This is a genomic window from Brevibacillus brevis (assembly GCF_001039275.2).
Taxonomy (GTDB): domain Bacteria; phylum Bacillota; class Bacilli; order Brevibacillales; family Brevibacillaceae; genus Brevibacillus; species Brevibacillus brevis_C.
On sequence record NZ_CP030117.1, the window covers coordinates 27,501 to 142,843 of the forward strand.

The following is a 115,343-nucleotide window of genomic DNA, read 5'->3' on the forward strand; positions in this document are numbered from 1 at the left end:
CGAACTAAATCATCATGGCTTATATCGTCAATTTTTAGCGTTAACCAGTTACGCGGTTTATCCGTAGCAATTCCGTAACTATCGCTGACGCTGGGGATGGATGAAAATAAGTCATGGACTGAATAGCGGTCTTGTAACGGCACAAGCTGGAACGCGTGAGCTAATTGTGCAAAAAACCCTTCCTTTTGTGGACGAACTTCGTCTTCCATTAGCATATAGGCGTTTCGTTTAAGCTTTCGTGTCGTGACACCATGTTGAAGAACACGACTGTTTTGGGGATAATACGGATCACGAGTCAGTAACATCGCCTTCAACAAGTGAGAGCAGCCATAAAACAGCAACAATGGCTGGATGGACAAGTCAGCAACAACGGAAGTGGAATAAAAATGTCTGGCTTGTCTCCATAGATACAGGAAACGCGAGCTTTGTTGAAATGCTAGTCGCTCCGCATGCTCGACACCCATGTCACGATAGCAGGCAGCCAAATATTTACGTGCAGTTGGTTCTGTTTCAAAATAGCGTAATGTTTTCCAAGCGTTATCCATGTTACCCACCTTTACCAATTTTCGTAATATGGTTAAGTTTCCCTAATTGTTTTTTGATTTATCTGTCTAATAGAATCTATAACCGAACGATATACTCATTTCTTGACAGTAAATTAAGCCGTTTGTTAAACTGTCTTAAACTATTCGCCGAGAGGAGCTTTCAACTGTGCGGGAAGACAAATTTGTTAAAGAGGGCTTAACGTTTGACGATGTATTGCTTATTCCAGCAAAATCTGAAGTTTTGCCAAGGGATGTTGATCTACGAGTACAATTGAGTGAAAATGTGAAGCTGAATATCCCTCTGATCAGTGCTGGTATGGACACCGTAACGGAGTCTGGACTTGCAATCGCCATGGCTCGCCAAGGTGGTATCGGGATTGTCCATAAAAACATGACCATCGAGCAACAAGCAAGCGAAGTAGATCGTGTAAAACGCTCTGAAAGTGGCGTTATTACCAACCCATTCTCTTTGTCACAAGAACATACTGTCGAAGAAGCGAATGCTCTCATGGGTAAATATCGTATCTCAGGTGTTCCGATTGTCGATGCGAATCAAAAGCTGATCGGAATTCTCACCAACCGCGATCTTCGCTTTGTACATGACTTCTCCATCAAGATCAAAGAGGTTATGACCAAGGAAAACCTGGTGACGGCTTCTGTCGGTACTACACTGCAACAGGCAGAATTGATTTTGCAACAACATAAGATCGAAAAGCTCCCGTTGGTGGATGAGAACAACACCCTGCGTGGACTCATTACGATTAAAGATATTGAAAAAGCCATCCAATACCCAAATGCAGCAAAAGATAACCAAGGCCGCTTGCTGTGTGGTGCTGCTGTTGGGGTATCTGCAGACACGTTTGAGCGCACAGCTGCACTGGTACAAGCTGGCGTGGACGTATTGGTGATTGATACTGCTCACGGGCATTCCAAAGGCGTAATTGAAACGGTAAAAGCCGTTCGCAAAGAATACCCAACGCTCACCATCGTCGCGGGGAACGTTGCAACTGGACAAGCTACTCGCGATTTGATCGAAGCTGGGGCATCTGTGGTGAAGGTTGGTATCGGTCCTGGTTCCATTTGTACAACTCGTGTCGTAGCAGGTATCGGTGTTCCGCAAATTACAGCGATCCACGATTGTGCACAGGTAGCGCGAGAGTACAATATTCCAATTATTGCCGACGGCGGCATTAAATACTCCGGTGATTTGCCAAAAGCAATTGGTGCAGGTGCTTCTGTGATCATGATCGGCAGTCTGTTCGCTGGTACAGAAGAAAGTCCGGGCGAATTTGAGATTTTCCAAGGTCGTCGTTTCAAGGTATATCGTGGAATGGGATCGATTGGCGCGATGAAAGCCGGCAGTAAGGACCGTTACTTCCAAGAGAACGCACAAAAGCTCGTTCCGGAAGGGATCGAAGGTCGTGTTCCTTACAAAGGCCCATTGGCGGATGTTACGTATCAGTTGATTGGTGGACTGCGGGCAGGTATGGGATACTGCGGAGCAAAAACCATCGAGGATTTGATTCAAAACTCCCAGTTCGTTCGTATTACCGGCGCTGGCTTGCGTGAGAGCCACCCGCACGATGTACAAATTACAAAAGAATCACCTAACTACTCGATTTCTTAAGCGGAAAATAGTACGGAAGACCTACGTCCCCTCTCTTTTAAAAAGAGAGGGGATTTTTACTAGCTACTAACATGTGGAAATAGGAGGAATCTCGCTTCAAGCTACCCTGCAAACTATGGTACACTTACAATTGTGTGCTTGTTTCATGAAAAAATAAAATCGACAGAAATAGGAGAGTGAGAGATTACATGAAGCGAAAGACATGGACAAAGCGATTGACAGGTCTGTTCCTTTCTGTCGCTGTTTTTGCTGCAGCAATGGGAGGAACGGTTTCAAAGGTGGAAGCTGCCCCTGTAGCATCTCAAGCGAATTTACAACTGGAAGCGAAGTCTGCCATTCTTGTTGAGGCATCAACGGGAAAGGTTCTCTATAGTAAAGATCCTGACGTAGCACTTCCGCCTGCGAGTATGAGTAAAATGATGACCGAATATCTGGTTAATGATGCCATCAAGCAAAAGAAGATCAAATGGGATGATGTCGTCCCTGTAAGTGAATATGCGTTTTATATCGCTAAAATTTCTGATTCGTCTGGTGTGTATTTGAATTTAGGCGAATCCTTTACGGTTAAACAATTGTACGAAGCTATGGCAATCGTATCGGCCAACGACGCTACTGTACTTTTGGCTGAGAAGATCGCAGGCAGTGAGCCAGCCTTTGTTGAACTGATGAACAAAAAGGCAGCAGAGCTTGGTATGAAAAATACTTCGTTCGTCACTTCTACTGGTTTGCCAGCCAATGAGTTGGGTCCATACTCTGTTCAGACCGAACAAACAGAAAACCTGATGTCTGCTCGTGACTCCGCAATCCTTGCCCGTGCGCTGATTCACGATTTCCCGGATGCGTTGGAGACCGCCAAAAAACCAAGCTTCACCTTCCGTACAGGTACACCAAATGAGTGGAGCAAGAAAAACTTTAACTGGATGCTGCCTGGTTTGATCAGCTACTACCCAGGTGTAGACGGATTAAAAACGGGGCATACAAATGCAGCAGGTTATTGTTTTACAGGTACGGCTGTTCGCGACAACATGCGTTTGATTAGCGTTGTGATGAAAACAAGCTCCGAGACAAAGCGTTTTGCTGAGACGAGAAAACTCATGGACTACGGTTTTGGCAATTTCAAACTCACAAAACAAATGGACAAGAATGTACCAGTCAAAGGATTTGAAACAGCTCCTGTAAAAAACGGTGTAGAGGTAACAGTACCAGTTGTTACAGGAAGCGAAGTAAATATGATCACAAAAACCGGTACGGAAGCAAAATACACACCAACTGTTACCTTCCAGGAGCTAACCGCACCGATTCAGCAAGGACAAGTTGTCGGTAAGATCGTTTTGAAAGAAGAAGGTGTGAAAGAAACTGATTACTTGCAGCCTGAAGACGCAGCAAAAGCAGGTGTGGATATCGTAGCAGGACAGGCAGTAGAGGAAGCCAGCTGGATTCGTCTGTTCTTCCGCAGCATCATAGAGTTTTTCAGCAATTTGTTTAGCAGTGGAACAGGAAATTAAATAACTATTGTTTTCCCCTACATCTATCGTTTACAATGACGGTAACTGGAACCATAACACCGCATAACAGTTTCGGTTCTGACTCATGATGTAGGGGGTATTTGTAATGGTACAAGTAGGAACGTCCCGCGTTAAAAGAGGTATGGCTGAAATGCAAAAGGGCGGCGTCATTATGGACGTCGTGAATGCTGAACAAGCAAAAATTGCAGAAGCAGCGGGTGCTGTTGCTGTAATGGCTTTGGAGCGTGTACCGTCTGACATTCGTGCAGCTGGTGGAGTTGCGCGTATGGCTGACCTTAGCATTGTAGAGGAAGTACTGAATGCTGTTTCGATTCCTGTTATGGCGAAAGCTCGTATCGGTCATTTTGTTGAAGCGCGTGTTCTCGAGTCTCTGGGTGTAGATTACCTCGATGAGAGTGAAGTACTCACACCAGCAGATGACTTGTACCATATCAATAAAAAAGAGTTCACTGTACCGTTTGTATGTGGTGCCCGTGATCTGGGTGAAGCTCTCCGCCGTATTGGTGAAGGTGCATCCATGATCCGCACAAAAGGTGAGCCAGGAACCGGAAACATTGTAGAGGCTGTTCGTCATATGCGCACGATGATGTCCCAAATCCGCAAAGTGCAAGCCATGTCCTACGATGAACTGATGGCGGAAGCTAAAAACCTGGGTGCCCCATACGAACTGCTTGAAGAGGTACACAAAACAGGTAAGCTGCCAGTCGTAAACTTCGCAGCAGGTGGAGTAGCAACACCAGCAGATGCTGCCCTGATGATGCAATTGGGCTCCGATGGCGTGTTTGTAGGCTCTGGTATCTTTAAATCAGAGAATCCAGAGAAGTTTGCTCGCGCGATTGTGGAAGCGACTACCCACTACACGGATTACGAACTGATTGCTCGCGTATCCAAAGGCTTGGGAACGGCAATGCCAGGAATCGAAATCTCCAAAATTCGTGAAGCTGATCGCATGCAAGAGCGCGGCTGGTAAGGTGAGTAGCATGAAAATTGGCGTACTCGCTCTACAAGGAGCTGTAGCAGAACATGTGCGAATGCTAGAAGAGGTTGGTGCCACAGCCGTCCCGGTCAAAAAAGTAGAAGAACTGGATGACCTCGACGGGCTGGTCATTCCCGGCGGAGAGAGCACCACGATTAGCAAGCTGATGCACAAGTACGGATTCATGGAGGCGGTTCAAGAGTTCGGTAAGGCGAACAAGCCGATCTTCGGAACTTGCGCAGGAGCGATTCTTCTGGCAAAACAGATTCAAGGACAAGACGATTGCCATTTAGGCTTGATGGAGATCAAAGTTGAGCGGAATGCCTTTGGTCGCCAAAAGGAGAGCTTTGAGGTCTTGATGCCTGTTGCGGGTGTGGCGGCAGATTACCCGGCAGTGTTCATCCGGGCACCGTATATCATGGAAGTGGGAGAAAACGGTCAAGTCTTGGCCAAACATGAAGACAAGATTGTTGTCGCTCGAAGCGGTCACTATTTGGCAGCAGCCTTCCATCCAGAATTGACCGAAGATACAAGGCTGCACAAATACTTCCTCGACATGGTCAAGGAATACAGAAGCTAGTTGTCATATCGGAAGATCGGCCGTCAAAAAGGCGCCGATCTTCTTTTTTCTGTAAAGATCGAGGTGGGCTGCTCTTTACATACGTATAGAACCTGTAGTACAGTTAACAATAATAGTATTCATGAATGAGAATGCGATGATGAGAACAAGTACTTCACAAGAGCCAGGCCTAGAGAGTCGGTGGTAGGTGCAAACCGATCCGGTCATGTGAAGGAATCCATCTCGGAGTGGCAAAGGAACAACAACTTTGCCCGGAACCGTCCCGTTATGACGGAAGAGTGGGCATATGTATGAAGGATTGCTGCATGTGTCAACGAGGGTGGCAACGCGGGTATACAACACTCGTCCCTTACCAGGGGACGGGTGTTTTTTGTTTTTTTCAATACGATTCGGAGGGATTTACACATGTTGGACGTAAAAGTATTACGCCAGGATCTGGAAGAAGTAAAACGCCGTTTGGCTCACCGCAATGAAGATATTTCTGCGTTGGATCAATTTGTGGAAGTAGATGAAAAGCGTCGCGAAGTCATCCAAGAAGCAGAAGCGCTGAAAAATAAGCGTAACACGGTATCCGAGCAAGTAGCGGTTATGAAACGCAATAAGGAAAATGCAGACCATCTGATCGTAGAAATGAAAGAAGTAAATGAGCGCATCAAGGCTTTGGATGAAGAGCTGCGCCAACTGGATGAGCAGCTGGAGTTCATTTTGCTGAGCCTCCCGAACCTGCCGCATGAGAGCACGCCGATCGGTACGACAGAAGACGATAACGTGATTGCATGGACATGGGGAGAGCCACGTGCATTTGACTTCGAGATTAAGCCTCACTGGGAGCTCGCTAGCCAAGCAGGCATCCTCGATTTTGAAACGGCGGCAAAAGTAACAGGTAGCCGTTTTGTTTTCTATAAAGGCATGGGCGCACGCCTGGAGCGCGCACTGATGAACTTCATGATGGATTTGCACTCGAATGAGCATGGCTATGAAGAAGTGATCCCGCCGTATATCGTCAACCGTACGAGCATGACGGGAACGGGTCAATTGCCTAAGTTCGAAGAGGATGCGTTCAAAATCGAGGGGCCAGATTACTTCCTGATTCCAACCGCAGAGGTGCCGGTCACCAATATGCATCGTGATGAGATCATGGATGGAGCGGATCTCCCTCGCTACTACACTGCTTTCAGCGCATGTTTCCGTTCGGAAGCGGGTTCTGCGGGCCGTGATACGCGTGGGTTGATTCGTCAGCATCAATTCAACAAAGTTGAGCTGGTGAAATTCGTGAAACCAGAAGAGTCTTATGAAGAGCTCGACAAACTGGTGAAAAACGCTGAAAAGGTGCTTCAACTGCTTGGTCTGCCATACCGTGTCCTGAGCATGTGTACAGGCGATCTAGGATTTACGGCTGCGAAGAAATTCGACCTGGAAGTTTGGATTCCAAGCGGCGGCACATACCGTGAAATCTCGTCTTGCTCGAACTTTGAAGATTTCCAAGCGCGCCGTGCCAATATTCGTTTCCGTCGCGATACGAAATCGAAGCCGGAATTTGTGCATACATTGAATGGGTCTGGTTTGGCGATTGGACGTACAGTAGCAGCGATCTTGGAGAACTACCAAGAGGCAGACGGAACAATCGTGGTTCCAGAAGTTCTTCGTCCGTACATGGGCGGAGTAGATAAGATTGCACCGAAGTAATAAGCGAGAGATTTGGAAAGCAGCTCTTGATCCATAACGGGTCAAGGGCTGTTTTATATTGTGTACTAATACAGGTGGATTTTTTCAAAAAACGTGTTGCACTGTACTAATCTCTGTTATATAATAAAAACAAATTTTAAGAATATTGTTTTAATACAGAAATGGAGGAATGGAGAATGGACTGCTATCGATGTGAAGGAAACGGAGAACAAAATTGCCCAAAATGTGGAGGCGTTGGTCATGATGCCAACGGAGCGGCTTGCCACAATTGCTTGGGAGACGGGCATGTAAGCTGCAGCCATTGCAGTGGCAGTGGGTATCAGGAGTAAGGACATTTTTTTTGCTACTACTGTTATATAATAAAAAATATTTTACTTATCTGTACCATAATAACTTTGAATTGAGGGAGGAGGAGCTGTTTTGACTACCGTACCAACGAATCCATATCCGCTGGGGGTTCAGATTTCCGGTGAGATGCACCCCGGTTATCAAGATATCCTGACACCAGAAGCAATCCAATTTGTAATGAAGCTGGAGCAAAAGTTTGGCGAAAGACGCCAGCAATTGTTGGCTAAACGTGTGGAGCGTCAATTGCAGATTGATGCAGGTCAACTGCCCGATTTTCTACAGGAAACAGCGGACATTCGTAAAGGAGATTGGACTGTTGCTCCATTGCCCAAAGATTTGCAAGACAGACGGGTGGAGATTACGGGACCTTCGGGTGACCGGAAAATGGTCATCAATGCGCTGAACTCGGGTGCTCGGCTTTTCATGGCTGATTTTGAGGACGCGAACTCACCGACCTGGGAGAACACCATCCAAGGCCAAATCAACATGAAGGATGCGGTACGCCGCAATATCTCTTACATCAGTCCACAAGGCAAATCATACACCCTCAATGAAAAGACGGCTGTTTTGATCGTGCGTCCTCGTGGCTGGCATCTTGAAGAAAAGCACATCCTCCTCGATCAAAAACCGATCTCCGGCAGCTTGCTTGACTTCGGACTTTACTTTTACCACAACGTAGATGCTCTTATCGCGAATCAGACAGCACCGTATTTTTACTTACCGAAACTGGAGAGCCATTTGGAGGCCCGCCTTTGGAACGACGTCTTCCTTTTCGCGCAGGATGAATTAAATATTCCACGCGGCACGATTCGCGCGACAGTATTGATCGAAACGATTCTCGCTGCTTTTGAGATGGATGAGATTCTGTATGAGCTTCGCGAGCATAGTGCAGGACTGAATTGTGGACGTTGGGACTACATTTTCAGCTATATCAAAAAGCTGCGGAATCAGCCTGATGTCATTACACCGGATCGTGCGCAAGTAACCATGACAGTGCCGTTCATGAAAGCATATACCACGCTGGCCGTGAAGACTTGCCATAAACGGATGGCGCCCTGCATTGGCGGAATGGCTGCACAAATTCCGGTGAAAAATGACCCGGTACAAAATGCAGAAGCCATCGCTAAAGTACGCGCTGACAAAGAGCGGGAAGCGTACGATGGACATGATGGGACTTGGGTTGCTCACCCTGGGCTAGTGCCGGTAGCCATGGAAGTATTCGATCGCCTGATGAGAGAGCCGAACCAAATTTGGTACAAACGTGAAGACGTAGACGTATCCGCTAAGCAACTGCTGGCAGTTCCAGAGGGCACGATTACAGAAGCGGGTGTCCGTACGAACATTAGCGTAGGCTTGCAGTACATCGAGGCTTGGTTGCGAGGCTCTGGGGCTGTGCCGATCAACAATCTGATGGAGGATGCGGCTACAGCAGAAATTTCGCGGGCACAGGTCTGGCAATGGATGCGTCACCGTCACGGAGTCTTGCAGGATGGTAAAAAGGTGACAGAAGGCTTGGTGAAGCAGTGGCTGAGTGAGGAGCTGCAAGCGATCAAGCAAGCAATCGGCCAAGAGAGATACGACAACAGCAAGTATCCAATTGCTGGTGATCTGTTCTTGCAATTGGTAACGACAGAAGATTTCGAAGACTTCCTAACGGTACCGGGTTATCGCTATTTGTAAAAATAAAAAGAGTGGGGGAAATGAAAATGACGAAAGTAAACAAGCAAGAAGCGATTCAACAGGTGGAGCAAAGCTGGCAGGAGGAGCGTTTTCAAGGAATTACACGTCCGTATTCGGCAGAAGATGTTGTTCGTCTGCGCGGTTCCGTACAAATTGAGTATACGCTGGCTCGTCTCGGAGCAGAACGTCTGTGGGGCCTCTTGCATACCGAGCACCATATTAAAGCGTTGGGGGCTTTGACCGGGAATCAAGCGATTCAGCAGGTAAAGGCAGGATTAAAAGCGATTTACTTGAGTGGCTGGCAGGTAGCGGCCGATGCCAATCTGTCTGGTCAGATGTATCCTGATCAAAGCCTCTACCCGGCAAACAGCGTTCCCCAAGTCGTAAAAAGAATTAATCAGGCATTACAACGAGCTGATCAGATCGATCAATCAGAGGGCGGTACAGAGACGAATTGGTTTGCTCCGATCGTAGCGGACGCAGAAGCGGGCTTTGGTGGGCCACTGAACGTCTTTGAATTGATGAAGGGCATGATTGAAGCAGGTGCAGCAGGGGTGCATTTTGAAGACCAGCTGGCTTCCGAGAAAAAATGCGGCCATATGGGCGGAAAGGTACTCATTCCGACGCAAGCAGCCGTACGTAATCTGATTTCCGCCCGCTTTGCGGCAGATGTGATGGGAGTTCCGACGATTATCGTGGCACGTACCGATGCCAATGGCGCTTTCCTGATTACCAGCGACATCGACGAGCAGGATAAACCATTCCTGACGGGTGAACGAACAGCAGAAGGGTTCTTCCGTCTACGCGGCGGATTGGATGCAGCGATTGCCCGTGGACTTGCGTACGCTCCGTATGCAGATTTGATCTGGTGCGAGACTTCTGAGCCAAATTTGGAGGAAGCACGCCGTTTTGCCGAAGCGATTCATGCCAAATACCCAGGCAAGCTGTTAGCCTACAATTGCTCTCCTTCTTTCAACTGGAAAAAGAAGCTGGATGAAAAGACTATCGCTCGCTTTCAGGAAGAGATCGGCGAGATGGGCTACAAGTTCCAATTTGTCACGCTTGCTGGCTTCCACTCCCTGAATTACAGCATGTTTGAACTGGCGCGCGGCTATCGTGATCGCGGAATGGCTGCCTACTCTGAATTGCAGCAGGCTGAGTTCGCTAGCGAGGTACATGGTTATACGGCTACTCGTCATCAGCGTGAAGTGGGTACCGGGTATTTCGATGAGGTTGCGCAAGTTATCTCAGGCGGCAATTCCTCCACGACTGCACTCAGCGGGTCTACGGAAGAGGAGCAATTTGCTCACAATTAAAGAGGAAAAACAAAGGACGAGGTGGTTCTCTGGTATTCAGAGGGCCACTTTTTGCGTTCACTTCTATTTTTCATAGAGTCTTAATAGCTTTTTAACAACGCATTTATATCAGTTTCATTTTGGTTGTTTACGATTAGATTAGAAAAAACCAAAAGATCAAACACAAATAAAAACGAAAAGGGGCCTTAAAGATGAGAGGGAACCAGTTAAGCTGGAAACGAACCGTTGTTATCATGACATCCGTTTTTCTGCTTGCGGGATGTGCCACCGAGACGAAATCAGGCACTTCTCTGGATACGTCGCAATTGACCCTGGATCAAATCGTGGAAAAAGCGAAGCAGGAGGGAGAAGTCAACTCCGTGGGTATGCCGGATACGTGGGCAAACTGGGGAGAGACCTGGAGCAATCTCGGAAAGGAATACGGCTTAAAGCATACCGACACCGACATGTCGAGCGCAGAAGAATTGGCTAAGTTTGAAGCGGAAAAAGAAGACGCCACAGCAGACATCGGTGACGTAGGCATCGCATTTGGACCGTTGGCCAAGCAAAAAGGGCTGACGCTGCCTTACAAAACCTCTTACTGGAACGACATTCCCGACTGGGCAAAAGATGATGAAGGACATTGGTTGCTAGGCTATACCGGAACACTGGCTTTTATCACAGACAAGACAAAGGTGCAAAATCCTCCCAAGACCTGGGCAGATTTGAAAAACGGAAGCTACAAGATCGCGATCGGCGATGTCATGAAAGCGAATCAGGCACAGTTTGCCGTTCTGGCCGCCGCCTATGCGAATGGGGGAGATGAGAAAAATATTCAGCCCGGCATTGACTTTTTCGCTGAGTTGGCAAAAAACAAGCGGCTTAGTACGAGTGATCCGAGTCTTGCCAATCTAGAAAAAGGTGAAATCGAAGTCGCGATCCTGTGGGACTTCAACGCGCTCGGGTATCGGGACAAAATCGATAAAAACCGCTTTGATGTCCTCATCCCGGAGGAAGCATCAGTCAGCAGCGGGTACGCTACGGTTATCAACAAATACGCCAAGCACCCACACGCTGCCATGCTGGCTCGTGAATACATTCTCTCCGACGCTGGACAGTCCAATTTGGCGCGCGGCTATGCACGACCGATTCGCGCCAACGCCAAGCTGGATGAATCCGCTAAAGCCATGCTGCTCCCCGATGAAATGTATAAAAACGCACGTCCGGTGGGCGATTTGACTGCTTGGGAAGAGACGGCTAAAAAGTTGCCGCAGTTATGGCAAGAGAAGGTGTTAATCCATGTGCGCTAGGAAGCTCGCGATGATTGTGCTCGACGGATTGAGATTTGACACAGCCATCTCGCACATGGGGTACCTGCATCACCTGGTCGAATACGGCATAGCAGCCCGCTTTCAGGTACGATCGGAATTGCCCAGTCTCTCTCGTCCTTTGTATGAGGTTCTTTTAACGGGAACCCCTGTGTGGAAAAACGGCATTTCCAGCAATCAGAAGGTTCGGCTTTCGCACCAGGAGAGTCTCTTTCACCTGACGCGGAAAAACGGGATGTCCAACGCTGCTGCGGCTTATGGCTGGGTAAGCGAGCTTTATAACAAGGCCCCGTTCAGTCCGTTTCACGACCGAATCCAATTGAACACCGACAAGCCGATCCAAAACGGGATGTTCTACTGGGAGGATCACTATCCGGATACACACTTGTTTGCTGACGCCAACTTTTTGTTGAATGGATACAATCCGGATTTTCTTTACGTCCACTCCATGAACATCGACGATGATGGCCACAAGCATACGGCCGATTCCGCACACTATCGAAATCGCGTTCTGGCGGCAGATTCGATACTGGCAAATGTGCTTCCTGCGTGGATCGATGCGGGTTATCAAATTATCGTGACAGCGGATCACGGGATGACAGCCGATGGAAATCATGGCGGCACTTCTAGCGCTGACCGGGACGTCCCCCTGTTTGTCATCAGCAACCTGATCTCTCCGGGTATTCGCGAGGAGGCAATCCCGCAATTGCAGGTGGCTCCGCTTGCCTGCCATTTGCTTGGCATCTCCCCCTCGAAAGAGATGCAGCCATTGAACGTATGAGGGCTGAGTAAGACGTCTCCCTAAGGGGGCGTCTTTTCCTCTAAGAAAGGAGCTTTTGCGATGAAACGATTTGTCAGTATGTTTTGGATCACGACGATTCCGTTCTTTGCAATGATCGCTCTGTTTCTTCTCGTCCCGTTGCTTTCCATGATTGGAGGAAGCTTTCAGGCCGAGGGAGGCGGCGGTTTTACCATGAGTCACTATCGTGAGATTTTTGCAAATCCATATTACTTGCAGGCTTTTGAGAACAGCGTGCTCATCTCGTTCCTGTCTGCTCTCATTGGAATCGTCGTTGCTGTTTTCGCTGCCTATGCGATTACCCGTTTCCCTCAGTCTCTGCAACAGCGAGTGCTTGTCATTACCAATCTAACCTCCAATTTTGCAGGGATTCCGCTCGCTTTTGCCTTCATTGTCCTGTTGGGAAACAGTGGATTGTTTGTTTTACTCGCGAAGCAACTGGGGATTGATTTTGGACAGTCCTTTACTTTGTATTCGTGGAGCGGCTTGACGCTTGTCTATATTTATTTTCAACTGCCCCTGGCGGTAATGCTTTTGTATCCCCTGTACAACGCCATTCAGAAGCAATGGATGGAAGCGGCCGAGCTGCTTGGGGCAAGTCCATGGAAGTTTTGGCTGAGAATCGGTTTTCCGGTACTGCTTCCAGGCATCGTCGGTACATTCAGCATTCTGTTTGCCAATGCAATGGGTGCCTATGCTTCTGCCTACGCGCTCACCGGGAGCAGCTACAATCTGGTGCCCATTCGGATTGGTGCGCTAGTATCTGGTGACATTTTTGCCAGACCCGAGCTGGGTAGCGCTCTCGCTGTACTGCTTGGCCTGACGCTTGCCGCCGCCCTCCTCGTGAACGAGTGGCTGACGCGGAAGATTCGGAGGGATTTGTCTTGAAGCGGATCAGTTTGCCATCCTTGTCGTTTGCGTTAGTCATGCTGTATTTGTTTTTGCCTGTAGCGGCTACCATCCTGTACTCATTGGCAACCGAGTGGAACAGCACGGTTTTGCCGGAAGGACTCACAGGAAAATGGTTCGCGGAGCTGTATGCTGATCCCCGATTCTTGCAGGCATTCGGGCGTTCTTTTCTGCTCAGCTTTCTGACGACTGTCGTTGCCGTCGTCGTTATTGTTCCTGCTGTATTCTCCATTATCGTCTACGCTCCCCGGATGGAGAGGCTGGTTCAGATTTTGGTGATGCTGACCTATGCCGTTCCGGGTGTCATTATGGCGGTCGGATTGATCCGTACTTATTCAGGAAACGGGATTCCAATGGTCATCATAACCGCCGGGGCGTATCTAGTCGGATTGCTTCCGTATCTTTATCAGGGAACGCGCAACAGCCTGCTTGCCATGCAGGCACGTTCGTTGATGGAGGCAGCCGAGCTATTGGGTGCGAGCCACTGGCAGGCATTCGTACGGATTATCGTTCCGAATATCATGTCTGGAATTTTCGTGTCCTCACTCTTGTCGTTTTCCATTTTGTTCGGTGAATTCGTATTGATTAACATCCTCGTGGGAGGAAGATACGAAACCCTGCAGATGTATCTGTACGCCAAGCTATCGTCAAGTGGACATGTCGCCAGCGCGATTACGGTCACTTATTTTGTCCTGATGGCTATTATCACTGGCCTGGTTGTAAAATTCACGCGCCGAAGCTTCGCACGCAAGGAGGTCCCCTGATGAGTTACGTCCAAATCGAACACTTGTCCAAAACCTTTCACGGTCAACACGTGCTGCAGCAACTTGATCTTGCGATTGAAAAAGGCGAGCTGGTTACCTTGCTTGGCCCTAGCGGATGTGGCAAAAGCACGCTGTTACGCATCCTCAGTGGTTTGACGGCTCCTGATACGGGCACGATCTACATTGACGGAAAAGATGTAACGGACGTGTCGCCAAAAGACAGGCAGATCGGCATGGTGTTCCAATCGTATGCGCTTTTCCCCAATCTTACGGTCAGTCAAAACATTGCCTTTGGCCTGGAAATGAACAAAATCTCGAAAACGGAGATTCGGCTGCGTGTCCAGGAAATGATTGAGCTGGTGGGATTGGTGGGAAAGGAGCAGGCTTACCCGCGTGAATTGTCTGGCGGTCAGCAGCAGCGTGTGGCACTCGCCCGTTCTCTGGTCACCCGGCCAAAAGTGCTTCTGCTGGATGAGCCGCTTAGTGCGCTTGATGCCCAGATTCGTAAAAATTTGCAAAAGCAGCTACGCACCATTCAACGTGAGTTAAACATGACGACTGTGCTGGTTACTCACGATCAGGAAGAAGCCATGGCTGTCAGTGACCGCATCTACATCATGAATGGCGGACGGATCGTTCAGCACGGCAGTCCTCAAGAGATTTACACGCAACCTCGTTCTGAATTTGTTGCTCGCTTCATTGGCAATTACAACGTGCTGACTGCCGAGCAACTTAACCGAATCACGCCAAAACTGTCTCATCCGGCAGTTGAACGTTTCGCAATTCGTCCTGAGACGTTTCGCGAACAGCCTTTGGATGGGGAGGACATCTGTTTGACCGGGAATATCGCTCAGGTAACCATGCTCGGCAACATTACCCGTTACGAGCTGAACATTGGTGATGTTCCTGTACTGGTGGACACTCTTCACCTGTCCTTCGAGCAGGAGCAGATAGGCACAACAAAAACATTGTATGTAAGTCCCAAGGATGTGATTCCGCTTTATGACACTATTGCCTGAAGAACGACAGCAAGTGATTCTCGACGAATTGAACCGCCACGGTAAAATTCAGGTGATGAGTCTGGCAAAAAACCTGGCAGTAACACCGGAGACAATACGACGTGATCTGGACCAGTTGGAACAGCAACGTTTGTTAAAGCGAGTGTACGGAGGAGCCATCCCTTATCATTTGGCGAAACGCGAACCGCACTTTGAAAAGAAACAGGCGATCCAACAAACCGCAAAAACGAAAATCGGGCAAATCGCGGCAGAACTTTTGTCTGACGGGGATACCATCGCGCTCGATGTCGGGACGACAACACTGGAATTGGCACGCGCTATAAAGGGTCTCAACCAATTAACGATTGTCACGAATTCGCTTCCCGCTGCTTCTTTACTAAACGAGCTGTTGGAAGCCAATCAATTCAACGGTCAGGTCATTATGCTGGGGGGGCTGACCCATCCGGCCCAAAAATCGGTTGCCGGGGCGTTTACCTGCGAGCTACTCTCTCGTTTTCATTTTGATAAAGCTTTTATTTCCTGTGGAGGAATGACGGCTGATGGCTTCACCGACTATGACATGGAAGAAACGCTGTGCTCGACCATGATGGTACAGCGGGCGGAGCAAGTCTATGTATTAGGAGATACATCGAAGATCGGCCAAACGCAATTTTTTCGTATTTGCGGCTGGCAGGATGTCAGCGCGGTTGTTTGTGACCAGCCGATGCCGGATGAATGGCTATCGTCTGGCATGCAAACTACCTGGATAAGCGAACATCCGGAAAGGAGAGACTTCACATGCTGATCGACTATCATTTTCATCTGGAAGAAGGGCCTTTTTCATTGCGTTGGCTCGACCGTACCAATGTGGCCCTCGACCACTTTTATCCGTTGACTGAACCTCGACATACCCGTGCTTGGCTGCTGAATAGTCTTGCGCGATTAAATAACCGCATGTCATTGGGGGCATACGACCCGTCCTGGATCGATCTGTATTTACGTGAAGCGTTAAACAAAGGCTTGAAGGAAGTGGGGATTGTCGATCATTTATACCGCTTTCGTGAAGCGCGTCCCTACTTTGAACGGTATATGGAGCTGGGCGACACCGATTTGGGGCGCTTGCAGCGAACGTGGCTTGATCAAGTATGCACCGAGAGCCTCAGTGACTTTTGTGTCGCCATTGAGGCAGCAAAGCAGCGTTGGTCGGCAAGCGGCGTGGAGTTGCGGTTGGGTATTGAAGCAGATTACTTTATCGGCGGGGAAGCAGAATTGGAGGGCTTGCTCGCAGGCGCTTCGTGGGATTATGTGATCGGCTCCGTTCATTTTTTGCAAGGATGGGGCTTTGACAATCCCGAGACTCGTCAATTGTTTGAGCAACATGACCTAAAACAGTTATACGCGGACTTTTTCCACACGGTTGAATCCATGATCAGGAGCAACTTGTTTGATTTTGTTGCCCATCTGGACAATCTGAAAGTGTTCTCCTATCGCCCGGAGGAATCGGAGCTTGTCCCCTATTACCACCGAATCGCAACTGCTTTGAAAGAAACGGATACCGCGACCGAAATCAATGCGGGTCTGTACTACCGCTATCCCGTTCAGGAAATGTGCCCCAGTCCCGCTTTCCTCGACGTTTTGGTGGCACATGGTGTTCCACTGACACTTTCGTCCGACGCCCACTTTCCCGACGATATTGGGAGATACGTGGCAGAGAATCTGGAAAACCTCCATTCATTGGGGGTAACGGAGATTGCTACTTTTTCCGGTCGTCAACGGATTATGAAGCCAATCTGTGATTTTGAGCAAAATATTATTTAAGATGCAAAAAACCTTGGGATGCCAAGGTTTTTTTGTTATCTACACATCCGACTTGTATTTGCCGAAAAATGGATAAACACATATAATAAGAAAGTAGGTGCGGGGTCAGAAAAAGTCTCCTTGCCACAAATCATACTTGTCCCCGTAGCTCAGCAGGATAGAGCAACGGTTTCCTAAACTGTAGGTCGGAGGTTCGAATCCTCTCGGGGACGCCATAAAAAGCAAAAAACCTTGATGTATCGAGGTTTTTTGCTTTTTATGGATGTTGTGTTGTTGGAAGGATGTGACTCTCGCAAAAAGATAATTTATAGTATCTTTCGGAGGCTTTAAGCTGGTTTTTGTTTCTTATACTAGTCCTCTCAGCAATCATGGTGAAATAGTGCTTTCAACTGAATTAAAACAAATCAAGGATACTGGAAACAAGATTTACTGGGAGTTATACGATAAAGAGCGTATCGCAAACATCATATATACCAGCAAGAAAAAGTATGAGGCTTTTGAAATAGATTTAGTTCAATCTGGTTCGAGTACAGGTATATTAACATCTGACAATGCGGCAACATATTCTATTCATTGTTCATTAAATGAATTAGCTGATGTTTGTTTGAAATATCAAGATATTATTTTTGATGAAAACGTAAGGTTATTTCATGGAGTGAACAATAAATTTAATAATGGTATCATTCAAACAGCAACATCTGAGGATGACATAATTAATTTTCATTTATATAACAATGGGATTGTAATGGTTTCTCCGAAAGTGAAATATATTGATACCAGAAAAAGATTAAAGGTATCAAATCCGATGGTTGTTAATGGGTGTCAAACTATGAATAGCTTACTTGAGGCAAAAAAACAAGGTAACCTACAAGATGGATTTGTTCAAGTAACAGTAATAGAGATTAATGACCCAATTATCAGGCAGAATATATCCATTTTTTTAAACTCACAGACAGAAATTAAAGATAGTTACTTAATATCCAATTTACCCATAGTAAGGCAACTTGAAGAGGATTTAGATAAGTTAGGATTTTTTTAGAGCGACAAGCAAATAAGATCGAACTCTTAAAAAAACAATTATCGAAAAAAGAGAAAATAGAATTGTTCGGAATCAATCAAAGTAAGACAATAAGTCTTGAGTTAGCTATTCAATTGTATGCAAGTGTTTATTTAAACTTAGCTCCCTTAGCAAAAATGAAGAAATCCTTGCTTTTTAATGAAGAAAACTTACCTGAAATACTGAACAATATAAATGCTGATAGGATTATTTTTGCTTTTAAAATCTATACAAGAATTATGAAAATTATTAGCGATTATAGACGTTGTATAAGAAGTAAACAAAAAACAGAAATTCTTCAATACCTGGGGATAAAAGCGAAGGATTTGAAGCAATACTCCTTTTTAAATACTGCTGATATTTTTTATTGTCTTTATATGTACAAATCGCACAGAAAGAGCTGGGTACTTTTGAACATGTTGGAAAGAGAAATGCGCTGACCTTTGCAGAATGGTCAAATATTACTGAGCAAAATTTCGATAAGTACTTTTAAAGAAGCTGTAGATATAATAAGAAGAACAGTTATCGAAGGAACTAACGGAAAAAGTATTGCAACACTCACTAAAAGTACGGCTTTCCATAAGCGTTTAATAGCTAAAGTACATGCACAGCCCGTTACTGTAGATGAAATCCCTTGATTAGTCAGTATTCTTGGGCTGTAGACAAATCAACTACAGTTTTATGGGTAGCAGCTTCACCACCGGGATGGATATTTAAAGTTTTAGCCGAAAAGTTTGAGGCCCTCCATCGGAACAATCCGGGGGAGGGCATTAACATGTGAGTCAAATAGTAAAATATGAACTACACCAACAAAGTAATTAAGGCATATTAGTAATTGTAACTAATAGAAATAGATTGGTCTGCATCTGTTTCAACGTCAATACCTGCATAAAAATTAACTTTATGGCTGATATCCAGTTTAGTGTAGCTACCTGTTGCAGCCCATGCAGTCACGAATTCATAGTCATCTGATGATTCTAATTGACTTCCAGTAACCTTCCATTTTGCATAATCATTAGATTTATTCAATGTGAGATCCATGTCTGGTTCTGTGTCAATTTCATATTCGAAACCAATGCTATAAGGGTAACCTAAACTTACTTTATACGGGTTACTGGAGGTATCATTTGGTTCAGCATCATCTAATTCGTCACTATCAAATACCAGATCATGTCTGATAGTAAACTCTTCTGCATCCCAAAGCCATTCATATGTTTCAATAGTACTTGTATCTTTTACATAGAAATAGTCATATTCTTTATCGTCTTCATCGGTAACTTTGTACAGTTTCCATTGTGAATTAATTTCTCCGGCTTTTTTTGTTATATAGTAAGCGGAGGCAATAATATCGTAATCACTATCTACAACTCGGCTTGATCGAGTAGAAAATTCGGAGTCACTCTTTTCAATAATTTTATTTTCGTGCTGCAAGATTTCTGAGAGATAAATTTCATCTTCAATTTCAATTTTACCCTCCTCATCATAGCTGTTTATATCTGAAATAAAGACTTTATAAGGGGTATTTTCATCTAATGTGTAACCTATAATTTCGTGTTTCTCGGATTCCTTATTCTTATCAGTACCATCTTTCTTTTTCTTTTCTTTTTTCTCATCCTCTTCATTAAAGAAAGCAAGCTCGATTGATTCTTGGGAATCTCCACTTTCTATTTTTGTTTGAGTATACAATTTGTCAATACCCAGCAGATCGCAATATTCTTTTATAGTAAGTCCGCCAAATAAATACACTTTCTTACCATTTTGAAGTTCTTCTTGTAATTCCTTCTGTAGCTTTTTGTTTTTTTCTACATCTTTATAATTATATGCAATAGAATTGTACTCTGATAAATCTACTTTATCATCTGGATTTATCGATTTTACTTGGATTTTTTTATCTTCCAGAGTCTTTTTGACACTTTTGAGAGAGTCGTGTTTGAAATCCAATCCCTTTTCTGCATTTTCAGAATTCATTTCGGATGAAAATAGCAACTCTTTAGATGATTTTGAAAATGCACTCTGAACTGATAAATTTGGTAACATTACAGCAGATACTAAAACACCAGCCAAAACGAGGCTAGTAACAGATGATTTAATATTTTTTTTGGACATTTTAATATACCTCCCTTTTTATGGTATAATTTACCATGAAGGATAAGTATAGACAACCAAAAAATGGAAATTTCACAAAAAAGTAAAGGCGTGATCATTATGTCGTTTAATAATGTGCAGTCTTGGATAATTACTGTTTGTTTCGTGGTAACAGCGATCAGTTCAGCTTATATAGCAATCAGAATAGACAAGATCATTGAGCGCTTGGCAACTATTGCTGAATTTATTAGTATTACAGGAGGTAGTTAAGTTGACGGAAGAATTGAACTATGACTATAAGGATAGTCAGTAGATTGACCAGAATTACCTTTGTTATAACTTGAAACAATATAGATTACAGCCGTCACTTTACTTATAGAAGGCGGGGCTTATTTGTAGTTCTGTTTGGGGCACTTGTTGGAGGAACATAAGATGTTGGGACAAAGACCAAACAACAATAGGTATTATTTATGACCTTAATTAGACATCGGTAGACGTAATGAACAAAATGCAATTTTTGTGGTTGAGAGTTCGCTGGATAAATTGAGCAAACAGGCATTTGTGAGTGTTGTGAATAAACAGATTGGCTATGAGGACACCTTGAGTCAGAAAACTTTAAATATTTAAACTTTATATCATAATGTTTTTCAGGGGCGGATGGTTCGCCACGGAAGAGGATAAGGCGCATTTCGTATAATTCCTAAACTGTAGGTCGGAGGTTCGAATCCTCTCGGGGACGCCATCGAAGAAAAAGCCTTGGCGTATCAAGGTTTTTTCTTTTTTTGTTGAGATGTGTAGCATGCTTGAAATGTATAACGTATATCAAATGACGAACGAAAAAAGGGGGGATTTCTTTTGAAAAAAGTGATTGTAGGATGTATGGCTATGGTCTTCGCTATTTTCTTCAGCGGTTGCAGCTCAGATGCGGTTGTACAAAATCAGACAGCCTCGCCATCTGCAAAAGAAGTAACGAAGACCACCACAGAACCGAAACAATCGATCGACAACTCTACAAGCTATAACCAAATCGCAAGCTATATGCAAGAAGAGAGCAACAAAGCTTTCTCCCCCTACTATGAGCTGCTGGAGTTTACCCTGTCGGATTATGAAGAGAAAACAGTAGACGGAAAAGTGGAAGCGACATTCGGGTATCAAGTGAAGTACAAAAACTTTGAGAAAGACCCTGACACCGTGGACTACATCAAAGCCGCAAAAGAAAAGAAAGACCCCAACTACCAACAGCTGTATGATGAATATTTGCAGCCCAAGGAAATGAGCTTTCATTTGAAAGCCGTAGTTGAAGATGCGGGTTCTATAACGCTTTACACCAATGTGAGTCCAAAAGGAATCCAGTGGGAGAAGGCAGTCATGTCTGATTTCATCCTGAAGAAATAATGAAGATGACAAACGCAAAAAGAACGTTCACTTTAAATAGGAGTGGACGTTCTTTGTTTAAGATGATTTGGAGAGGCGTCTAGCATGTAAATAGCAAATTCTAAGAATCACTATACTACTAATAAATCCAGTGATCGTAATGATTGTATGGTATTCATGGTAGCCTTTGATTAAGGATTCAACCATTGAAAAGCCCCAAAGAAAAGAAGGGATAACAAGGAAATAAAACAAGGTTGTGTTAGATGTAACTTTTACATAGAGCAGGACTACAATTGTGGAGACAAGTAATGTTAGAACCATATTTTTCATTTCATCCGAAGAAATGGACATAGGAATATCACTGGAAAGTAGCACCTTGTAGAGCCAAAGAATCATGAACCAAATAGCAATGGCACCGTTAGCACAAAATATAAAAAGTTTTTTCATGTTTTCCCCTTAGATAGACATGTCATGAGAAATTACGTCTGCTACTCGGAATTTACGCCAATTTGGTAGGAAGGACCGCGTACTCACGCGGTCTTATTCATTTTTCTCACACCAGTACTCGTACTCGTTGTCGATCCAATCTTTTATATGATCGTAATTCTCCCAAGTATCTTCCACGTGATACACACTTGGCTCGCAATCAAACGCTTCTAGATAATGATAGCGATACTCCCCCGTATCGAAATCGAAGTAAAACATCGCGAACTGGTTTCCTTTTTCATTCAGCATGTCTTTTGCAAATACTCCACCCGTCTTCTCATAAACTTCAGGACCCGTAATCTTCCTTTGTTTAAAATCAGCAATCAGGTTTTCGAAACTCTTTTGAAAATCCCCGCTAACCATATCATTTTCAATCAACCAGCCGATGAAAAAGCCTGTATGTACGTATGCCTGTTTTTGCGGAAGATCCTCTTCAAAGTTTTCGTAATGATATTTCGCTTTATCGTATACCGTTGTCACTAGTGAATCCTCTCTTTCAATTTTCCTATTTTCCAAAAATTATACAGGAAAGATATAATCGTAAAAAGCCAAAAGAGGATGAAGAAGGAAGGTTAGGAATTTTGTAGCATTGCCATGAAGTGAAGTGGTAGTATTTAACTGTTATATAGAGAGAACCATTGGTTGGTTCATAGAGGGGTCATATTTCATGCGGAAATTGCTTGCCTATTTTCTTAGCGCTGTCATGATTAGTCTAGTAATCCTTCCTGTAGAGCTTGCGTCATCTCGAAGCTCAAGTTCATCTAGTTCCAGTAGTTCAGGCAGAAGTTCAGGATCATCGAGTACAAGCTCATATTCGTCCGGCAAAAGTTCAGGATCATCGAGTACAAGCTCATATTCGTCGGGCAGAAGCTCAGGCTCATCGAGTACAAACTCATCCTCCTCAAGCAAAAGCTCAGGCTCGTCCAGCAGAAGCTCATATTCTTCAGGAAAAAGCTCAGGCTCATCCAGCAAAAGTTCAAGCTCGTCGATAAAAAGCGCAAAGCCTTCAAGCGGTTTCAAATCATCCAAGCCGGTTAAAATCAAAAAGCATGACGATGACGACGATGATGAAGAAAACGTGGAAGAAGAGGCTAGCCAAGAAGAGGAAACGACCGAAGAAGCCGTAGCGGAAGAGGAAAGAATCAAGCGGAACGAACTCTTAATACAAATCGATGGTGGTATTGGACCATACCATTTACAACCGAATCAATTTTATCATACGACCATATGGGGTGACCCAACTCATAATGGTTCTTTATACTTTACCGTACATAATAACGGGCAGTTAGAAGAGGTAGATGAGACTGAGCTAGGTGGGGCAACAGTATTCAACATCCCATACAATTTCAATCCAACACCATTTGAAAAAGAGTATTATCTTCATAGCTTACCAACCAATCAAATTTATTTGACATCCTTTCAATATATGCAAATATACTTGTTTTTACGCTCGGATGGCACGATTCAATGGCTCCCTAAATACGAAGCCTTAGAGAAAAACCTCCCCATCATCGATGCAGAAGAAGTACTGCTGTCAGAGCAGACACTGGAAATGCATAGCAACGAAATGGCCTTGCATAATTTCCCGAAAAACAAAGTGTATCGGAAGAATATCAATAGGATTCCGAGGTATTTTCTGTTCAATAATGAAGAAAATGTTCAGTTAGTAGGGAAAAATGAAAGTAAGAACTATGAAGTTTTGGAATATGACCAAATGATTGATCCGACTTCTCCTGATCTTATGGGAGAGATCAAAGAAAAAATCCGGGATTCAGGTGTCCCGACTGGATACATATACCAGATGACAGTAAACAATGCCCTGCGCAATTTTATCTATTATGGAAGCGGCTCGGTTGGGTTTGTAAAGAACCTGTCGTCTGTTAAAGAAAATTATAAGGTTCTTGATTTTGAACAGGTTGTCCAAAAGATGCGGGAAGAAAAAAAGGAGGAAGAGAAAAGGCAATCGATCTGGAAGCTGTATTTGATTACAGCCGGTACGATTATGTTCGGCATTTTTCCTTTATCTTATTGGTTTATGAATAGAAAAAGAAAGAGGAAGAAGCAACCCCCTAACAAGATCATTACGAAAAATACGAAAAGTACGAGAAAGAAAAAGAATGTAGTGCCTGTAAAGCCTGTAAAGCCAGAAAGAACACCGATTCAACAGCCCCTACCGAAAAAGAAAGAAATAAGAGTAGAAGAAAAAAAGAAGTATGACGGCGGACTGTTTCAGCAATTTGAAGCCGCAAACAAAAAAGAACAGCCAAAAAGCTCTGGAAGCGGGCTGTTTGATCAATTTAATTCCTCCAAATAGAAACCAGTAAAAAGCAAAACCCGTTTTCAGGCTAGCTGGAGACGGGTTATTCATTCCATTCTATAGCGTATACTCACTTAAAATAAACTGCGGGTCTAACAAATACTCGACGGGATATATATCATTTCTTCTTGTTAATAACGCCTTCACTAACCCAAGTTGATACTCTCCTGTTACTTCAATGATCAAGTATGCATCCTGCTTCTCATTCAGAGGATAAATCACATTGCTCGAATCAAACACTTTGTGATCCATATCTAATGTAGCCAGGTGATAAGGTTGGCCTTTCCTCTCTTTCTTTGAGAACTGAAGAATGGTCAGAATTTTTCGGGTATGATAGAATGGTTTACCAACAAATGTGAATCGGAGGGAGTATGTCGGATGCAAAATGATAAGCGAATCAAATTCATTAACCCTGAAACAATGCCACCTACGTTTGGCTACACTCATGCGGTGGAGGTTCGGAACGCACGGACGATTTATATATCGGGCCAGGTGGCTCTCAACAGGGAAGGCCAAGTGGTCGGCACAGGCGACTTAGCGGCACAGACAAAACAAGTCTTTGAAAATATCCAATTCGCGTTAGAAGCGTCAGGGGTCAGCTTTGATCATGTAGTGAAATTGACTTTTTTCGTAACTGACATCTCCAAGATGCACATTGTCCGTGAAATTCGAGATCAGTACGTGAATACAGAAACGCCGCCAGCGAGTTCTGCCGTTGAAGTGAGCAAGCTCATCAGGGACGAGCTGTTGATTGAGATTGAGGCCATCGCTGTTGCAGATATATAGTTGTCGCATCCCCCTTCTGTTCGATTATTCATCGTTCAGGAGGGTTTTTTTGTACTCTTTTGGGAAGATTATGGAGCGAGATAAGCGGATCGGCAATGGTACGTGTCGGCTCTAAATCTTTTGCTATTGGAGTTGGTTGCATGAATTATATCATCGCAGGTATTGGTTTGATCACGGTATTTTTGCTTGCTTGGCTGGCAAGTAGCAATAAAAAGCACATTCGGTATCGTCCTATCCTCATTATGATTCTGATTCAGATCGTGTTTGGCTTGCTGTTGTTGCGAACCAATATTGGACTCATTTTAATATCTGGCATTGCCAGTAGTTTTTCTGTACTCCTGGGGTATGCTTACGAAGGAATTAATTTTGTTTTCGGTGGCATTGCGAATCCGGGTGCTATGCCATTTTTCTTACAAGTCTTGCTGCCCATTGTGTTCGTATCCGCACTGATCGGCATTTTGCAGTACACGAGAATCCTCCCATTATTTATTCGGTATGTAGGACTCGTATTGAGCAAAGTGAATGGCATGGGAAAATTGGAGTCGTATAATGCGATTGCTTCGGCGATCGTCGGGCAGTCCGAAGTGTTTATTACCGTAAAAAAACAGCTCGGTGCCATACCCGAAAACAGGCTGTATACTCTGTGCGCCTCTGCGATGTCCACCGTGTCTATGTCGATAGTAGGTTCCTTCATGACCATGCTCAAACCCGAGTATGTAGTAGCTGCACTGGTACTCAACTTATTTGGTGGATTTATCATTGCTTCCATTATTACGCCGTATGAAGTGAAGCCGGAAGATGACTTGCTCGATCAAGAAAAAGAAGAGAGACAGGCCTTCTTTGAAATGCTCGGGGAGTATATTCTGGATGGATTTAAAGTAGCCGTGGTCGTTGCCGCGATGCTGCTCGGATTTATTGCACTTATTGCAATGGTGAACGGGTTATTCAGTGCAGTATTCGGTATCTCGTTCCAAGCGTTGTTAGGGTATGTCTTTGCGCCCCTCGCCTTTCTTATGGGAATTCCTTGGCATGAAGCTGTACAAGCAGGAAGTATCATGGCTACTAAAATAGTGGCGAATGAGTTTGTCGCCATACTCGACTTTACGAAGATTCAAGGTCAGTTAAGTGAAAGAACCGTTGCCATCGTGTCTGTGTTTTTGATCTCGTTTGCGAACTTTGGCTCTATCGGGACGATTGTTGGCGCGGTAAAAGGCTTGAATGAAAGGCAAGGAAATGTCGTCGCTCGGTTTGGACTGAAGCTGTTGTATGGGGCAACGCTCGTCAGCATTTTGTCAGGAATTATCATCAGTATTGTGGTGTGAAGGGGACCCTTTCCGGGGTCTTTTTTGTTAGGGAGGATTTCGTAACCAAATGATGGGAAGCTGCGTCTATCAATTGAGATATTCGTCTTTGTTTCTCGGATCGTATCCTTCATCAAAGGAATGGGAATCACGGTTGTTACGCTCTATGAGGACTCTCTGCTTCCGGCGCTTGGCAATCCAATCGATGATGGCTCCAATCAGCAAAAGACCTCCGAAAATAAGTACGACGAGTAACCAGAGTGGCATCATACAACACCTCACTTTTTACTAAAAGATACGTCTTACCAGTGATGAAGTTGCGATGAAACCATTCAAGAGGAAGAAAAGGAGCGAATTCGGATGAGAAAATGGGTGTGTATGACCGTTATGGCAGGCTTGATTGTAGGAGGCTGTTCACCTGACACGAATGTATCAACAGATACAAAACCACAGCCCGTAACCGAGGAGAAGCAAGAAGCGGGAAATAGCGGTGGCGACCAAAAGCAAGAGAAGAAAACCTCTGACGTGCGTCAAATTATTCTGGATGAGCAGTTTTTGAAGCTGCTCGCCAAAAACGAAATAAGTGGCTTCGATATCCATATCGGGATGAAGCGGGATGAGGTTTCTGCGCTATACGGCAAGGTAACGAAACAAGATTATTGGGATGGCGGACGCTATGAAATCTTTGAGAAGCTAGAGAGTGCACTCATTTATTTTGATGGGCAAGATCGCGTATATGGAATTGATTTGGCCGGTCTTCATCTCAATGAAACGAATCTGGACTCCATTCGTAAAAATCTGGGGGCGCCTGTCAGTGAAGATAAGAGCATGGCCGATGAGGATTATGTCATGTTTTTTGAAGCGGGAGATAACTCCGTATTTATTAGTGCAAAGGACGAGAAATCACCAGCAGACAAAATAAGAATCATCAATAAAAAAATGATCGAGGAATCGCCACAAAAAGAATAAAAAAAGCCAAGTCAGAAGGCTCTCAAATGTGACCTTCAGGCTTGGCTTTTATATGTGTAACAATAGAATTACTCAACCGATCTTTTTCCAAACAGGATAGCGTCCAGCGCGAACTTGGAGCTGCCGCTGATACCAAGAGCAACCAACATCGCAAGCAAGGCCAGATCCAATTCATAACCAGCTCCACCTTCACCGCCCAGGAAGCCGGCAGCGAGCTTGGCTTTAAAGATCGCACCAAGCATGATAACAGACAACGCACCTGCGAACACGCGAGTACCCAGACCGAGAATCAAGGCAATACCACCTACTACCTCCAAGAAGGCTACGAGATAAGCTATGAATGCAGGGAGTCCCATGGTTCCGAAGAAACCAGCGACATTCTCCAGCCCCATTTGAAATTTAGCCACTCCGTGAATGGCAAAAGTAAGTCCAGCAATCACACGTAGAATAAGTGCGCTCCATTCAAAACGATTAGACATGTATGAATCCCTCCGAAAATTTAAATGCGTAACAAAGTTACTTTTCGTTAGTAAGTATACAATAATAAATTCCTAAGTCAAGTGATTCAATAAAATCCCAACAGTTGGCAAGTGTAATTTTCAAGGTCGATTCACATCATTGGTTTTGATGGATTGAACAAAGAGCGGTATACTGGAGGGAGAATGAGGTGATACCTATGAAACAGTCTACCCTCTGTCCAAAGTTCGAAAAAGGTATGCAGTTGTTGGGGAAGCGATGGACAGGTCTAATCCTATACCAGTTGTTGTCGGGACCACAGCGATTCTGTGCATTGGAAGGGGCCCTGCCAGTAAGCGGAAGGCTACTTTCTGAGCGTTTGAAGGATTTGGAGAAGGAAGGACTCGTGCATCGGCAGGTGTTTACTGATTCTGCTCCTGTCCGCGTAGAGTATTCCTTAACGGAGATGGGGAAAGCTCTGACTCCAGTGCTCAAAGGAATTGAGTCTTGGTCGCAGAGCTGGATCGAGTTGAATGCAGATGAACTGGCTAACGACAGCGAAGAATAACACAGCCTATATAAAAAAGCATCAGGAGAGTATGCCTGACGCTTGCCACGATGAAAACCCCTGGAGACAGGGGTTTTTCTGTTATTCGTTAATCTTCAAATCCTCAAGAAGGGTCTTCGTTCTTTTCCTGTAAAGCCTTCCACTTTAAAAATTCAATATGGCGCTTGACCTCAACCAGCTCGTCCTCTGTCAGGCCATCGACATCTAGGAAGGTCGCCGGTGTTTCCCGGACAGAACCGCGTTTCCAAGATGGTTCATCCGTGCGCCCGTGGAGAAAATCGGTGGATACTTCAAATAAATCTGCGACTTTGGAAATCAGATGAAAATCGACGCCTTTCTTTTCGCCTGACTCGATTCGTGAAAGTACCGTATTATGTATACCCAGCTTTTCAGCTAATTGAAGTTGTGACCATTGTTTTTGTTCGCGCAGCCATTTTATTCGTTGACCAACTATGGACATCGTGAGACCACCTTTATCGTTTTGGCAATTCCATTCTAACAATTTTCCAAAACGGAAAAAACAAGATTGCTAATATGACAAAATCTGTATTGACTTTGCTAAAATTGAAAGGATATGATGTAACTATAAATATTTGCCATTTTTGCAAATCAGGAGGGGATAACTGGTGGAACGACTCAACCTCCCGTTTATCGCGCAACGACGTAATGAGTGCAAGCTGACCTTGCAAGAAATGGCGGAAGCACTCGGATTTCGAAATGCTTCGACATACTTGAAGTACGAGAAGGGAGAATATGACTTCAAGGCTAATCATCTGCCAGTGTTAGCGAAAAAACTCCGGTGTAACATGCTTGATCTTTTTATCAGGATGATTTGCTGATTTAGCAAAAGGGGTGGGAGGCTTGAATGCTTGGGAGGCAAATAGAAGGCAACTGGAAATCTGGAGAAAAACCGTCGCTTACGAAATTGAAATGATGGCGCCACAGAGTATGCCAGCTTGCGAGGGATTTCTCGAGCGCTTGGTCATCTTTGAAAAGGAGTTGGAAAACAACGCGCGATGCCCATATAGTACGACACATGATGGGAATGATGCCGGGTCGCGTCCGTTGCCCATTCAGGAAACAGAAAAAAGCCCGGTACGGACTTCACCGTGACCGGGCATTCTTTGTATGTTACAGCTTGCTGATTTCTTCTTTTAACAGCTCCGAATGGGTTCCGAAGACGACTTGCACGCTTCCTTGACCCAGTCGCATAACACCTGCTGCACCGAGGTCCTTCAAGGCTTTGTCGTTGACCTTCTTGTCGTCCTTCAAGACGAGACGCAAACGAGTGATGCAAGCGTCTACGCTAACGATATTTTCTTTTCCACCAATATGAGTGAGTACTTGAATTGCTTTATCCTGCATCGAATTGTTCCTTCCCGTAGTTGTAGCTGTCATATCCTCGTCATCTTCACGTCCTGGCGTCTTGAGGTTCAGCTTTACGATCATGAAACGGAACAGGACGTAGTAAACCACGGAAAATGCGAGACCAATCGGGATGATCATCCAGGCATTCGTTGAGAGATGGTAGTTGATACCGTAATCGATCAGACCCGCTGAGAATCCAAAGCCGTGCTTGATACCCAGAGAGGTTACGATATATCCGGACACACCCGTCAATATCGCGTGAACAAAATACAGGAGTGGAGCAGCGAACATGAACGCAAATTCAACTACCTCGGTAATCCCGGTCAGGAACGAAGCGAGAGCTGCACCAATAAACATAGAAGCAACTACTTTGCGTTTTTCAGGACGCGCTGAGTGAATAATAGCGAAAGCCGCTCCAGGAAGTGCGAACATCATGATTGGATAGAAACCAGTCATAAACATACCTGCTGATGGGTCTCCCGCAAAGAAACGGTGCAAGTCGCCGTGTACCACTTTTCCTGTTGCATCGGTAAAGTCACCGATTTGGAACCAGGCAATCGCATTGAGTACGTGGTGCAGACCAAATGGAACGAGCAATCGGTTGAAGAATCCGAACAGGAAAGAACCTGTTGCGCCGAGACCTACGATCCAAGAGCCCAATGAGTCGAGGGCAATCTGGATCGGCCCCCAAATGATCCCGAAAATCAAGCCGACGACAACCATGGAAAGAGAAGTGATGATCGGGACGAAGCGTTTTCCACCAAAGAAGCCTAGCCATTCTGGCAGCTTGATCGAATGGTAGCGGTTGTAGAAAAACGCTGCAATACCACCTGCCATAATACCACCGATGACACCCATGTTCAGTTTTAAATCGTCCGCGATGAAAGGCATGGCAGCAGGAACAGCCGCAAGCACTTTCGTCAATACGACGTAGGCAATGACAGCGGCCAAAGCAGCAACAGCATCTCCAGCCAAGCCAATGGCAACACCGACAGCAAAGATTAATGCCAGGTTGTCAAAAATGGCTGCACCGCCAGCAGCCAAAAGCGGAGCGATGTACGAGTCCATGAATGCACCAAAGGCGCCGAGATTGAGGTCCTTCTCGAATTTGAGAAGACCAAAGCTTTGCAAAATCGCTGCGGCTGGCAACGTTGCGACCGGGAGCATGAGGGCTCTCCCAATCTTTTGCAGAAAAGCGAGCATAGGATAAAACCTCCTTGGAATGGAATGAATTTATCAGGGAAGCCGCTCTCCGGATGAATGGCAAAATGATGAGGGCACAAGGAATAAGCCGGAGAGAGACCATTCTGATCGATATGTTGGAAGCGCTTTCACTACTTAGGCGACAAAACCTTTTATAAGGCTTTGTCTTTCAAATATTGAACGACCTCGTCTACAGTAGAGAGTGTAAGGACGTGTTTGGCCAGTTGCTTCGCTTCCTCTACGCTAGTGGAGCGGATACGTTCTTTGACTTTTGGCATGACCGAAGCGGCACCGCTGAACTCATCGAGTCCCAATCCGAGCAGGAGCTTGGTTGCCAACGGATCTCCCGCCATTTCCCCACACAGCCCGGTCCAAATGCCCGCCCGATGGGAAGCCTCAATGACTTGGGAAATCAATCGTAATACGGCTGGATGGTAGTAGCTGTACAGCTCGGCGATATTGGCATTCATCCGGTCTACTGCCAGCGTATATTGAACGAGATCATTGGTGCCGATGCTGAAAAAGTCTACCTCTTTCGCAAACGCATCTGCTTGCAGGCAAGCACCTGGAATCTCCATCATCATGCCTACCGCGATCTTCTCGTCAAAAGCGATTCCTTCAGCCCGCAGCTCTGCTTTCGCTTGTTCCAGCAAGCGTTTGGCTTCACGCAACTGCTCCAGATGGGAAATCATCGGGAACATGATCAGCAGGCGACCAAATGCACTGGCACGCAAGAGAGCGCGTAATTGCACCAGGAACAATTCCGGTCTGGCTAACGAGATGCGCATTGCGCGGAAGCCAAGGAACGGGTTTTCCTCCTGTGGAAGTGCTAGTGCTGGCAAATGCTTGTCGCCGCCAACATCCAAAGTACGAATGATGACTGGTTTGTCGCCAAAAGCAGCGGCTACGTGCTTATATGCAGCGAATTGTTCGTTCTCATCTGGAAGAGTACTGCGATCCATAAACAAAAACTCGGAGCGGAACAACCCGATTCCCTCTACACCAGAGGCGATCAGTGCATCAGATTCTTCTGGCACAGCCATGTTTGCCATCAGGTGAACGCGGTGGCCATCGGTTGTTTCGGCAGGCAGTTCCTTAATGGCTTCGTACAATTGACGTTCTTTTTCTTCCTGTGCGGCTTTTTCCTGATAGGTAGCCAGTGTATCCGCATCAGGGGAAACAATTAACTGTCCAGTGGTTCCGTCGATGATCAGCAAACTTCCGGAGTCTACTTTTTCCATCAAGGTATCGCCTGCACCCATGACAGCGGGAATTCCGAGAGAGCGTGCCAATATGGCTGCATGAGAGGTAGCGCCGCCTTTTGCCGTGACAATTCCCCGTACATGCTGGAGTGGAAGCTGAAGCGTCTCGGATGGGGTGACGTCCCATGCAACCAGAATAAACGGCTCTTCCGGGTAGGAGATGACGGTGTCACCGCCCGAAATATTTCGAATCAGACGGCGGCTCACATCACGAATATCATCCGCGCGCTCTTTCATGTAGGCATCGTCCATACTCTCAAAGAGAGCGATGAACTGATCGGCTACTTGCGAGACGGCGGCAGATGCCGCCAGTTGTTGATTTTCGATGAGAGCACTCATCTCCCCGACAAATGCCGGGTCATCCAAAAAGGCGATATGAGCAGAGAGGATGGCCGCTTTTTCCGAGCCTAATTGTTCCTCTGTCTGTTCTTTTAGCTTTTCCAGTTGTTCGCGTGCTTGCTCTACGCTCTTGCTAAGTAGTCCTAGCTCCTGAGTCGTATCCACTGAAGTGGTGGACTCTGCCTGCGTAATGGCTGTTTCGTGTGTGAGGCGTAAAACAGGGGCTATCGAAATGCCAGCGGAAACCGGGATTCCTTTTAACATACATCCTTCACCTTCCTGTTCGTCGTTTACACGGTATGATTTACGAGGATTGCTCCAATAGCTGCTGAATCGCAGTGGCTACGTTTTGTTCATCCGCTCCGTCGATCTGAACGGTTAGGGTGTCACCTTGGGAGACACCCAACGTCATGATGCCGAGAATGCTTTTGCCATCTGCGTGTTTTGTCCCTTTGCTCAGCGTAATCTTTGACTGAGATTGCGACGAACAATTCACGAGCAGAGCTGCTGGTCTCGCGTGGAGCCCACCCTCTACATTGACGGTTACTTCAAATTGAACCATGTTGTACCTCCTTCAACCATGCGCTTCGCTTTATTTTAAGACGACAGTCATAAGTGGCTCTTGGCCTGCTTGCACAGTTGCTTTTGCCACTACATTTTTTTCAGCAACCATATCACCGTTTGTAATTACGATTGGTGTCACAATCGGACAGCCCGCATCCTCCAGTACACTCTTGTCGAATTGGATGAGCTTGTCGCCAGCCTTCACTTGATCGCCAACCGAGACAAACGGGGTAAAGCCTTTCCCGTTTAATTTCACCGTATCAATTCCGATATGCATCAATATCTCAAGACCACTTTCGGTCGACAGCCCGATAGCATGGTGAGTAGGGAAAAGATGCGTAACCTTTCCATCGACAGGGGAGACGAGCGTGTCTGCACTTGGCAAAATCGCTACACCATCACCGACGACTTTACCTGCGAATACAGGATCAGGAACTTCGGACAGGGGGAGTACGGTACCTGTTAATGGTGCAAGAAAGGTTACCTCTTGTTGTTGTTTTTTCCGGGAAAAAAGACTGCGTAGCATAGTATCCTCCTTTTGCGTCTGAACCAAAAAAGGCATGAGACGGTTGAATTCATACGACGACATACTTACTATGTCCGTATGATCTCACCGCTCATGCCTAGTCGAGCTAGTAACACGCAGGATTATGATTTAATTTTGTTGTAATAAGCGATAAAGGTGCAGAGCCATGTAACCAACCTCATCTTCGGGTACAGCGATTTCGAGACGGGTGGAAATGTATTGAGCCAGCTCCGTTGCCAATTGATAGGCTTCTGGCATGGTGGTTTTGACTCGGTCCAGAAGCGGATTCTTGATGAATTTTTGTTGACGGATGCGCTCAACGGCAAAGCGCAAATGGGTAATGAGGCGAACGTAATCAATGGTACTGCGTTCAATTGTAATGGCTGTTCGCTCTTCAATCAGGCTTACCAACTCCGTGATGATGTTGGTGAATTGGACAGCCTTTTTTACTGGCACGTAACTGATTGCGGAGTGTATGTGCAAGGCCAGAAATCCGATTTCACTATCGGGAATGTCCAGGTCGAATGCGTTTTTGATCATATCCGCTGCCCGGTTCGCCAGTGCGTACTCTTTCGTGTACAGCGTCTGGATTTCGAACAAGAAAGGATTCACGATCTCCATTCCGTTATTGAGCCGGTAGATCGCAAACTGGATATGGTCAGGTAAGGCAACGTGGACGTGTTCGTTCAATTCCGGCGTAATCTCACTTGCAATGAGAGCGATAATTTCTTCCGCAATTCCTACGACAGCAGGATCTACTTGGCTCAGGATGTTCTGATACTGTTTCTGATGATTTTCATTTTCGAGCGTGAAGCGCTTTTCCACTCGCGAGTCTTGGGAGGGGATGGTATTCCCGGGTTTTGCGCCAAATCCGATTCCTTTTCCGAACAGGACAATTTCTTGTCCGGATCCGGGTTCTTCTACAAGTACGACGTTATGGTTCAACACACGCGTAATTGCGTACGTTTTTTCCTTTTCACGGGACAATCCATTCCACCACCTTTAGATAGACAAAAACGGTCCATGACCGTATTTGCTTACCGCAAGCGGTCACATCCAATTTAATGAAAAACGCCGATGAACCCTGACGTTAATCAGAAAAAAGAGCCGAAAAAACCTTTTTAACAAGAAAAAGATCTTCTCGGCTCATGCCTGCATTACCAGTAACACGCCTTGTGAAAACGCTTCAATTAAAGCTTATAATAGCTCACGTCTCGTACATTGTCAATCACCCTGTTTACGTGAAAAAACGCGGTGGGCAGGAGATGCAAGTGCCTGTCCCGAATTGTTTGAACCAACAGGATAAGGGCAAAACAAAGCCAAGCGGACGCCTCATTAGCAATCCGCCTGTTTTGTTTACTTGGTGTACTTGTCGGCAATCGTAGATGCACAGAAGGAGTTCGGTTTGATTTCGGCACGAAAGTGATTGGTTTCTGCTAAGCTCAACAAAGACTGGATAAACTTACGGGTAGGGCCATTCGTACCGATATCAAAATGCAGGCGGATGGGAGTATCTAAATGGTGGTCCCGCAAATATTGGCGTACTTCTGTGGCAAGTCCGACTGCGTACATCGCTTCCTGAAATATACGCTGTTGCAAGGATGAATACCGGCGTTCTTGAAATTTGTGATAAAAGAAGGTGCCCCCATGGCCGGGACGAATCACTGTGATAACGAGGGCAAAAAAAGTCCCGCGGCTTTTTAATTGAGAGTCGGCCCCCACAATAATTTCAAATGGACCACCTTTTGATGAGATGGTATGTTCGATGTGGGAAAACACTTCTTCTTTTGCCAGTAGACCTCTAGTCGGACTGTGAAAGCGATCAAATAACGTATTTGCAGAGGTTAAGCCCACTCACATCCCTCCAGAAAGAGGCTAACAAAGATTTGCATACTTCTTCCTTACATCATTAATGTATGTAATCTCTCAGATAGTATGTGAACGGGTAGGGACAAAAACTTCTTGAATCAACTTTTTTGGGTAAAATGGTCCGTTTGTTCGGGACGAAAGACTGTTTTTGAAGGAGCTTTAGGGAACGTGATACAAGCAAATGAACATGATTATTATATGAAACAAGCCATGGAAGAGGCCCGGAAAGCCGCTGCGATTGGCGAGGTTCCAATCGGTGCGGTCATCGTGCGCGACGGGGAAATCGTAGGTCGCGGCTATAACTTGCGGGAAACACAAAAAGACCCTACTTTGCACGCGGAATTGATCGCGATACGGGAGGCAAGTGAACGCTTGGGTGGATGGCGCTTGATCGGATGTACGCTGTACGTGACATTGGAGCCGTGTCCAATGTGTGCGGGTGCAATCGTTCAAAGCCGCATCGAACAGGTCGTGTATGGCGCTCGCGATCCGAAGGCGGGCTGTGCCGGGACATTGATGAACCTGCTCGCGGAACCGCGCTTCAATCATCAGGTGCCAGTCATAGAGGGTGTTCTTGCAGAGGAATGCGGACAGATGCTCAAAGACTTCTTTCGAGGGTTACGAAAAAAAAGACAGCCGGTACAGGAATGACCGGGCTGTCTGGACAAACCGTCTGCATGCAGGCGGTTTTTATTTGTTTACGTTTTGCAGCATGTGCAGCTCTTCTTCGGTCAGTTCGCGATACTCACCAGGGGCGAGTGATGGGTCAAGGTGAAGCGGGCCCATACGAATCCGTTGCAGATAGGTGACTTGCAGGTCGAAAGCAGCAAACATCCGTTTTACCTGATGGAACTTTCCTTCCATGATGGTGACGCGAATCTCTGATGTTTCTCCCGAAGAGATAATCTCCAGCTTGGCTGGCAGTGTAGTGAAGTCCTCTAATTCCACGCCTTTGGCGAACTCCTGTACATGGTGCTCAGTGACCCGGCCATCGATGCGAGCAAAGTACTCCTTGTCCACTTTCTTTTTCGGGGACAAGAGGCTATGGGAGAGCTGACCGTCATTGGTCAAGAGCAAGAGACCCTCTGTATCAATATCCAGTCGGCCTACCGGATGTACCTTGATTGCCCACTCGTACGGGAGCAAGTCCACGACAGTTTCATGGACATTGTCCTCTGTAGCAGAAACCACTCCAGGCGGCTTGTTCAGCAAAACGTATACCCAGCGCTTAAAGTTAAGTGGTTCTCCATCCACAAGGATTTCCTGTTCCTCGGCAATGACATGCATCCCCGGGTCTGTTGCGACAACGCCGTCTACGACGATCAGTCGCTGTTTCACAAGTGCTTTCACTTCCTTGCGCGTGCCGATTGCCATATTGGCCAGCACCTTGTCCAAACGTTCACGTTTCATATATGTTCCTCGCTTTTCTTCTGATCGGATACCAATCTTGTGTGCTGTTATTAGTTTGGCCTAATGAGCCGCGCAAATCAAGGGGCATACAGAGGAATGAGTCTTGCATTTTTGACTGTATTTTGCTATAGTAAGTAATGTTTCTGACAAACCAAATATGGAGAGATACCCAAGTGGTCATAAGGGGACGCACTCGAAATGCGTTAGGCGTCGTGAGGCGTGCGTGGGTTCGAATCCCACTCTCTCCGCTTAGATTTTTCGGATCGATGAGAATGAAGCATATTTTTGCCAGTACGGCAGAGATATGCTTCATTTTTTTATATCACAAAAACTGTAAGCAAATTTCATTTTCGCGTCTAATAAGATACAAACTTCATAAAGGAGCGTACGAATGGATTCCGATGACCGAATAGAGCGATGGTTTCAGCAATACGGCCATGATATTTACAATTACCTCGCGTATTTTACCGGACGTAGAGATGTCGAGGATTTAGTCCAGGAAGTTTTTACGAAGGCGCTCAGAGCCTTATCGAGCTACGAAGGCAGAGCACAGCCCAAGACATGGCTTCTGACCATCGCACGCCATGCAGCGATTGATTATAGGCGTAAGCAAAAAATGATGGACTGGTTTCCCGAAAGCGTCCTTCGACTTCTCACTTCCAAAGAGCGTACACCTGAGAAGGCATTAGTGTTAAAGGAACAATTGCAAGAAACATATGAAGTGATGAATCGCCTCAAAAGCACGTATCGAGAAGTTCTAATCCTGCGGTTGATAGAGGGAGTATCTACAGCAGAGACAGCAGAAATTTTGGGCTGGAGTGATGCAAAAGTGAGCACGACGCTCCATCGAGCCATCAAGGAATTGCAAAAACAAATGGGCAATAGCGGCAGGGAGGTCAATCTACATGACGCCATCTTTTGAAGAAAAAGAGATAAGCACAGTGCTGCAATCATTTCCGTCGCTTCAGATGGATGAGGACAAACGACGTGAAATCGCGAGTCATATTCGTCGAAAAAGGGAGCTGCTCGTACAAATGAAAAGGCGAAAAAAGTATGCCAAGGTCATCGGGGGCGCAGTTGCTTCGTTTGCTTTATTGTTTATCGCATTTCAGTGGATGCCTTCGGAGGCCCTGCCAAGCGCACAACAGATGAATACAGGGGAGAGTCAAAAGGCACAAGCCGCGGAAACGACATCCCAAACAGATAAGGTTCTAACCCTCGATTCACAAATTCAGGCGTATATAGAAGAAGCGATACATAAGACCAACAAAGCTTATCAGCCCGAAAATATGACGGTAATCGTTACCGATCCAAATACCGGAGAAATTCTTGGGATGAATCTGAAAAAACAGGATACCAATGACCGGGTTCCAGACATAGTAAAAGCGAAACCAGATCCTGTGGCCGCAATTCCGATCGTGACGTTGGCGGCTGCTATTGAAGAGGGAAAGTATAAGAACTACGAAACTTATGAGTCCGGAACCTACGAGATTACCCCGGGCAAGTTTATTAAAGACCACAATAATGGTGCAGGGTGGGGACAGATTACGTATTTAGAAGGGATCCAACGTTCTTCAAATGTCGCTTTTGCCAAGCTCAGTGAACAGATACATGGAGACTCATTACAGCATTATTTTGAACGGTTCGGTTTTGGAGCGAAAACCGGTATTGAACAAATTAATGAACAGCCTGGAAAGATACCAAACATGGATACTCCCTATGATAAGGCAATGGCAGCTTACGGACTTGGGGGTTCTGCCTCTGCCATTCAACAAGTAGCTGCTGTCGGGGCCATCGCCAACGGGGGTGAATTGATGAAACCCCATGTCACGAGGGAGGAAAGGAATCACATTGACAAAGGGCGTCGAGTCATATCAGAGGAAACAGCCAAACAGGTTCGAGAAATTTTAGAGACGTTAGTAAACAACAAACCAGGCTTTGATACAGCCTTTTCCATAAAAGATTATGCGGTCGCTGGGCGCACAGGAATAGTGCAGAAACGCGACCAGCAAGGAAATTTCATCGATGGAAAATATACGTATTCTTTTATCGGATTTGCACCAAGCGATGATCCAAAGCTATTAGTTTACATAGCTGTTGATAATCCGAATACAGATATCTGGGTAAGATTATGGGGGAAGGAAATTGTTGCTCCCCCTTTCCAAGAGATCATGGAAAACAGTTTGCAGTATCTCCAAAAACGATAATGAACCCATCAATCAAAAAAGGAAGCATATCGGTATACCCCTAAAGGTATCCGAATGCTTCCTCTCTTTGTTTTCCCCACTCTACTTCCTGCAAAAATAAGGCCCACACCACTTGGTTTCATGAGTCTTCACATACGTCCACGTAAAATCCTTATCCACGACATACACATCGTATTCCATTTCCAAGTCCCCGGCAGAAAACGCCGCAGCATTTTCCAAGATCAACACCTCGTTGGAAAGCTGGTAAAACACATAGTATGACTCATGGGCAACTTGCTGAAAGGCTTTATCCGCTTCCTCGCGTTCAAGACAATCCCTCAGCTTATTGCTGAATAAATGCCACAGATATCCTTGGTAGCCGTCTTTATTTTTGAGAAAAATCCTCTCTTTATCTTCTTCGGTCAGATGGCTCGCAAAATGCTTCTCCCATTCTTCCCGTAAGTAAGGTCCCCAAATAGACAGCTCTGTTGTCTTCGTGTTCTTTGCCTTCATCCGGTCAGCTAGTTTCATTGGGCCCTCCATGTCGGTACAAGATCCTTTCTAAGAAAATACGTATGAATGAGTGTGTCGGTCACGTTTCGACTATTGACAAAGGAAAACGAGGGGCATATTATAATACCCATAGGGGTATACGTATAAAGTTGATCAATCAACATTTCCACTCAAAATGTAGGAGGTAGACAACATGTCCGTACAATCGAATTTTTCTGCTGATAAAACACTAGATTGCAAAGGCTTGGCATGTCCAATGCCTGTCGTACGCACAAAAAAAGCAATGGAAGAGATGTTACCGGGTCAGGTGATGGAGGTGCAAGCAACTGATAAGGGGTCATCGGCTGACCTGAAGAGCTGGGCAAACAATACGGGGCATGAATTTTTGGGTACAGTTCAGGAGGGGGAAGTATGGAAGCATTTCCTGCGAAAAGCGAGTACCCATGAGGTGAAGGAGGAGACGAACTTCTTGCGGACCATTTCTAATGAAGAACTGCAAAAAAAGCTGGAAGCCAAAGAGAAGCTGACACTCATTGATGTTCGAGAACCGGCGGAATACGCTTTTCACCGCATTCCTGTAGCCATTTCTATACCCCTGGGAGTATTGGAGAAGCGTTTGGATGAGCTACAGCCCGACGACGACATCTACATTATCTGCCGATCCGGCAAACGCAGCGACATGGCTTGTCAGTTGTTGGCCAAAAAGGGTTTTACCAAAATCACCAATGTGCTACCGGGTATGTCCGGCTGGAATGGCCCGGCAGAAAAACAATAAGGGGGAGAGAAAGATGATGGAACAACAAACAAGCGTGGAGGCAATGACAGCACACGAGCTAACGCAGCTTCTTTTTGCGCAGAAGGAATTGTTTATTCTCGACGTTCGCAATACGAGCGATTATGAGAATTGGCGAATCGAAGGGCATCGAGTAGTGAGCATGAACATCCCTTACTTTGATTTGCTGGATGGGGTAGAGGCTGTTCTTGAGAAAATCCCTGTGAATCAAAAGGTGTTGGTCGTCTGTGCAAAAGAGGGCTCATCCATTTTTGTCGCAGAGATGCTAGCAGAAGCGGGCTTTACGGATGTTTTTTACCTGCAAGGTGGCATGAAGGCGTGGAGTGAGCATCTGGAGCCAGTGAAGGTAGGAGACCTCCGTGATGGCGGTGCGATTTACCAGTTTGTCCGCATTGGAAAAGGCTGCTTGTCTTACATGATCGTATCAGGAGGGGAGGCGGCTGTCGTCGATACACTGCGGATGACGGATGTGTACGAAGCATTTGCAGCCAAGCATCAATGGACGATCAAGCACACCATCGATACCCATCTGCATGCCGACCATATTTCCGGTGGAAAGAAGCTGGCAGAACGACTCGATGCATCGTATTGGCTTCCAGAAAAAGATGCGGAAGAAGTTACGTATTCCTATCGTAAGCTAGAGGAAGGGCAGGAAATCCAAGTGGGGGCAACCAAAATCGCGATCCTGCCGATCTACTCCCCCGGACATACCATCGGAAGTACGTCACTGCTTGTCGATGATACGTATTTTCTCACGGGTGACAGTCTGTTCGTAGCTTCGATCGGACGCCCGGATTTGGCTGGGAAAGCAGAAGATTGGGTGGGAGACCTGCACAACACCCTGTATAATCGATATAAAGAGCTTCCCGAGCATTTAGTCGTGTTGCCTGCTCATTTTGGCAGCTATACGGAGCTTGGTCCAATGGGTGTCGTATCTGCCCGTTTGGGTGACTTGTATCGCAACAATCCAGGGCTAACGATTGCGGATGAAAGTGAATTCCGCCATATCGTTACGCACCATTTGCCGCCGCAGCCGAATGCGTATCAAGAAATTCGTCAAGTGAACATGGGGAAATTAAAACCGAGTGAAGAGGAACAACAAGAGATGGAAGTAGGGCCAAATCGCTGCGCCATTCACGATAAATAACCAAAAGGTGGTTCAAAAAATCGTCTTTTGATCACGCGCTTATATAACAGGAGGAATGAAAACATGGCGGATATTGTGGTAGATACAAAAGGTCTGGCTTGCCCGATGCCAATCGTCAAAGCTAAAAAAGCAATGGACGGAATGCAATCCGGTCAAACCATGGAAGTACTCTCGACGGACAAAGGCTCTCTGAACGACTTCACTGCTTGGGTCAAGCAAACAGGGAATGAGCTAGTTTCCCATGAGGTTGAGAACGGTGTGTACAAATTTTTAGTGAAAAAGCTGTAAGGAGACAGAAGCGAGCACTCTTGGATGAAGCGCTAACGGTTGTAGTGCTCGCTTACTCCTGATTTTCATAAACGATACGTACGCCAAGATGCGTATAGATTTCTTCTTTGTAGTGGCCATTAGGGCATTGCTTTTCACTGAACAAGGCATTTTTGTGTGAGCGCAAAGGTTCTTGGCAGGTGGGGCACCGATGCTGAAAAATGGATTTGAAAAAGCGGACCATTTAAATCACCTTATTCACAGTTATTTACTTGGAATTGATTTTACCTGATGTTGGTTCATTTGAAAAGAGGGTTGAGCATTCCGATGCGTTAGGTAGGAATGCGAGGAGGATATATGGACGTATTACTGCTTCTGCTCATGGTCTCTCTCGGTTTTGTCGGCTCCTTTTTTTCCGGACTGCTCGGGATTGGTGGAGCGATCATCAGCTATCCGATGCTTCTGTTTATACCACCGGCACTAGGGGTGGCGCAGTTTTCCGCCCAGGAAGTTTCGGTGATCTCGATGTTTCAAGTATTTTTCGCGTCGCTGTCTGGCGTACTGGCTTTCCGCAAAAGAAACGGGAAAAACTCGCCCCTGATTCATAAAGGACTCGTCAGAGATATGGGTGTAAGCATCTTGGCGGGAAGTCTGATTGGTGCAGCTCTCTCCCAATACTTGTCGAATGAAAGCATCAATTTGGTGTACGGAATCCTGGCGATTATTGCCGTGATTTTGATGCTCGTGAAAAATAGGGGAACAGAAGCGGCAGCAGGGGAAGTTACGTATAACCGCTTCATTGCTGCTGGTGCTGCGTTTGCCGTAGGAATCGTATCCGGGATTGTCGGTGCAGGGGGAGCGTTCATCCTCATTCCGATCATGCTGACTGTGTTGAAAATACCTACGCGCGTGACAATTGCCTCATCTTTGGCCATTGTATTCATCTCCGCAATAGGTGGTGTGATCGGGAAGCTGTCGGGTGGGCAAATTCCGCTCTTGCCCGTTTTGTATACGGTCATCGGAAGTGTTTTGGGGGCACCGGTGGGCAGTATGGTCAGCGCCAAGAGCGATGTGAAATATTTGCGTTATGGCCTGATTGTGTTGATCAGTGGAACGGCTATCAAGATTTGGAGTGACATTTTATAAGGAAAGATGCTTTTCTTTGCAAAAGCTTCTTTCGCTTATTTTCATACCTATACAAGTATAAGTATTTTAAAGGAGTGTTCTTACATGGAAAAACAACAAAAAGAAAAAACGACGATTGTGTTGTTCAGTGGTGACTTGGATAAAGCGATTGCGGCCTTTATTATTGCGAACGGAGCGGCGGCCTATGATCATGATGTCACGATTTTCTTCACCTTTTGGGGACTGAATACGATGCGCAAGGACGAGATCGTGAAGGTAGAAAAGGGATGGCTTGAAAAAGCGTTCGGTTGGATGATGCCAAGAGGCGCCAAGAAGCTCGGACTGTCTAAAATGAACATGATGGGGATGGGGCCAGAGATGATCAAGCATGTCATGAAAAAACACAATGCCCTGACGCTTCCACAACTAATCGAGCTGGCTCAGGAGCAGGGAGTGAAGCTGGTCGCTTGTACGATGACGATGGACTTGCTCGGTCTCAAACAGGAGGAATTGCTCGACGGAATGGAGTATGCAGGTGTAGCCGCTTATTTGGGGGATGCGACTCAGGCAAGAGTAAACCTGTTCATTTAAACAGCACGCGAAGGCAGCTTGCTTGACATTACCTGGATTTCGCATAAGATACCTGTATACGTATGCCTTGTCGTGAAACAGGAGGAATTCATATGGATTACAACTATAGTGACGATATCAAAAGACGTTTAAAACGAATCGAAGGACAAGTACGCGGTGTGCTGAAAATGATGGACGAGCAGAAAAACTGCAAAGACGTAGTAGCGCAGCTCTCCGCCGTTCGCAACGCTTCAGACAAAGCGATTGCCCAGATTGTAGCGGAAAACCTGCAACGCTGTTTGTTAGAAGAGCAGGCTGCTGGAGGAGACACGAGCAAGCTGGTGAAAGAAGCCGTAGAGCTTTTGGTCAAGAGCCGTTAAACCGATTTTGGAGAGGAGCTTCCTATGAGTTTCACTACGATTCTTTTGCTGTTCGCCTATGCGGTAATTATTTGGTATGTCATCTCTCGCTTCGTTCCTGTAAAAGGATTGGAAAATCTCAAGTCAGATCAGTTCAAGGAACGGGTTAACCAAAAAAGCAGGGTGCTGCTCATCGACGTACGCGAGCCTCACGAATATAAAGCGGGTCATATTCCCTCAGCAGTGAACATCCCTTTGTCTCAGCTCGACCATCGTGCAAAAGAAATTTCCAGCAAGAACGATATATTGCTATACTGCCGGAGCGGGATGCGTAGTAAGCAGGCAGCAAAAATTTTAAAGAAACACGGCATTCCTCAGATGGCACATCTGCAAGGCGGGTTCATTACCTGGAATGGTCCGACGAAAAAGAAGTAACAGCTAGCACCTGGTGTATGTGTGAATACCGGGTGCTTTTTTTATGCGTTGAAAAAACAGGGTTGACAATTTGTTTTGTTGTAACTAAAATGATTACAACAAGGCGATGCGGTAACGCCTATTATTTTTGAGAGTGTTGTAACTAATTCAGTTACATCTACAACATAAAAATGGAGGGAATATCATCATGAAGATTGCAATTGTAGCAGCAAGCGGTAAAGCAGGTAAGGTGATTATGAAAGAGGCGTTGGATCGTGGTCATCAAGTGACAGCGATTGTACGTGATGCATCCAAAATCGAGCAGACTGACGTAGCAGTGATTCAGAAAGATGTATTTGACCTGACAGCAGCAGATTTGAACGGCTTTGACGTAGTCGTGAACGCTTTTGGTGCACCAGCAGGCCAGGAACATCTGCACGTAGAGTCAGGGAAAGCTTTAATTGAAGCATTGAAGGGTGCTCCTTCTACACGTTTGCTCGTTGTAGGCGGTGCAGGCAGTCTGTTTGTAGACGAAGCCAAAACACTGCGTCTCGTAGAAACGCCTGATTTCCCTAAGGCTTACTTGGCAACAGCACAAAAGCATGGAGAGTACTTGCGTGTATTGGAAGAGTCAAACGGCATTCAATGGACTTATATTAGTCCATCTGCCTTTTTTGATCCAGCAGGGGAGAAAACAGGCGCCTACCAACTCGGAAAAGACCATCTGCTAGTAAACGCTAGCGGACAGAGCTATGTGAGCTATGCCGATTTCGCAGTGGCGTTGCTCGATGAAATCGAAAATCCGAAGCATCGCAATGAGCGCTTCACAGTAGGCTCCTAATGTAATTAGGCTCCTGAACAAAAAGACCAGCTTCCTACTAAAGGATAGCTGGTCTTTTTTGTGTATCGTGATTATCTGCCAATCCCACCGACGAATGGGTAGGAAAACGGGCGTCCATTTAAGGAGTAGATGATGCCTTTAATCGGGTAGTAGATCGCCATCAGTCCAAACACAATCAGGAATGGAATCCCAATCAACAAGAAGGTGAAGAACCAGGAAATAGCGATGAGCACCGTCATTATGATGTGGAAGAACAAAGCTTGCAGCGCCATACTTTTGGCGCCACGATTTTGTACGAGCAGCCAGACAAGAATGGGTACAAGGATCGGTGCAAAAAATGTGCTAGCGTGCGTTATGACTTTTACACCTTTATAATCCATGAATAAATCCTCCTTGATTAGATGTAAAACTTGATCTACTGCCATTGTAACGTATGGAAATCACTCGAAAAACCATCATGAGCGTGATTATTTGATCCGACCAGAGACGGAGGAATTTTTATTTCCATTCGTTTACTGTTATAGTAGTAAGAAAATCTTTCGTTTTTGGTAGATAATTCGTAATGTTTTTTGGATATGATAATGGATAAGCAAGAACTGAGAAGGGAGCATATAGACATGATGATCGATTGTCATCATCCGTCCAGCATGAAGGATCGGCTGATGTTCTTCTATAATTTTTTGCAGTCGCCAGGCCAAGTAGGCAGTATTACTCCTAGCTCCCGTGCACTTTGTAAACAAATGGTTGCGCCCATCGACTGGGAGCAAGCACATACAATTGTGGAATTAGGAGCAGGAACGGGGATTTTTACGAAGTGGATCGAGCAAAAGAAAAAACCGGAAGCCGTACTGGTATCCTTTGAAAAGGAGACCAAGATGCGCAAAAGGTTGGAACCACTATTTCCCGATGTACGATTCCACGAAGATGCGGTAGATTTGAATCGGGTTCTTTCGGACGCGGGATTGGGCAAAGCCGACTGTATTTTGTCGGGCCTACCATTTGCCAACTTCCCACAAGAGCTGCGTGATCAAATCATGGATCAGGTATATCATGCGCTAAAACCAGGTGGAGTATTTGTCGCCTTTCAATATTCGCTGCAAATGAAAAAGCAGCTTTCCTCTGTATTTGAGCAAGTATCGGTGAAGATGGTTCCATTGAATCTGCCACCTGCCTTTGTTTACATTTGCCGGAAGGATGATGGCAAGGGTGTCGGCTAGGAGGATTTCTAAATGATTGTCGATATGCTGTCCGAGTCTGTGGGTCAGTTTGGCTATTTTGCTCTTTTCTTTATGTTATGGCTAGGGATTGTTGGTATGCCGATTCCTGACGAGGTGATCGTGCTGTCTGCAGGGGTGCTGACCTCGATGGGACTTCTGCATGTTATTCCTGCATTTATTGCGACCTATCTAGGTGTCGTTTCGGGGCTATCATTGGGATATGTGCTCGGGAGATGGCTAGGTGCACCTGCACTGAACTGGATTAGTCGCAAAAAAGGAATGAACAAGTACGTAGATCAAGCGCAGTCGCTTCTCGATCGTTACGGAAGCTACGCCCTATGTATCAGCTATTTCTTTCCGGTTGTCAGGCATGTGGTTCCTTACTTGGTCGGGATCGGGAAAATGACGTTTCCACGCTACGCCCTCTTTTCGTACACAACCGGCTTTGTATGGACGCTGATCTTGTTTTTGCTCGGTCATTTCATGGGAAATAAGGTGGAGATGCTTACTTCTTATGTGGCCTTATTGAATAATCGAACCGTGATTTTCTCTGTCTTAGGTGCACTGGTTCTCATTGCTGCTGTTTATTATGGATTTACCGTTTGGAGAAAACAAAAAAACATGGCGACTGCGCCACAGCCTCTGATGATCGATCGTGATCGAAAAGAGTAACCTTTCCTCTACGTGTAAACAAGGGGCGATCCCTAGCCAGATTCATGGCTTTTGGAAAGCCCCTTTTCAATTGCCTCGCAAGTAGGCGAGGTTTTTACACTGTTTACTTAAATTCAAAAATATCAGAGGTTTTGTGAGTTTTTGGTTTTCTCATAGACAGCTAATCTAATTGACCGTAATCTTTTAATCGTAATAAGGTGTCCTCTGTTACGAAAAATTCAGTCTTCCCGCAATCTTTGCAAACAAACATGAGTAAACGTAGGGTTCCTTTTAAAAGGTCACCGAATTCACCTAAAAACAAATTACTGATTGGTGACGATCTTTGTAATTCCTGTTCACCTAGGAATAACATTTCATTCTGACATTTTGCGCAGAATTCAACTTTGGGAACAGATACATTATTTAAATCAGAGTTATTTATATTTGAAAACTCTTTCTTTTCGAAGTCAACAAATTCATTCCCGCAATTCAAACAATAGCCTTCAAGCTTTTCGACTTGTACATCGCACCAAGGGCATTTCATCTAATCACCTCAACAATAAATTATTCTCTTGATTGTGGGACCTTCATATTAAGGCTATTATTCACATCATCCAATATAATTCCGATTTCTGGATATATCTTCTTTGTAAATAAAATGATGTCATCTCTATTATTTCCCTCTGTAATATTAGGATTTGCTCCGGCATCTATTAACGTTTTAGTTATCTCAATATCACCGTTTCTAATTGCAAGCATTAAAGCATTATAATCATCGTTATCTTTTGCTTCTATGTTAGCCTCCTTTTGAAGTAAAAGCTGTACTATTATTAATTGATTGTTGGCTGCTGCTGCCATCAATGCTGTAGTTCCATTACTGTTAGGCAAATTAATACTGGCGTTAGCATTGATAAGTAAATTGACAATAGCAACATTTCCGTTAAGGGCAGCTTTGACTATTGGAATTTCACCTTCTTTATTTGGTAAATTTGGATCAATGCCAGCTTTTAAAAACAATGCAACGGTAGCATTATTATTTTCTTCGATTTGTTGTAAGAAACTATCCGAATTAAGCTCCAAAGAAAGGGCATATACTTCACTTTTTGCATCAACATTATTTTTATTTAAATCATTAGATGAAGTGTTTGTGCAACCGCTAAACAAAAGAAATATTAGAAGAATGTAAATTCCAATTCTATTTTTTTTCATCTCCAGACACAACCTTTATATCTATTAGTGTCATATAAAAACAAAAATAGAGGAAGTACCCAATATAAAGCGTGTACTGTCCTCTACTATTTAGTTACCACATGTAATGCTCAATATACATTTCTTCGCCCCAAATACCTATTGTTTCACCCAACCCATTTACTACAAAATATCTAACCTTGCCAGATGACTCAATCTTTCCAAGTTCATCATACATCGTTATATCAAAATAAGTAGAAAACCCAAGTGTATCATCTTGAACAGCTTTATCAGCCGTTGTGCTTGAGACAGAAGCAGGCAAATTAGCGTGATCAATTCCAAAAGCATTTGTAGCCCTAATTCTCCTACTGTGAATGGTTCCTGTTGGCTGGGTAGCTCTTATTTCTGCTTTAAAATCGTTTGATAATACTTTAACTGTTAATTGTGCTATGTTAGTCCAATCTAGCCAATTAAAAACAGCATCAGAAATTTGGAGACTAGATCCATCTGTATCTTCTGGGGAGTATACACCGATTTTACCTGTATTTGTACTACCGTCCTTGGCTTTAACATAGGATTCCATTATATGGACATACGCACCATATTTATAGCATTTTTTTACATCCTCTATAGTTCCAAAAACACGATGCTGTAAAGTACCATTGAGGGTGTTCGAATTGAAAGTTCTACCAATGGTCATTACTCCTGAACGAAATGAACATCCTTCGGGTGTTCTGTTTTTTCCTGCCATAGTTTTAAAGTGCTGTAAATTCTCGAATGCAAAGGTTGGAGAAACATAACTTGTCAATAATAAAACACTAGTCAATAACAATGAAAGTACATTTCTAATATTCATAAAATACTACTCCTCCTCCCCATACTCGTCGGTATCAAATTCCTGTTGATTATCAGCTAACTCTTGGCGTTCTTCTTCAGTAGTTCCTCTTATCGGTTTGTCGGAATTACCGAAAGTAATATAAGAGAAGTCAGAGATAGTACCTACACTAATAGCGCCCTCCATTTTGGAAAAGTCTTTGTTCCATGCAAAAGTTAGCGAACTAACTTCCTTATTTCCATCTTTAGATTTAAAGGTCGAATCTGCATCTAGAAAGTAAACTTCTTTCCCTTCAGAGTTAATTGATTTAACTAAACTGCCTTCTTCAATAGGAAAAGTGAATTTTTCATTCCCAATTTTAACAGTAGCTTTTCCTGAAACATCACGCTGTTCTTTACTGTCCTTTTGTTTTTTGAATTTGAGGCTTAATTTAACATCCCCTTTAATTTCATCCAAAGGATCGATCCCAAATTTTGAGTTAAAGGACTGAGCGAATTTTTCTTCTGTTTTAAATATTTTCTTCAAACTATGTTCCTTAATATCCATTTCAATGGTTGTAGGGTTTGCTTCTGTTTTTGTACTTATCAAGAATAGAAAAATAAAAGGTAAAAGCAATAATGAAAATAGTATTTTTTTAGATTTTTGCAACAATAATACCCACTCCTTTTTCGTGTGTTTATTGTATTTTATAACTTCATTTACATATTTTCCAATATATAACTAAATTTGCTTTTCTGATGTGGATTTGCGAGTAAAATTGATTAGTTAAGAAGTAAATGAACTGATTCACTTTTGTAAATGAATATAAACTCCTCAATAAAAGGAATGTTGATAAAAGTCATTCAAAGAAAATATTGCTCCTTAATACTCGCTATTTTTGCGGGTTGAAATTATGATTGACTTTGTCAACAACCCTTTGCGTGGAGCAGAGGGTTGTTGTTTTTGATCATAAAAAAACCCGTCCGTATTGCGGTAGTGGCAAAATGGATGGGCTTTGGACAACGCTTATGAGGTAGCCTTGTTTCTTCGAATGCTTCGCTGGCGCAGCCATTCCGGCAAGATGATTCCGAGTAAAATGATCACGACTCCGCTCACTTGGAGTATAGAGACAGATTCATTCAAAATGACATAGGAGGAGAGCACAGCCATAGGTAGCTCAGCTGCTCCTAAAATAGCTCCCATCCCCGGTCCTATGTGGGGCATACCATAATTGAAAAAAACGGTCGGGATGAAAATACCGAAGAAGGCGAGCAAAAATACGTATGGAAACAACCCGTCCAACAATGCTCCGTTGAATAGAAAAACGGGTGGGTAAATCAGACTGGCCAACAGAAAAGAGCCAGTCGCCATGCTGGAACTACGAATCCACGGATTAACAGCAATGGCGATTTTCCCGCTAAACAAAATAAACAACGTAAAAGAAACGGCTGAGAGAAGACCGAAGACGACACCAAGGATATGGAATTGGGCCAATCCGCCACTCTCAAAAATTCCTCCTGCAAGAAGGGTCCCTGTCAGCAGCAACAGGAGGGAAAAAATCGTCTCCTTTCCAGGCATTCGGCGAGTCATCACAGCTTCAACCAGTACGCCCATCCATGTGAACTGAAACAAAAGGACGATGGCGATCGAGGCTGGGATATATTGCAGGGCATTGTAGTACATAATTCCGGTGGAACCGACAGACAGACCTACGGCGACCAATAATAGCAACTGGCGAAGGGGAGGCTTGGTCCGCAGGAAAAAAAGAGCGGGTATCCAGGTCAGCACAAAGCCCAAAAACATTTGCCCACCAATTACTTCTGCGGGCGAATAGCCTTGCTTGTAGGCAAGCTTTACGATGGTTGATAGTATGCCGTAACTACATGCTCCGAGAAAAACCAGGAGGATGTATCTCATCTGATGCATCTCCTCACATACGATAATAATTCTTAGCTAGGATATTACGACAGCGTCCGTTTGTCTATGGATGAAGAAGATTCCATTTTTGGTTCGAACAAAGGTTTACGTTTGATCCCAGCGGGAAATAGTGAAGTGACACTATATAATCGTACCCACTAACAATGGTGTAGCTATAGGTTTGGTGAACAGCTTGGAAAAAAGGGGGAGGCTTGTGTACCTGAAGTGGAGGGATCGATTATTTTCCACATTTTTATTGTTGATTCTAGGGCCGACTATTCTTGTTTGCTTCCTTTTTTTTGATCAAGCCAAAGCGGCCGTGTTTGAACTATACAAAACGAACATGGACGCGAATATAGGGCTCGTCGATGAACGGCTTTTGTCCCTTTTTCAGTCTATCCAAAAGGATACCGATGAATTGGCGAATAGACTAGCCAAACGTCTCACAGAGGAACCATCTTTTGTCGAAGGAAAAAAGAATGGCTTTAGACGTGAATGGACATCACAGGAACAGGTCCAAAATCTATTCGAGCGTTTCTCTCGCAACCAAAAAGTGGTAGGAAATATTGTTTATCTCGGCGAGGATGGAAGAGTTTTCTTATTACATGAAGATAAGAGCTGGAGTGCGGATAATCAATTTATGGAACGAGAGCAATGGGGAACTGGAGAAAACAGGGTAGATTTTCTTACAAAAAGGGAGCAAGAGAAGCGCCCAAGATCATTTTTTCTCGAGAAGCGCCTGGAGAGCTCGAATCCAAAAGCTACGGGACTTTTATTGGTGGAAATCAATCTGGATAAACTGACTGACTGGGTCCGCACCTATGTCGTTCCAAAAGAGTATGGCATGATGGTCCTATCCCCCTCCCGAACTATTATGATTCACACCGATAAAGCTATGATTGGAAATCATGTTTCGACGCTTCCTCATTATGAATTGGTACACAGGCAGTGGGAACAATCCAATGAAAAAGGACTCTTTTCTTTGCTTATCCAAGGCAAGGACATTTACGTATACCGTCTAGTGTCTGAAAAAAGCGGTGGTGCTTATTTTGAATGGTTGCCAAGAGAGGGGATTAATGAACGATTACAACAATTGAACCTCATCTTTTGTTTCACCCTTTTTATCGTAGTCTTATTTGCCTGTTATGTGGCACACCGTTTATCAAAATGGATTGGTGAGCCGATTTATAGCTTGGTATCGGCCACTGATTCCTTGTTGAAAGGTGATTTTTCCATACGCGTCCCGATACATGGGATGAAAGAAATAACGCTACTAGAGAATAAGTTCAACACGATGGCAGAACAGATGCATGCGTTAATTATCCGCGAGCGGGAGTATTCGCAACAGAGCCTGGATCAAATCGTTCGGAGCTTTTATTTAGCGGTAGAGATGAAGGACCCTTATACAGCCGGACATACAGAACGAGTTACGCACTATGCCCTTATCATTTATGATTATTTACAGCAACAGGAACAGCTTGCAGTTTCACGAGATGATTTACGTTATGCTGGCTTAATGCATGATATCGGAAAAGTAGCCATTCCTGACCACGTCCTTTTAAAAACAGGGAAGCTATCGCCTGACGAGTATGAATGCATGAAAACTCATTCCATTATCAGTGGAAAAATTGTAGAGCAAATAGAAAACCTGTCACATATCAGTTTAGGGGTACGGCATCATCATGAGCGATGGGATGGAAAAGGTTATCCTGATCAGCTCAAAGGGGAAGAAATCCCGCTGATTGGGCGTATTCTTGCCGTTGCAGATACGTTTGATGCTATGACCTCTACACGTTCCTATCGCAAAGCCATGTCGGCAAAAGAGGCGTACGAAGAAATTCTCCGCTGCCAAGGTACACAGTTCGACCCCTCTATTGTTTCGATTTTTAAGAAGGCTTTTGAGGATGGAGCTATTCAGATTACACAATCAGCGGATTGTAAGGGAAGAGTTAGTAAGGATAGAGAGATTTCCTAGCGCTGGATAGGTTTACTCCTTGCTATCGGCTACTAACTTTGGTATTCTAATTCTACCGTGCTAGACGGGGAGGTTGCGGTGCCCTGTAACCTGCAATCCGCAATAGCAGGGTTGAATTCCTATCCTAGGTTTTCTTATGTGAGGCTGCCTTATGGCGGCGGTGTTGAGGAGCGGGTCCTGTGCAACGCGAACCCATGAATCTGGTCAGGTCCGGAAGGAAGCAGCCATAAGTGGATCATCGCGTGTGCCGCAGGGTAGCCTGCTCTGAGCTGCTACCATAAGTAACGCTCGGATAAGGATTATCGAAGATAGGTGCACGGTACTTATCACGCATGTACAGATAGCATGTTTCCGAAGGGAAGCATGCTATTTTTATTTTGCGATCCAATTATTTTTTGTTGGAAATTGACGATAACTAGCGAAACATTTCCATGCTTTTTAGGTGGATAGAATGAAGGTTTTACGAGTATTTTCACGAATTTTCATAATAGGCGGAAAGGATTTCGTTTCTTTCCTTTCAAAATACGTCATAGGCCAGGAGGGACAAGCTATGAGTGCACTTTCTTCGTTACATCTCGTTGGCTCGTCCGGTCGATTGCAGCGGTTCATGCATCAACTGCCTACTGCCGTTTTATTGGTGAATCAAGCGGGTAGTATCGTGGAGGTCAACGAACAACTGCTTCGTATAACCGGATATTCACGCGATCAACTTATCAATAAGCCTATCAGCTCTCTTCTTCCCCATCGAGGTTCCATGGAGCACCTGTATGAGGAATATTTGCGAAAGGAAGAAGAAGTGGGAACCAAAGGCGAGGTCGAACTAGAATGGTGTGATAAACAGGGGAGGTGCAGGAACACGTCTGTCATGATCATGGCACAGCAAGCAGAAGAACTTCTGTACATGATCCATTTTCCCCAACTCGTAAAAGAGAGCGATCGGCTTTTGTCGCAACGATTGTTGACCAAACTGACCTATGATACAAGCATGGGCTTGTTTATCCTCGACGAGAAATCGATCATTATCGAAGCCAGTCAGACGGCGTGCAAGCTGCTGGGTATGGAGAGACTGGACGTCATCAATAAACACGTGGATCAAGTATTTAGCGGCATCCCCGAACCGCATCGATTCATTAAAAAAGAACTTTTGGAAGGCGTAAAGCTGCAAAATGTCGCGACTTCCTGGACCAATGACAACCAACGCTATGAGCTGATTGTCGACGCAAATACACTTCAAGACGAGTCAGGGAAAACAGTAGGGGCGTTTATTCTTTTCAAAGACATAACAAACCTGCGATCCTTCGCCCAAAAGCTCGAACGGAATGAACGCTTGGCGATGATCGGGCAAATTGCTGCTGGTACAGCACACGAGATTCGCAATCCACTTACCTCGATCAAAGGATTTCTGCAAATGTTCCTCAAGTCATTCGCTGACAGTGGCATGGAGAGGGAGAAAACGTACACCGAAATCATGCTCACAGAAATTAATCGCATCAATTCTTTAGTGAGTGAATTCCTACTATTGAGCAAGCCGCGTAATATTCAATATTCCATGGTCGACTTAAATACCGTTTTTGAGGAAATTTTGCCGATTGTCGAGTCACAGGCGAATCTGTACGGAATTGATGTTCAGTTTGCCTCTCGTGGTAAGCTTCCGATGGTCGTCGGGGATAACGAGCTATTGAAGCAAGTGTTCATTAATATCTGCAAAAATGGAATAGAAGCAATGGGAGAGCAAGGGTCGCTTCGGATTTCCCATCATTTCGACCAGGATGGCGACAAAGTGAGTATCGATATCCACGATTCAGGTCCGGGCATCCCGCTTTACATTATTGATAAGATTTTCGATCCGTTTTTTACGACAAAAGAGGAAGGGACAGGGCTCGGATTGTCTGTCTGCCAAAAAATCATTCACGATATTGGCGGTCAAATCCGTGTCTCCTCCAAAGGGTTTGGGACGACCTTCCATATCATGCTGCCGTATTAGGAGTAGAAAGCGTCCCGCACAATTGTGAACGGGGCGTTTTTTAAGTGAGACATGTCCGTTCACTTTGTACGAACGGTGGCAATCGTGTATACTGAATAGGATATAGAAGAGGACTGTGCAGATGGGGAGTGTCATACGAACATGGCTTATACCGCGCTATACCGCGTATACCGACCGCAGACTTTTCAAGACGTAGTCGGACAAGAGCATGTTACGACAACCTTGCGTAATGCTTTACGCGAAAATAGGCTGTCCCATGCCTATTTATTCAACGGTCCCCGAGGTACGGGAAAAACAAGTGCAGCCAAAATTATGGCCAAAGCAGTGAACTGCGAGCAGCCCATAGATGGTGAGCCATGCAATCAATGCGATACGTGTAGAGCCATCTCCAACGGTTCTGTAACGGATGTGCTGGAAATCGACGCGGCATCCAACCGTGGTGTTGAAGAGATCCGCGACATTCGTGACAAAGTGAAATTTGCCCCGAGCGACGTCAGGTATAAAGTGTACATCATCGATGAGGTGCATATGCTGACGACAGAGGCATTTAACGCTTTGTTAAAAACCCTCGAAGAGCCGCCGTCCCACGTCATTTTTATTTTGGCGACGACAGAGCCGCACAAGCTGCCAGCGACGATTATCTCTCGTTGCCAGCGCTTTGATTTTCACCGAATTCCACTGAGAGTGATGGTCGATCTTTTGCAAAGGATTTGCCAATCACAAGGGGTGCAGGTGGAGGAGCAGGCCCTGCAGCTCGTAGCGAAGATGGCTGAAGGTGGAGCCCGTGATGCTCTTAGCTTGTTGGACCAAGCGATTAGCTATAGCAAGGACGAGGTTCGTGCTAGTGATATTATGCAGATTACGGGCACAGTTGCCCAATCTTACTTTTCCGTGCTTGCGCGACATATTGCCGAAAATGATATTGCGCAGGTTATGGAGCAATTTGATAAAGTCATGGTGCAAGGGAAGGACCCGGAGCAGTTCCTGCACGATTTCCTCTACTATTACCGCGATATGCTGTTATTGAAGACAGCGCCGCAGCTAGAAGAGATTGTCGAGCGGACCATGATTGATGAACAGTTTGCAGAGGTTGCAAAGCTGTACTCGTTTCCAGTGCTTTACGCAGCGATTGAGACCTGCAATCAGGCTTTGTCGCAATTAAAATGGTCGACCTACGCAAGAGTGCTGGTTGAACTGACTCTCGTCAAAATGTGTCAGCCTAATGCAAATGCGACGGAATCTATGGGAGCCTCACCCGTTAACAGCGAGGAACTGACCGCCATGTCCAATCGTATCCGCGTTTTGGAAGAGCGTTTGGTTCAAGTGATGCAAGGTCAGGTGAGCATTCCCGGACAGCAAAAGGCCGAGGAAACACGCAAGAACGAGCCAAGGCGCATAGCTGCGGCTTCTGGTGGTTCACGAACCCCGATGAATAGAGTCAGGGAAGTCGCGAAGGCCATGGATGAGAATTTGACGAGACAGGTGCGCGGGCAGTGGAGTCAAATTTTGACCGAACTGAAAAAGATCAAGATCCAGTACCAGGCTTGGCTAGTCAATGGTCAACCGGTAGCTGCCGGCAATGAAGCTGTTGTCGTAACCTTCAACAGTGCCATCCATTGCGATAAGACGATGGAGGCAGAGCTTCGGAGCGTGATCGAGCGCGTTATGTCTACGGTGTTGGGCAGGCCCTTGCAGCTCTTGTCTGTTATGGAGGAAGAGTGGCAAAGTGTAGACCAGCAGGTTGGTCAAAAAGACGCTTCTGATGAGCCGGAAGAGGACCCGTTTTTGGCGGAAGCCATCAAGCTCGTCGGAGAAGGTCTTGTTGAAGTCAAAGACTAAATCATACACTCATAACTATTTAGGGAGGATACCTCAATGAAAAACATGCAGCAAATGCAACAAATGATGAAGCAAGTGAAAAAAATGCAGGAAGAAATGCAAAAAGCGCAAGAAGGCTTGAAAGAAAGAATCGTGGAAGGCTCTGCTGGTGGCGGTGCTATCACTGTGAAAATCGATGGACATAAGCAAATCAAAGACATCGTGATCAAGCCAGAGGTAGTAGACCCTGAAGATGTAGAAATGCTGCAAGACCTGGTGCTCACTGCTGTGAACGATGCACTGCGCAAAGCAGATGAAATGGTAGGCAAGGAAATGGGCAAATTTACTGGAGGCATGAACATCCCAGGCCTGTTCTAAAAATTGGGCAGGAAAAGAGGAGTAGGCGATGTTTTATCCAGAACCGGTCTCAAAGCTCATTGATGGTTTTATGAAATTGCCCGGCATCGGTCCCAAAACGGCTGGGCGGCTTGCCTTTTTTGTGCTCAATATGAAAGAGGACGACGTGCTTGATCTGGCAAAAGCATTGGTCAATGCCAAGCGCCAGCTTCATTACTGCTCGGTCTGCAACAATATTACCGATCTCGATCCATGTCATATTTGTCGGGACAAACGTCGTGACGGCTCGATCATCTGTGTGGTGCAAGAGCCGCGAGACGTGGTAGCAATGGAGAAGACGAGAGAGTTTGAAGGGTATTATCACGTTTTGCACGGGGCGATTTCTCCTATGGATGGGATCGGCCCGGAAGATATTCGCATTCCTGACCTGTTGAAGCGCCTCGGTGACGAGCAGGTGAAGGAAGTCATTTTGGCGACCAATCCGAATATCGAAGGGGAAGCGACAGCGATGTACATTTCCCGGCTGATTAAGCCTTTTGGCATTCGCGTGACGCGTATCGCGCACGGCTTGCCAGTCGGGGGAGATTTGGAGTACGCCGATGAAGTTACGCTAACCAAAGCATTGGAAGGCAGGCGCGACCTGTAAAGGAAATTTAAAAAGTTCTCCTTCTTCAGGTTCTCACCACTTTCTCGGTGCTGAAAGGACGACTTTTTAAATATCATCCGTACGATAAAGATAGAAAAGAAGACGGGGGCTGCCTGTCTTTTTTTCGTTTCGAGAGGTGGGTGCAGTATGCCGGTTATTCGTATGGAGTTTTTGATAGATGCTCCGCGACAGGTCTGCTTCGATGCTGCCAGAAGCATTGATTTGCATATGGAATCGACCGCCAGCACGAGGGAGAGAGCGATTGGAGGAGTTACGAGCGGACTGATAAACCTGGGGGAGACGGTTACTTGGGAAGCCATTCACTTCGGTATCAAGCAAAATTTGACGGTGAAAATCACAGAGATGGAGGAACCGCGCTATTTCGTGGATGAGATGGTTTCTGGTGCATTCAAACGGTTTCATCACACGCATGAGTTCATTCCGATAACGGACAATCAGACGAGAATGATCGATATATTTGACTACACATCTCCGCTGGGTATCTTGGGGAAGCTCGCGGATTGGTTGTTCTTGAAGGTGTATATGACGCGGTTTTTGCGGACGCGCAATGAATATCTCAAGCAAGTAGCAGAAGCACAGATAAAAGCTTTGCAATCCGGATAGAAATGCCGGACTTTTTTGAATGGACGAGACATACAGTGAAATAGGAGCGTGAGGAGATGCTGACAGGACAAGGACTGTCGCTTGTGAGTGGGATACGGCGACAAAAGTCCACTCCATGGGCGATCATGCTGTTTATTGGGTATTGGCTCATGTTTGCTGCGGAGTTATCCATGATTCGTTTTCACAAGGGTGAAGACGGAAAATGGGTTGCTACCACTGTCGGGCAACCGGAGGTATGGCTAGGATTACTTGCATTTGCAGTGACGGTATTCAGCTTCATTGCGACTGTTGGTTTCATTGTGAGCTTGCTCCGAGAAAGACGGCAGAAGACGTCATGGCTATGGCAATATGACGAGCTTACAGGGAATGATGTACTGCATATTGTGGCTTGGCTGCATGTGTTTCAAACAGGCGTACTGTTGTTGTATGGGTTTTTACTGGAAGGTACCTTCTTTTCCACCGGTACGATTGGAGGGATATTGGAATCAGCTATTTTCCAACTGTTCCTGTTGATTTTGATTCCGCTGTGGTTTCGTGGACGACTGGGGGAAATCGGCGTTCGCCGACCTGTACAACTAGGCCGGATGCTGTTGATGCTTGCTGCTCTGTTTCTTTTGATTGCACTGGTGCTAGATGTGGTGGTGACGAACCCGATTGCGGACTGGTTTGGACTGTCTCTGTCATCAGAGCGAGAGCAGCAGATCGAAAAAGAGATTGTGCAGGCCAAAGAAACGGATATTTTGGCGGCGCTCACCTCACTTCTGGTCATTGGCATATTGGTTCCGATTGCGGAGGAGATTTTGTTTCGTGGCGTGATTCAGACTTATCTGGTTCAGAGAATCGGGCCCATTATGGGTATCTTCCTGAGCAGTCTCTGGTTTGGGCTCCTGCATATGGATCTCGCTCTGTTTGCTCCGCTTTTTGTCATTGGGCTTTTACTCGGATTCGTTCGACATCGGTACCAATCGATCTGGGGAGCGGTTTTGTTGCATGCAGTTAACAACATGACAGGAGTACTTTACTACTTTCACTGAGGGGGGAAGCTTGCAGGTGAGTAGGTGGAGAAAAAAAGCGCGGTTCGTGGTGGAATGGAATGAGGCGAGTTTGGATATGGCAGTCAATCAGGCGCGAATGGATTGGCAGCATGCCCGCCATCTTGCGGAGATCAGTGAACCGGATGGCGGTTTGGATGATGTCATTTATTATTTGCATGTGACAGAAAAGCGGTATATGTATTTGCTCGCGCAAGCAAAGCGCGAGAGGAATCGCCAACAGGCATAGGAGGAAGAGCAGATGACTACAGGGTGGGTTATAGCACTGATTGTAGTTGGAATATTGCTGGTGATTGCCGCCAGCAAATCTGTCACGGGCCCGATCAGGTGGATTGGATTTGGGATCATGCAAGTCGTGATTGGCGCACTATTGCTGTTTTTCACCAATCTGGTTGGAGAGTTGGCTAACTTCCATATCCCGATCAACCCGGTGACGGCTCTGCTCGTCGGACTTCTCCGTTTGCCTGGATTGGCGGCGTTGATTGTCATCAAGCTATGGGTTATGTAAAGGTGTATCGATTCGGTTATCCATCGGTAAGCAAAAAAGCAACGCCGCGATCCTCGTATTTCACCCGGCTGCGACTTGGTTGACGAAAGGAAGCAAGGAGGGCGAGGAGGCGTGGCAGCGCAACGATCAATGTTCCGGTGATCAAGGTGAGCGCGTATCCTTTCGAAAGCCACACAAAAGCCCCGGCTGCTATCGCCATACTTCCCGCAATTACCGTGAGCTCACTGCCCCGATAGACAGATAGCGGGATGGGAAGTGGATAGCCAGCCCCCCACCATGGAGAGACGAGCATATCGGCAGTTGTCTTTGGCTTGTGGCCGCGCAGAAGGGCATACAGTCGAAATAAAACCAAATGACAGATCGGTATTACAGGTAGAATCGCTAACGTCACAATCAGCGTATAAGCCGGGACTTGTAGCATAAATGAGTGCAAAATAAGGGACAAGCCAATTAACAACAGTTGAAAAAGGTAGCCGACGAATCGCCAGCGAAAACGATAGAGCAGCTTGTAGCTATAGATCGTATGGGCGGCGGTTTCCTTCATGAAAAGTCACTTCCTTTTACAGCAGTCTGGATGAATGAAAGTCTGCGTTTCCATTATCGCACAGTCGCAAATCTTGAGAAAGCTCATACAAGGAATGAAACAAGCCGTTTGTCTAACATGACTGGATTGACGGCTTTTTGTTATGGGCAGGATAAAAGGAATGAATCGGTAGGGCGTGATGTGGAGGGAAGGAAAGCGTGAGGCTATGGGTCATTTCAGAGGAGGTCGTAACCAGATTCGGCAAGGAGCTCGGAGCATGTGGGATTGTGCTGTCTGATTACCAAACAGATTTCTCAGATGAAGTTGCCGATGGATTTCTACTGACAAAAGAGACTGATGGCAAGCTTTTGCAGGAAAGGATGCAACAGCAGGGAACGGGGCCATGGCTCACGCTTGTCTACGGAAGCGACGTGCCATACGACTGGGCGAATACTTTACATACTCAATACGCGCGTTTGGGGGAGCATGAGATCATTCGTATGGCGTTATGTACCCACGAGCGAGCTTTGCTTGGAGGGGAACCCAATGGAAGGTGGATGCGGTTCCTCTGTAAGCAGCTCGCTCGCTACTCACTGGTGACGATGGTATGCGGGATGCGCGAGGTGGATGAAGCGCTTCGTCAATTCCCTCGCTATTTGGCGTGGAAGGAGCAATTTTATATCGAGCTTGGTGCCAGTTGCGATGAAAAAGGAATTTCTCTGCTGCAAGTCAGTCGCGCGCTCGGTATGGACAAACGAATCGGTCAGGGCTGGCTCTACCCTTCCCGCCAAGACTCTTCCCTCATCGTTCGATGGCTTGAACAAGAATGTAGGCTCGTTCTACAAAAAGCGAATATACAGCGGATCATACTTTGGGGAGAGGACTCGCTATGGGAGCATATGCCTTCTGACTGGTTGGCTGAAAAAGACGTTGCAGTGTACACGGGGGAGGACAATCCAATTCCGAACAAAAGGATGACGGGTTGGACGCTATACAATTCGTGGCAGGATGCTGTAAAGGATGCGGACTTGCTCGTGATCGGAAATGCCGCGGGAACGACCATTGCAGAGCTGCCGTTATCAGAGCTGGTTAACGGAATGAGGCAGTCCTATGTCATTGATGCAGCAGCTTGCTTCCCTGTGCAGGAAGCCCAGTCCTACTTCCAAGCCTACCGAGCTATCGGCGAAAACACGAACGTTTGGGAATGATGCTGACTATAATAGGGTATAATGGTTGGTATATTGAGGAAAAGGGCAGGCGTTTTCACTATGGAAAAAGTTGCTCAGCGATGTATCGTCTGTGAACAGGAGCAGAATGACGGAATCGCCATTTGTGAGCAGTTTATCTGTCAACGGTGCGAACAGGAAATGGTCAATACCGATGTACAGGATGAAAAGTATCCATTTTTTATTCATCAAATGAGACGCATTTGGTTGCGAAAAGATGCGTGAAGAAAGAAGGCATCGGTGCATTCCGGTGTCTTTTTTTTGCTGGACTCATGCATGTCCAAATCATGCTAAAATAGGGGAATAAAAATAAAGGACGTGAGTCGCGCGTGTTGGAGAGAGATGTTGAATTTCGGGAGCGACAAAAGCGTGCGCCCCTTTATGAACAGCTTGAACGGCACGCCAAGCATCGGCCGCATCCGTTTCATGTGCCAGGACATAAAATGGGTCACAGCTTTGACAACCATGCGAAAAATCGCTTTCAAGACATCTTGGTGCTGGACGTAACGGAAATTAGCGGGACAGATGACCTGCATCAGCCACAAGGTGTCATTGCAGAAGCGCAGGCTTTGGCGGCGCAAGCCTTCCATGCGGAACAGACCAAGTTTTTGATCGGAGGAAGTACAGTAGGAAATATCGCTCTCATCATGACGGTATGCAGACCGGGCGACAAGATTCTCGTACAACGCAATTGCCATAAGTCTGTATTCAACGGCATTATGATGGCGAGAGCAACCCCGATCTTTTTAGTACCTGCAGTCGATCTGGCAACAGGAGTCGCTGCGGGTGTAAGGCGCGAAGATGTAGAGCGTGCGCTGCTTGCACACCCCGATGCCAAGGCCGTTTTTTTGACGAATCCGACCTATTATGGAATGGGTATCGATTTGGCGAAAATGGCGGCGACGGTCCATCGGTTTGACATACCGCTTTTGATAGACGAAGCTCACGGTGCCCACTACGGGTTCCATCCTGCCTTTCCGCGTTCTGCCATGCAGGAAGGTGCGGATGCTTCGGTTCAATCGACACACAAAATGGGAACGGCAATGACGATGTCCTCGATGCTGCATATTCAGGGAGAGCGGATTGACCGTGAACGGTTGTTCCGCCATCTCGCCATGCTTCAGTCTTCCAGCCCGTCGTATGTGCTAATGGCCTCACTCGATGTAGCCAGACGTCATCTGGCGTTGGAGGCGAGCGAGGAGTGGAACAGGTTGTTGCCGCTTTTGGACAAGTTTCGGGAGCGACTCGATCGACTGGAGTGGCTGGATTGGCCGCGACTGTCCACGAACAGCGTATACGCTACGCTTGACCCGTTGAAGCTGTTTTTCCACTTGCGAACGGCCCAATTCAGTGGATTTGAGTTACAGAAATGGATGGAAAAGCACGGGATTTTCTCGGAGCTGGCGGATGACTCTCATGTACTCCTCGCAGCCTCGACAGGAACCTCCTCCCGTGACCTGGATGCTTTGTGGAAACTGCTTGAATCGATGGCACCACAAGTAGAACCGGGGGAGGAACGCGTTCTTTTGACGGGAGTCGTGTCTTCCCATTATTTGCGCGAGCAGGCATTGCCAATGCATGAAGCTGTTGATTGCCCGAGGGAGTCGATTCTTTTGGAGCAGGCTCTGGGACGGATTGTGGCAGAGATGGTGATTCCATATCCGCCAGGGATTCCGGTGCTGGTGCCAGGCGAGCGGATCGATGAAGAAAGTCTGGCGATGCTGAAGGAATTGGCGAGAGGACAAACGCGATTCCATGGCGTACAGGACGACCAGCTACAAACGATACAGGTTTTACGATAATCTAAGCAACTGGCCTGCTACAACAGGGGTGGAAGGAGTATGGAAGTGGCAACAGGAAAAAAAGGCCGATTTATTACAATAGAAGGCGGAGAAGGGGCCGGGAAATCCACCGTCATCGCCAAGCTGTACGAAGAGCTGAAGGCGCGGGGAGTCGATGTGCTTTTGACGCGTGAGCCCGGTGGAATTGATATCGCTGAAAAAATCCGGGAAATTATTTTGAATCCAGCCCACACGCAGATGGATGAAAGAACGGAGGCTCTCTTGTATGCGGCAGCACGTGGTCAGCATTTGGCCGAAAAGGTGTTACCTGCCTTAGCAGAGGGCAAGCTGGTACTATGCGACCGTTTTATCGACAGTAGTCTCGCCTATCAAGGACATGCGCGGGGATTGGGCATTGATGCTGTCTACCAGATTAACCGATTTGCTGTCGGTGACTGCATGCCGGAATTGACCCTATTCTTTGATGTACAGCCCGAAACCGGATTGGCGCGGATTAATGCCTCCCGTGGACGCGAAGTGAATCGTCTCGATTTGGAAGGGATGCGCTTCCATGAGCTTGTTCGGGAAGGGTATCAACTGGTAATGGAAAGCGACCCGGAGCGCTTTGTCGTCATTGATGCCGAGCAGCCGATGGAACATGTATATCAATCAGCCCTGCAGGCACTGCTAGACAGATTATAAGGTTCCCTGTACCGCAGGATGATGTACATGCTGTATAATATGTTTAAGCAAAATAACGTACCAAGCCTACGTGTTTTTCATACAATGAAGAAGTCAAATTGGGAATTGATCATGGGAGAAAGGGTGATAGCCGATGAAAATGGTAGTTGCGGTCGTCCAAGATAAAGATAGTGGTCGTCTGTCTCAACAGCTGGTGAAAAAAGGTTTTCGTGCTACGAAACTGGCTAGTACAGGTAGCTTTTTACGCGCCGGTAACACAACTTTTTTGATCGGTACGTCTGACGAAAGCGTACCGGAAGTAATCGACATCATTGCGCATAATTGCAAATCCCGCAAACAAATGGTCACTCCCGTCTCTCCACTCAGTAATGCTGTAGACTCGTTCATGCCATATCCGCTGGAGGTACAGGTGGGTGGTGCGGCAGTTTTCGTATTGGATGTCGGAGAGTTCCACTCATTTTAACGTGGTTCCTTCTCTCTTTTTTCGCAACTTTCGTATATACTTGATCTCACGGGGATAAACCCTGTATTGGATCGGGCGACGGAGGTGGCGATATGAAAATCAGTGATGGGTTACGGCCTAAACTGGACTTGATTAAAACGACGGATTCACGCAAGAATCCTCAACTGGAAAAGCTGAATTTTGGAACGATGATTCAAGGAGAAGACGAACGTATGTCTCAGGAGAAGCTTACCCGGCTACTGACAGACATAGACAGGCAGGGACAGATTCTTGCTCGTTCCCGCGCCGTTCGTGACTTCTATGCTTATAAAAATCTCGTCAAACAGTTCATGGAAGAGGCTGTGAAGTTCGGCATTGCCTTGGACGATAGACGAGGAATGAATCGGCGTGGCCGCAGTAGGCTGTACAAAATCGTCAAAGAGGTGGACGCAGAGCTGCTCAAACTGACAGATGAGCTCTTGAGCGAGCAGGCACCAACGATTGATTTGTTAGCCAGGATTGGCGAAATCCGCGGCATGTTGATCAATTTGTATTTTTAGTGGGTGTGAAACCATCATGACATGGACCCGTTTTTCTCAGCAGCCACGAGCACAGGAACTGCTGTATCATAGTTTGCGCAACGAACGATTGGCACACGCCTACTTGCTGGCGGGTCCCAAAGGTTCAGGTAAAAAGCAGATGGCCCTGCATCTGGCGAAGTCCCTTTTTTGTTCGGAAAGGGAGGCAGACGCCTGCGGGGCCTGTGTTACATGCAGGCGCATAGAGGGTGGTAATCACCCGGATGTGTTGTTTATTACGCCTGATGGGGCTTCGATTAAAATCGACCAGATCCGTTCGCTGCAAAAAGAAATGGCGATGCGCGCCGTCGAGTCGTCACGCAAGGTATATATCATCGAGCACGTCGATAAAATGACGACACAGGCTGCCAACAGTCTGCTCAAGTTTCTGGAGGAACCGCCCGCTGGTGTACTGGCACTGCTTTTGACAGAGCACAGCCATGCGATTCTTCCTACGATTTTATCTCGATGCCAAATCGTTCAATTTTCACCACTTTCTGCAGAATCGATTGCGGAAAAGTTGCGTGCAGAGGGCGTTTTGGCGGGAATGGCGCAGGTTGCTTCCCACATTACGACAAATGTGGAAGAAGCCATGACACTCAGCCAATCAGAATCGTTTGCACAGCTAAGAAATCTAGTGATACAATTGGTGCAGGAGTGCAAACAGCGCAATTCATCTGCACTCTTAACGATCCATGATATGTTGCAAAAGAGCGACAAAAGTAAAGAGGAACTACCCCTCTTTTTAGATTTGCTCATCCTTTGGCTGCGCGATATCCTGTATTTGCAAGTAGGCAGGCATGCCCATCTCATTAACAGCGACCAACAGGATGTGCTGCAAGGACAAGCACTGGTATGGACAAAAGCTGAGCTCTTGCGCGGGATAGATTTGGTCATGGAGACGAAAAATCGGATAGAGCGAAATGCCAACGCACAGTTGGCTCTTGAGCGGTTGGTTCTTCAATTCCAGGAGGGATAACCCTTGTACGAGGTTGTTGGGGTCCGCTTTAAGAAAGCGGGCAAAATATATTACTTCGACCCTGACCGACTGCCGATTGAGCAAGACTGCACCGTCATCGTTGAGACGGCGCGAGGGGTCGAGTTTGGCAAGGTCGTCATTGGCAAAAAAGAAGTGGCTGAGTCTGATGTTGTATTGCCGCTGAAAAAGGTCATTCGGATGGCAGACGAGCGAGATGCAAAACAGGTGGATGAAAACAAGCAAGCCGCCAAGAATGCTTTTGCTGTATGTCAGACGAAGATCAAAGAGCACAAGCTCGATATGAAGCTGGTCGATGTGGAATACACGTTTGACCGCAACAAGATTATCTTTTATTTTACTGCTGACGGCAGGGTTGATTTCCGTGAGCTGGTAAAAGACCTCGCCTCCGTATTCCGTACCCGGATTGAGCTTCGCCAGATTGGTGTGCGTGACGAAGCCAAAATGCTCGGCGGGATCGGGCCTTGTGGCAGGTTGCTTTGCTGTTCGACGTTCCTCGGCGATTTCGAGCCTGTCTCGATCAAAATGGCCAAGGACCAAAATCTTTCGTTGAATCCAGCCAAAATCTCTGGTCTGTGCGGCCGGTTGATGTGCTGTTTAAAATACGAGAACGACAACTATGAAAGCTCGAAGGATGAGATGCCGGACGTTGGCAAAATGGTCAACACCCCGATGGGGAATGGACGAGTCGTTTCCGTAAACGTACTTGACCAATCTGTCCAAGTAGAGCTTTCAATCGACAAACGTGTCACCGAATTCGGATTGGATGAGATTGCGATAGGTCTCCCCACCTTTGAATAAAGCGTGGGGGTAGGGGAGAGGTGAGCTAGTGGACAAACGGGAAATCTTCGTCAAGATGGCGAGCATTGAAGAACGTATTGGTGACCTTTATAAAGAAATTGGTGAACTGAAAGACGTCATCGTTGTTTTGATGGAGGAAAACGCCCAATTACTCGTTGAAAACCAGCACCTTCGCAACCGACTAGACAGGAAGAAGACCGGCTCCCAAGCAAAACAAAAGGGAACAAGCCCTGTCGCGAAGGAAAAAGCCAAAAAGGCAGTGGTTGGAGAAGGATATGACAACCTCGCCCGTTTGTACGCGGAAGGATTTCATATCTGCAATGTGCATTTCGGCAGCCTGCGAAAAGAAGGGGATTGCCTGTTCTGTCTCTCATTCCTGAGCGGCGGCCCTCAAAAATAAGCGGTGAGTAACCAGCACCACATGAAAAAGCGACCTGGGCCACGTGTCAGGTCGCTTTTTTCCGGATAGGAATAATAAGACAAGAACAAAAGGGAGTACGAACCGTAGATGGAACCTGTCACCAACGTGCCGCTTTACGAAACAGAGCGCATCGATGATTTATTGACACATGAAATGAAAATAATCCAGAGCCACGAAGTGTTTTGCTTTTCGATGGACGCGGTTCTTTTGGCACGATTCGCATCGGTGCCAAAGCGCGGAAAAGTATTGGATATGTGCACGGGCAATGGAGCAATACCGCTCATTATGACCACGCGTACGCCAGAAGCCAGTTTTGATGGAATCGAAATTCAAGAGCGTTTGTTCAGCATGGCGAGCCGCAATGTGACATTGAATGGCTTAAACGAACGAATTACGATGCATCATGGCGATGTGAAGGATGCGGTGTCGTTGTTTGGGCACGGGAATTTCGATTTGATCACATGCAATCCGCCGTATATGCCTGCGACCAGTGGGGAGAAAAACATCAGCGAGCACTTTGCGATCGCCCGTCATGAGATTATGCTGTCCTTGGAGGATGTCATTCGTGTGGGGAGTCAGTTGCTAAAAACCGGCGGGAAGCTGGCGCTCGTGCATCGATCCACACGTTTGATCGACATCATTTCGCTTATGCGCCAATACGGCATCGAGCCGAAACGGATGCGTCTGGTTTATCCGCGTAGGGAAGCAGAGCCGAATATGGTTCTGATCGAGGGAATAAGGGGTGGAAAGCCGGAGCTGAGAATTCAGCCGCCGCTGATTGTGTATGAAAATGGAGAGCAATACTGTGAAGAACTACAGGAAATCTATTATGGCAGACGAGATTCCCTCGAGTAAGAGTCACTATGTCTACATCCTCTCTTGTGCGGATGGGACACTCTACACTGGATATACGACAGAGCTGATCCGCCGCTTGGCAGCTCATAATGAAGGAAAAGGTGCCAAGTATACAAGAGGTCGAGGGCCAGTGGAGCTGCTTTATTGGGAAGAAGGAGCAGACCGTTCCTGGGGTCTCAAGCGTGAAGAGAGCATCAAACGATTAACGCGCAAGAAAAAAGAAGAATTGATTGGAGGGGCCTCCGAATGAATGTGCAACGCAGTTTTGCGTCAGAAGAAGCGGGAGTTCTTTATTTGGTGGCTACACCCATTGGCAATCTCGATGATATCACGGTGCGGTGTCTAAATACGTTGCGTGAAGTCGATGTCATCGCGTGTGAAGATACGCGCCAGACGAGAAAGCTGCTAAATCATTTTCAAATCGAAAAACGTACGGTCAGCTATCACGAGCATAATAAGGAAGCAAGTGGAAATGGGCTGTTGCAGTGGCTTGCAGAGGGCAAGAAAATCGCCTTGGTAAGCGACGCTGGCTTGCCGGCGATTTCCGACCCGGGTGCGGAGCTGGTACGAGATGCGACCGCAGCGGGATTTTCTGTCATCCCCGTTCCAGGTGCCAATGCGGCGTTGACAGCTTTGATTGCTTCCGGTCTTCCTACTGATCGCTTCCTATTTTGCGGATTTATGGGACGCGAAAACAAAGAAAGACGCGAAGAGCTGGAACGACTGAAGCGATATCCAGAAACGCTGATTTTTTATGAAGCTCCCCATCGAGTGGAAAAGACGCTTGCTGCCATGCGGGAAGCGTGGGGGAATCGGCGAGCTGTCCTGGCAAGAGAACTGACAAAACGCTACGAGGAATTTGTGCGTGGGACATTGGACGAGTTGCTGGAATGGCTCAGGAGCGGCGAGGTGCGCGGTGAGTTTTGTGTCATTGTCGAAGGGAACACCGGACCGCTGGAAGCAGAAGTCGATGATACCTGGTGGCAAGCGCTGAGTATCGTGGAGCACGTGGATCATTACTGCGCACAAGGCATGGGGAAAAAGGAAGCCATCAAGCAAGCAGCCGATGATCGAAATGTATCCAAACGAGATGTTTACAACGAATATCATCGTGAATAGAGGGTAATGAGTGAGCAAAGCTGGCCGATAAGGTCGGCTTTTTTCTTTTCGTCATGTCGACAGGGTTGGATTACAGTTTTCTGGCGATGTATCCTTTGAAATGCCGGCAGATGTGGTCTATTCTGATTTGTATGCGCCCAGGCTGTTCTTCTTCCGAGGGCTGTTGAAGAAAAAATAGCAAACAAATAGCCTTTGTGAGGCTCGTCCCACAAAGGCATGTTTATGTAATCAAATGATATTAGCGTTTAACAGGCATTTCTGTCAGGCAATCTTGGCATACAATTTTACCTTTAAAATGAGATACTTTGTCAGCGTTTCCACAGAAGATACATGCAGGCTCATACTTTTTCAGGATGATGCGCTCTCCGTCAACGTAGATTTCCAAAGCATCTTTCTCAGCGATACCCAGAGTGCGGCGCAATTCGATTGGAATAACAACACGACCCAATTCATCTACTTTGCGAACGATACCGGTTGATTTCATCATAGTTAAAATCTCCTCCCAAAATCTGTATATGTCGATGCTATTGTTATACACTCATCATTTATCGTCAATATTCGACATTTTCTGTTGGGATAATCATACCAGCCATTCCCAAAGGTGTCAACATGATTTTGACAATTCCTTGAAAAGCAAAATGTTTTTTCAAAACGAAAATGCTGTTAAACCGGTGTTTCTTGAAGCGTTGGAAGCGATATGGAAATTTTTATGGATAAAATTTACTGGAAGAATTGGGTGTCGAATTAGTCGACGAATGTCGAAACCCAACATGACGATTCGACAAAAACTCCAAGTTTTCTCTTTTCTTCTTGTATTTTGTAAAGTTGGTTTGAAGCGAGCAATAAAATTCCTCGGGAAAATGGGCTTGCCGAGGATGTTTACAAAACAGGTTGGTCGTGTACAATAGAGGATAAATACAGCAATTGATAGCAAACGACCATGATGGGAAGAGTAAGCCGATCCTCCTTATTTCAGAGAACCGGGGTAGCTGAGAACCGGTATAAGTGAGCAAGCTGAACATGGACCCTGAGTCTTGCAGATGAACAGTGCGGCATTGACCGGACCTAGTAGTTTGTGACGTAAGCCCACGTTACGGGTAGAGTCATGTTTTGACTCACCAAGTCCGTTTTCCGTGAGGGGACGGAGTATTTGGGTGGTACCGCGAGATAGAGCTCGCCCCAATTTTTTTGGGGTGGGCTTTTCCTTATTTTAATAAACGTAAACAGGAGGGGAATAGTTGCAATGAAACCTACTTATTACATCACAACACCGATCTACTATCCAAGTAACAAACTCCACATTGGTAACGCCTACACCACAATCGCGTGTGATGCTATGGCTCGTTATAAGCGTTTGCGCGGCTATGATGTGTATTACCTGACAGGGACAGATGAGCATGGTCAAAAGCTCCAAGAGCGTGCAGCCGAAGATGGCAAACAACCGCTCGAATTCATCGACCCGATTGTCGATTGGGTAAAGGACCTGTGGCAAAAGCTGGACATCTCATACGACGATTTCATCCGTACTACAGAGCCTCGTCATAAAGAAGTCGTACAAAAAGTGTTCCAGCGCCTGCTCGACCAAGGCGATATTTATTTGGGTGAGTACGAGGGCTTCTACTGTGTACCTTGCGAGGCTTTCTGGACAGAAACCCAAGCGAAAACAGACAACGGATATGCTTGCCCAGACTGTGGTCGCGAAGTGAAAAAAGTGAAGGAGAAAAACTACTTCTTCCGCATGTCCAAGTATCAGGACAGACTGCTTGCGCACATCGAAGCAAACCCTGAATTTATTCAACCAGAGAGCCGCCGCAACGAAATGATCAACAACTTCCTGAAGCCAGGCCTCCAGGATTTGTCCGTATCCCGCAGTACATTTGACTGGGGTATCAAGGTACCGAGCGATCCAGAGCACGTTATTTACGTATGGATCGATGCATTGACGAACTATATTTCTGCTCTGGGCTATTTGTCCGAGGACGACAGCAAATACCGTAACTTCTGGCCGGCCAATGTTCACATGGTTGGAAAAGACATTTTGCGCTTCCATACGATCTACTGGCCAATCCTGTTGATGGCACTGGATATCCCGTTGCCAAAACAAATTTTTGGTCATGGCTGGCTTCTGATGCCAGATGGAAAAATGTCAAAATCCAAGGGCAATGTCATTGATCCGAAGGTTTTGATCGACCGTTACGGTTCTGACGGCGTTCGCTACTTCCTGCTTCGTGAAATCAACTTCGGTCAGGATGGCATCTTCACGCCGGAATCGTTCGTACAACGCCTGAACTACGACTTGGCTAATGACATCGGAAACCTGCTGAGCCGTACCGCTACGATGATTGAGAAATATTTCGACGGTATTGTTCCAGCTCCACAGGATGCAGGAGAGCCGGATGACAGCTTAATCGGCCTCGCGATGAAAACGAAGGCGCTGGTGGAAGAGCACATGGAAGAAATGCGCTTCTCCAATGCACTGGCTCACATCTGGGAACTGGTGGGACGTACAAACAAATACATCGATGAGACCATGCCTTGGAATCTGGCAAAATCCGAAGAAACCAAGGGTCGTCTGGCAACTGTCATGTACAATTTGGTGGAAAGCATCCGCATTAGCTCCGTGCTGATCCAACCGTTCATGACCAAAGCACCAGCGAAAATTTGGGATCAACTAGGTATTTTGGGCAATGAAGAAGCAACCAACTGGGAATCTGCAAGTGTATGGGGTGGATTGCCTGCTGGAAGCATCGTCAGCCGCAAGGAACTGCTCTTCCCTCGTTTGGATGTTCAAGCGGAACTTGCTTTCATCGACGATTCGACAGCAGAAGCACGTCGCCAAGCAGAGGAAAACAAGAAAAAGCAAGCAGCTTTGAAAGGGGAAGCACCGGTGAGTGAAACAAACACCAACCAAACAGAAGCAGCAACTGACAAACCAGCTGATGCAAAAGAAGAAATCAGCATCGACGATTTTGGAAAAGTAGAGCTGCGCGTTGCACAGGTAGTGGAATGTGCCAAGCATCCAAATGCTGACAAACTGTTGGTTCTGCAATTGGATCTCGGCTACGAGAAGCGCCAGGTTGTTTCTGGTATCGCGAAATACTACTCCCCAGAAGATATGGTCGGCAAAAAAGTGATCCTCGTCGCTAACCTGAAGCCAGTGAAGCTTCGCGGTGAGCTATCTCAAGGGATGATCCTGGCAGCATCAGCAGGAGATCAGTTGACACTTGCGACTGTTGACCCAAGTATGCCAAACGGAGCAATCGTGAAGTAACGAGGGCAAGGAAAGGAAGGACCCATCTTGTTATTTGAAACCCATGCTCATCTAAATGCGAAGGAATTCGATGAAGATCGTGCAGAGGTCATTGCTCGTGCGCAAGAAAATGGCGTCAGTACGATTGTGAACATCGGATTTAACGCTGAAACAATTCCAACCTGCATGGATTTGGCTCATGCGTATGACTTTATTTACGCCGTCATCGGTTGGCATCCACAAGACGCCAAGGACATGACAGACGAACACCTAGAATGGATCGAGGAACTCAGTCGTGATCCGAAAGTAGTGGGATTGGGAGAAATGGGCTTGGACTACTACTGGGATACGTCGCCACGTGATGTGCAGGCAGAGGTATTCCGCAAGCAGATTCGGCTGGCTCGCAAGCTCGACATGCCGATCATCATCCACAATCGCGATGCGCACCATGACGTTTTGACGATCCTCAAGGAAGAGAAGGCAGCAGATGTTGGCGGCATCATGCACTGCTTCTCTGGCAGTTGGGAAACAGCAAAGCAGGCACTCGATATGAATTTTTATATTTCGTTCGGTGGTCCGCTTACATTCAAAAATGCCAAGCAGCCAAAAGAAGTAGCAGCGAAGGTACCGCTAGACAAGCTGTTGATAGAGACAGATTGCCCATATCTCACTCCGCATCCTTTCCGTGGAAAGCGAAATGAGAGTGGATATGTGCGTTACGTCTGTGAAGAAATGGCGAACATTCATGGGTTGTCTTACGAGGAAATGGCACAAATTACCGCAGACAACGCCACACGTCTTTTTCGCATGAACGGTTAATAAAAACGGGAAATCACGATTCATCACGTGATTTCCCGTTTTTTTGTGTGAAGTAACCGGGTTCTACTCTATTTTGTCGACGCATACGATGAACAATGTGTCGAACGATTATTGTCCATCCGACATGGCTTCTCGACAGGTTTCTGCTACCATTCGCCACGCCTATTTTGCTAGTCTGATACCATTATCGTTTCAGCCAAGAGGGAGGGTAAATTTGACAAAGCCGGGAAAGTGAAATACAATCAAAGCCGACCTTGTGAAGTACCGGCCACTTCCAGAATATTAGTGCAATTACATCGACCCTTACCTGGCTAGACAAGAAGAGCCTTGCGCTTTTCTAGGAAAAGGAGTGTGGGAAATGGAGTTACGCGCGATATGGGAAAGGTATAAGAATCGGGGGCTAGTCATGTTTGGCTGCCTTGCTCTTGTGCTCGTTCCCATGATTGGCTATTTCTCTGCCCAGGCTACTCAGCCAAAACAGGTCACTTTTTCGTTGGACGGAGAAAGCAAGACGGTCGCTACAAAAGCCAAGACCGTTGAGCAGTTCTTAACCGAGCGGAACATTACGGTAACGGAAAAGGATTCCCTTCAACCGACACCTGAGACGAAGCTAAAAGACGGAGCACTCATTACTTTATATACGACCTGGTCCATACCAATCCAGGTTGACGGGCAGAAAAAAACGATAGAGACACTTAGTCGTGATGTTGCTGGTGCGTTGAAGGACGGCGGCATCGTGCTAGGTGAGAAGGACCGGGTAGAACCGGCATTGACCGCAACACTTACCAAGGACTCCTCGATCAGCGTAAAGCGGGTTGTTGAGAAAATGGTAAAAGTCGATGAGCGAGTCAACTTTCAAGAAATACGCAAAAATGATCCAGCGCTGGAAAAAGGTAAGACTCGCGTATTACAGAGCGGGCAAGAAGGTAAGGCAATTGCACACTATAAGCTAGTCATGGAAGATGGAAAAGAAGTCTCCCGTGATCTGGTCAAAAGAGATGTACTTGTACCGAAGAAAGATAATGTCGTAGCCGTGGGTACCGCAATCCCAACGTTGCAGAAAAAGGGTCAACCAGATCGGGTCCTGGTTGCTTCAGCAGCGGGTCCGGTCTCGCGTGGTGGAAAAGTGTTTAGGCCGAAAAAAGTACTGAACGGGGTTACCCTGACTGCATATACTCCTTCGGGAGGTGGCAAACACCCAAGCTCTCCAGGATATGGACGCACATCGACAGGGGTAAAAGCCAAGGCAGGTCACACAATCGCTGTAGATCCTAAAGTCATTCCGTATGGATGGTGGGTGTACATTGAAGGTGTTGGGTATCGTCGAGCTGAAGATACGGGTGGTGCCATGAAAGGTGGCAAAATCGACGTATTCGTAGGCACGGAATCCGAGGCGAGGAAATTCGGTCGTAAGCGAAACAAAACTGTATATATCATTGGACCACAGAAGCCTTAGGACAGGAGCGATTGCTCCTGTTCTTCTGTTTCCTCCATGGTTATTGTGATAAGCTGTTTGTTAGTTAGACGATCCTGTTTTACCAAATGTTACATGTATTTTTTGCTTTGGGTACGGTTTTTTTTGGAACACTAGTATCGTACCGACTTTGTACGAAAGTGGGAGCACATGATGAAGATCAAGGAAGTCATCGTGGTCGAAGGACGAGACGATACCGCAGCAATCAAACATGCGGTTAATGCCGATACGATTGAAACTGGCGGTTCTGCCATTCATAAAAGAACGATTGAAAAAATCAGGCTGGCGCAACAAAAACGCGGTGTTATTATTTTTACAGACCCCGATTATCAAGGGGAGCGCATCCGAAAAATTATCAGCAAGTCAGTTCCAGGCTGCAAGCACGCATTTATTACCCAGGAGGATGGGACCAAAAAGGGCGACATCGGCGTTGAGAACGCGACACCTGACGTGATTATTCGTGCGCTCTCAGAAGTACGTACCGAAATGGCGGAAACGGCTGGAGAGATTACCTCTGACGATCTGTTGGCAAATGGCCTGACGTCCGGAGTAGATGCCAAAGAACGCAGAATTAAGCTGGGAGAAGCATTGGGGATCGGATACGCCAACGCCAAGCAAATGCTGCAGCGGCTCAATGCCTTCCAAATCAGTCGAGCAGAATTCGAAGCGGCCATTACGGCCATCAACAAAGAGAGGGAGTAAGCCATGACCCAAATAGCGGGCAAGGATATTGCCACACCTACGCGCACAAAAGAAATATTGGAGAAGTACGGCTTTGCTTTTAAGAAGAGTTTGGGCCAGAACTTCCTGATAGACACCAATATTTTACATAACATTGTTTCAGAGGCAGACCTTACCAAGGAAAAGGGAGCGATTGAAATCGGGCCCGGTATCGGTGCGTTGACGGAGCAATTGGGACGAGCAGCCAAAAAAGTGATGGCGATCGAAATCGACCAGCGTCTTCTGCCTATTTTGCAGGACACGCTGTCACCCTATGAAAATATTGAAGTCGTTCATGGGGACGTACTGGAGCTGGATTTGAAGAAGTTAATAGAAGAAAAGATGACAGGAGTGGAAAAGCTGAGCGTAGTGGCGAATCTGCCTTACTATGTGACGACACCGATCCTGATGAAGCTGCTGGAAGAGAGATTGCCTCTCGAGAACATCGTGGTCATGATTCAAAAGGAAGTGGCAGAGAGAATTGCAGCCAAACCAGGAACGAAAGACTATGGCTCTCTTTCAGTCGCAGCTCAATTCTATGCAGACACAGAAGTAGCAATGATAGTGCCTGCAAGTGTGTTCATTCCGCGTCCGAATGTCGACTCGGCAGTGATTCGCTTAAAGGTAAGAGATCGTCCGCCAGTGGAAGTAGACGACCAGGATGTGTTTTTCCGGGTGGTACGCAGCTCGTTTGCACAGCGCCGTAAGACGTTGTTGAACAACCTAATGAACGGACTGTTTCCTAAAACCCAAAAGGATGAAGTAATACAGATGCTCACTGACATCGGGATCGATCCAACCCGGCGTGGTGAAACACTCAGTTTGGACGAATTTGCCTGCCTAGCGAACGAAGGTATGCGCCGCGGACTGATTACGTAAATCGTGTAGACAACCCCCTTATTTTTGGGCGTGATCCCCCAAGAATGGGGGTTTTTGCGTGTTTATGCCCTTTATGCATAACATTTGACAAATATCTACGTTTTTTATGAAAAAAACCCCGTTGACAAAATATCTGCAGGGTTGCTATAATTTTTTATTTCTTTGACAAAATATAAGGGAGCTGTTATAATAGATGTAAGCGAGGTGGATGGAACAATGGCAAGAAACGCGTTACTTGACATTAAACGCAGTTTAGACGGACACATTGGTGAGCGCATCCTGCTGAAGGCTAATGGCGGTCGCCGCAAAACCGTTGAACGTAGTGGCATCCTCGAAGAAACTTACCCATCTGTGTTTGTGGTAAAGCTGGATGACGATCAACTCTTTGAGCGGGTATCTTACAGCTATGCTGACATCTTGACGGAAACAGTAGAATTGACGGTGTGCCGCGAAAACGAGCACATCCGCATCACATTTGTACAACAGTAGAGCCCTTTTGGGTTCTACTGTTTTGTTTTTTATATCGAAAAGCTCTGAACATTTGGTTGAGGCAATAAAAAGAACGGTATGGAGCACACTAAGCCTGTCAACGAGAAGGAGGGTGCTATGGGTCGCAAACGAGGACTGATGTCAGAGCAGTTTAAGATGGAACTGGCCAAAGAGCTTGGGTTTTACGATACGGTAAAAGCCGAGGGTTGGGGAGGCATCACGACACGGGACGCGGGTAACATGGTCAAGCGCGCTGTTCAGCTTGCTGAGGAAGCATTAGCCGCTAAGCGATTGTAGCGTTTGGTTTGATCGTACAGGCGTTTCTCACCATATAAACACTCGTTGACAAGGCCGGGGCATCCCCGGCTTTTTTCTATAAAGAGAGCTGAATTTTCGAAATACCCATAATGATCTCGATCCTATTCTTTTTAATTGATCAAGTGGCATGGGTGAGTTTGCCTATGCTACAATAAGAGACTAGGAAATTTAGAAAGTAGGCAGAGGTGAACTACGTGCGTATCTCGGTCAAAGCTCCGGCCAAAATTAATTTGACTCTTGACGTGCTTGCCAAACGGCCGGACGGTTATCACGAAGTAGAAATGGTGATGACAACCGTAGACTTGGCAGATCGTGTGGACATGACTCTACGCGAAGATGGTGAGATTACGCTGGACTGTTCTGCCAGCTTCGTACCGGATGATATCCGTAACCACGCATATAAAGCGGCAACGCTCATGAAAGAAAAATTTCAAGTACGCCAGGGCGTACACTTGTATATCGATAAGCAAATTCCGGTTGCGGCTGGATTGGCAGGTGGCAGCAGTGATGCAGCGGCAACACTACGCGGCTTGAACCAATTGTGGAATCTCGGGTTGACCAGAGATGAGCTGGCTAAAATCGGCGCGGAGATTGGCTCTGATGTGCCATTTTGCGTTTATGGAGGAACAGCACTGGCGACGGGGCGTGGCGAACAGATTGCGCATCTGGGAGCTCCTGCACCGTGCTGGGTCATTCTAGCCAAGCCGCCTATCGGAGTATCTACCCCGGATGTATACGGAAACCTGCGTGTGGCTCAGATCGATAATCATCCCGATACCAAACAAATGCTGCAAGCCATCGCTACCCAAGACTTTTCACTCATGTGCCAATCTCTTGGGAATGTGCTGGAGAACGTCACGCTCTCGCTCCATCCACAAGTAAAACAGATCAAGGATCTCATGATTGCTTCGGGGGCAGATGGTGTCCTGATGTCTGGCAGCGGCCCTACTGTGTTTGCTCTTGTGCAAAAGGAAGCGAAGGTACATCGGATTTACAATGCGTTGCGAGGTTTTGTCAAAGATGTGTTTGTTGTCCGAATGTTAGGCGCTCAAGATGGGGAAATACTTGCATAAACCCGTATGGAAATGATACATTAACAGCATAATATTCGGTTTTGGAGGAAGAGCCATGAAGAAATTGCGCAGAAGTGCACGTCTGGTTGACATGACGCAGCACTTGCTCGCCCATCCCCATACGCTGACTCCTCTCACTCTGTTCGCGGAACAATACGGCGCAGCGAAATCATCCATCAGTGAAGACTTGTCTATCATCAAAGAGGCTTTTGAAGTCCAAGGGGTAGGCTTGTTGAAAACGGTGGCGGGAGCGGCAGGCGGAGTGAAGTATATTCCACAGGTCAAAACGGAAGAGGCCCTTCACTTCATGCGCGAACTGATCGGTCAACTCGCTAATCCAGAGAGACTTTTGCCAGGTGGATACTTGTACATGTCCGACATTCTCGGAAATCCACAAACGATGGCGAAGATCGGAAAGCTCTTTGCAACCGCTTATGCGGATAAAAATGTGGATGTCGTCATGACGGTGGAAACAAAGGGGATTCCACTTGCGTATGCGACGGCTATGTTTTTGAATGTGCCTGTTGTGATTGTGCGCCGTGACAACAAGGTGACGGAAGGTTCAGTAGTGAGCATTAACTATGTATCGGGTTCCAGTAAACGAATTCAAACCATGTCACTCGCTCGCCGCGGTTTGGCCGAGCAGTCTCGTGTCCTCATTGTGGACGACTTTATGAAAGCTGGCGGGACATTGCGGGGCATGATTGATCTGTTGCAGGAATTCCGTGCAACCGTAGTAGGATGCGGCGTACTGGTAGAAACGACGGCGGATGTTTCTGAGCGTTTGGTAGATGAGTATGTATCGCTTGCAAAACTTCAGGATGTAGACTTCAAGGGCAAGCAAATTGAAATAGAGCTGGGCAGTTTTTTTGAAAATAGAGGGGAGTAGATAAGTATGGCAATCTCTTTTGTTTCAACTGACAAGGCTCCTGCCGCTATTGGTCCTTACAGCCAAGCTGCGAAGGTAGGTCCATTTCTTTTTGCATCGGGTCAAATTCCGCTGCGTGCAGACGGCACTTTGGTAGAAGGTGACGTCGTGGAGCAAACCCATCAGGTTTTTTCCAACATTCAAGCGGTACTGGCAGAAGCCGGTGGCAACCTGACGAACGTAGTGAAGGCGACTGTATTCATCAAGGATATGAATGATTTTGGTCAACTGAACGAAGTGTACGGCCAATATTTTGGCGATCACAAGCCAGCTCGTTCCACTGTAGAAGTGGCACGTCTGCCGCGTGATGTAAAAGTCGAAATCGAAATCGTAGCTTATATCGAATAGAAAAAAATGGAAAACAGCCTGATGCCACGCGCATTGGGCTGTTTTTTGTACTTGCGGAAAATGTTTCCAAAAAATGACATATAAACATATTTATATATTTTTTCAAAAATTGCATAATGATAAGCAGGAATATTTACCCAGCGGGTGGAAATAATCCTAAACGCGTTACATAGATAAAGGGAGTGAACTAGATGGAAGTAACAGACGTAAGACTTCGCCGAGTGAATACGGATGGTAGGATGAAAGCGATTGCATCCATTACAATCGACCATGAATTTGTGGTTCATGATATCCGTGTCATTGACGGAAACAACGGTATGTTTGTAGCTATGCCGAGCAAGCGTACACCAGATGGAGAATTCCGTGATATTGCACATCCGATTTCTTCAACTACCCGTGAAAAAATTCAGGCAGCAGTACTCACAGAATACGACCGCGTAGGTCAAGAGGAAGAAAGCACTATCGAAGCTGGTGCTTAAAAACACACAAAGCACCCTGTCACTTGCGGCAGGGTGCTTCGGCGTCCGTTAACCATAACATTTTTTTAGATCGTTTAAAATAATTTCTCGGTCCATTCCTTCCCCGATGAAGACAGCTACCATTTTCGGTCCGAAATTTTCAAAAGGGAACAATAGCACCTGATTATCGGTATGCTGAAACGAGATCAGCTCGGGCTTTCCGTGGAATTGAACGTAGCCTTTTGCTCGATAGACGTTTTTAGGGAGATCGTATAGAAAGTCCTCGAATTTTTTCGCGTCTACGGGTCCGGTGAATACATAGGAAAACGTTTCGATACTATTGTAGAGAGAGGGCTGGCTTGTTTTTAGGCCAAGGGATTGCTTGAGCCTGTCCATCGTGGACATTCGGCCGATGCTTTTCTGTACGGCAATGGGGCGGTTTGGTTCGTTGTCTGGCGATCGCTCATGAACGGTGCGTTTGACAGACAAAAGCCGGGAGACTTCTATTTCAGCCTGAACAGTAGCGTGTATGGATGCAGTTGGATTGATTTCACTGAGCTTTTGACGAACCCGCTCAATGACATCAGGACTGGTCAAATCGGTTTTGTTCAAAAGAAGCAGGTCTGCGTAACGCACTTGGTTTCGAATCGTTTTGACCAGAGTGGAAGTCGAGGAGAATCGTGAGTTGAGATCCAGAAAGCGAGAGGCGTCGACAACACTAATGGTCCCTTTTAACTCCAGTCGATCATACAGCTCTGGATGAGTAATCGTATCGATGACATCAAGTGGATCGGCTACGCCAGTAGTCTCGATGAGGATTCGGTCTGGCGCAATGGCGTTCATAATATCTTTCAAGCCCTCCGTTAGCTCGCCCTTGATCGAGCAGCATATGCAGCCATCGAGCATTTTTTTGACAGGAAAGCCGAAGCCTTGCAATTGTTCCCCGTCAATATCTTCCTCCCCCATTTCATTCATCAAGACGACGACTTTCTGGTCTGTGATGCGCAAATGAGTCAGCCACTTTTGCAAAAGGGTGGTTTTTCCACTACCTAAATACCCAGTCAGCAAGTATACCTCCGCGCTCATCTTATCCTACCTCCTTCAAATAACCCCTTTCGCCCAACAATATATCACATTTCTGTCAGAAAATTAAATGTTGTCTGCCATGTGTCTAACTACTGGCAATGCAAGGAATCAGGGATAATCCTGTATCGATTGTCTTGAAATTCACATATGAATTAGGATATAGTCATTGTGGAACTTCTACGATGGAGGGTTGACATGTCTAAGATCCATGCCGTGGTTCTGGCTGCTGGTCAGGGTACGCGGATGAAATCGAAGCTGTACAAAGTCCTGCACCCTGTGTGCGGAAAGCCTATGGTTCAGCATGTAGTCGATACGATGGCGTCCATGCAGGTTCAGGATATCGTTGTCGTCGTAGGTCATGGTGCTGACGCTGTCCGTGCCAAGCTAGGCGAGGACGTTACTTATGCACTGCAAGAAGAACAGTTGGGAACGGCACATGCCGTTTCGCAAGCAGCGCCGTTTTTACAGGATAAAGAAGGAACTACGTTTCTTTTATATGGAGACGTTCCCCTCTTGTCAGCGACTACGTTGTCGGCCTTGCTGACCTATCACGAGGAGCAGCAAGCGGCTGCAACTGTATTAACCGCCGTATTACCTGATGCAACAGGTTATGGGCGTATCGTGCGCAATGAGGCGGGCGAAGTATTGCGAATCGTGGAACATAAGGACGCTACGGAAGCGGAACGGGCGATCAGAGAAATTAATACGGGCATATACTGCTATGACAACCGAAAATTATGGAAAGCCTTGGCGGAAGTGAAAAATGACAACGCACAAGGCGAATACTATGTAACAGACGTTGTCGGTATTTTGCGTGATGCAGGTGAAAAGGTAGTTGCATACGAAGCGATTGATCCAGAGGAAACAATGGGTGTGAACGATCGTGTACAGCTATCGGAAGCAGAAGCCTACATGAAAAAACGTATTATGACTGGTCACATGCGAAATGGTGTGACAATCATTGATCCAGCTTCTACGTACATCGAAGCTGATGTGAAGATTGAGGCAGATACCGTGATCCACCCAGGCTCTTTCCTGCGTGGACAAACAACCGTTGGAGCTGATTGTGTAATCGGCCCCCAAGCAGATCTGACGAATGTGGAAGTAGCGAGTGGCGTGACCATTTCTTACTCAGTGATGGTTGATTCAAGTGTGGAAAGCGATTCATCTGTAGGGCCATTTGCTTATGTTCGACCAGGATCGCAGATTGGAAGCAATGCCAAAATCGGTGATTTCGTGGAATTGAAAAATGCGAAAATTGGTGACGGTACGAAGGTTCCTCATCTCAGCTATGTAGGGGATGCGGAGATCGGAGACGGAGTCAATATTGGCTGTGGAACGATTACCGTCAACTACGATGGCGCAGTGAAGCATAAAACAACAGTAAAAGATGGAGCATTCATCGGATGCAACAGTAATCTGGTTGCGCCTGTTACAGTTGGACAAAATGCTTATGTAGCTGCAGGATCGACTATTAATCAAGATGTGCCAGATAATGCGCTTGCGATCGCACGTGAGCGTCAAGTAAATAAAATCGATTACGCGAACAAAATGCCTCGCAAGGGCAAAAAGCAATCATAACGGGAGGTTCTTGAGAAGATCATGGCTAACTACCGCGACCCAAAACTGAAGGTATTTACGTGCAACGCAAACCCGGAACTGGCAAAAGAAATCGCCGAACACATCGGTGTACCACTCGGAAACGCACAAGTAGTGCGCTTTAGTGATGGCGAATGCCAACTCAAACTCAATGAAAGCGTTCGCGGTTGTGACGTATTTGTCATTCAGCCAACATCTGCTCCCGTTAATGAGCATCTGATGGAGCTTTTGGTCATGGTCGATGCATTGAAACGCGCTTCGGCTAAGAGTATTAACGTAGTAATTCCTTACTACGGTTACGCTCGTCAAGATCGTAAAGCACGTGCACGTGATCCAATCACGGCCAAGCTGGTTGCAAACCTGATCGAGACTGCAGGTGCACAACGTGTGATTACGATGGATCTGCACGCAACACAAATCCAAGGCTTCTTCGATATTCCAGTGGATCATCTGTTGGGTGTGCCTATCTTGGGTAAACACTTCTCTGAAAAAGGTCTGAAAGATATCGTTGTCGTATCCCCAGACCACGGTGGAGTAACTCGTGCTCGTAAATTGGCAGAACGTCTGGAAGCGCCTATTGCCATTATTGACAAACGTCGCCCAGAACCAAACGTAGCCGAAGTAATGAACATCGTAGGTAACATCGAAGGCAAAACAGCGATCATCATCGACGATATTATCGATACCGCTGGAACGATCACACTGGCTGCAAGTGCACTTGTAGAAGCAGGCGCACGTGAAGTATATGCATGCTGCACGCACCCTGTTCTGTCCGGTCCTGCTATCGAGCGTATTGCTAACTCGAAGATCAAGGAACTGATTGTGACCAACTCGATCCCGCTGACCGAAGAACAAATTATCGATAAGATTACCGTTCTTTCCGTAGCGCCAATCATTGGTGAAGCAATCATTCGTGTTCACGAAGAGCTTTCCGTAAGCAAGTTGTTCGATTAATATACAATCCCCTGATAGGGGATTGAACTAAACCTCCGATGGACAAGCTAGTGAGGAAACTTTTACTAGCAGTCCGAAGGAGGTTTTTTTGTGGAACAATTACAGGCACAGTCTCGTGAAAAAAAGACAGGCAATGCTGTAAAGGTACTGCGCAATGAAGGTTGGGTTCCCGGTATTATGTACGGCAGCGAAGTGGGCAATAAGCCGATTCAGGTCAAAGGAAGAGAGCTGGATGCGGCCCTGCGTCACCAGGCGACGAACAAGCCATTCCGGTTGAGTGTAGACGGTGACACGCACGATGTCATGGTTTATGAGCTGCAACGGCATCCTTTGCAGGGGAACATTTTGCATGCAGATTTTAAGAAGATCAATATGAATGAAAAAATACACACGTCCGTTCCTGTCCTCATGACAGGAGATCCGGAGTTGGGTGTGGCTACCCTTATCCGCCACAGTGTGGAAGTGACGTGCTTGCCAGGTAATATACCAGAGTCGTTCCTGGTAGATGTCGACGGGTTCAATATCGGCGATGTCGTTTTGGTAGCGGATCTGACGGTCCCACCAGGAGTGGAGCTGGGGCTTGATTCCACGGAAGTGCTGATCAGTGTCTTGCCGGTTAAGGCCAAGTCCGAAGAATCGATTGATGCGGAGCAAGAAGCAGAGGCGGTGGCCGAGAAAGCAGGAACCGCAAACGAATAAAGTCATGGCATAAAAAAAGAAGGGCGAGGTGATTTCATCTCTGCCCTTTTCCTTTTGTTCACGTAACCATTCGAGTACAATGGGGAGAGAGTAGGAGGGAATAAGCGTGAAAGTCATAATAGGATTGGGTAATCCAGGCAAAAAATATGAAGACACCAGACATAATGCTGGCTTTATGGCCATAGATAAGATTAGCGACAAATGGGGAATTCCTGTTACGCAAAACAAATTTCGTGCACTCGTGGGCGAAGGCCGAATCGAAGGCGAGAAGGTACTGCTGGTGAAGCCGCAGACGTACATGAATCTCTCCGGTGAATCGGTAGCGGAAGTCCTCAAGTTTTACAAGCTGATTCCGGACGATCTCGTCGTCATCTACGATGATCTTGATTTGCCGACTGGACATCTTCGTCTGCGAGAAAAAGGCAGCGCTGGTGGGCACAACGGCATCAAGTCGATGATTCAGCATTTGGGCACACAGGAGTTTAAACGAATCAAGGTCGGAATCAGTCGTCCTGAACCAGGGCGTAGCGTCAGCGACTATGTTTTGAATACGTTTCCAGTGGCGGAAAGACCCGACATTCAAGAAGCAGTGAGCTTGGCTGCTGATGCATGCGCCATGTGGACAAGAGAGTCGTTTTTAAAGGTCATGAACCATTACAACAGCTTGAAGAAGTAGTATGATTTCCCACCCAATCGTCCATACTAACCGATAGGAACAGTATGGGGGTGGTATGTGCATGAGCATACGCTATACATGTCGTTGCTGCGGCATGAAGATTGCAGAATTTGACGAATCGCAAGTAACAGAAGCGCAGCTCGGGTTTGATTCCTTGACCCCGGAGGAACGTGCTCTTATAATATCGAGAGAACAAAGTGGAGATACGGTCGTCAGCATCACGTGCGACTATTGCCGTGAAGCGCTGATTCAGCATCCAGAGCTTTCACTAGTCGGAAACCCACTTCAATAAGTGGATACGCATTAGGAAGGCTTGCACTGACAAGGCCTTAGCTTGGGGAGCTAAGGCTTCTTTTCGCATGGCTGACCTACGGTTGTTGTGAACGTAAGCGAGGCTCTGATTTTAGTTGACAGAAGAATTAGAGAGGGGATTAGTGAATGCAAGTCATCATTAACCCGATGAAACAGGACACGAACGTCGGGACAATCGTGGCTGGTTTGGAGAAGGGGCTACATGAGCAGCTTGTCTCTGGCTTAGCTGGTTCCGCCCGGCAAGTATTGATGGCGTCATTGCAACAAATGGCAGATCGTCCGGTCTGCGTAGTGACGCATAACATGTACCAAGCACAAAAAGTATACGAAGATTTGATCGAGTTGGTTCCCTCTGATCAGGTGTTGCTTTATCCCGGTAATGAGCTGATTGGCTCTGAGCTTGCCATTGCCAGCCCGGAAATGCTGGCGCAGCGAATCCATGTATTCAACCGTCTGGCCCAAGGCTTTACGGGTTTTTTGGTTGCACCATTTGCTGGCTTGCGTCGCTTGGTCGTTCCCCCGCAGGTATGGAAGGAAGCGCAAATTCAGTTGTCCGTCGGTGATGAGCTCGATATCGAATCCTTTTTACTCCGATGTATTGAGCTTGGCTATGAGCGAGTGGACATGGTTGAGCGCAAGGGAGAAATGAGTATTCGCGGTGGAATTATCGATCTGTATCCGATCGATTCGGAGTGGCCAGTTCGGATTGAGCTTTTCGATGTGGAGATCGACTCGATCCGTACGTTTGACATGCTCTCCCAACGATCATTGGAATCCGTTCAGACGTATATTCTCGGTCCGGCAAAAGAAATGATCGCTTCAACGCCGTTATTGCAGGAATCGGCTGTTCGCTTAGAACAAAAGCTGGGGGAAACCCTCGCCAATTTGAAGGATGGGGCTGCTAAGGAAAAAGTCATGGAGCGAATCGGCTCTGATGCGGAGAGAATGAAGCAGGGACAGCGTTTTGCACAGCTTTATTCATACATCTCTGTCATTTACCCGACCGGTGATACATTATTGTCCTATATGCCTTCCGATACCTTGTTGATCGTTGATGAGCCTTCCCGTGTGTTGGATACGGCAGCACAATTGCAAAAAGAAGAAGGGGAATGGCTGACAGGACGCATCATCCAGGGCGAATATATGTCCAATCTCAGCCTGTCGCGCACGTACGACGAGATCGTGTCGACGAAAAAGCGCCAGATCGTTTACCTCTCCCTATTTTTGAGACAATCACCGAAGACCCAGCCGCAAAACATCGTAAATCTGACTTGTCGTACCATGCAAAACTTCCACGGGCAGATGAACGTACTAAAAACAGAACTGGCTCGTTGGAAGAAGTCCCAGGATCAGATCGTCTTTGTCGCAGCTGATTTGGAGCGTGCGAAGCGACTGGAGCGTGTCCTGCATGACTACGAAATGGAAGCGGATGTTTTAACAGAAGCAGTGGAAACGGTGCCTCCTGGGCGTCCTACAATCATTTTAGGAAACCTCCAGACAGGCTTTGAGCTGCCGCTAAACAAGCTGGTTGTTATTACGGAAGGTGAAGTATTTACCGCGAAACAGCGCAAGGCACGCAAAGTTCAACAGACGATGAACAACGCGGAGCGTATCAAAAACTACCTCGAACTCAAGCCTGGTGATTTCGTCGTCCACGTCAATCACGGGATTGGAAAATACCTCGGAATTGAAACCAAGGAAATTCTCGGAATTCATAAAGATTACCTTCATATTCAATACGCCGCAGGAGACAGTCTGTTTGTTCCGATTGATCAAATCGACCATGTGCAAAAGTACGTGGCGAGCGAAGAGGCACAGCCGAAGATATACAGCTTGGGTGGCAGCGAGTGGAAACGCGTCAAAAACAAAGTCCAGTCATCTGTAAAGGATATCGCCGAAGATTTGATCAAACTGTACGCAGCCCGCGAATCGGCTGTCGGTCATACATTCTCTCCAGACACGACGGAGCAGCGTGAATTTGAGGCGATGTTCCCGTATCAGGAAACGCAAGACCAGCTCCGCGCGATTTCGGAAGTGAAAGCGGACATGGAGCGTAAACGTCCGATGGATCGCCTCGTTTGTGGGGACGTGGGTTACGGGAAGACAGAGGTTGCGATTCGTGCTGCCTTCAAGGCTGTCATGGACGGAAAACAGGTAGCCGTTTTGGTTCCTACTACGATTCTGGCTCAGCAGCATTACGAGACGTTCCGTGAGCGTTTTGCGGAATATCCGATCCGCGTGGAGGTATTGAGTCGATTCCGTTCGCGCAAAGAGCAGAATGCCACACTAAAAGGACTGAAGGAAGGCACAGTCGATGTCGTCATCGGTACGCACCGTCTGCTTTCCAAAGACCTGACATTCCGCGAGCTTGGTCTGTTAATCGTAGACGAGGAACAGCGCTTCGGTGTGAGCCACAAGGAAAAGCTGAAGCAGATCAAAACGAATGTGGATGTCATGACTCTGACCGCTACGCCGATTCCACGTACCTTGCACATGTCGATGCTCGGTGTGCGTGATTTGTCTGTCATCGAAACGCCGCCAGAAAATCGTTTTCCGGTGCAGACGTATGTGATGGATTACAGCCCTGCTCTCGTTCGCGAAGCGATTGAGCGTGAGATGGCTCGTGATGGGCAAGTGTTCTTCCTCTACAACCAAGTACAAGGAATCGAACAGATGGCGGAGCAGATATCTATGCTCGTTCCTGACGCACGCATCGCTGTAGCCCATGGGCAGATGAACGAAAGCGAGCTGGAAGGCGTCATTCTCGACTTTTTGGAAGGGAATTTTGACGTATTGGTCAGCACGACAATTATTGAGACTGGGGTGGACATCCCGAACGTCAATACGCTGATTATTTACAATGCAGATAAGATGGGCTTGTCCCAGCTATATCAGTTGCGTGGACGTGTAGGTCGTTCCAATCGAATTGCGTACGCTTACTTTACGTATCAACGGGACAAGGTGCTGACAGAGGTAGCGGAAAAACGTCTGCAAGCCATCAAGGAATTTACCGAGCTCGGCTCTGGTTTCAAGATCGCGATGCGAGACTTGTCCATTCGTGGAGCAGGTAATTTGCTGGGGGCCGAGCAGCATGGTTTTATTAATACGGTCGGATTCGACTTGTACAGCCAGATGCTGAAAGAGGCCATTGATGAGCTGAAGGGCGAAGTCAAACAAGAAATTGTCACACCTGTGGAGATCAATCTGCAACTGGATGCCTATATTCCGTCGATGTACATTACAGACAGCCGACAAAAAATCGAGATGTACAAAAAGTTTGTCGCGGTGTCTACCTTGGAAGACGTCGACGATTTGGCGGAGGAGCTGCTAGACCGTTTTGGACCAGTTCCGAAGCCGGTTGATAATCTGTTGACCATTTCCCGTTTGCGTGTGTATGCCCTGAAGCACCACATCACTGAAATTAGCCAAAAGAATCCAGACGAGATTAAATTGTTCCTGCACCCTAGTCAGAACAACAACATCGATGGTGGAGCTCTGTTTGCGCTTACCAGTAACTGGAGCAAGAGGGTTGGGCTGTCGGGTGGACAACAGATCACGATTGCTGTTAAAGTAAAGGGGTTAAAAGAAGATGAGGGCGTGCAGTTGGTTGAAAAGCTGCTGCGTCAATTTCACCAGGTGCGAAGAGACACCGGTACGGAGAGCCCTGTGTCTTAACTGACAAAATGGGCTTGCCCGGGAAGGGAGAACCTTATTTATGAAACGTTCTGTAGCGATTCTATCTTCGGCTGTTCTGGTCGTGGCACTCATGACTGGTTGCGGCGGAAAAGCAGAAGAAGCGAAACAAGACTCAAAAACTCCAGCGAATCAGACAGATGGCAGCAATCAAGCTGCTAATGATCCTTTGGTACAATTCCCTAAACTCACTCTGCCTTACACAGCCGACCAGAAAGCTGTCATTGTAGAGTATCAGGGGGGAACTGTAACAGGAAAAGAGTTCGAAGAGTTCCTGCGTGTTATTAACTTCATGAACCCACAACAAGGCACCATGATTGAAATGGCTGATAGCAACACACTGAAAGCTTATTCGCGTGAGTATACAGCTACCAAGGTTTTGGCTGGCCGTTCTGACGATGCCATGAAAAAAGAGTCCAAAGAACTCGCTGAGAAAACCTTCGAGAAAATCAAAACGCAGTACATGGGCTTTTTGGGCAAGGATGAAGCTCAGTTCAACAAGCTCATGGAAGGCCAAGGCGTAACGAAGGACATGATCGTCAATCAGATGGACCTGATCAACCAGTCCATCAATGTGATGAAAAAGAATATCGACGATGCTACGCTGAAGCAAACCTATGATCAAATGGACAAAGCTTCCCGTACCGTTGCTTCTGTTCGCCACATCCTGATCTCTACCGAAAAGCGCACACCAGAAGAGGCGTTAAAAATCTCCAACGACTTGGTAGCACGCCTCAAAAAGGGTGAAGACTTCGCGAAGCTGGCAACAGAGTTCACAGATGACCCAGGCAGCAAGCAGTCTGGGGGCTTGTACGAAAATGCGGATGTAACGCAATGGGTACCAGAATTTAAAGAAGCATCCCTGACGCAAAAAGTCGGTGAAGTTGGCCCGCCAGTAAAAACTGATTTTGGTTACCATATTATTAAGGTCGAGAATCGCAAAGAAAAGACCTTTGATGAGATGAAAGAACAGCTCCGCGCGAGTTCTTTGGAGAAAGCCTACGATGCTTTCGCCAAGAATGAGCTGGACAAGCTGATTACGAAATTCAACATCCCGCAGTCCAAAAATGATGCTCCGGCGAAGAAATAACAAGTCCGAAGAAAAACAGGGAATTCGTTTCCCTGTTTTTTCGTTTTCTCGCATATTCTTCAAACATGGGCAAATACTATTATCACTCGCTACCACCCGGGGGAGAGTAATTAAAGTAACTGGTAAAAATTGATACCATCACCCATAGTTAAAATTAGAATTTGAGGAAAAAATACAACTAACCTACCACCATCTATTCACTACCCACTTCTCAGGGAAAGCGAGGCAACAAGACATGAAAGCAACTGGTATCGTTCGTCGAATTGACGACCTCGGTCGGGTCGTGATTCCTAAGGAGATTCGTCGTACACTGCGCATTCGTGAGGGCGACCCGCTTGAGATTTTTGTGGATCGTGACGGAGAAGTCATTCTCAAAAAGTATTCACCGATTGGCGAATTGGGTGATTTTGCAAAAGAGTACGCGGACTCTTTGTATGAAAGCATGAATCATACCGTACTGATTTCAGACAGGGATAGTGTCATTGCTGTGGCGGGGGCCTCCAAAAAGGAATACTTGGAGAAACCAATTGGCAGTATTGTTGAGAAATGCTTGGAGGAAAGAAAGACCCGACTGGAGAAAAACACAGGCTCTTATGAAATTTGTCGTGACATGAACGAGACATATGGCTCGTTCGTCGTCGCACCGATTGTAGCAGGAGGCGATCCAATCGGGTCCGTGATCCTCCTCAACAAAAACGAGTCAACCAAGATGAGTGATTTGGAGATCAAAATGTCGGAAACAGCGGCCGGTTTCCTGGCAAAGCAGATGGAGCAGTAGAATTGATCAGCAAAAACAGCCTCGTACCCCGGGGCTGTTTTTCTTGTGCCTATGGCCTTGTGGTATAATGAACGAAGTTTTAGGTTGGAGAGGAGAAATTTCACGCACATGGCTCAAGAAAAAGCTTCCGTTCAATTTGTGAAAGGCGCGGCGATACTTGGAATTGCCGGTCTTGTCTCCAAGCTTTTAGGCGCTGTATACCGCATCCCATACCAAAACATTGCCGGAGATATCGGCTTGTACGTATATATGCAAGTATACCCGCTGTACACCGCGTTGTTGATTCTAGCGACGGCGGGTTTCCCCATTGCCATCTCCAAGATCGTTTCAGAGCGCGTCGCTGTCGGGGATGCGATCGGGGCGCGCAGGGCGTTTCGAGTTGCCAGTATATCGCTGGTCGTTCTCGGGATCTTTTTCTTCTTACTGTTATATGGTGGGGCACCTGTTATTGCCCGTATGATGGGTGATGAGCATTTGATTACCCCGCTCCGAGCAGTAGCTTGGTCACTGCCGTTGGTGCCGATGGTTGCGATCTTGCGCGGCTATTTTCAAGGGCATCAAAATATGATGCCGACTGGCGTCTCTCAGGTTGCTGAGCAGTTCATTCGCGTGATTTTCATTCTGGCTGCTGCATTCTGGGCGATGAACGTGTATCAGGACCCTTACCTGGCTGGTACAGGTGCCGTTTTTGCTGCTTTTCCAGGTGCCATTGCTGCTATTCTCGTCTTGCTTTGGTATTGGAGAGCGGACAAGAAGATGGGGCATCTGTCCATCGGTCACGTTGAGCAATCGGCAGCGCAATCATGGACCAATCGTCAAATTTTACGTCATCTCTTGACCTATGCCGTTCCGATTTGTATGGGCGCACTGGTTCTGCCGCTTGTTCCGCTTGTAGACTCGATGACCGTCGTCAATATGCTGCAATGGAGCGGTACCCCGGAGGACTTGGCCAAGCTATTGAAGGGTGCATTTGACCGTGGTCAGCCACTCATTCAGTTTGGTACGTTTTTCGCCACGTCCTTGTCGTTGGCATTAGTGCCTGCGATCAGTGAAGCTGTTGCCCAGCGTCAGCATCAATTGATCTCTCATCGTTCCGAAGTCGCCATTCGACTGACCTTCCTGTTGGGATTGCCTGCTTCCTTTGGACTGGCTCTGTTGGCGGAGCCGATCAACGTCATGCTCTACGGAGACAGCAACGGTACCGAGGCCCTCGCTGTACAGTCCTTCACAATTATTTTCGCCACAGTGAGTATTGCCAGCGCGGGGATTTTGCAAGGCTTGGGACGCGTAATGCGCCCTGCCCGCAACCTGTTTATTGGTGTATTGGTGAAGCTCATCCTCAATCTGGCGCTTGTTCCGTTCTGGGGTATCTCTGGTGCAGCAGTGTCCACTGTTTTAGCTTATATGGTCGCTATGGGACTGAACGTTCTTGCGGTAATCAAATACACGGGAGCACACATTGGATTCCGCCAAACGGTGAAAAAGCCATTTGTGTCCGTCGTGGTGATGTCGATTGTCGTGCTGATTGTGGAGTGGCTCGCGAATACTGTGCTCGGCGGTGCCGGACTTTCAAATCGCTTGTTCTATACGCTGGTAGGTTTGATTGCTGTTGGTTCAGGGGCATTGGTCTATTTGCTGGCGCTTTTGAAAACGGGTGGACTCACGAGAAACGATATTCAATTTTTGCCAAAAGGAAAGCGAATTGCTTCACTGTTAACGAAATATAAGCTCCTCCCAGCGGAGAAAGCAAGAATGAACGAAAAGGAGGCGTGACGAGTGGAAATGAAGAATAAGACCATTACCGTAGTCGGTCTTGGTGCCGGAGATTTGGACCAGCTCCCTTATGGCATCTATCGTACGTTAAAAGCTGCCAAACAGCTATATTTGCGCACGAAAGAGCATCCGGTCGTAGCCGAGTTGATAGCAGAAGGCATCGCGATTGAGTCCTTTGATGATGTATATGAGCAGCACGATACGTTTTCCGACGTATACACCGATATTGTGGAGCGGCTTTTTTCACAGGTAAACGAAGCAGGCAGTCTTGTCTATGCTGTGCCTGGTCATCCTTTGGTGGCGGAACGTACTGTGCAGCTCTTGTTGGCAGAGGGACCAAACCGTGGCGTAGAAATCGAAATTGGCGGTGGACAGAGCTTTATCGATCCGTTGTTTGCCCGCCTACATATTGACCCGATCGAGGGATTCTCTTTGCTGGATGGGACGGCGCTCGCTGCTCATCAAGTATCTCCGGGTCTGCATACGATTATCGCGCAAGTGTACGATGCTTTTGTGGCCTCTGATGTGAAGCTGACCTTGATGGAAGTGCTGCCGGACGATTACGAGGTGACGGTAGCGACAGCCGTAGGGGTAGCGGGGCAAGAAATCATTGAGACAGTGCCGTTGTATGAACTGGACAGACTCGATCATTTCGGGAATTTGTCTTTGGTGTATGTACCGCCGACGAAGGACGAGAAGGTATCGTACCGCCAATTCTCCTACTTGAAGGAGATCGTGGCGATCTTGCGCAGTCCGGATGGATGCCCGTGGGATCGCGAGCAGACACATCAAAGCATCCGCAAAAACTTGATTGAAGAGACGTACGAGGTTTTGGAGACGATCGACGACGATGATCCAGATGCAATGTGTGAGGAGCTGGGTGATTTGTTGATGCAAATCATGCTTCATTCGCAGATGGCAGCCGAAGACGGATATTTTTCGGTAGATGATGTTGTCGCGACGTTGAATGAAAAGCTGGTTCGCCGTCACCCTCATGTATTCGGGGAAAAGAGCGCGAATGATTCCGAGGAAGCGCTGGCGAATTGGCAGGAGATCAAAGCACAGGAAAAAGCAGCAAAAGGCATCGATGTAACGGTTCAATCGCAGTTGGCGGGAATACCGCGTGACTTGCCAGCACTGATGTATGCGTACAAGTTGCAGAAAAAAGCAGCCCAAGTCGGCTTTGACTGGGACGATATTGCAGACGTGTACAAAAAGGTAGAAGAGGAGTACCGCGAGATCCAAGAAGCATCAGAGGAAGAACGTGCTGGCGAGTTGGGTGATTTGCTATTTGCGGTCGTCAATCTGGCGCGCTTCCTGAAGCTCGATCCGGAGGAAGCACTCGCATTGACCAACAACAAGTTCAAGAAGCGCTTTTCCTATATTGAAGGCAAGCTGCAAGAGGCGGGTCGTACCTTCGAGCAGACAGACCTGCAAGAGATGGACAAATGGTGGGAGGAAGCCAAACATGAGACTCGATAAATATTTGAAAGTGTCTCGACTGATCAAGCGACGCACGCTCGCAAAAGAAGTGTGCGACAAACAGCGTGTGGAAATCAACGATCGCCCTGCAAAGGCGTCCAGTAACGTGAAAATCGGCGACAAGCTGGCGATCCGTTTCGGACAAAAAATCGTGTCGGTAAAAGTAGAAGACATCAAGGAAAACCCGCGTAAAGAAGAAGCGGCTTCGCTGTATACCGTCATTGGCGAAGTTCCCGTTCCGCGTGATGAAAAAGAAGAAGACGCCTACCTCAAAGGGTAATGTGCGCACGAAAAGAGACTGCCGGGATGGCAGTCTTTTTTTAGGCTTTTTTTCCAATCAGAGGATATAATGAGAGTACCTGAAGGCATTTCCGAAGGGATGTGTGCTGTATGCAACAAAACGGAGTTCGAACGGGCTACTTTTTGTCCATTTCGCTTCTGCTATCATCTATCCTGTACTTTTTTGCCTCGAACTGGCCGCTCATGATCAGGGAGCAAAAGATTGGCGTCAGCGTAGCAATCCTCGTTCTTTTTTATTTGTTATCCTATGGACTGCGTTTCATCAAACGACATACGTTTTTGAGCAATTGGCTTCTGGTGGCTGGAGGATTGGCCTTTGGCATCAGTGTGGCTTTGTTGGGGCAAATATACAATTCACATGCTGATAGCTATATGCTGTTCGTTGTATGGCTTATTCCGAATTTGCTATTCGCGATTTTGACGCGGTATCAGCCATTCTATGTCATCAGCTATGTCCTCGCTCATTTGGCGATTTACTTCTTTCTCCATCCATCCGTCATTCGTGTAGCGCGTGAAGACGAGTGGTGGTTCATGATTTTTTGGTTGATTGCGTTGGGAAATATGGTCTTATTCTGGCTAACCACGACAGGAAGACTACATTCTAAACCGATCTACTACTTATCTTTTCTGACCTTTTCCATCAGTCTTTTCTGGTCATCTTTCACGGATGTATACGGTCTGCTCCCAGAGCTTTTATATGTCCTTACCGGGGGAATCCTGTTTGTCACGTTTTTAAAATGGGTGCCGAGTCGCGGGCTTCTGATTGTGACAGCCTCGCTGCTCTCGCTGTTTGTGCTCGTTAAATTCATATCCTACATGGTGATGTATTATTCAGAAGGCTTCTTTGTTTTGATGCTGCTGCTGACCGTACTCATTATTTGGGGAGCAGTTGCAGGGATTAATTGGCTGCGCAAGGAATCAGCGTATCAAAAAAGCAAATGGGTTGTGTTTTTCCAAGAGGCATTCACGGTTCTCGTCACGACCATTGCCGCATCTATTGGAGCGATTTCGATAGCGGGTCTGCTTTTTCTGATCATGGAAGACGAAAGAGTTATTGATTTGCTGTTTTTCCTTTCCTTAATTGGCTTTATTGGCCCTGTGGTGTTTATGAGCGGGATGAATGCAACGGTACGATATACGCTGCTCACAATGGGGTATTTATTGGGTGTCGGTTCTGTTCTGTTTTTAGAAGGAGTTTACTGGATCGTTTTCCTGTTGGTACTGTTATTCGTGTGGAAAGCTGTCTCGGCCATTCCGGCGCGGCTTTTGACGCAGCTGACCTTTTTAGTCGTCCTGGCTACGAAGCTGGATGAGTATCTGCCTTCCTTTGAATATGTCCTCTTGATCATATTTGCTACGCAGTTGGCGATGCATTACGTAAAGCAATTGCCAGTCGTTTTGCAAAACAGCTCGTTGGTGTATGCCTTACTCTCGTTGTTGATCCTGACAGAGAAAGGGTTTCAGTCGGGCTTCGTGAATGTGGGAGTGAATCTGGCTTATTTCGCAGTCAGCACGTATTTGTTGTACCGGACATTGCATCAGCAAAATAAGGTGAGATTCGGAATCGTGCTCGGTTTCTGGTTTGCCTTTCTCCTCATGAAGTACTACGACATGCTATGGAGCCTGCTGCACAAGTCACTAAGCCTGCTTTTGCTCAGCCTGGTATTTTTCATCGCTACCCTGTGGTGGGATCGAAGGTCTAAAATCGAGTGGCCGAGAAGCGAGCCTTCCCTTTTTGTGAGAAAAGCGCTTGTGTTGCTTCCTGTCATTTTGCTGCAATTTGTTTTCATTGGCTATCAAGTATGGAGCAGTGAGACGATCCTGGCCAACGGAAAAACGGTAAAGCTGGAGTTAGTCCCAATCGATCCACGTTCGTTGCTGCAAGGTGATTACGTCAGACTTGGCTACACCATTTCTGCATTGGACCAAGAACAGGTTGACTCAGGGGATAAGATTCGAGTCGTACTCCGCCAACAAGTAAATGGCTTGCACAGCTACAGTGGCTATTATGAGCTCAATGGTCGATGGAATCGGGCCTACGAGCCTCAGCCATCGGATGTGATCATTAATGGAAGCACAATCGGTGGCAATCAAGTGGAATACGGCATAGAAAGCTATTTTGTCCCGGAAGGAACCGGACTTGAAGTGGAGCGGAATGCCAAATACGCTATCGTGAAAATTGGCGAGAGAGGCGATGCCATCCTGGAGAGTCTGTCGAACCAGTAGATAGTACGAAGAAGAAGCTGCCTGTGTCATCGGGCAGCTTCTTTTGCGTGAGGAAGTAAACGCTCTTTCTTTGGAACCCATGTGCAACACGGAAATATCATTCGTTACCAGTCTGTAACCCTTTCCTGCCGAACATTTCCTATCATAGTAAGGAATTGTAGAGAAGGAGGCGTTACCGTTGAAAAAAAGCGTAAACAAAGGGATCTCAGTGCTTCTGGCCACTACGGTGTTGGCAAGTCCACTGATGCTCGAGCCAAAAGCGGCTTATGCTCTCTCTATTGAGGATGTTTCTGCAGACGATTCAGATGTGGATGAGGAAACAGAATATACGATTGAGTTTGAAATCAATAAGGAATTAACGGCAGGGGATAGTATCTACGTTAGATTCCCTTCAGATTATTCGGTAGATAAAAAGCTGAGAACATCAGACATCACGCTTGAAGATGACGATGATGATGAGATCTCGATCGACAGCGTATCCGTCAGCAAAAATGTAGTTGAGATCGAAGTCGATGAAAGGATCAGAAAAGGCACTGTTCTCACATTGACTATTGATAACATCACCAACCCGGAAGACAAGGGCAGCTATGAGATCGAAGTAAAAACGAGCGAGGAAAACAGCTACAAGGGTAAAAAAATCAGCATCGGCAAATCTTCGAGCAGTAGCAGTAGCAGCAGCAAGGGCGACTTCGAGGCATCTCAGAGCAGTAAAAATGCTGAGGACGGAATCTCTTTAACGCTCGGAAAATTTAATCTCTCCTCAAAAAGCAAGCTGAAAGAGGGGAAATACATTTACGTCAATTTCCCTTCAAGGGACATGCTGCCAAAGAGCATCAGCAAGTCTGAGGTGAAGGTAAACGGGTACAAAGCAGATCATGTCTCCAATCTCGATGACGACTCCATTCGGATTGAAATTCCGAGTGGTGCAGATGGTGATAGCTACATAAAACTAGAATTCACTTCTTCAGCGGGAATAGTAAACCCATCCAAACCAGACAAGTATTATTCGTATGAAATTGAATATGACAGCAAGAAATACAAGTCAAAAGATGTAGAGATTACAGGCATAAGCAATACGCCATTCAGCGTTTCTTTGTCGGACAGTTCAGCGGGAGCACGCACGAGCTATACGTTTGAAGTGGATCTTTCCTCCAAGCTGGGATCGAACGCAGAAATCGAAGTTGAATTCCCAAGTGGAGTAACTGTTCCGCCGATTCTTACCAGCAATAACGTCACTGTCAATGGTTCTCAAGTGACGAATGTAAGCGTGTTGGGAAATAAGATTTATTTCCGCACGCCATACGGATTCAATAGCACAAATCGCGCGAGCATCAAGTTTGCCTTCGAAGGATATTTGACCGCTCCAAAAACAGCGGGAACATATACCGTGACGGCCAAAATCGACAACAAGACTTATAAGTCGAAGGAATTTCAAGTTTCCGGAGTGACTCCACCAGTCGCGGTGGATAATACATTGGCAACGGTTGGGCTGACGAGAGCGACTGCCTCTACTCCTGCTGGTATTTCCATCGGCATCAAAGCCATGGGTGCTCCGATTGTGCGCAATCAGGGCTTCATTGAAGTCGTACTTCCTGTTGGCTTCCGTGTTCCAGCCTACTTGCCAGCGAACACAGTAACGGTGAACGGTGTGGCCGCTAGCTTTGTTGGTGTGCGCGGACAAAATCTGATTATTATCCCTGCCCAGGATATTCCGGCAAAAACAGCAGCTCAGGTCAATATCGCCGAGACAGCTGGCATTGTGAATCCGGCTACGCCAGGTGTGTACAGCATCGGCGTATACAACTCCGAGGAGAGAGGCTTGCTCTTCTCTCGTCCAGCGACCATCGTGTCTCTGAATGGCGTAAGCTTCAAGCAGAACGTCGCTTCGTTTACGAAGGCTGGCAAAACCACTAAACTTGCAGTGGCACCTTATACCGTAAATGGCAACACGCTGATGCCAACTACGTTTTTCCGTGATGCCCTCGGGTTTTCGATCAGTTACACCAAAACGACAGCCAAAGTCGTGAGCGGCAATACGGTCATGCAATTCAAGGTCGGTTCAAACATAGCGACCATCAATGGCAAAAATGTAACGCTGCCTGCAGCAGTTCAGTTGAAAAACAACGTTCCTACTCTGCCTCTTAAAACCATGACGGAGCGTACCGGTTACAAAATCATCTATGTGAACGGGAACTACACCGTTTACAAGTAAGGACAGTCTGGCAACCCCGTATTTATACGGGGTTTTCTTTTGTTCTAACAGGACATCCCTCCCCATACGATAGTACAAGAAGGGTACGTGAGGAGGGAGTATCATGAACGATCACACGAGACGGCCACGTCATGAAGTCGTGATGATTAATCGTCGCAGCTTAGCGATATCGGGAGTAAAAAACGTCGAAAGCTTTGACAGCGAAGAATTCCTCTTGGAGACGGACGGCGGCTTTTTAACCATACGAGGCCAAAACCTGCATATGAAAAATTTGAGTCTGGAAACCGGAGAAGTAGCGATCGAGGGGCTCGTTCACGAGATGGCCTATCTGGAGCAAGGGCAGGCCGGCGATCGGTCGAGAGGATTCTTCGGCAAGTTATTCAAGTGAACATCGCGATCCAGTTACAGACGGTATTGGCCATGTCGACGTGTGGTGCACTGATGGGTATGGGATTCGATACGTATCATGTATTTAAGGGCAAGGCCAGACTGCCACTCTGGTTGGTCTTTTTCTTTGACATCCTTTTTTGGGTGGGCAGTATGGGCGCTGTCTTCTTGATTTTGGTGAAAGTGAATGACGGGATTATTCGGTTTCCGATATTTTTTGGAATGTTATTTGGCGCGTGGCTGTACTTCTTAATAGGTAGTAAGAAGTATATCCTTTTCTTGCACCGCGTGATAAAATTCTGTCAGTGGTTTTACCGTACGGTCGTAAAAATTATAGACATCCTGCTTGTACGTCCTGTGCTCTTTCTTTTCCGAGTGATCATCATGGTGCTGACATTTTTGTATTCCGTGTTGCTCGCGATTCTCGGCTTTTTGTGGAAAGTGACGCGTTTTGTCACCTCTCCTTTTGCCAGATGGGGTCAACATTTGGGGAAAAAAATGTATGGAAAAACAACAGGATTTTGGACCAATTGGAAGAATTGGTTTCACTCAAAGAGAAAGCGGGAGTAGATTCGAGGTGGCGTACTGATGAAGGAAGCAAGAACCTCTTCCATTAACCGAAAAGGGCAAAGAAGGAGAATGCGTCTCTTTTTCTTTGTGATCCTGTGCTTTTTCGTCTGGACTAGCTATACCTTGTTTTTGCAAAGTGGCGAGTTGTCCAAGAAGGAGACAGAGCTGGAAGCCCTGAAGCAAGAATCAGCGGTCTTGCAGCAAAAACAAGAGGATCTGACCTATGAAGCAAGTCGGTTAAACGATCAGGAGTACTTGGCAGAGCTGGTCCGTAAGCGAATTTTGTTTACCAAGCAGGGCGAAAGCATCTATATCATTCCGGATTGAGTATACAGCTGATCTTCAACGAGAGGGAGGCATTCCACATCATGGAGATCGAGGTCGGGAGCATACTGGAAGGAAAAGTCACCGGTATCACCAAATTCGGAGCGTTTGTTCAGCTACCAGGCGATGTGACCGGACTGGTCCATATTAGTGAAATTGCTGACGTCTACGTCCGGGACATCCATCAATTTTTAAAAATCGGAGACACGGTAACAGTAAAAGTCCTCAGTCTCCGTGAGGGCAAAATTGGCCTTTCTATCAAAAAAACAATGGAAAAGGAACGGCCACCCCGTTATCAGCGGGAGCGACGTGAAGGCTTTGAAGAAAAGCTGAACCGCTTTTTGAAAGAAAGTGAAGACAGGCAGTCCTCCTTGAAGAAAAGCGTAGAGAAAAAGGGTCGCGGTCGATCTTTTTGATTCGGAAAATTATGACTTTTCTTTCTTTATGAAAAGCGCACTTTGACTGTAAAAATAGGAAGGTCATTTCGAAGTCTTGACGAATAAAGTATCCTAAGCCCGTTTCGCAAAGCGCGAATCACCTGTCAGCCGACGTTATCCGCCATAACGTCGGTTTTTTTTGTCCATTTGCGTTACTGAATTTGTCGCACGATTCTGTGAATATTCATTGGATTTTTGACAAATTTTACAATGCCCCCCTCCGTATAATGGAGAAACACATTGACCAAGAACGGGGTGGAGCGAAATGATTGCGAACAAAAACGTAACACAAGCCGGACAGGCTTGGACGCGGCAAGTGTCCGATCGAATGGGTACCACTGCCCAGACGTGGGGAGAAAAAGTAGCAGATTTCATAGAGAAGTGGAATGTTCTCCCCATCCTCATGGGCTTCTTATTAGGACGAGCTCTAATCGTGGAGGAGCTAACCCCCTTTGCTATACCGTATTTCATTGTCATGTTTTATATTCGTCGAGATTGTTTGCTTGTCACGGGGATGGCTCTTATTATCGGCGCTTTTACCCAGTCGGTGCCTGTTGGGCTGGAAACCGCCTTGAGTGTGATACTTGCCTTGTTTGCCTGCAAACTGATGAATAAAATGCGCAAGAAGGATTTTTCACGGACGCCTTTGCTGGTCGTCGGGACGATTTTCATCAGCCGTCTGTTGTATGCGGTTCTGACCAATCAGGTAACGACCTACGATCTCGTGATGGTAGCAGTGGAAGCAATTCTTGGCTTTGTACTGACGCTCATCTTCATCCAGTCCTTATCGATCATTCATTTGGCGAAGCCTTACGAGCCTCTCAAAAATGAAGAGATCGTTTCGTTAGTCATTTTACTGGCTTCCTTGATGACGGGTACTGTGGATTGGATGGTCGAGGGTATTTCGATGGAGCATGTACTTACACGCTATTTGCTGCTCGTCTTTGCTTTTGTCGGTGGTGGCACGATCGGTGCGGCTGTTGGTGTAGTCACAGGTCTTATCCTCAGTCTGGCTAATGTGAGTGCTCTTTTACAAATCAATCTGCTCGCTTTTTCCGGTCTTCTGGCAGGCTTGCTAAAGGAAGGCGGCAAAGTGGGCGTTTCGGCAGGCTTGTTGATCGGTACGGCTATTCTTGCGATTTACGGTGGAGCAGAAGAGACACTCTACTACTCCTTGGTTGAAACCTCTCTGGCTATTGTGCTCTTCATTCTGACCCCTGCTGCTCTTTGGAAAAAAGTAGCCCGATTTATCCCCGGGACTCCTGAGAATTTACAGTCCCATCAAGAATACATGCGCAGAGTTCGCGATGTGACAGCGGGCAAAATCCAGCAATTCTCCGATTTGTTTACGCAACTCTCCCATAGCTTTGCCCAGACAGCCGATCCTGAAGAAATAGAAGAACAGGCCGATGCCTTTCTTAGCCGTGTATCCGAATTCACCTGCCAGAAATGCTGGAAAAAAGAACAATGCTGGGAAAAAGATACGCAGTCGACTTATGAGGGAATGCGCTTTTTAATGGAAAAAGTGTACGAGAACGGTACCTTGGCTGGCGTTACACCGCCGCGTGATTGGGAGCGCAAGTGTGTCAAAACCGAAAAGGTCATGACTGTAATGGAGCAGGAATACGATCGCCAGCAGTCGTTTGACCAACTGAAAAAGCAGGTAAAAGAAAGCCGGATGCTCGTAGCTGACCAGCTATCGGGAGTCTCGCGAGTCATGAGTGATTTTGCCCGGGAAATACAGCGGGAGGGAATGGAACTGAGCTTTCAGGAAAAGCAGGTCTCACAAGCATTGGAGGGCTTGGGGCTGTCGGTACGCCGCGTAGAAATACACAGCTTGGAAGAAGGGAAGGTCGATATCGAAATCAGTCAGCCGACTTGCTATGGTCGCGATGAATGCGCGAAGATCGTGGCTCCCATGCTCACGGAGATTTTGGGGGAAAACATTGTGGTTCGCGAGCGGCATTGTGAAGCGCAAAAAGACGGTTCATGCACGATGTGCCTTGCTTCCGCCAAAACGTATGAGATCGATATCGGGGTCGCAGGTGCGGCCAAAGACGGCAAGCTATTATCCGGTGACAGCTTCCGCACGATGGATTTGGGTAATGGAAAAATGGCGCTGGCGATCAGCGATGGAATGGGAAATGGCGAGCGGGCATCCATAGAGAGTCAATCCGCCCTCGATATGCTCCAGCAGCTTCTGCGATCTGGTATGGACGAAAAAATTTCGATCAAAACCGTTAATTCCGTGCTCGCCCTGCGCTCCAAAGAGGAAATGTTCGCGACGGTTGACTTGGCTCTGATCGATTTGCAAACAGCTCATACGCGTTTTGTAAAAATTGGCTCTACCCCGAGCTTTGTCAAAAGAAATAAAGATGTCATCACAATCACCGCCAACAATCTGCCAGTGGGAATTTTGGAAGAAATCGAGGTGGATGTCGTATCTCGTATGCTCAAGCCAGGTGATTTACTCGTGATGATGTCCGATGGCATCTATGAGGCGCCTCGCCATATTGAGAATAGGCAAGCGTGGATGAAGCGAATCATCAGCGAACTGGAGACGAATGATCCACAAGAGGTCGCTGATTTACTGTTGGAAAAAGTCATTCGCCAGCATTCTGGACAAATTGTTGATGACATGACCGTGTTGGTAGCGCGAATTGACCGATTTGTACCGCAGTGGGCTGCCATCGCAGTGCATGGAATGGAGAAGCTCGAGCGTCCACGGATTGTAAGTTAGGGGTATGTTTTCTCTATTACCCGTCGATACTGTTGCTAAAAATATCCTGCGAAGTGAAGTGGATGAACGTTCGCTACACGGAGCTGGGACTGACAAAACAGATCGAATGGGGAGATTATTGTGAAAGAAGCGACACTTCGTCAAATATTGGTAGTGACAGACGGCTGCTCCAACTCGGGGATGAGTCCCGTTGCTGCGGCGGCACTGGCAAGGGAGCAAGGAATTACGGTCAATGTGATTGGCGTAATCGACAAGAGTGAGCTGGGTGAAAAAGGGGAAAAGGAAATCAGGGATATTGCGGAAGCGGGTGGTGGACTCTGCGACATCGTGTACCCCCAACAGCTTGCGCAAACGGTACAAATGCTGACGCGAAAAGCAATGACACGCACCATTCATCAAGTGGTCAATAAAGAATTAAAAGAGATTTTGGGCGATTCCGGAATAGAGGAGCTGGCACCTGATAAAAGAGTGCAGGTTGCTGGCATGGTTGACGAGCTGGGTGAAAAAAGCAGCTTGAACGTCGTGATGCTAGTGGACACCTCAGGAAGTATGAAGCCAAAGCTGTCGGCTGTTCAGCAAGCGATACACGATTTCAGTATCAGTCTGCATTCGCGGAGTGGACAAAGCAGAATGGCGGTCGGTTCATTTCCGGGGAAACAAAAGCATCTCGATATCCGCATTCCATGGACAGAAAAGGTCGAGCAGGCCCATCAAATTACGAGTGATTTGGCGATGAGCGGAATTACTCCTACAGGACCTGCCATCGTAGAGGCAATTGCCCTGTTTGAGCAGGACAAGCTCCCACGCTCGCTGCAAGAGCGTTATATCGACCAAGACGAAGAGGACGACTCGAACGGAATGCTGCGTGACCATGTCTTTTAAGGCAGCCACCCCCGACCTGCCCAAGCACTTTACTGGCAAGTGGAACAAAAAATCGTACCACGTCTTACGGGAGTTGGGGCGTGGTGCGAACGGGACCGTGTACCTGGTATCCCAAGGTGGCGTACAGCGCGCGGTTAAGGTCGGTGTGGAAGGCATAGACATTTTAATGGAAGTGAATGTGTTGAAAAGCACACAGCAGGGGCGGGATTCCAAAGTGGGACCGCTCCTGTGCGACGTGGACGATCTCGTTGTAAACGGGAAGGCCTGTACATTTTATGCCATGGAGTATCTTCAAGGCTTGCAATTGGATGAATATATCAAGCAAGAGGGTACGGACTGGGTGGCAGTGATGATGGTTCAATTGCTGGCGCGGCTGGATGTTTTGCACCAGCATGGCTATATTTTTGGCGATTTGAAACCGCAGAATGTGATGGTTACCCAAACGGACAAGCAGGTACGCTTGATTGATTTCGGTGGAGTGACCAAGCTGGGCAACGCCGTTCGGCAGTTTACAGAAGAGTATGATCGAGCTTTTTGGCATGCAGGTGATAGACGGGCTGAAGTAAGTTATGACCTGTTCTCGACAGCCGTGATGATGGTGCGTCTGACGGTTGGAGCGGAAACGTGGAAAAACAGCCTTGGTGACCCACGTCACACGATATTACTCTGTGATATAATACGAAAAAGTGACAGCCTGTACCCTTATCGGGAGCCTTTATTGAAGGCTTTTCACGGTAAGTTTGCGACCGCGAAAGAAATGCGAACGGAGCTGTTGGCAGTCTTGCGAGATAGCATGAGCGCCAAGCAGCAAAAGCCGCAAAAGAAACCGCGGACGAAAGGGAGTGCAGGAGCGGGTATTAGCGGTCTTTTTGTCGCCTCGCTACTCCTGTTGGCTGGCACTTTGTATTACGCATGGTTTATGTGAAGGATGTGACGGTTCGTGTCCTCAGATTTGGTGATGGATACTTGCTTGTTGGCAGGCTCGATTATTTTGAAAAACGGTGGAGAGACATACCGGACGGAAGAGACAATGGCATTGATTGCGAAGGCAGCGGGGATGGATGACGTCAACAGCTCAGCTACGCCTACGAGCATCATCCTGTCCTTTCGTTGCAGTGGATTCGATCATACAAGAATGGTTCGTACCCCCAAACGTACGACCAACCTCAATAAAATTACGCTCGTGAATGATGTTTCCCGACAGTTTGTCGGTGGGAAAATTAATTTGGAGCAAGCCTATCGGACGCTGCGTGAGATCGATCAGAAAAAGCAGATCTATCCGAAATGGTTGCAGCATCTAGCAGCCGCTACGGCCAGCGGCTCCTTTTCCATGCTTGCAGGGGGAGATTGGGGCAGTCTGATTCCTTCTGCGATGGCCGGGTTGATTGTGAACCTGAGCCAGGAATATTTAGAACAGTTTGTCCGGATGAAGTTTTTTACGGAGTTCTCTGCCGCTTTACTAGGAGGACTTTTCGCGTTGTTGACTGTGACGATCTTTCCGCAGTTGCATTTAAGCATCATTATTATTGGTGCGATGCTTCCGTTGTTTCCGGGGATCGCCATCACTAACTCGCTTCGGGATTTGATGGCTGGTGATTTGGTTGCAGGTGTTTCACGCGGAGTAGAAGCCATGCTAACTGCTGTCTCCGTAGCGGTAGCCACAGCCATTATTCTTTCGTTTACGAGGTGAGTACGATGTTGTTACAAGGATTGGCGCTTAGCTTCGCCTCTTCAGTAGCGTGGTGTGTGCTGTTCAATGTGCCGGTTCGAACAATCGTAGCGGGTGGTTTCGCCGGAGTGATCGGTTTTCTCGTCTACTCCATTCTTCCTATCTACGGTGCAGAGGTCTTGTTGTCGACGTTTGTTTCAGCTGCTGCTGTCTCTTTGCTCAGTCAGCTCTTATCTATTATACTGCGGGTCCCTTCTACGAATTTTAGCGTCGCGGGCATTATTCCACTGGTACCGGGATCGTTGGCTTACAAAGCCATGCTTGCCTTCGTGAATAATGATTATGTCGGAGGGATTACTCTGGCGACCAAGACATTGATGGTGGCCGGCGCGATTGCTTCTGGACTTATATTTGGAATTTCGGTTCTGACGATTTGGAAAGGAGCCCGCTATGCTGGCAAGCGTGCGCAACGAGATTGAGTCCGAGGGGCTTTTGCTTCCAGGTGAGACTGTTGTTGTCGGAATTTCCGGCGGCAACGATTCTACCGCACTGTTGCATATATTGGCTTCTCTCAATAAACAATACCAGTATCATTGGAAGCTGCATGCTGTCCATCTGAACCACGGCTTTCGTGGGGAAGAAGCAAGACAGGACGCACTCTATGCAGAAGAGCTGTGTCGTGAACTCGGCGTGGCCTTCCACCTCTTTGAGTATGACGTCCCCGCTTATATGGAAAAAACGGGACTGGGCGGGCAAGAAGCAAGTCGCGACATTCGCTATCGGCTGTATCGAGAGGTAGGTCTGGCGCAAGGAGCGACCAAGCTGGCATTGGCCCATCATGCTGACGATCAGGTGGAAACGATTCTTTTTCGTTTTGTGCGAGGCAGTAGGCTACAAGGTCTGACAGGGATGCCGAAGCGAAGAATGCTTGCCGATTGCCCGATTGAGCTCGTGCGTCCGCTCTTGCATAAAACGCGTCAAGAACTGGAAGGCTACTGTCGGGAACATCATCTCTTCCCCCGTGAGGATAGCAGTAACCAATCGCGCAAGTATACGCGCAATCTGCTGCGCCTGGATGTCATGCCCATATTGGAAAAAGTGAATGACAAGTATCGGGAGCATATCTTGGCTACCGCGGAGGCAATCCGGCAGGACGAAGCGCTTTTAATGAGGCTGGCTATTGAGCAGTTGGAAATGGTAACGATTAGGAAAAAGCCAGAAGCATTTTTGATGGACAATGACAAGTTTCAAACTTGTGACGTTGCTTTACAAAGGAGAATGATTACTCTAATATTAAGTTATCTCTCAAAACATACCGAATGGTCTTCGCAACATGTGGAGACCGTTTTGCACATGCTAGGGGGAAGTCGCCCTTCTGCGGAATTGCATTTGCCGAATGACCTGGTAGTCGACCGGGTGTACGAGCGAATCACATTTCGTCGTAGAAAGCGACAGGATCGCATACATACGTATAGTTACGAGCTCGCCGTTCCCGGTGTAACCTGGATCGACGAGAGCAAGGCCACGGTACATATTACTTACCTGGAAGGTCCCATGGATTGGGAGCGACTTCCGGCGAATGAAGCGGTCTTTGATGCCGATCAGTTGCCAGGATCGCTGTATTTGCGTAACCGAAAACCTGGAGACCGCATCACCCTGTTTGGCTCAGCAGATGGAAAGAAGCTAAAGGATTTATTGATTGATGCCAAATTTCCGCGAGCTTGGCGTGACAAACTTCCGCTTTTGACGGCGGGCGATGAGGTGATTTTGGTACCAGGTGTGCGCCGTTCCGCCGTAGCGCCTGTCAATGGACAGACCAGGCGTTTTCTACACGTGCGGGTAGAGTTTGGAGAAGATTGGCGGGAGGTTTTTTCATGAATCAAGACATCGAGAAGATTTTGCTATCAGAAGAGGATATCGCGGTAAAAGTTCGAGAATTGGGTGAGACGCTGGCTGCAGAATACAAGGATAAAAATCCGTTGGTCATCTGCGTGCTGAAAGGTGCAGTCATTTTCATGGCTGATCTGATCCGTCACATGAACATTCCGTGCGAAATGGACTTCATGGCAGTTTCCAGCTACGGAAGTGGAACAGAGTCCTCTGGCATGGTGAAAATCTTGAAGGATCTCGATACATCTGTGCAAAACAGACACGTACTGGTTGTAGAAGACATCATGGACAGTGGACTGACACTGAGCCGCTTGGTAGAGCTGTTGCGCCATCGGGAAGCTGCTTCTGTAAAAGTGGTGACTCTCTTGAATAAACCAGAGCGTCGCAAGGTGGATATTTCACCGGATTACAAGGGTTACGATGTTCCAGACGAATTCGTTGTGGGATATGGCTTGGACTATGCTGAGCACTACCGTAATCTGCCTTATATCGGTGTATTGAAGCCTGAGGTCTACACGAAGTAGGTTTGTTGTGGAGACCGTACTTTCTATGATAAAATGTGAAAAGTGTCTGTTCGTGAGAGGAGGTAAGGAATGAATCGCTTTTTTCGTAATACCGGGTTCTACCTACTGATTTTTCTTGTCACGGTCGGGATCGTGAATTTCATCCTCTCCGGTACTGATAAGGTTGGGAAACTTACATATCAGGAATTCCGGGTACAGCTAAAAGCTGACAACGTCACTGAGTTGGCGCTTCGACCAGAGAATGGTACTTACAGGGTCGAGGGTACGTTGGCAAAAGCTATTCCGGGACAGGAAAGCAACAAATTTTTTACCAATGTTCCTTTGTATGACTCAGATGTTGTTAAGCTAGTCGAAGAGAAAATCGATGCACAAAAGGTGAAGAATGTAGCGTTCAATCCTGCGGAGGGCAACAGCATTTGGCTCACGTTCTTGACCTCTATCATTCCTTTTGTCATCATCTTCATCCTGTTTTTCTTTCTTCTGAACAATGCCCAAGGTGGCGGAAGCCGAGTCATGAACTTCGGTAAAAGCCGCGCGAAGCTTTACAACGAAGAAAAGAAACGCGTTACCTTTGACGACGTAGCAGGAGCGGACGAAGAAAAGGCTGAGCTGGAGGAAGTCGTTGATTTCCTGAAAGACAACCGCAAGTTCAATGCGGTTGGTGCTCGTATTCCAAAAGGGGTACTGCTCGTAGGTCCTCCGGGTACAGGTAAAACCTTGCTCGCACGCGCTGTTGCAGGCGAAGCTGGTGTACCGTTCTTCAGTATCTCCGGTTCTGACTTCGTGGAAATGTTCGTTGGGGTGGGTGCATCCCGCGTACGTGACCTGTTTGAAAATGCGAAGAAAAATGCTCCTTGCATTATCTTTATTGACGAGATTGACGCCGTGGGTCGTCAACGCGGAGCTGGACTCGGCGGCGGCCACGACGAACGCGAGCAAACTCTCAACCAGTTGCTCGTAGAGATGGACGGTTTTGGTGGAAACGAAGGGATCATCATGATCGCTGCGACCAACCGACCTGACATTCTCGACCCAGCTCTCTTGCGTCCGGGACGTTTTGACCGTCAAATTACAGTGGATCGTCCTGATATCAAAGGCCGTGAAGCGGTATTGAAGGTTCATGCCCGTAACAAGCCGATTGGCGAAGACGTGAAGCTGGAAGTGATTGCTCGTGGTACATCGGGCTTCACGGGTGCAGATTTGGAGAACTTGCTAAATGAAGCGGCTCTCTTGACTGCCCGCAGAAACAAAAAGCAAATCACGATGACGGAAGTAGATGAAGCGATTGACCGCGTGATTGCAGGTCCAGCGAAGAAGTCTCGCGTAGTGAGCGAAGACGAACGCCGTCTGGTTGCCTTCCATGAAGCTGGTCATACGATCATCGGATATCACCTGAGAAATGCAGAAATGGTACATAAGGTAACAATCATTCCGCGCGGCCAAGCTGGCGGATACACAGTGATGCTGCCGAAGGAAGACCGTTTCTTTGCTACCAAGACAGACCTGCTCGACAAAATCGTCGGCCTGTTGGGTGGACGTGTTGCGGAAGAATTGGTGCTCGGGGATATTAGTACCGGGGCGCATAATGACTTCCAACGCGCGACTGCTATCGCTCGCAGCATGATTACCGAATACGGAATGAGCAAGCTCGGACCGATGCAATTCGGTAAGAGTCAAGGTCAGGTATTCCTGGGCCGCGACTATGGCAATGAGCGTAACTACTCTGATAAGATTGCCTACGAGATCGATCTCGAAATGCAAAATATTATCAACGAGTGCTACGCAAAGTGTACAGAATTGCTGACGAAGCACCGTGATCAGCTCGATCTGATTGCAAACACGCTGCTCCGTGTAGAGACTCTCGATGCTGACCAGATCAAGCAATTGATCGAAACAGGTAAAATGGATAACGATCCAGATGCAAATAAAGATGTGGTCGTGAATATTCAACCGAAGCTGGAAGAAGTAGAAGTAAAAGAAGAACCAAAGCAAGAAGATACAAACGAAGAACCGAAACAATAAGGGGCGCCTCAGGTGCCCTTTTTTGCTATAAATATTATGGGTGTTTAGCTCCTAAGTTTTAAAGGTTTCGATGAACCAATAAAGCTAGTGAGAAGAAAAAGCACAGGGCTCGTAGCCCTTGACAACGCCAACCCAGTCGGAACTTTAAAAAGGGGACCACGCTAGTCGAACACTTCTTCCTTGAGAAACTTCCGCCCGTAGGGTGGCTTTGGCTCGACGGTCCGCTTTTTAAAGTGGAGACGGCCAGTGAATCCTCATGCTGGCGTGTCAGAGTCGAAGAGAACTGTGCTTTTTCTTCTCCTCCACTACGTTGACTCAATAGCAAATCAAAGCGAATGAGAGGGATTGGATATGTTGCTTACACCAGGCATGGCTGCATTTGACATGGATGGAACCTTACTGACTCAGGATTCAAAGCTGACAGAAGGAACGAAAGAAGCACTTCGCCAATTGCAACAGCAAGGCTGCAAACTCGTTTTGTCTACGGGCAGGATGTATGGCTCCGCTCAAATGCCGATTGATTCCTTTCCTTTTGACGGGTATGTCTGTAGCAATGGGGGCGCTGTTTTTGAAGGGGATGGCACGCTGGTCCGTCGATGGCTCCTTCCTACTGAGATGGTAATCGGTGCGATCCATGCACTAAGGCAAGAAACAATTTATTATGAGCTTCATGATACCAACAGCAATCGCTGGATGATCAAAGAAGACCGTGAGCGTTTGGAAGCGACGATGAGTGAGGACGCATCTGTGGAAGGATTCTCGATCTTGAATTTTCCTTACTACAGGCTCGCTCGTGTAGAGCCATTGGCAGAGATGCTGGAAAAAGTGGAGTCCGGGGAAGTAGAAATCGTCAAATTCTTCATCTGGCATAATGAACCGGATCGTCTGGAGTGGGTGAAAGAGCAGCTGAAGGCATGGAGCGAGCAAGTGACCATCACTTCATCCGGAAAGCAGAATGTCGAGGTGATTCCTCAAGGGGTTTCCAAATGGGAAGGGCTTCAATACTTCTGTGAGAAATGGGGAATCTCCCCAGAGAAAGTAATGGCATTTGGCGATGCAGAAAACGATCGTGAGGCATTAACGGGCGCAGGGTATTCCGTCGCGATGGAAAACGCTTCTGACGAGATCAAGCAGGTGGCCAAATATATCGCCCCACACCACAATGAGGAAGGCGTTGCCCGCTTTATTCGGGAGCGTGTTCTCGGAGAAAAAGGCGAGTAAGAGTATGAAAAGCAGAAGCTGTGTCTGTACAGGCCGGTTTCTGCTTTTTTCGTTTAAAATGTACCACGTTGACAAGGTGAGGTTATACGCTTACAATGACCGTAAATTATGACACCACCGTAGGGGGATTTTTTCCATGGACGCTTTAGCGTTAGAAAAAAAAGCCCAGCGCAACGCTGAGTTACGTGAACGACTACTGCAGTTGAAGAAAGAGCGTAATGCCATCATTCTTGCTCACTTTTACCAACGTCCCGAGATTCAGGAGGTCGCTGACTTCATTGGAGATTCCTTTGGATTGGCGCAGAAAGCGAAAGAAACGGATGCCGATGTGATTTTGTTCTGTGGGGTTCACTTTATGGGAGAAAGTGCAAAAATTCTCAATCCCCAGAAGACCGTCATTATTCCCGATGAACGGGCTGGCTGTCCAATGGCGGACATGGTGAACGTAGACGGACTCCGCAAGCTCAAGGCACAGCATCCAAATGCAAAGGTAGTGGCTTACATCAATACCTCTGCGGATGTGAAAGCAGAAACCTACATCTGCTGTACGTCGTCCAACGCGAAGCGCGTGATCGAGTCGATCGACAGTGATGAGATCATTTGGGTGCCGGACAAAAACCTCGGCCACTATGTATCCCAATTCACGGACAAGAAGATGATCATTTGGGAAGGGTACTGCAATACGCATGACCAACTGTCTGTAGAAGATATCATGACGTTGAAGCAGCAGCACCCAGAGGCTGTGGTAGTCGTTCATCCGGAGTGCCGCCCAGAAGTGGTATCCCTGGCTGACTACGTTGGTTCAACGACCGGAATTTTGAAATACTGCCGTGAGTCTTCGCACAAAGAGTTTATTATCGGAACGGAAGACGGCACACGCTACATGCTGGAAAAGGACAGCCCGGACAAAACGTTCATTTTCGCTTCCAAGTACCTCGTCTGCCCGAATATGAAGGTGAACAACCTGAAGAAGTGCGTCGAGGCGCTGGAGAATATGAAACCGGAGATTTTTGTTCCGAAGGATGTTGCTGATGCGGCACGTGCTTCCTTGGAGCGGATGCTTGCGGTAGCGCCAGCATAAGGGGCAGTCTCATAAAAGGGAAAAAGGAGTAGAGCACAGGGGCTTTACTCCCTTTTTCTTTTAAGAAGCTTTGGTCAATGGCTGGATGTCTTTCCGGCGGTAAATGTTCAGGACGAGCCCCATCAAGGCCATTTGTAGTACGGTATGCACGGTGCCAAACCCGACGAATGGCAGATTCACAGATATTGGCGGAACCAGACCGACCGTCATGAAAATACTCCAGAAAAACGGGGTGAAAAAGAGAACAATCATGCCGGATAACAGCAAGGAGCCATAAACATCTTTTACCCGTTTGATGGCATGGAGGAAACGAAGCATAAGCACAACGCCCAGAATGAAAAAGGCCATCCCTACAATTGGTCCAAAAATATATACCATGTAAGCAAAAATAAAGTCAGATTCAAGGGCGGGCAATGTATCTAGAGAGGCCCCGAAGCCTTGGCCCCATAAGCTCGCTGACTCGACGGCTTTCAAGGATTGAATGATGATATATCCATTTCCATCCGGGTCAAGATAAGGATTCAGGTAGTAAATCAGACGATCTAACTGATAAGGTTTAGCGAAGAGGTAAACCATTCCACCGACACACGCAATAACCATAGCGAGGAAGCCCAGAACAACAGGCTTAGTAGGCTTGGCAGCGATCACGAGCGCGATAAAGCCGCCGACGTACAAGAGAACGGCAAATTCGTACTCGCCAAACGCGAGAAGCAGGCAGGGGGGCAGGAAGTACGCAAACGCTTTGACGATCGAATAGCGATTGTTCTCCTTCCACTTGCTGAAAATTCCTGCGAGGGCGACGGTGAATAAGAAGGGGCTGATCCCAATAAAATCGATGGGAAAGCTTCCAATATCGAGATACTGGATACCATTCATAGGCTTTCCTTCTAGAAGTGTATAGAGGAGTATAATCAACGTGTTGAAATACAACGCCTCACTAAAAAGCTTCAATTTACTGTAATCCCAAAAGAGAATAGCCACGAGGACGACTGTTCCGATCACGATGCCGAACAGTTGTCTCTCGATCAAATTTTTACTATCTTGCGCGATATGAAGCGAATATAGTGTAACAAGCCCGATGGCGATCAAGGTTCCTACAATCGAAACAATTCCCCACTCCATCCGCGGTTTATGCGCCTGATGGAGGTGACGCCCTACATCGACAGGATCACCCATCTCCGCAATGGCAATCCGAGTCGCTTCATCTTCCCGATATCCAGCCTCACGATAATCCTCGATCTTTTCGGCGAAATGATTCTCCAACTCTAGCGTAATGGCTGGATGAACCTCTTTATTCTTAATCTGACCGCAAACCTCTTTTATGTAATGCGCAATTCGCTTGTTTTCGCTCATATAGGCTGTCCTCCCAATACGGAGTCAACAGCGGTACGAAAAGATTCCCACTCCTGTTTTTTCTCTTTCAGATGCTTTTTGCCTTCGCGGGTGATTTGATAATATTTGCGTTTTCGCTCTCCTTCCCCCTCACTCCAAAATGCCTCGACCTTTCCTTCAGATTCAAGGGTATGAAGAATCGGATAGAGGGTGCCTTCCTTGAGAGACAGCACACCGTTCGAGCTAGTTTCCATCGTTTTGATCATCTCATAGCCGTACATCGCCTTTTGTTCCAGCAAGGTAAGAATGAGAATGACCGTACTGCCTTTCATCAACTCTTTGTTAACTGCCATAGCTACCTCCTTATACCTCGGATTTCGATACCTCGAATATCTATGCATCATTCTATCCCATAAAAGGGAAAAAAGAAAGACCTCCTCGTCGGGAAGTCTTGTTATATGTGCTTAGGAAGGCATCGGGGTAGGAGTTGGTTTTCCGTAGCCTTGCCCATAGGTTTGGTCTATGTAGTTACGAATTTCTTTTGTAGATTTGCCTTCTTCTTTCATCTTGCCGGAAATAACGGCGATTTCCATGCATACGCCGCAGCGAGTGCCGTGGTCATCCCAGACGATGGAGCCATCAGACTTTTCTTCTTTGATGAAGCAGTTGCCATTATGCCCGTGTCCAGCACTTTCACCACAACCACAATAGCATGGAATGGATTTGAGCAGCTCACGGTTGGCCGCAGCAACTTTGTAGGAGCCAATAATGACAGGGTCTTGGTTGTCTAAAAATTTCGGTAGCTGATCAGCGGAAGCAGTCAATTCCTGCAAATCACCATTGGGGGCGTGCTGCGTGTGATCGCTATGATTCTGTTCAGCTTGGTCAGTAGAGCCACAGCCAGTAAGCAGAGCTGCGGTGATAAAAGTAATGGCTAACCATGATTTACGTTTCATCTTGGACATACCTCCTGCCAGTTATTTTATCATAATGAGATGGAGAAATTGTGAAGCTGGGAGAGAAGATGTGCACTTATAACATTTAAATCGGAATAAATCCTATTTACTTTTTAGGCTCCTCTCCGTATAATGAAAAACGACGAGAACGTAAATCGGAATCATTTTGAATTGGAGTAGGAGGAAATAGAGATGAAAAGAGCTATGTTGGCAGCCCTCAGTTTCATTACGGCAGTGGGGCTGGTGGGATGTGGGGCAGCGAACGAAACGACTGGTACTCCGCAAACTGGCAGTGACGCGTCCGGGAAGCCAAAAGTATACACGACAATTTATCCATTGGAATATGTAGCGAAGCGAATCGGCGGTGAGCACGTGGAGGTAACGAATCTGGTTCCCGCTGGCGTAGAGCCTCACGACTTCGAGCCAACCGCAAAAGACATGG

The 115,343-nt window shown here is 46.8% G+C and carries 125 protein-coding genes, 2 tRNA genes, 1 other RNA gene and 2 other annotated features (2 of these 130 cut by a window edge); of the genes, 100 read left to right on the plus strand and 28 right to left on the minus strand.

The genetic code is table 11. The annotated features are described in order from the left end of the window. A protein-coding gene (locus AB432_RS00205; RefSeq protein WP_048035493.1) for a YaaC family protein crosses the window boundary here: on the minus strand, window positions 1-545 show its 5' portion. 469 nt of this gene lie to the left of the window's left edge; 545 of the gene's 1,014 nt are visible here — the first part of the coding sequence; the start codon lies at window positions 543-545; its stop codon lies beyond the left edge, outside the window. 166 nt (window positions 546-711) lie between these two features. Here AB432_RS00205 and guaB point away from each other — a divergent pair, with 166 nt between their 5' ends. The 17 genes from guaB (at window position 712) to AB432_RS00295 (ending at window position 18,376) form a co-directional block, all read left to right on the plus strand. Next, on the plus strand, window positions 712-2,172 hold the full coding sequence (guaB, locus tag AB432_RS00210; protein WP_048035494.1) for an IMP dehydrogenase: 1,461 nt from the start codon (window positions 712-714) through the stop codon (window positions 2,170-2,172). Window positions 2,173-2,360: 188 nt separating this feature from the next. Next, window positions 2,361-3,677, plus strand: coding sequence for a D-alanyl-D-alanine carboxypeptidase family protein (locus AB432_RS00215; protein ID WP_048035495.1), 1,317 nt, complete (start codon window positions 2,361-2,363; stop codon window positions 3,675-3,677). 106 nt (window positions 3,678-3,783) lie between these two features. Then, the gene (pdxS, locus tag AB432_RS00220; RefSeq protein ID WP_012683798.1) at window positions 3,784-4,668 is read left to right on the plus strand and encodes a pyridoxal 5'-phosphate synthase lyase subunit PdxS; all 885 of its coding nucleotides are present in this window, start codon (window positions 3,784-3,786) and stop codon (window positions 4,666-4,668) included. 10 nt (window positions 4,669-4,678) lie between these two features. Beyond that, the gene (gene pdxT, locus AB432_RS00225) at window positions 4,679-5,254 is read left to right on the plus strand and encodes a pyridoxal 5'-phosphate synthase glutaminase subunit PdxT (protein WP_048035496.1); all 576 of its coding nucleotides are present in this window, start codon (window positions 4,679-4,681) and stop codon (window positions 5,252-5,254) included. Between the two features lie 127 nt (window positions 5,255-5,381). Then, window positions 5,382-5,607 (plus strand) — a binding site (T-box leader). A gap of 52 nt (window positions 5,608-5,659) precedes the next feature. Beyond that, window positions 5,660-6,940 (plus strand): serine--tRNA ligase, encoded by a 1,281-nt coding sequence (gene serS, locus AB432_RS00230; RefSeq protein ID WP_048035497.1) that lies wholly within the window; start codon window positions 5,660-5,662, stop codon window positions 6,938-6,940. A gap of 420 nt (window positions 6,941-7,360) precedes the next feature. Then, a complete protein-coding gene (gene aceB / locus AB432_RS00240) occupies window positions 7,361-8,968 on the plus strand; it encodes a malate synthase A (protein WP_048035499.1) in 1,608 nt (535 codons plus the stop codon). A gap of 26 nt (window positions 8,969-8,994) precedes the next feature. Then, on the plus strand, window positions 8,995-10,284 hold the full coding sequence (gene aceA, locus AB432_RS00245; protein ID WP_048035500.1) for an isocitrate lyase: 1,290 nt from the start codon (window positions 8,995-8,997) through the stop codon (window positions 10,282-10,284). A gap of 191 nt (window positions 10,285-10,475) precedes the next feature. Next, window positions 10,476-11,573, plus strand: a complete 1,098-nt coding sequence (locus AB432_RS00250) for an ABC transporter substrate-binding protein (protein ID WP_048035501.1) — start codon at window positions 10,476-10,478, stop codon at window positions 11,571-11,573. After that, window positions 11,563-12,372, plus strand: coding sequence for an alkaline phosphatase family protein (locus AB432_RS00255; RefSeq protein WP_048035502.1), 810 nt, complete (start codon window positions 11,563-11,565; stop codon window positions 12,370-12,372). Before AB432_RS00250 ends, AB432_RS00255 begins: the two co-directional genes overlap by 11 nt. A gap of 60 nt (window positions 12,373-12,432) precedes the next feature. Beyond that, a complete protein-coding gene (locus AB432_RS00260; RefSeq protein WP_048035503.1) occupies window positions 12,433-13,278 on the plus strand; it encodes an ABC transporter permease in 846 nt (281 codons plus the stop codon). Beyond that, window positions 13,275-14,063 carry an ABC transporter permease gene (locus AB432_RS00265; RefSeq protein WP_048035504.1) on the plus strand — a complete coding sequence of 263 codons (789 nt, stop codon included), beginning with the start codon at window positions 13,275-13,277 and terminating at the stop codon, window positions 14,061-14,063. The genes AB432_RS00260 and AB432_RS00265 overlap by 4 nt, the downstream gene beginning before the upstream one ends. Further along, entirely contained in the window at window positions 14,063-15,082 is a 1,020-nt protein-coding gene (locus tag AB432_RS00270) for an ABC transporter ATP-binding protein (protein WP_048035505.1), read from the plus strand. The genes AB432_RS00265 and AB432_RS00270 overlap by 1 nt, the downstream gene beginning before the upstream one ends. Then, a complete protein-coding gene (locus AB432_RS00275) occupies window positions 15,066-15,866 on the plus strand; it encodes a DeoR/GlpR family DNA-binding transcription regulator (RefSeq protein WP_048035506.1) in 801 nt (266 codons plus the stop codon). The genes AB432_RS00270 and AB432_RS00275 overlap by 17 nt, the downstream gene beginning before the upstream one ends. Continuing rightward, a complete protein-coding gene (locus tag AB432_RS00280; RefSeq protein WP_048035507.1) occupies window positions 15,860-16,879 on the plus strand; it encodes a histidinol phosphate phosphatase domain-containing protein in 1,020 nt (339 codons plus the stop codon). Before AB432_RS00275 ends, AB432_RS00280 begins: the two co-directional genes overlap by 7 nt. Before the next feature lie 138 nt (window positions 16,880-17,017). After that, window positions 17,018-17,094, plus strand: a tRNA-Arg gene (locus AB432_RS00285). A gap of 164 nt (window positions 17,095-17,258) precedes the next feature. After that, window positions 17,259-17,918, plus strand: a complete 660-nt coding sequence (locus AB432_RS00290) for an AIPR family protein (protein WP_048035508.1) — start codon at window positions 17,259-17,261, stop codon at window positions 17,916-17,918. A 62-nt stretch (window positions 17,919-17,980) separates the two neighbouring features. Beyond that, complete coding sequence (locus tag AB432_RS00295; protein ID WP_048035509.1) at window positions 17,981-18,376, plus strand: hypothetical protein; 396 nt, start codon at window positions 17,981-17,983, stop codon at window positions 18,374-18,376. A gap of 388 nt (window positions 18,377-18,764) precedes the next feature. Here AB432_RS00295 and AB432_RS00300 read toward each other — a convergent pair whose 3' ends face one another. Beyond that, on the minus strand, window positions 18,765-20,042 hold the full coding sequence (locus AB432_RS00300) for a hypothetical protein (protein ID WP_048035510.1): 1,278 nt from the start codon (window positions 20,040-20,042) through the stop codon (window positions 18,765-18,767). 843 nt (window positions 20,043-20,885) lie between these two features. Here AB432_RS00300 and AB432_RS00305 point away from each other — a divergent pair. Further along, complete coding sequence (locus AB432_RS00305) at window positions 20,886-21,416, plus strand: hypothetical protein (RefSeq protein WP_235617712.1); 531 nt, start codon at window positions 20,886-20,888, stop codon at window positions 21,414-21,416. A 519-nt stretch (window positions 21,417-21,935) separates the two neighbouring features. Here AB432_RS00305 and AB432_RS00315 read toward each other — a convergent pair. Together AB432_RS00315 and AB432_RS30440 are read right to left on the minus strand one after the other, a co-directional pair. After that, window positions 21,936-22,361 (minus strand): DUF7832 domain-containing protein, encoded by a 426-nt coding sequence (locus AB432_RS00315; RefSeq protein WP_048035513.1) that lies wholly within the window; start codon window positions 22,359-22,361, stop codon window positions 21,936-21,938. Between the two features lie 204 nt (window positions 22,362-22,565). After that, window positions 22,566-22,910, minus strand: a complete 345-nt coding sequence (locus AB432_RS30440) for a hypothetical protein (protein WP_235617587.1) — start codon at window positions 22,908-22,910, stop codon at window positions 22,566-22,568. A gap of 49 nt (window positions 22,911-22,959) precedes the next feature. On the opposite strand from AB432_RS30440, the gene AB432_RS00325 reads away from it, so the two are divergent. Next, window positions 22,960-24,195, plus strand: coding sequence for a hypothetical protein (locus tag AB432_RS00325; protein WP_048035514.1), 1,236 nt, complete (start codon window positions 22,960-22,962; stop codon window positions 24,193-24,195). A gap of 60 nt (window positions 24,196-24,255) precedes the next feature. Here AB432_RS00325 and AB432_RS00330 read toward each other — a convergent pair whose 3' ends face one another. Further along, complete coding sequence (locus AB432_RS00330; protein WP_048035515.1) at window positions 24,256-24,450, minus strand: hypothetical protein; 195 nt, start codon at window positions 24,448-24,450, stop codon at window positions 24,256-24,258. 126 nt (window positions 24,451-24,576) lie between these two features. Here AB432_RS00330 and AB432_RS00335 point away from each other — a divergent pair, with 126 nt between their 5' ends. Then, a complete protein-coding gene (locus AB432_RS00335) occupies window positions 24,577-24,984 on the plus strand; it encodes a RidA family protein (protein ID WP_048035516.1) in 408 nt (135 codons plus the stop codon). Between the two features lie 140 nt (window positions 24,985-25,124). Further along, window positions 25,125-26,306, plus strand: coding sequence for a NupC/NupG family nucleoside CNT transporter (locus AB432_RS00340; RefSeq protein WP_048035517.1), 1,182 nt, complete (start codon window positions 25,125-25,127; stop codon window positions 26,304-26,306). A 69-nt stretch (window positions 26,307-26,375) separates the two neighbouring features. Here AB432_RS00340 and AB432_RS00345 read toward each other — a convergent pair whose 3' ends face one another. Next, a complete protein-coding gene (locus AB432_RS00345) occupies window positions 26,376-26,555 on the minus strand; it encodes a hypothetical protein (protein ID WP_048035518.1) in 180 nt (59 codons plus the stop codon). Window positions 26,556-26,645: 90 nt separating this feature from the next. Here AB432_RS00345 and AB432_RS00350 point away from each other — a divergent pair, with 90 nt between their 5' ends. Further along, window positions 26,646-27,254 (plus strand): hypothetical protein, encoded by a 609-nt coding sequence (locus tag AB432_RS00350; RefSeq protein WP_048035519.1) that lies wholly within the window; start codon window positions 26,646-26,648, stop codon window positions 27,252-27,254. Between the two features lie 68 nt (window positions 27,255-27,322). Here the strand turns inward: AB432_RS00350 and AB432_RS00355 are convergent, their stop codons facing one another. Then, window positions 27,323-27,733: a DoxX family protein gene (locus tag AB432_RS00355; protein ID WP_048035520.1), complete on the minus strand. Its 411-nt coding sequence runs from the start codon at window positions 27,731-27,733 to the stop codon at window positions 27,323-27,325. Window positions 27,734-27,930: 197 nt separating this feature from the next. Between AB432_RS00355 and AB432_RS00360 the strand changes: the two genes are divergently transcribed. After that, a complete protein-coding gene (locus tag AB432_RS00360) occupies window positions 27,931-28,278 on the plus strand; it encodes a winged helix-turn-helix transcriptional regulator (protein ID WP_048035521.1) in 348 nt (115 codons plus the stop codon). A 103-nt stretch (window positions 28,279-28,381) separates the two neighbouring features. Here AB432_RS00360 and AB432_RS00365 read toward each other — a convergent pair whose 3' ends face one another. Continuing rightward, the gene (locus tag AB432_RS00365) at window positions 28,382-28,738 is read right to left on the minus strand and encodes a helix-turn-helix domain-containing protein (protein ID WP_048035522.1); all 357 of its coding nucleotides are present in this window, start codon (window positions 28,736-28,738) and stop codon (window positions 28,382-28,384) included. A gap of 166 nt (window positions 28,739-28,904) precedes the next feature. On the opposite strand from AB432_RS00365, the gene AB432_RS00370 reads away from it, so the two are divergent. Further along, entirely contained in the window at window positions 28,905-29,117 is a 213-nt protein-coding gene (locus AB432_RS00370) for a helix-turn-helix domain-containing protein (RefSeq protein WP_047074382.1), read from the plus strand. Between the two features lie 13 nt (window positions 29,118-29,130). Next, the gene (locus AB432_RS00375; RefSeq protein ID WP_235617588.1) at window positions 29,131-29,391 is read left to right on the plus strand and encodes a hypothetical protein; all 261 of its coding nucleotides are present in this window, start codon (window positions 29,131-29,133) and stop codon (window positions 29,389-29,391) included. Window positions 29,392-29,409: 18 nt separating this feature from the next. Here AB432_RS00375 and nagE read toward each other — a convergent pair whose 3' ends face one another. The 6 genes from nagE to AB432_RS00405 form a co-directional block, all read right to left on the minus strand. Next, window positions 29,410-30,849, minus strand: coding sequence for an N-acetylglucosamine-specific PTS transporter subunit IIBC (gene nagE, locus AB432_RS00380; protein WP_048035524.1), 1,440 nt, complete (start codon window positions 30,847-30,849; stop codon window positions 29,410-29,412). Between the two features lie 152 nt (window positions 30,850-31,001). After that, the gene (gene ptsP, locus AB432_RS00385; protein ID WP_048035525.1) at window positions 31,002-32,714 is read right to left on the minus strand and encodes a phosphoenolpyruvate--protein phosphotransferase; all 1,713 of its coding nucleotides are present in this window, start codon (window positions 32,712-32,714) and stop codon (window positions 31,002-31,004) included. Between the two features lie 40 nt (window positions 32,715-32,754). Then, window positions 32,755-33,012, minus strand: coding sequence for an HPr family phosphocarrier protein (locus AB432_RS00390; protein WP_007719815.1), 258 nt, complete (start codon window positions 33,010-33,012; stop codon window positions 32,755-32,757). A 30-nt stretch (window positions 33,013-33,042) separates the two neighbouring features. Continuing rightward, window positions 33,043-33,540, minus strand: coding sequence for a PTS sugar transporter subunit IIA (locus AB432_RS00395; RefSeq protein ID WP_048035526.1), 498 nt, complete (start codon window positions 33,538-33,540; stop codon window positions 33,043-33,045). A 129-nt stretch (window positions 33,541-33,669) separates the two neighbouring features. Beyond that, the gene (gene glcT / locus AB432_RS00400) at window positions 33,670-34,527 is read right to left on the minus strand and encodes a glucose PTS transporter transcription antiterminator GlcT (protein ID WP_048035527.1); all 858 of its coding nucleotides are present in this window, start codon (window positions 34,525-34,527) and stop codon (window positions 33,670-33,672) included. A 369-nt stretch (window positions 34,528-34,896) separates the two neighbouring features. Next, window positions 34,897-35,394, minus strand: coding sequence for a ribonuclease H-like YkuK family protein (locus tag AB432_RS00405; protein WP_048035528.1), 498 nt, complete (start codon window positions 35,392-35,394; stop codon window positions 34,897-34,899). Window positions 35,395-35,577: 183 nt separating this feature from the next. Between AB432_RS00405 and tadA the strand changes: the two genes are divergently transcribed. Continuing rightward, window positions 35,578-36,060, plus strand: a complete 483-nt coding sequence (tadA, locus tag AB432_RS00410) for a tRNA adenosine(34) deaminase TadA (protein ID WP_016740879.1) — start codon at window positions 35,578-35,580, stop codon at window positions 36,058-36,060. A 39-nt stretch (window positions 36,061-36,099) separates the two neighbouring features. On the opposite strand, the gene AB432_RS00415 is transcribed toward tadA, so the two are convergent. Beyond that, entirely contained in the window at window positions 36,100-36,819 is a 720-nt protein-coding gene (locus AB432_RS00415) for a pseudouridine synthase (protein ID WP_048035529.1), read from the minus strand. A 159-nt stretch (window positions 36,820-36,978) separates the two neighbouring features. Between AB432_RS00415 and AB432_RS00420 the strand changes: the two genes are divergently transcribed. The 3 genes from AB432_RS00420 to AB432_RS00430 all read left to right on the plus strand — a co-directional run bounded on the left by AB432_RS00420 (window position 36,979) and on the right by AB432_RS00430 (window position 39,026). Further along, a tRNA-Ser gene (locus AB432_RS00420) sits at window positions 36,979-37,067 on the plus strand. Between the two features lie 143 nt (window positions 37,068-37,210). Beyond that, window positions 37,211-37,741: an RNA polymerase sigma factor gene (locus tag AB432_RS00425; RefSeq protein WP_048035530.1), complete on the plus strand. Its 531-nt coding sequence runs from the start codon at window positions 37,211-37,213 to the stop codon at window positions 37,739-37,741. Further along, window positions 37,725-39,026 carry a peptidoglycan D,D-transpeptidase FtsI family protein gene (locus AB432_RS00430; RefSeq protein ID WP_048035531.1) on the plus strand — a complete coding sequence of 434 codons (1,302 nt, stop codon included), beginning with the start codon at window positions 37,725-37,727 and terminating at the stop codon, window positions 39,024-39,026. Before AB432_RS00425 ends, AB432_RS00430 begins: the two co-directional genes overlap by 17 nt. A gap of 81 nt (window positions 39,027-39,107) precedes the next feature. Here AB432_RS00430 and AB432_RS00435 read toward each other — a convergent pair whose 3' ends face one another. Further along, window positions 39,108-39,536, minus strand: a complete 429-nt coding sequence (locus tag AB432_RS00435) for a DUF4275 family protein (RefSeq protein WP_048035532.1) — start codon at window positions 39,534-39,536, stop codon at window positions 39,108-39,110. 175 nt (window positions 39,537-39,711) lie between these two features. Here AB432_RS00435 and AB432_RS00440 point away from each other — a divergent pair, with 175 nt between their 5' ends. The 8 genes from AB432_RS00440 (at window position 39,712) to AB432_RS00475 (ending at window position 45,034) form a co-directional block, all read left to right on the plus strand. After that, complete coding sequence (locus AB432_RS00440) at window positions 39,712-40,293, plus strand: sulfurtransferase TusA family protein (protein WP_048035533.1); 582 nt, start codon at window positions 39,712-39,714, stop codon at window positions 40,291-40,293. A gap of 13 nt (window positions 40,294-40,306) precedes the next feature. Continuing rightward, the gene (locus AB432_RS00445; protein ID WP_048035534.1) at window positions 40,307-41,458 is read left to right on the plus strand and encodes an MBL fold metallo-hydrolase; all 1,152 of its coding nucleotides are present in this window, start codon (window positions 40,307-40,309) and stop codon (window positions 41,456-41,458) included. A 63-nt stretch (window positions 41,459-41,521) separates the two neighbouring features. Further along, the gene (locus tag AB432_RS00450) at window positions 41,522-41,746 is read left to right on the plus strand and encodes a sulfurtransferase TusA family protein (RefSeq protein WP_007719853.1); all 225 of its coding nucleotides are present in this window, start codon (window positions 41,522-41,524) and stop codon (window positions 41,744-41,746) included. Window positions 41,747-42,082: 336 nt separating this feature from the next. Then, on the plus strand, window positions 42,083-42,871 hold the full coding sequence (locus tag AB432_RS00455) for a sulfite exporter TauE/SafE family protein (RefSeq protein WP_048035535.1): 789 nt from the start codon (window positions 42,083-42,085) through the stop codon (window positions 42,869-42,871). An 84-nt stretch (window positions 42,872-42,955) separates the two neighbouring features. Further along, window positions 42,956-43,441: a DsrE/DsrF/DrsH-like family protein gene (locus tag AB432_RS00460; RefSeq protein ID WP_048035536.1), complete on the plus strand. Its 486-nt coding sequence runs from the start codon at window positions 42,956-42,958 to the stop codon at window positions 43,439-43,441. 92 nt (window positions 43,442-43,533) lie between these two features. After that, window positions 43,534-43,800: a metal-sensitive transcriptional regulator gene (locus AB432_RS00465; RefSeq protein WP_012683835.1), complete on the plus strand. Its 267-nt coding sequence runs from the start codon at window positions 43,534-43,536 to the stop codon at window positions 43,798-43,800. Window positions 43,801-43,824: 24 nt separating this feature from the next. Beyond that, on the plus strand, window positions 43,825-44,214 hold the full coding sequence (locus tag AB432_RS00470; protein WP_048035537.1) for a rhodanese-like domain-containing protein: 390 nt from the start codon (window positions 43,825-43,827) through the stop codon (window positions 44,212-44,214). A gap of 187 nt (window positions 44,215-44,401) precedes the next feature. Beyond that, the gene (locus AB432_RS00475; RefSeq protein ID WP_048035538.1) at window positions 44,402-45,034 is read left to right on the plus strand and encodes an NAD(P)-dependent oxidoreductase; all 633 of its coding nucleotides are present in this window, start codon (window positions 44,402-44,404) and stop codon (window positions 45,032-45,034) included. 71 nt (window positions 45,035-45,105) lie between these two features. Here the strand turns inward: AB432_RS00475 and AB432_RS00480 are convergent, their stop codons facing one another. After that, on the minus strand, window positions 45,106-45,414 hold the full coding sequence (locus AB432_RS00480) for a DUF4870 domain-containing protein (protein ID WP_048035539.1): 309 nt from the start codon (window positions 45,412-45,414) through the stop codon (window positions 45,106-45,108). 237 nt (window positions 45,415-45,651) lie between these two features. Here AB432_RS00480 and AB432_RS00485 point away from each other — a divergent pair, with 237 nt between their 5' ends. Beyond that, a complete protein-coding gene (locus AB432_RS00485) occupies window positions 45,652-46,251 on the plus strand; it encodes a class I SAM-dependent methyltransferase (protein WP_048035540.1) in 600 nt (199 codons plus the stop codon). 12 nt (window positions 46,252-46,263) lie between these two features. Continuing rightward, window positions 46,264-46,923: a DedA family protein gene (locus AB432_RS00490; protein WP_048035541.1), complete on the plus strand. Its 660-nt coding sequence runs from the start codon at window positions 46,264-46,266 to the stop codon at window positions 46,921-46,923. A 160-nt stretch (window positions 46,924-47,083) separates the two neighbouring features. Here the strand turns inward: AB432_RS00490 and AB432_RS00495 are convergent, their stop codons facing one another. The 5 genes from AB432_RS00495 to AB432_RS00515 form a co-directional block, all read right to left on the minus strand. Continuing rightward, window positions 47,084-47,446 carry a hypothetical protein gene (locus AB432_RS00495; RefSeq protein ID WP_053079655.1) on the minus strand — a complete coding sequence of 121 codons (363 nt, stop codon included), beginning with the start codon at window positions 47,444-47,446 and terminating at the stop codon, window positions 47,084-47,086. Between the two features lie 20 nt (window positions 47,447-47,466). Continuing rightward, the gene (locus tag AB432_RS00500) at window positions 47,467-48,111 is read right to left on the minus strand and encodes an ankyrin repeat domain-containing protein (protein WP_048035542.1); all 645 of its coding nucleotides are present in this window, start codon (window positions 48,109-48,111) and stop codon (window positions 47,467-47,469) included. 94 nt (window positions 48,112-48,205) lie between these two features. Then, complete coding sequence (locus tag AB432_RS00505; protein WP_048035543.1) at window positions 48,206-48,946, minus strand: hypothetical protein; 741 nt, start codon at window positions 48,944-48,946, stop codon at window positions 48,206-48,208. Window positions 48,947-48,952: 6 nt separating this feature from the next. Next, window positions 48,953-49,576 (minus strand): hypothetical protein, encoded by a 624-nt coding sequence (locus AB432_RS00510; RefSeq protein ID WP_048035544.1) that lies wholly within the window; start codon window positions 49,574-49,576, stop codon window positions 48,953-48,955. Window positions 49,577-49,930: 354 nt separating this feature from the next. Beyond that, window positions 49,931-50,821, minus strand: coding sequence for an EamA family transporter (locus AB432_RS00515; protein WP_048035545.1), 891 nt, complete (start codon window positions 50,819-50,821; stop codon window positions 49,931-49,933). Between the two features lie 214 nt (window positions 50,822-51,035). Between AB432_RS00515 and AB432_RS00520 the strand changes: the two genes are divergently transcribed. The 10 genes from AB432_RS00520 to AB432_RS00565 all read left to right on the plus strand — a co-directional run bounded on the left by AB432_RS00520 (window position 51,036) and on the right by AB432_RS00565 (window position 59,785). Then, window positions 51,036-52,796: an HD-GYP domain-containing protein gene (locus AB432_RS00520; RefSeq protein WP_048035546.1), complete on the plus strand. Its 1,761-nt coding sequence runs from the start codon at window positions 51,036-51,038 to the stop codon at window positions 52,794-52,796. 55 nt (window positions 52,797-52,851) lie between these two features. Beyond that, window positions 52,852-53,116: signal recognition particle sRNA large type (gene ffs, locus AB432_RS00525), an RNA gene on the plus strand. A 230-nt stretch (window positions 53,117-53,346) separates the two neighbouring features. Beyond that, window positions 53,347-54,780, plus strand: coding sequence for a PAS domain-containing sensor histidine kinase (locus tag AB432_RS00530; RefSeq protein ID WP_048035547.1), 1,434 nt, complete (start codon window positions 53,347-53,349; stop codon window positions 54,778-54,780). Between the two features lie 141 nt (window positions 54,781-54,921). Continuing rightward, the gene (gene dnaX / locus AB432_RS00535) at window positions 54,922-56,619 is read left to right on the plus strand and encodes a DNA polymerase III subunit gamma/tau (protein WP_048035548.1); all 1,698 of its coding nucleotides are present in this window, start codon (window positions 54,922-54,924) and stop codon (window positions 56,617-56,619) included. Window positions 56,620-56,664: 45 nt separating this feature from the next. After that, window positions 56,665-56,976: a YbaB/EbfC family nucleoid-associated protein gene (locus AB432_RS00540; protein ID WP_026134079.1), complete on the plus strand. Its 312-nt coding sequence runs from the start codon at window positions 56,665-56,667 to the stop codon at window positions 56,974-56,976. Window positions 56,977-57,004: 28 nt separating this feature from the next. Further along, a complete protein-coding gene (recR, locus tag AB432_RS00545; protein ID WP_012683846.1) occupies window positions 57,005-57,601 on the plus strand; it encodes a recombination mediator RecR in 597 nt (198 codons plus the stop codon). A 147-nt stretch (window positions 57,602-57,748) separates the two neighbouring features. Then, on the plus strand, window positions 57,749-58,225 hold the full coding sequence (locus AB432_RS00550) for an SRPBCC family protein (protein ID WP_048035549.1): 477 nt from the start codon (window positions 57,749-57,751) through the stop codon (window positions 58,223-58,225). A 56-nt stretch (window positions 58,226-58,281) separates the two neighbouring features. Beyond that, on the plus strand, window positions 58,282-59,259 hold the full coding sequence (locus AB432_RS00555) for a CPBP family intramembrane glutamic endopeptidase (RefSeq protein ID WP_048035550.1): 978 nt from the start codon (window positions 58,282-58,284) through the stop codon (window positions 59,257-59,259). 16 nt (window positions 59,260-59,275) lie between these two features. Continuing rightward, entirely contained in the window at window positions 59,276-59,506 is a 231-nt protein-coding gene (locus tag AB432_RS00560) for a DUF2508 family protein (RefSeq protein WP_047074435.1), read from the plus strand. 12 nt (window positions 59,507-59,518) lie between these two features. After that, window positions 59,519-59,785: a pro-sigmaK processing inhibitor BofA family protein gene (locus tag AB432_RS00565; RefSeq protein WP_007719887.1), complete on the plus strand. Its 267-nt coding sequence runs from the start codon at window positions 59,519-59,521 to the stop codon at window positions 59,783-59,785. A gap of 16 nt (window positions 59,786-59,801) precedes the next feature. Here the strand turns inward: AB432_RS00565 and AB432_RS00570 are convergent, their stop codons facing one another. Then, window positions 59,802-60,329: a hypothetical protein gene (locus AB432_RS00570; protein ID WP_048035551.1), complete on the minus strand. Its 528-nt coding sequence runs from the start codon at window positions 60,327-60,329 to the stop codon at window positions 59,802-59,804. A 197-nt stretch (window positions 60,330-60,526) separates the two neighbouring features. Between AB432_RS00570 and AB432_RS00575 the strand changes: the two genes are divergently transcribed. The 12 genes from AB432_RS00575 (at window position 60,527) to rsmI (ending at window position 69,230) form a co-directional block, all read left to right on the plus strand. Continuing rightward, the gene (locus tag AB432_RS00575; RefSeq protein WP_048035552.1) at window positions 60,527-61,516 is read left to right on the plus strand and encodes a hypothetical protein; all 990 of its coding nucleotides are present in this window, start codon (window positions 60,527-60,529) and stop codon (window positions 61,514-61,516) included. A 60-nt stretch (window positions 61,517-61,576) separates the two neighbouring features. Next, window positions 61,577-61,759, plus strand: a complete 183-nt coding sequence (locus tag AB432_RS00580) for a sigma factor G inhibitor Gin (protein WP_007719893.1) — start codon at window positions 61,577-61,579, stop codon at window positions 61,757-61,759. Between the two features lie 104 nt (window positions 61,760-61,863). Further along, entirely contained in the window at window positions 61,864-63,336 is a 1,473-nt protein-coding gene (locus AB432_RS00585; RefSeq protein WP_048035553.1) for an aminotransferase class I/II-fold pyridoxal phosphate-dependent enzyme, read from the plus strand. 39 nt (window positions 63,337-63,375) lie between these two features. After that, window positions 63,376-64,017: a dTMP kinase gene (gene tmk / locus AB432_RS00590; RefSeq protein ID WP_048035554.1), complete on the plus strand. Its 642-nt coding sequence runs from the start codon at window positions 63,376-63,378 to the stop codon at window positions 64,015-64,017. Between the two features lie 133 nt (window positions 64,018-64,150). Next, the gene (locus AB432_RS00595) at window positions 64,151-64,480 is read left to right on the plus strand and encodes a cyclic-di-AMP receptor (protein WP_007719896.1); all 330 of its coding nucleotides are present in this window, start codon (window positions 64,151-64,153) and stop codon (window positions 64,478-64,480) included. 92 nt (window positions 64,481-64,572) lie between these two features. Continuing rightward, window positions 64,573-65,019 (plus strand): YaaR family protein, encoded by a 447-nt coding sequence (locus AB432_RS00600; protein ID WP_007719898.1) that lies wholly within the window; start codon window positions 64,573-64,575, stop codon window positions 65,017-65,019. Between the two features lie 16 nt (window positions 65,020-65,035). After that, a complete protein-coding gene (gene holB / locus AB432_RS00605; protein WP_047074446.1) occupies window positions 65,036-66,016 on the plus strand; it encodes a DNA polymerase III subunit delta' in 981 nt (326 codons plus the stop codon). 3 nt (window positions 66,017-66,019) lie between these two features. Then, on the plus strand, window positions 66,020-66,835 hold the full coding sequence (locus tag AB432_RS00610; protein ID WP_048035555.1) for a PSP1 domain-containing protein: 816 nt from the start codon (window positions 66,020-66,022) through the stop codon (window positions 66,833-66,835). A gap of 28 nt (window positions 66,836-66,863) precedes the next feature. Beyond that, on the plus strand, window positions 66,864-67,235 hold the full coding sequence (gene yabA, locus AB432_RS00615; protein WP_012683858.1) for a DNA replication initiation control protein YabA: 372 nt from the start codon (window positions 66,864-66,866) through the stop codon (window positions 67,233-67,235). A gap of 108 nt (window positions 67,236-67,343) precedes the next feature. Further along, window positions 67,344-68,111 (plus strand): tRNA1(Val) (adenine(37)-N6)-methyltransferase, encoded by a 768-nt coding sequence (locus AB432_RS00620; RefSeq protein ID WP_048035556.1) that lies wholly within the window; start codon window positions 67,344-67,346, stop codon window positions 68,109-68,111. Next, on the plus strand, window positions 68,086-68,361 hold the full coding sequence (locus AB432_RS00625; RefSeq protein ID WP_007719905.1) for a GIY-YIG nuclease family protein: 276 nt from the start codon (window positions 68,086-68,088) through the stop codon (window positions 68,359-68,361). The genes AB432_RS00620 and AB432_RS00625 overlap by 26 nt, the downstream gene beginning before the upstream one ends. Then, window positions 68,358-69,230 (plus strand): 16S rRNA (cytidine(1402)-2'-O)-methyltransferase, encoded by an 873-nt coding sequence (gene rsmI / locus AB432_RS00630; protein WP_048035557.1) that lies wholly within the window; start codon window positions 68,358-68,360, stop codon window positions 69,228-69,230. Before AB432_RS00625 ends, rsmI begins: the two co-directional genes overlap by 4 nt. A gap of 238 nt (window positions 69,231-69,468) precedes the next feature. Here the strand turns inward: rsmI and AB432_RS00640 are convergent, their stop codons facing one another. Then, window positions 69,469-69,717: an AbrB/MazE/SpoVT family DNA-binding domain-containing protein gene (locus tag AB432_RS00640; RefSeq protein WP_007719913.1), complete on the minus strand. Its 249-nt coding sequence runs from the start codon at window positions 69,715-69,717 to the stop codon at window positions 69,469-69,471. A gap of 444 nt (window positions 69,718-70,161) precedes the next feature. Next, window positions 70,162-70,415 (plus strand) — a binding site (T-box leader). A gap of 58 nt (window positions 70,416-70,473) precedes the next feature. Here AB432_RS00640 and metG point away from each other — a divergent pair. From metG to spoVG, 11 genes are all read left to right on the plus strand, one after another. Next, window positions 70,474-72,501, plus strand: coding sequence for a methionine--tRNA ligase (gene metG, locus AB432_RS00650; protein ID WP_048035559.1), 2,028 nt, complete (start codon window positions 70,474-70,476; stop codon window positions 72,499-72,501). A gap of 27 nt (window positions 72,502-72,528) precedes the next feature. Continuing rightward, entirely contained in the window at window positions 72,529-73,299 is a 771-nt protein-coding gene (locus tag AB432_RS00655) for a TatD family hydrolase (RefSeq protein ID WP_048035560.1), read from the plus strand. A gap of 358 nt (window positions 73,300-73,657) precedes the next feature. Beyond that, window positions 73,658-74,755, plus strand: a complete 1,098-nt coding sequence (locus AB432_RS00660) for a resuscitation-promoting factor (protein ID WP_048035561.1) — start codon at window positions 73,658-73,660, stop codon at window positions 74,753-74,755. A 171-nt stretch (window positions 74,756-74,926) separates the two neighbouring features. Continuing rightward, window positions 74,927-75,475, plus strand: coding sequence for a ribonuclease M5 (gene rnmV / locus AB432_RS00665; RefSeq protein ID WP_048035562.1), 549 nt, complete (start codon window positions 74,927-74,929; stop codon window positions 75,473-75,475). A 3-nt stretch (window positions 75,476-75,478) separates the two neighbouring features. Then, on the plus strand, window positions 75,479-76,372 hold the full coding sequence (gene rsmA, locus AB432_RS00670; protein ID WP_048035563.1) for a 16S rRNA (adenine(1518)-N(6)/adenine(1519)-N(6))-dimethyltransferase RsmA: 894 nt from the start codon (window positions 75,479-75,481) through the stop codon (window positions 76,370-76,372). Window positions 76,373-76,588: 216 nt separating this feature from the next. After that, window positions 76,589-76,861, plus strand: a complete 273-nt coding sequence (veg, locus tag AB432_RS00675) for a biofilm formation stimulator Veg (RefSeq protein WP_005830485.1) — start codon at window positions 76,589-76,591, stop codon at window positions 76,859-76,861. Between the two features lie 117 nt (window positions 76,862-76,978). After that, window positions 76,979-77,158, plus strand: coding sequence for a small, acid-soluble spore protein, alpha/beta type (locus AB432_RS00680; RefSeq protein ID WP_048035564.1), 180 nt, complete (start codon window positions 76,979-76,981; stop codon window positions 77,156-77,158). 215 nt (window positions 77,159-77,373) lie between these two features. Then, window positions 77,374-78,252, plus strand: coding sequence for a 4-(cytidine 5'-diphospho)-2-C-methyl-D-erythritol kinase (gene ispE, locus AB432_RS00685; RefSeq protein ID WP_048035565.1), 879 nt, complete (start codon window positions 77,374-77,376; stop codon window positions 78,250-78,252). Between the two features lie 55 nt (window positions 78,253-78,307). Next, the gene (gene purR, locus AB432_RS00690) at window positions 78,308-79,141 is read left to right on the plus strand and encodes a pur operon repressor (protein ID WP_007719934.1); all 834 of its coding nucleotides are present in this window, start codon (window positions 78,308-78,310) and stop codon (window positions 79,139-79,141) included. Window positions 79,142-79,147: 6 nt separating this feature from the next. Continuing rightward, window positions 79,148-79,528, plus strand: coding sequence for a RidA family protein (locus AB432_RS00695; RefSeq protein WP_007719935.1), 381 nt, complete (start codon window positions 79,148-79,150; stop codon window positions 79,526-79,528). Between the two features lie 191 nt (window positions 79,529-79,719). Then, window positions 79,720-80,007 carry a septation regulator SpoVG gene (spoVG, locus tag AB432_RS00700; protein ID WP_007719936.1) on the plus strand — a complete coding sequence of 96 codons (288 nt, stop codon included), beginning with the start codon at window positions 79,720-79,722 and terminating at the stop codon, window positions 80,005-80,007. Window positions 80,008-80,055: 48 nt separating this feature from the next. Here spoVG and AB432_RS00705 read toward each other — a convergent pair whose 3' ends face one another. Beyond that, window positions 80,056-81,072, minus strand: a complete 1,017-nt coding sequence (locus tag AB432_RS00705; RefSeq protein WP_048035566.1) for a CobW family GTP-binding protein — start codon at window positions 81,070-81,072, stop codon at window positions 80,056-80,058. 195 nt (window positions 81,073-81,267) lie between these two features. Here AB432_RS00705 and glmU point away from each other — a divergent pair, with 195 nt between their 5' ends. From glmU to nadA, 27 genes are all read left to right on the plus strand, one after another. After that, a complete protein-coding gene (gene glmU / locus AB432_RS00710) occupies window positions 81,268-82,653 on the plus strand; it encodes a bifunctional UDP-N-acetylglucosamine diphosphorylase/glucosamine-1-phosphate N-acetyltransferase GlmU (protein WP_048035567.1) in 1,386 nt (461 codons plus the stop codon). A gap of 21 nt (window positions 82,654-82,674) precedes the next feature. Further along, window positions 82,675-83,625 (plus strand): ribose-phosphate diphosphokinase, encoded by a 951-nt coding sequence (locus tag AB432_RS00715; RefSeq protein WP_007726399.1) that lies wholly within the window; start codon window positions 82,675-82,677, stop codon window positions 83,623-83,625. 90 nt (window positions 83,626-83,715) lie between these two features. Beyond that, a complete protein-coding gene (locus AB432_RS00720; RefSeq protein WP_048035568.1) occupies window positions 83,716-84,324 on the plus strand; it encodes a 50S ribosomal protein L25 in 609 nt (202 codons plus the stop codon). A 106-nt stretch (window positions 84,325-84,430) separates the two neighbouring features. Beyond that, the gene (gene pth / locus AB432_RS00725) at window positions 84,431-85,000 is read left to right on the plus strand and encodes an aminoacyl-tRNA hydrolase (protein ID WP_048035569.1); all 570 of its coding nucleotides are present in this window, start codon (window positions 84,431-84,433) and stop codon (window positions 84,998-85,000) included. A gap of 61 nt (window positions 85,001-85,061) precedes the next feature. Further along, window positions 85,062-85,292 (plus strand): anti-sigma-F factor Fin, encoded by a 231-nt coding sequence (locus AB432_RS00730; RefSeq protein ID WP_007726431.1) that lies wholly within the window; start codon window positions 85,062-85,064, stop codon window positions 85,290-85,292. 146 nt (window positions 85,293-85,438) lie between these two features. Further along, window positions 85,439-88,987 carry a transcription-repair coupling factor gene (gene mfd / locus AB432_RS00735; protein WP_048035570.1) on the plus strand — a complete coding sequence of 1,183 codons (3,549 nt, stop codon included), beginning with the start codon at window positions 85,439-85,441 and terminating at the stop codon, window positions 88,985-88,987. A gap of 40 nt (window positions 88,988-89,027) precedes the next feature. Beyond that, on the plus strand, window positions 89,028-90,095 hold the full coding sequence (locus tag AB432_RS00740) for a peptidylprolyl isomerase (protein ID WP_048035571.1): 1,068 nt from the start codon (window positions 89,028-89,030) through the stop codon (window positions 90,093-90,095). Window positions 90,096-90,330: 235 nt separating this feature from the next. Beyond that, window positions 90,331-90,873: a stage V sporulation protein T gene (gene spoVT / locus AB432_RS00745; RefSeq protein ID WP_048035572.1), complete on the plus strand. Its 543-nt coding sequence runs from the start codon at window positions 90,331-90,333 to the stop codon at window positions 90,871-90,873. Between the two features lie 108 nt (window positions 90,874-90,981). Further along, on the plus strand, window positions 90,982-92,646 hold the full coding sequence (locus AB432_RS00750; RefSeq protein WP_048035573.1) for a putative polysaccharide biosynthesis protein: 1,665 nt from the start codon (window positions 90,982-90,984) through the stop codon (window positions 92,644-92,646). A gap of 9 nt (window positions 92,647-92,655) precedes the next feature. Next, window positions 92,656-94,128, plus strand: coding sequence for a bifunctional methyltransferase/pyrophosphohydrolase YabN (gene mazG / locus AB432_RS00755; protein WP_048036018.1), 1,473 nt, complete (start codon window positions 92,656-92,658; stop codon window positions 94,126-94,128). Continuing rightward, window positions 94,115-94,408, plus strand: a complete 294-nt coding sequence (locus tag AB432_RS00760) for an RNA-binding S4 domain-containing protein (protein ID WP_012683879.1) — start codon at window positions 94,115-94,117, stop codon at window positions 94,406-94,408. The genes mazG and AB432_RS00760 overlap by 14 nt, the downstream gene beginning before the upstream one ends. Window positions 94,409-94,518: 110 nt before the next feature. Further along, window positions 94,519-96,654, plus strand: a complete 2,136-nt coding sequence (locus AB432_RS00765; protein WP_048035574.1) for a GDYXXLXY domain-containing protein — start codon at window positions 94,519-94,521, stop codon at window positions 96,652-96,654. 178 nt (window positions 96,655-96,832) lie between these two features. Beyond that, on the plus strand, window positions 96,833-98,866 hold the full coding sequence (locus AB432_RS00770) for a copper amine oxidase N-terminal domain-containing protein (protein ID WP_048035575.1): 2,034 nt from the start codon (window positions 96,833-96,835) through the stop codon (window positions 98,864-98,866). Window positions 98,867-98,969: 103 nt separating this feature from the next. After that, a complete protein-coding gene (gene yabP, locus AB432_RS00775; protein ID WP_007726414.1) occupies window positions 98,970-99,254 on the plus strand; it encodes a sporulation protein YabP in 285 nt (94 codons plus the stop codon). After that, window positions 99,251-99,823 carry a spore cortex biosynthesis protein YabQ gene (gene yabQ, locus AB432_RS00780; protein WP_048035576.1) on the plus strand — a complete coding sequence of 191 codons (573 nt, stop codon included), beginning with the start codon at window positions 99,251-99,253 and terminating at the stop codon, window positions 99,821-99,823. The genes yabP and yabQ overlap by 4 nt, the downstream gene beginning before the upstream one ends. Window positions 99,824-99,841: 18 nt before the next feature. After that, window positions 99,842-100,150 carry an FtsB family cell division protein gene (locus tag AB432_RS00785; protein WP_007726411.1) on the plus strand — a complete coding sequence of 103 codons (309 nt, stop codon included), beginning with the start codon at window positions 99,842-99,844 and terminating at the stop codon, window positions 100,148-100,150. 41 nt (window positions 100,151-100,191) lie between these two features. Then, entirely contained in the window at window positions 100,192-100,563 is a 372-nt protein-coding gene (locus tag AB432_RS00790; RefSeq protein ID WP_048035577.1) for a S1 RNA-binding domain-containing protein, read from the plus strand. A gap of 286 nt (window positions 100,564-100,849) precedes the next feature. Continuing rightward, window positions 100,850-103,324 (plus strand): stage II sporulation protein E, encoded by a 2,475-nt coding sequence (gene spoIIE, locus AB432_RS00795; RefSeq protein ID WP_048035578.1) that lies wholly within the window; start codon window positions 100,850-100,852, stop codon window positions 103,322-103,324. A gap of 120 nt (window positions 103,325-103,444) precedes the next feature. Beyond that, a complete protein-coding gene (locus tag AB432_RS00800) occupies window positions 103,445-104,206 on the plus strand; it encodes a vWA domain-containing protein (protein WP_048035579.1) in 762 nt (253 codons plus the stop codon). After that, entirely contained in the window at window positions 104,196-105,131 is a 936-nt protein-coding gene (locus AB432_RS00805; RefSeq protein ID WP_235617713.1) for a serine/threonine protein kinase, read from the plus strand. Before AB432_RS00800 ends, AB432_RS00805 begins: the two co-directional genes overlap by 11 nt. Window positions 105,132-105,146: 15 nt before the next feature. Beyond that, the gene (locus AB432_RS00810) at window positions 105,147-105,896 is read left to right on the plus strand and encodes a threonine/serine exporter family protein (protein WP_048035581.1); all 750 of its coding nucleotides are present in this window, start codon (window positions 105,147-105,149) and stop codon (window positions 105,894-105,896) included. A gap of 5 nt (window positions 105,897-105,901) precedes the next feature. Next, complete coding sequence (locus AB432_RS00815; protein ID WP_048035582.1) at window positions 105,902-106,354, plus strand: threonine/serine exporter family protein; 453 nt, start codon at window positions 105,902-105,904, stop codon at window positions 106,352-106,354. After that, window positions 106,326-107,753 carry a tRNA lysidine(34) synthetase TilS gene (tilS, locus tag AB432_RS00820; protein WP_048035583.1) on the plus strand — a complete coding sequence of 476 codons (1,428 nt, stop codon included), beginning with the start codon at window positions 106,326-106,328 and terminating at the stop codon, window positions 107,751-107,753. Before AB432_RS00815 ends, tilS begins: the two co-directional genes overlap by 29 nt. Next, the gene (gene hpt, locus AB432_RS00825) at window positions 107,750-108,289 is read left to right on the plus strand and encodes a hypoxanthine phosphoribosyltransferase (RefSeq protein ID WP_048035584.1); all 540 of its coding nucleotides are present in this window, start codon (window positions 107,750-107,752) and stop codon (window positions 108,287-108,289) included. Before tilS ends, hpt begins: the two co-directional genes overlap by 4 nt. A gap of 69 nt (window positions 108,290-108,358) precedes the next feature. After that, window positions 108,359-110,311 (plus strand): ATP-dependent zinc metalloprotease FtsH, encoded by a 1,953-nt coding sequence (ftsH, locus tag AB432_RS00830; RefSeq protein ID WP_048035585.1) that lies wholly within the window; start codon window positions 108,359-108,361, stop codon window positions 110,309-110,311. Between the two features lie 351 nt (window positions 110,312-110,662). Then, window positions 110,663-111,532 (plus strand): Cof-type HAD-IIB family hydrolase, encoded by an 870-nt coding sequence (locus AB432_RS00835; protein WP_048035586.1) that lies wholly within the window; start codon window positions 110,663-110,665, stop codon window positions 111,530-111,532. Between the two features lie 136 nt (window positions 111,533-111,668). Then, window positions 111,669-112,613 carry a quinolinate synthase NadA gene (gene nadA / locus AB432_RS00840; protein ID WP_017246967.1) on the plus strand — a complete coding sequence of 315 codons (945 nt, stop codon included), beginning with the start codon at window positions 111,669-111,671 and terminating at the stop codon, window positions 112,611-112,613. A 60-nt stretch (window positions 112,614-112,673) separates the two neighbouring features. Here nadA and AB432_RS00845 read toward each other — a convergent pair whose 3' ends face one another. From AB432_RS00845 to AB432_RS00855, 3 genes are all read right to left on the minus strand, one after another. Next, a complete protein-coding gene (locus AB432_RS00845) occupies window positions 112,674-113,966 on the minus strand; it encodes an FtsW/RodA/SpoVE family cell cycle protein (RefSeq protein ID WP_048035587.1) in 1,293 nt (430 codons plus the stop codon). Beyond that, on the minus strand, window positions 113,963-114,298 hold the full coding sequence (locus AB432_RS00850) for a PadR family transcriptional regulator (RefSeq protein WP_048035588.1): 336 nt from the start codon (window positions 114,296-114,298) through the stop codon (window positions 113,963-113,965). The genes AB432_RS00845 and AB432_RS00850 overlap by 4 nt, the downstream gene beginning before the upstream one ends. 111 nt (window positions 114,299-114,409) lie before the next feature. Next, complete coding sequence (locus AB432_RS00855) at window positions 114,410-114,901, minus strand: PCYCGC domain-containing protein (protein WP_048035589.1); 492 nt, start codon at window positions 114,899-114,901, stop codon at window positions 114,410-114,412. A gap of 192 nt (window positions 114,902-115,093) precedes the next feature. Here AB432_RS00855 and AB432_RS00860 point away from each other — a divergent pair, with 192 nt between their 5' ends. Next, a protein-coding gene (locus AB432_RS00860) for a metal ABC transporter substrate-binding protein (RefSeq protein ID WP_048035590.1) crosses the window boundary here: on the plus strand, window positions 115,094-115,343 show its 5' end (the start). The gene runs 716 nt beyond the window's last position; 250 of the gene's 966 nt are visible here — the first part of the coding sequence; it begins with the start codon at window positions 115,094-115,096; its stop codon lies off the right edge, out of view.

Coding starts and splice junctions, on each gene's coding strand:
- AB432_RS00215 (WP_048035495.1), top strand. CDS start 2,361: ATGAAGCGAAAGACATGGACAAAGCGATTGACAGGTCTGTTCCTTTCT.
- pdxS (WP_012683798.1), top strand. CDS start 3,784: ATGGTACAAGTAGGAACGTCCCGCGTTAAAAGAGGTATGGCTGAAATG.
- pdxT (WP_048035496.1), top strand. CDS start 4,679: ATGAAAATTGGCGTACTCGCTCTACAAGGAGCTGTAGCAGAACATGTG.
- serS (WP_048035497.1), top strand. CDS start 5,660: ATGTTGGACGTAAAAGTATTACGCCAGGATCTGGAAGAAGTAAAACGC.
- aceA (WP_048035500.1), top strand. CDS start 8,995: ATGACGAAAGTAAACAAGCAAGAAGCGATTCAACAGGTGGAGCAAAGC.
- AB432_RS00250 (WP_048035501.1), top strand. CDS start 10,476: ATGAGAGGGAACCAGTTAAGCTGGAAACGAACCGTTGTTATCATGACA.
- AB432_RS00255 (WP_048035502.1), top strand. CDS start 11,563: ATGTGCGCTAGGAAGCTCGCGATGATTGTGCTCGACGGATTGAGATTT.
- AB432_RS00260 (WP_048035503.1), top strand. CDS start 12,433: ATGAAACGATTTGTCAGTATGTTTTGGATCACGACGATTCCGTTCTTT.
- AB432_RS00270 (WP_048035505.1), top strand. CDS start 14,063: ATGAGTTACGTCCAAATCGAACACTTGTCCAAAACCTTTCACGGTCAA.
- AB432_RS00275 (WP_048035506.1), top strand. CDS start 15,066: ATGACACTATTGCCTGAAGAACGACAGCAAGTGATTCTCGACGAATTG.
- AB432_RS00280 (WP_048035507.1), top strand. CDS start 15,860: ATGCTGATCGACTATCATTTTCATCTGGAAGAAGGGCCTTTTTCATTG.
- AB432_RS00300 (WP_048035510.1), bottom strand. CDS start 20,042: ATGTCCAAAAAAAATATTAAATCATCTGTTACTAGCCTCGTTTTGGCT.
- AB432_RS00330 (WP_048035515.1), bottom strand. CDS start 24,450: ATGGATCACAAAGTGTTTGATTCGAGCAATGTGATTTATCCTCTGAAT.
- AB432_RS00335 (WP_048035516.1), top strand. CDS start 24,577: ATGCAAAATGATAAGCGAATCAAATTCATTAACCCTGAAACAATGCCA.
- AB432_RS00340 (WP_048035517.1), top strand. CDS start 25,125: ATGAATTATATCATCGCAGGTATTGGTTTGATCACGGTATTTTTGCTT.
- AB432_RS00345 (WP_048035518.1), bottom strand. CDS start 26,555: ATGATGCCACTCTGGTTACTCGTCGTACTTATTTTCGGAGGTCTTTTG.
- AB432_RS00350 (WP_048035519.1), top strand. CDS start 26,646: ATGAGAAAATGGGTGTGTATGACCGTTATGGCAGGCTTGATTGTAGGA.
- AB432_RS00355 (WP_048035520.1), bottom strand. CDS start 27,733: ATGTCTAATCGTTTTGAATGGAGCGCACTTATTCTACGTGTGATTGCT.
- AB432_RS00360 (WP_048035521.1), top strand. CDS start 27,931: ATGAAACAGTCTACCCTCTGTCCAAAGTTCGAAAAAGGTATGCAGTTG.
- AB432_RS00365 (WP_048035522.1), bottom strand. CDS start 28,738: ATGTCCATAGTTGGTCAACGAATAAAATGGCTGCGCGAACAAAAACAA.
- nagE (WP_048035524.1), bottom strand. CDS start 30,849: ATGCTCGCTTTTCTGCAAAAGATTGGGAGAGCCCTCATGCTCCCGGTC.
- ptsP (WP_048035525.1), bottom strand. CDS start 32,714: ATGTTAAAAGGAATCCCGGTTTCCGCTGGCATTTCGATAGCCCCTGTT.
- AB432_RS00390 (WP_007719815.1), bottom strand. CDS start 33,012: ATGGTTCAATTTGAAGTAACCGTCAATGTAGAGGGTGGGCTCCACGCG.
- AB432_RS00395 (WP_048035526.1), bottom strand. CDS start 33,540: ATGCTACGCAGTCTTTTTTCCCGGAAAAAACAACAACAAGAGGTAACC.
- AB432_RS00415 (WP_048035529.1), bottom strand. CDS start 36,819: ATGAAACGTGAACGTTTGGACAAGGTGCTGGCCAATATGGCAATCGGC.
- AB432_RS00425 (WP_048035530.1), top strand. CDS start 37,211: ATGGATTCCGATGACCGAATAGAGCGATGGTTTCAGCAATACGGCCAT.
- AB432_RS00430 (WP_048035531.1), top strand. CDS start 37,725: ATGACGCCATCTTTTGAAGAAAAAGAGATAAGCACAGTGCTGCAATCA.
- AB432_RS00435 (WP_048035532.1), bottom strand. CDS start 39,536: ATGAAACTAGCTGACCGGATGAAGGCAAAGAACACGAAGACAACAGAG.
- AB432_RS00440 (WP_048035533.1), top strand. CDS start 39,712: ATGTCCGTACAATCGAATTTTTCTGCTGATAAAACACTAGATTGCAAA.
- AB432_RS00445 (WP_048035534.1), top strand. CDS start 40,307: ATGATGGAACAACAAACAAGCGTGGAGGCAATGACAGCACACGAGCTA.
- AB432_RS00450 (WP_007719853.1), top strand. CDS start 41,522: ATGGCGGATATTGTGGTAGATACAAAAGGTCTGGCTTGCCCGATGCCA.
- AB432_RS00455 (WP_048035535.1), top strand. CDS start 42,083: ATGGACGTATTACTGCTTCTGCTCATGGTCTCTCTCGGTTTTGTCGGC.
- AB432_RS00460 (WP_048035536.1), top strand. CDS start 42,956: ATGGAAAAACAACAAAAAGAAAAAACGACGATTGTGTTGTTCAGTGGT.
- AB432_RS00465 (WP_012683835.1), top strand. CDS start 43,534: ATGGATTACAACTATAGTGACGATATCAAAAGACGTTTAAAACGAATC.
- AB432_RS00470 (WP_048035537.1), top strand. CDS start 43,825: ATGAGTTTCACTACGATTCTTTTGCTGTTCGCCTATGCGGTAATTATT.
- AB432_RS00475 (WP_048035538.1), top strand. CDS start 44,402: ATGAAGATTGCAATTGTAGCAGCAAGCGGTAAAGCAGGTAAGGTGATT.
- AB432_RS00480 (WP_048035539.1), bottom strand. CDS start 45,414: ATGGATTATAAAGGTGTAAAAGTCATAACGCACGCTAGCACATTTTTT.
- AB432_RS00485 (WP_048035540.1), top strand. CDS start 45,652: ATGATGATCGATTGTCATCATCCGTCCAGCATGAAGGATCGGCTGATG.
- AB432_RS00490 (WP_048035541.1), top strand. CDS start 46,264: ATGATTGTCGATATGCTGTCCGAGTCTGTGGGTCAGTTTGGCTATTTT.
- AB432_RS00495 (WP_053079655.1), bottom strand. CDS start 47,446: ATGAAATGCCCTTGGTGCGATGTACAAGTCGAAAAGCTTGAAGGCTAT.
- AB432_RS00500 (WP_048035542.1), bottom strand. CDS start 48,111: ATGAAAAAAAATAGAATTGGAATTTACATTCTTCTAATATTTCTTTTG.
- AB432_RS00505 (WP_048035543.1), bottom strand. CDS start 48,946: ATGAATATTAGAAATGTACTTTCATTGTTATTGACTAGTGTTTTATTA.
- AB432_RS00515 (WP_048035545.1), bottom strand. CDS start 50,821: ATGAGATACATCCTCCTGGTTTTTCTCGGAGCATGTAGTTACGGCATA.
- AB432_RS00530 (WP_048035547.1), top strand. CDS start 53,347: ATGAGTGCACTTTCTTCGTTACATCTCGTTGGCTCGTCCGGTCGATTG.
- dnaX (WP_048035548.1), top strand. CDS start 54,922: ATGGCTTATACCGCGCTATACCGCGTATACCGACCGCAGACTTTTCAA.
- AB432_RS00540 (WP_026134079.1), top strand. CDS start 56,665: ATGCAGCAAATGCAACAAATGATGAAGCAAGTGAAAAAAATGCAGGAA.
- recR (WP_012683846.1), top strand. CDS start 57,005: ATGTTTTATCCAGAACCGGTCTCAAAGCTCATTGATGGTTTTATGAAA.
- AB432_RS00550 (WP_048035549.1), top strand. CDS start 57,749: ATGCCGGTTATTCGTATGGAGTTTTTGATAGATGCTCCGCGACAGGTC.
- AB432_RS00555 (WP_048035550.1), top strand. CDS start 58,282: ATGCTGACAGGACAAGGACTGTCGCTTGTGAGTGGGATACGGCGACAA.
- AB432_RS00565 (WP_007719887.1), top strand. CDS start 59,519: ATGACTACAGGGTGGGTTATAGCACTGATTGTAGTTGGAATATTGCTG.
- AB432_RS00570 (WP_048035551.1), bottom strand. CDS start 60,329: ATGAAGGAAACCGCCGCCCATACGATCTATAGCTACAAGCTGCTCTAT.
- AB432_RS00580 (WP_007719893.1), top strand. CDS start 61,577: ATGGAAAAAGTTGCTCAGCGATGTATCGTCTGTGAACAGGAGCAGAAT.
- tmk (WP_048035554.1), top strand. CDS start 63,376: ATGGAAGTGGCAACAGGAAAAAAAGGCCGATTTATTACAATAGAAGGC.
- AB432_RS00595 (WP_007719896.1), top strand. CDS start 64,151: ATGAAAATGGTAGTTGCGGTCGTCCAAGATAAAGATAGTGGTCGTCTG.
- AB432_RS00600 (WP_007719898.1), top strand. CDS start 64,573: ATGAAAATCAGTGATGGGTTACGGCCTAAACTGGACTTGATTAAAACG.
- holB (WP_047074446.1), top strand. CDS start 65,036: ATGACATGGACCCGTTTTTCTCAGCAGCCACGAGCACAGGAACTGCTG.
- AB432_RS00620 (WP_048035556.1), top strand. CDS start 67,344: ATGGAACCTGTCACCAACGTGCCGCTTTACGAAACAGAGCGCATCGAT.
- AB432_RS00625 (WP_007719905.1), top strand. CDS start 68,086: ATGGCAGACGAGATTCCCTCGAGTAAGAGTCACTATGTCTACATCCTC.
- rsmI (WP_048035557.1), top strand. CDS start 68,358: ATGAATGTGCAACGCAGTTTTGCGTCAGAAGAAGCGGGAGTTCTTTAT.
- AB432_RS00640 (WP_007719913.1), bottom strand. CDS start 69,717: ATGATGAAATCAACCGGTATCGTTCGCAAAGTAGATGAATTGGGTCGT.
- metG (WP_048035559.1), top strand. CDS start 70,474: ATGAAACCTACTTATTACATCACAACACCGATCTACTATCCAAGTAAC.
- AB432_RS00660 (WP_048035561.1), top strand. CDS start 73,658: ATGGAGTTACGCGCGATATGGGAAAGGTATAAGAATCGGGGGCTAGTC.
- rnmV (WP_048035562.1), top strand. CDS start 74,927: ATGAAGATCAAGGAAGTCATCGTGGTCGAAGGACGAGACGATACCGCA.
- rsmA (WP_048035563.1), top strand. CDS start 75,479: ATGACCCAAATAGCGGGCAAGGATATTGCCACACCTACGCGCACAAAA.
- veg (WP_005830485.1), top strand. CDS start 76,589: ATGGCAAGAAACGCGTTACTTGACATTAAACGCAGTTTAGACGGACAC.
- AB432_RS00680 (WP_048035564.1), top strand. CDS start 76,979: ATGGGTCGCAAACGAGGACTGATGTCAGAGCAGTTTAAGATGGAACTG.
- purR (WP_007719934.1), top strand. CDS start 78,308: ATGAAGAAATTGCGCAGAAGTGCACGTCTGGTTGACATGACGCAGCAC.
- AB432_RS00695 (WP_007719935.1), top strand. CDS start 79,148: ATGGCAATCTCTTTTGTTTCAACTGACAAGGCTCCTGCCGCTATTGGT.
- spoVG (WP_007719936.1), top strand. CDS start 79,720: ATGGAAGTAACAGACGTAAGACTTCGCCGAGTGAATACGGATGGTAGG.
- AB432_RS00705 (WP_048035566.1), bottom strand. CDS start 81,072: ATGAGCGCGGAGGTATACTTGCTGACTGGGTATTTAGGTAGTGGAAAA.
- glmU (WP_048035567.1), top strand. CDS start 81,268: ATGTCTAAGATCCATGCCGTGGTTCTGGCTGCTGGTCAGGGTACGCGG.
- AB432_RS00715 (WP_007726399.1), top strand. CDS start 82,675: ATGGCTAACTACCGCGACCCAAAACTGAAGGTATTTACGTGCAACGCA.
- AB432_RS00730 (WP_007726431.1), top strand. CDS start 85,062: ATGAGCATACGCTATACATGTCGTTGCTGCGGCATGAAGATTGCAGAA.
- mfd (WP_048035570.1), top strand. CDS start 85,439: ATGCAAGTCATCATTAACCCGATGAAACAGGACACGAACGTCGGGACA.
- AB432_RS00740 (WP_048035571.1), top strand. CDS start 89,028: ATGAAACGTTCTGTAGCGATTCTATCTTCGGCTGTTCTGGTCGTGGCA.
- spoVT (WP_048035572.1), top strand. CDS start 90,331: ATGAAAGCAACTGGTATCGTTCGTCGAATTGACGACCTCGGTCGGGTC.
- AB432_RS00750 (WP_048035573.1), top strand. CDS start 90,982: ATGGCTCAAGAAAAAGCTTCCGTTCAATTTGTGAAAGGCGCGGCGATA.
- mazG (WP_048036018.1), top strand. CDS start 92,656: ATGAAGAATAAGACCATTACCGTAGTCGGTCTTGGTGCCGGAGATTTG.
- AB432_RS00760 (WP_012683879.1), top strand. CDS start 94,115: ATGAGACTCGATAAATATTTGAAAGTGTCTCGACTGATCAAGCGACGC.
- AB432_RS00765 (WP_048035574.1), top strand. CDS start 94,519: ATGCAACAAAACGGAGTTCGAACGGGCTACTTTTTGTCCATTTCGCTT.
- yabP (WP_007726414.1), top strand. CDS start 98,970: ATGAACGATCACACGAGACGGCCACGTCATGAAGTCGTGATGATTAAT.
- AB432_RS00785 (WP_007726411.1), top strand. CDS start 99,842: ATGAAGGAAGCAAGAACCTCTTCCATTAACCGAAAAGGGCAAAGAAGG.
- AB432_RS00790 (WP_048035577.1), top strand. CDS start 100,192: ATGGAGATCGAGGTCGGGAGCATACTGGAAGGAAAAGTCACCGGTATC.
- spoIIE (WP_048035578.1), top strand. CDS start 100,850: ATGATTGCGAACAAAAACGTAACACAAGCCGGACAGGCTTGGACGCGG.
- AB432_RS00805 (WP_235617713.1), top strand. CDS start 104,196: ATGTCTTTTAAGGCAGCCACCCCCGACCTGCCCAAGCACTTTACTGGC.
- AB432_RS00815 (WP_048035582.1), top strand. CDS start 105,902: ATGTTGTTACAAGGATTGGCGCTTAGCTTCGCCTCTTCAGTAGCGTGG.
- tilS (WP_048035583.1), top strand. CDS start 106,326: ATGCTGGCAAGCGTGCGCAACGAGATTGAGTCCGAGGGGCTTTTGCTT.
- hpt (WP_048035584.1), top strand. CDS start 107,750: ATGAATCAAGACATCGAGAAGATTTTGCTATCAGAAGAGGATATCGCG.
- ftsH (WP_048035585.1), top strand. CDS start 108,359: ATGAATCGCTTTTTTCGTAATACCGGGTTCTACCTACTGATTTTTCTT.
- AB432_RS00835 (WP_048035586.1), top strand. CDS start 110,663: ATGTTGCTTACACCAGGCATGGCTGCATTTGACATGGATGGAACCTTA.
- nadA (WP_017246967.1), top strand. CDS start 111,669: ATGGACGCTTTAGCGTTAGAAAAAAAAGCCCAGCGCAACGCTGAGTTA.
- AB432_RS00845 (WP_048035587.1), bottom strand. CDS start 113,966: ATGAGCGAAAACAAGCGAATTGCGCATTACATAAAAGAGGTTTGCGGT.
- AB432_RS00850 (WP_048035588.1), bottom strand. CDS start 114,298: ATGGCAGTTAACAAAGAGTTGATGAAAGGCAGTACGGTCATTCTCATT.
- AB432_RS00855 (WP_048035589.1), bottom strand. CDS start 114,901: ATGAAACGTAAATCATGGTTAGCCATTACTTTTATCACCGCAGCTCTG.